Origin of the sequence: Paenibacillus polysaccharolyticus (genome assembly GCF_900102085.1) — a bacterium.
GTDB classification, from domain to species: domain Bacteria; phylum Bacillota; class Bacilli; order Paenibacillales; family Paenibacillaceae; genus Paenibacillus; species Paenibacillus polysaccharolyticus.
The window spans coordinates 188,600-303,942 of the sequence record NZ_FMVM01000006.1 but is presented as its reverse complement, the minus strand read 5'-3'; the positions used below and the strand labels follow the sequence as shown (position 1 = coordinate 303,942).

Below are 115,343 nucleotides of genomic sequence, written 5' to 3'. Positions count from 1 at the left end.
TAGAAGATAAGGAATTCGTCGTGTTTGTTGGGCCTTCGGGATGCGGTAAAACAACCTCACTGCGAATGATCGCAGGGCTTGAGAAACAGACCAGTGGGGACATCGTCATCGGGAATCGGATTGTGAATGATCTGCATCCCAAGGATCGGGATATCGCGATGGTCTTTCAGGATTATGCCTTGTATCCGCATATGACCATTCGGGAGAATCTGTCCTTCGGTCTGAAAAATCTGAAGAAACCCAAAGCCTATATTGATGGGCAAGTACAGAATGCTGCTTCAATCCTTGGCCTGGAAGCTATGCTGGAACGTAAGCCTCGCGAATTGTCCGGAGGACAGCGCCAGCGTGTCGCCGTGGGACGAGCGATTGTGCGTGATCCACAGGTTTTTCTGTTCGATGAGCCGCTCTCAAACCTCGATGCCAAGCTGCGTGTGCAGATGCGTGTAGAGCTTGGCGAGCTGCATAAAAGGCTGGGCGCGACGATTGTTTATGTTACACATGATCAGGTCGAGGCTATGACGCTTGGCGAGCGCATTGTAGTGATGAATCATGGGGATATTCAACAGGTCGCATCACCGAAAGAGCTCTATGCCAGTCCGCGCAATATGTTTGTCGCCGGTTTTATCGGCTCGCCTGCAATGAACTTCATTGATGCTCACATCGAAGGTACGCAAGTGAAGGTGGAGGGTACATCGTTCACGTTACCAGCTGATGTCCTAGAGCGCTTAAGCAACTACCAGGGCAAACGAGTCATCCTTGGCCTGCGTCCAGAGCATATTTTTGGTGATGATGTGGCACCCAATGTCTCGCAAGATCACATGCTTCAAGCACGTGTTCAGGTGGTGGAGCATCTGGGTTCGGAAAATTTGCTCTACTTCCGTCTCGGAAGCCGGACGGTGACAGCCAAGGTTCATCCTGAGACTCATGCTTATGTGGGTATGGATAAAACGTTTGTGCTAGATATGCGAAAAGCGCATTTTTTTGACCCGGAGACGGAGATGGCGATCGGACGGGAATAGAAGATCCGTCATGATGGAGAGCGTAATCAAACTCTTAACGAATAACGGCTTTCACAAATTACAGGGAGGAGAGCTTTTATGCGTAAACTGAGCGAAGTGGTGGTCAAGTCAGGGGTAGAGATCTACCGGGATATTATTCCGGTGGCGCTGTTCAGTGCGGGCAGCTCCGTGCTGCTCATTCCGATTCTCATGTTTGCGCCGATACCGGTGGCCGTGCTGCTACTTGCCATCATCTATATGCCGCTCTTGTTCGGTGTCTGTTACGCAGTGCATCATCGGCTGGAGCGGAAAGAGCGCCGAAACGCGCTGCGTGATATATGGGAAGGTACGTTGAGGGGGCTGCTTCCGGGCGGTGTGACGGGGCTGTTGTTTGCACTGCTCGGTTTCATCCTCTGGTCAACCTGGTGGTATTACGGAGGGATAGGCAACATGACGGGCATGGCAGTAGGCATGTTTCAGACGTTTTTTGTCATCTTGGCGTTCATCTCACAGTTCTACACTTGGCAGCTTATGTTGCAAAAAGGAATGGGCTTCCTGCTGGCGATGGGAGAGAGCGTGAAGTTGTTCTTCCGTTATCCGGGGTATACGATTGCGGCCTGCTTCCAAGTGGTGTGCCTTAGCGCACTGCTTATGCTGACAGTTGTGGGATTCGGGGCGTTGTTTGCAGGCATGTTTGCCGTCTATCAGCATAAGGCCACAAGTAATCTGATTGAACCTGAAGAGGAGCCTGCCTTATCCCGTGGTAATGATCATCAGCAAGCAGGTTGGGCCAGTGAGGGGCATGTGTCATGAGGGTGAAAACAGGAGCGGATGTGCTGGCTGAGGGAGCTGCACATCCCTGGTTAACTGGTGGCGCACGAATCGGTTTGGTGACGAATCCGACGGGCATCACAGCAGACTTTGTCTCTACGGTGGATGTATGTGCAGGCTTGGTGGATGCCAAGTTGACGGTTTTGTTTGCATGTGAGCATGGGCTGTCTGGAGAGCTGCAGGCAGGGATTCCTTTTCCAGACTCGGAACACTCCCGTTATGGCATTCCGGTATACAGCTTGTACGGTATACATAAAAAGCCGCAGCCTTACATGCTGGCTGATGTGGATACGGTTCTTTTTGATATTCAGGATGTGGGTGTAAGGTATTATACGTATGCTTCGACGTTAATTGAGATGATGGAGGCTTGTGGCGAGTCGGGAAAACGTCTATTAGTGCTGGATCGACCCAATCCGCTTGGCGGTATGGAGGTGGAGGGTGGTTTACTCCAGGCCGGGTTTGAATCCTTCGTAGGAGCCTGGGCTACATCCATTCGTACCGGGATGACGATGGGGGAACTGGCTTTGCTTGTCAACGCCGAGCATCATATGCCCTGTGAGTTAGACGTCATAGCGATGGAGGGTTGGCGGCGAAGCATGACTTTTACGGAGACGGGGCTGCCTTGGATGATGCCTTCGCCTAATATGCCAACGGTAGATACCGTGCGTTCTTATGCGGGAACGTGTCTATTGGAAGGTACGAATGTATCGGAAGGTCGAGGCACGACGAGGCCATTTGAATGGCTGGGTGCCCCGTGGATCGATGGCCAACAGCTAGCAGATGCGATGCAGTCTCATGGATTGGACGGGGTATATTTCCACCCGGTGTATATGACACCGGCCTTTTCCAAACATGCAGGAGAACGATGTGGAGGTGTAAGGCTCTTTGTCACAGAAGAAAAGGAATTCCGTTCCGTGGAGACAGGTTTGTTGCTTTTGCATGAGATAGCCGTTCAATACCCCGAACAGTTCAAGTGGCTTGAACCTCCGCGTAAGGGCTCCCGATATTTTATTGACTTACTTACTGGAGGGAGAGAGGTTCGCGAGATCATTGGAGACGGTAGTAGTTTATTTCGTTTAATGGCAGCTTGGCGTGAACAGGAGAAGATGTGGCAGGAACGCCGCAGACCCTATTTGCTATACGATGAATGACGGGCTTAATGGGCAGATAGGGATGAATGAAGAGTAGCGTGACAGACAGGGATGCTGCTCTTTGGCACGAGGGTCCTGAGGTTCATGGGAGGAGGAGACGTAATGCTAATGCGTAGCTTGAAGGACAGGGTGAAGCAAAGAATCGGACAGATGAGCTTAAGGGATAAGATCGGGCAGATGCTGTTATGCGGATTTCATGGAACAGAGCCGGAAGGCGGGATAGAGAAGCTGCTTGGAGATTACCCGATTGGCGGTATCGTTTATTTTGCAAGGAATGTGGTTTCGCCTGAGCAGGTAGAGCGGCTATCCGGCGGTTTGCAGAACATTGCGCAAGCAAGTGGCAATGTACCTCTCTGGATTGCTATTGACCAAGAAGGCGGCATGGTGGCTCGAATTACAGAGGGGATTGCACTTATGCCTGGACAGATGGCCATTGCTGCGGCCGGATCGGTGCAAGATGCTTATGCAGCGGCACGGATCAGTGGAGCGGAGCTACAATCGATGGGCATCAACATGAATTTTGCACCCGTACTCGACGTGAACAACAATGCGAGCAACCCGGTCATTGGCGTGCGATCCTTCGGGGAATCCGCGGAAAAGGTAGCTGACTTCGGTGCGGCATCCATTGCTGGATTTCAGCAAGCCGGTATAGCTGCAACCGCCAAACATTTTCCCGGCCATGGAGATACGGATACGGATTCCCATCTGGATCTTCCTGTGATTACACATGACAGAACAAGGGTGGATCAGGTAGAGCTTGTGCCATTTCGTGCAGCCATTGCAGAGGGTGTAGACGCAATGATGTCTGCTCACATTTATTTTCCGGCACTGGAGCCAGAACGTCTGCCGGTGACATTATCCCATTCTGTTTTGACCGGACTGCTGCGTAAGGAGCTTGGATATGAGGGTATGATCTTGACTGACTGTATGGAGATGAAGGCGATCGCTACTCACTACGGCACGGTCGATGCGGCAGTGATGGCGGTTGAAGCTGGAGCAGATATGGTACTGATCAGTCATACGGCACAGTTACAGGTGGAAGCTTTTGAAGCATTGATGAATGCGGTGAAAAGTGGACGTATCAGTGAGCGGCGGATTGATGAATCTGTTAAACGTCTGCTGACATATAAAATGAAGCGTGGGCTGATGAATGTGGAGATGGGGCTGGAGAGCGACACGGCAGTGGAGATGTCTGTCAGTATGAGCGGGATATCTGGTGTGGATGATATCTATGCGACCCCGGCGGTTGTTCACAATTCCATGAATGTAAATCAGCCAGTTGCAGTTCCGTTTCAACGTAATAGTCCACCGCATCAGGAGGTAGCTCAGCGAATCAGTGAGAAGAGCATTACATTAATTCGGGATGCACAGCATATGTTGCCGCTAAAACAAGAGCGAACACTTGTCATTACGGTTGCCGCAGAAGTGACAAGCATTGCGGATGAACAGTTGGATGGAGGGGCAACACTCGGAGCGGCTTTGTCAGCTCAAGGTTTGGAAGTAGTGGATATGAGGGTAGCAGCGGATGAAATTGCGCTATCCTCGGCTCGTTTGCTTCAAGCCGCAGAAGCGGTGGATGTTGGGCAGATCGTGATCGGCACTTATAATGCAGGCAGCCCTTCCGGTGACCCGCAATGCCGGTTGATCGGCTGGCTTCAGCAACTTGGCAAACCGCTGGCTGTAACCGCACTTCGCAGTCCGTACGACCTACAGAAGTTGCCGGATGTGCAGACTTATATCGCGGCATATGAGAGTCGGCCTCTTGCGATGAGTAGTGCAGCGAAAGCGATGATGGGACAGATCCCGTTCAAGGGCGAGCTTCCTGTCACGATTGAATAAATAGATGCAATTCTATATATGACGCAATCTAACGGGACTTGACGTAGCTGAAACTGAACTTTTAAGGATATGAGGGATGAGCTGGTGTCTCGTCACATATCCGGAATAACAAACGATGTATGAGAATAACAAAAGGGACGAGGCTGTTCATGCTTCGTCCCTTTGCGTGTTGCATACTCTTATTATTGTACATGCAGAAAGCATTATTAATGGGATAACCCGAACCGTAGCCGGTTCTAGTGACCACGCCTGATGATATTTGGTTTCATTTTCGTGGGTTCTAAAATCTAACGATCTCCAGAAACGTTATTTGGGTGATATTAGCCGGTTTTATATTCTAACGATCACAGGAAAGCTTATTTAGAGAAATAGATACGAAATTGGGCGTTGAGCATGTGTTTTTAGAGAAATAAGGTTACTGGTGATCGTTACAATTTCTGAAGGGTGATTATCGCTCAAATAAGCTCATCTGAGATCGTTAGAATAAACAAGGGGTGGGTGAAGACTGTGTAGCCAACCCAGACCTCACCCCAAACCGTAATCTTCATCTACCTAACTCTAACCCTAATCAACCCGCAACCCAATCTCAGCTACTCCCTGACCTCAACCTACTCTAGCCCCGAACCGCCAACACCAATCAGAGCACCAACCACTAACCAAAACGCAACAGGCACGCACCACAAGGCACAAACCACAAAATGCACAACACAAACCACAAACTTCTAACCCCGCTGAATTGGTGGCTTCGTGCGGCTACGTTATGATGCTTCAAGCGACCATCACAATTGCAAGGCTTTGGCCGTTCGTGTCTCTATATCACTTAGCAGTGTGGTCATATCCATGCCTGCATGATTACCGAGCAGGATAATGGTAATATCATCGGATAGATTGCGTGAAAATGCTGTGGAAAACCCACCGCCGCTTCCATTGTGGAAGACGGTGCGTTTTGTTCCGTTTTCCTTGAGAATCCAGGCATAGCCGTAATTTTTATTGGAATAGGGCTCATACATCGTTTCAATCGTTTCCTGATTTAAAATCTGGTCAGTATATAGTGCCCGATCCCATTTCAGCAGATCATCCACGGTAGAGTAGATCGTACCTGACCCGGATTGTGAAACATAGTAAGGTGCAGATGCCCATCCTTTTCCTTGCTGGACAAATCCACTGTTCGTATGCACTTTGCGCGATGCTTCTCCCGAATCTTGCATGCCGAGCGGCCCCAGAATGGTTTGTTGCACATAGTCTGCATAGCTCATGCCAGATACCTGCTCCACAACGTACGCAAGCAATACATAGCCGCTATTGCTGTACAGGTAAGCACTGCCGGGTTCGAACTTCAACGTTTTGTGGCGAATCTCTTCTACCGTTTTTTCAAGTGTATCCCCTTCCCCGCGACCGAAGGCCGACGGCAGACCCGACGTTTGGGACAGTAACATATGCAGGGTAATCTGATCTCCCTTCGGGATGCCAGAAATATAGGTGGAGATTGGATCTTGAACATCCAACTTGCCTGCTTCTGCGAGACTCAAAATGGAAGCCGCAGTGAATGACTTGCTCAAGGAGGCGATACGGGTCTTCTGGTCCGGACGATTCATGGTCTGTTCGTTAGCAAGACCATAGCCCTGTTTGAGCAAGACTTCGCCGTCTCGTGCAATCAGAGCCATCCCCGGGTAGTTGATCTCGCGCAGATAGGTGTCTACGCTAGCCACTTCAGGATTTAACACGCTGACCTGGTCAGTCGTTATACCAACATTCATCTGGCCTGAAAGCGTTCGCTGGACTTGAATATCAGCCTTCAAAGCATTCGCCAGAGTCCGGACAGGAATCATTAATGTGCCGTTAATGGTGCGTGAATTCACTGGAGAAGCCAGAGATACCTGGTTTACTTTAATGGATCTACTTCCGGCTTGATGCACCAGTGTGTCCCTTCCAACGGTGATTGTAGCTGTGTTGGTACGAGCATCCCACTTCAGATCCCCTTTAACAGATTGGACTACATCTCGTAAGGGAACGAACGTTGTACCTTTTAGAATAAGCGGAGCGTTGTTCCAGAATTGCGGCTCTCCGTTGACTTCAATATGCACGGCTTGTGTAGTCTGCGCTGCAGAAACCGTAGGGTTGTTAAACAGCCCGAATACCGGGCCTGCGCATAGAATGATTGCGAATAGAATACGAAGCATGGATGAATAACCACTGCTAGATACAGGTTGTCGCGTGTGAAACTTGCGTAAGATTTGAACCCTCTCCTTCCAAGTGTTTCTTAATAATCCATTATATAAATATTGTAAACGATCCCAACAAGGGGGTCAAAAAGAGAGTATATCTAAGTAATAGGATCAGATCATTAAAATTGCGATTATTTAGTATGGATACATAATGTTTCGCGGCGAACTTTCCGATAAAAAGAGTTGAACTTAATGATGGGAGATAGATAGATAATGAGAAAAGGGCTTCAAAAAAGACTTCAAAAAAAGCCTCAAACAGGGCATAAAGTGAAGGTGAGGTTTCAATCATGGTTTACGTTGACGGTAAAAAAACGGCTGATTGCCGCATTCCTTTTGTTCCTGATCGTTCCCAGTCTTAGTGTAGGGTGGCTTGCTTATCTTAAGGCAGCAGATCAGGTTAAAATGGAGATTACTCGTTCTGCACAGGCCAAAACGGAAATGCTTAGTCTGCAGATTGATCAGATGCTCAATATGGAGAAGGATAACGCTGCACAGATGGCCTCGGGTATTACATCCGAAGACATTATTAACAAGTCACCTGCGCTTCAAGCTCAGATGGATCGGATGTCCAAAAACCATAAAGAACTCGGGGTGCTTACGGCTGGAGCGGAGGATGGAAGTTGGATGAAATCCCCTGATCCCGGCAACCAGATCTATGATCCTCGTGAACGCACATGGTATAAGATGGCTCTATCACAATCTGAGCCAGTCATCTCGGATACTTTCCAGTCCGCAACGACTGGGGAATGGGTGGTGACAGCAGCGGCCAAGCTAGCAGACGGACAAGGTGTTTTTGGAGCCAATGTAAGCTTGAATCATTTGAAGGAGACAGTGGATCAGATCCATATCGGTAAAGCAGGGAAACTGTATATGCTGGATAATGGCGGGAAATTTTTATTCCATTACAAGATTGAATCCGGTACTCAGTCTGATCAAAGTTACATCAACGAGATGTATACGAAAGATCAGGGAACCGTGAAGTATACATATGATGGTCAACCGATGGAGGCTGTATTTTACACAAATACGGCAACGGGTTGGAAAATTGTCGGCGAGATGATTCCCTCCGAAGCGGCAGAGTCCGTGCAGCCTATTATGATCCGAGCAATCACTCTTGTCGGCGTAGCGGTTATGGTGGGGATTGTGCTGCTGATCTTTATTATCCGTAGCATTCACCGTCCATTGCAACAGTTAACCCAAGCGGCTTCTCAAGTAAGTGCAGGGGACCTGACGGTTCGTGTAGGCCTGCGGCGCAAGGATGAGTTCGGTCAGCTTGGAGAAAGCTTTGATACCATGACGAATTCACTGCGTCATGTCCTGGGCGAAGTACATGATACATCGAGTCAGCTGGCGGCATCATCGGAAGAGTTGATGGCAAGCTCTGAGCAGACCTCGAAAGCAACGGAGCAAGTAGCGGAGTTGATGCAAGATGCAGCTGCAGGAACAACGATGCAGAATGAAAGTCTTGCAGCGACAGAGCAACTTGTCGGTGAGATGTCACTTGGCGTGAAGGAGATTTCTGCAAGAGCCGGAGATGCAGAACGTATTGCCATTGAAGCATCCTCCAAATCGGAAGCGGGTATGGTCACGATGCAGCAGGCCGTGTCCCATATTCAGCAGGTGAATGATGAGAGCAAGGATATGGAGGCTGTCATCGAAGATCTGCGAGCGAAAAACGATGAAATTCTGGAGATTGTAGCGGAGATTACAGCCATCGCCAAGCAGACGAACATTCTGGCACTGAATGCTTCCATTGAGGCTTCGAGAGCAGGCGAGCATGGCCGGGGATTCGCTGTGGTTGCGAACGAAGTGAAATTGCTTGCGAACAGCTCAGGTGCTTCGGCAGAGCGAATCAATGAGCTTATGCGGGAGATGCATGAGAAGACTCATGCTGTTCAGTCTACCTTTGCCCGTACAGGTGAAGGTATGGTGAAAAGTTCGCATATGATTGCAGAGGCTGGAGAAGCTTTCCAGACGATTCGTGATGCGGTTCGAACCGTTGCGTCCCAGGCCGAAGAGGCAGCTACAGCTTCCCGTCAGATCGATCAAGGAATGGGACATGTGAACAAAGCTGTAAACGAAACGATGGTTCTCTCTAACCGGATTGCTGCGGGAACCGAGGATGGATCGGCGGCTGCTCAGGAGCAGCTTGCTACAATGGAGGAGGTTGCGGCATCTTCAGCGGCTTTGTCTCGCATGGCAGAGGATCTGCAGAGCATGATTGAACGATTCAAATTGTAACGAAGAGAGTATGAAAGTGGGTTTGAAGACTGTCGGAGTAATGAACCGGCAGTCTTTTTTTCTTTTTTGCAGGAGATTGGATTATGATTGAGATATCTAATCTATCTCGTTAGTTTGACAATAAACAAACATTATTATACTATATCTATAAATAAACAAACAAATAAATTAATTCAAATTAATTTAAATTAATTTGAATTAATTTCCCTTATGAATCAATACAGAATTAACTTGGAACTCCAAATAACTCACAAATCAAAATACATTAGATGATTGATAGAGAGGACGGCAAAGGATGAAAGCCTCGGATTCAAGATTGCAGACAGCATCTCTGGAAGAGATCAAACGCGGATATGTGGAGGAAGGAATGGCCTATTCCTGTATTTGTTGCGGTTTTACAACAGAACCGGGAATTGTTTACCCTGACGAAGGTGTGCTCTATGATGCGGTTCGTTACATGGGTGTTCATATTGAGAAGGTCCACGGTTCGGTATTTGAATATTTGCTGGAGCTGGATAAAAGTGTGACCGGATTGTCGGATGTACAGCGAGGTCTGCTGGCCCAGTTCTATGAAGGGAAAAAGGATGCAGAAGTGCAACAGGCTCTGGGCATCGGCAGTGCGTCTACCATTCGAAACCATCGATTCGTTTTGAAGGAAAAAGAGAGGCAGGCCAAAATATTTCTGGCGTTAATGGAACTGTTGAAAAATAAAGACCTGCATGCTCCTGCAACATGGGTGTCGCCGATTATGAAACAAGGTCATACGATTCATCAGCGTTCCTTTGAAATATCGGAAGAGGAACGGGAACGTGTGCTGCGCAGCTACTTTCCCGAAGGTATAAGCGGCCCAATGACTACGTTCCATATGCAGCAAAAGCATAAGTTTATCGTGCTCACAGAGATTGCCAAACGTTTTGAACCCCGGCGTCAGTACACCGAAAAACAAGTGAACACACTCTTGGAGAAGGTACATGCTGACTATGTTGAGATTCGGAGATATCTGGTGGATTACGGTCTGTTAGAGCGAAAGGAGGATGGAAGCCAGTACTGGCTGGGTAGTGCAGCAGAGGAACAAGGTAACGGTAGAGGGGACGGGAAACAGCCGAAAGGATCATCAGCCAAATTAACAGATAACTCAGCTGAATCCCTAACCATGGAACAGCAAGTTCCAGAAGAAAGAGCAGGTAAAGGAGAGAAGAGCATGAATCGACGCAAAGAGTTACAAGAGCAAGCCAAAGAAGTCAAAACAGAAGCAGGCGTTTATCAAATTCGGAATGAGCGAAACGGCAAAGTGTACATCGACAGCACGCCTAATCTGAAGACCATTAACGGACAGCAATTTATGCTGCAGATGGGGAGCCATCTGAATCGACGTTTACAGGCAGAGTGGAATGAATACGGTGAGAGTGCATTTACGATTGAGGTATTAGAAGTCATGAAAAAGGATGACAATCCCTACGCCGATCCGAAGGATGCGCTGGCCAAATGTTTAGAAAGCTGGTTTGAGAAGCTGGAGCCTTACGGAGATCGTGGATACCACGGGGAGCCAAAACCATCGAATTAGTAGGTAAATAGAGTTCACTTTCAGTATTGAACACTACGAACTTAACATTTTAATTTTGGAAAATAACTAGATTCTCCTGCTTCATGACCAGGTGATTAGCACCTAACGGGCAGATTAGCGTAACAGATGCAATCCAATAGGGCCTTCGTTAGTTCAATTTTCTAACACATCTTATTTTTGAATGGATAACGCCATTTCTTTTAACTTTTCATTTTCTACCACTTCTTTAGTTGTTCCGGTTTTGGCTAAATGTACAATAACCTGACCCAATTGTTCAGATGTTATAGCCCACTTCATTCGTTTTAGCAACGGATGCAAAGGTTTTAATACATTGGATAGGATACGATAAAGTGCTGTTTTTGAACGAACACCGTGCATGGGTAAGATAACTAATGGACGTAACATATATGCTCCTTTGAAAGGTAGGCGAAGTAACGCATTTTCCGTTTTTCCTTCTACACGGGCCCATAGTTCTGGTCCTTGCTCCGTACTATCTACTCCCATTCCCGTAATATAAATCATTTTCATATCGGGATTAAGTTTGACTAATTGAGAGGCTGCTTTTATCGTCAATTCATAGGTGATATGAATATAGTCAGCCTCTGACATACCAGCTGATCTAACACCAATTAAATAAAAACAAGCATCATATCCCGTTACTTTATCCTGAATTTGAGATAGATCCGAAATATCTGGTAACACTATTTCTTGATATTTCTCATGTTGGTTGGTTGTTGGTTTACGTACAATTGCTAATACATGTTCAACCTCTGGATCGCGTAAACTTTCTCTTAATGCTAACTGACCGATCATACCTGTTACACCATATATAATCACCTTCATTGCTACCATCCTTTCTTTGAAAAAACGGACTCTCTTTAGAAGAAATCACTGTGGATATTAAGAACTTCAACGTTCTTTCTATATTAACTTTCTTATCATTAGTTAAATGAATGATCGTTTAATTAAAAAACATAATAAATGCCATTATTGACTAATGGCATCCCAGCTCAGTGAAAATATGAGCTCAAATTCCTTTTCAATTGTAGTGTACATTCCTTCATAATATTCCTTTGCAAGCTGAACAATAGGGAAATAACAATATGAGATAATTAACTCCGCTTTCGCATTTTTTAAAGAGCCATTGCTAATCCCTCGTTCAAAATAACGGTACAAGTTTTCAAACATGGGAGCAGTATCAGCCATACATAACTTGTTCATAAATGGTGATGCTGTAAACTGTTCTAAGAAAAGAAACCAATCTTTGTTTTCCATCATGAATTCTAATGAGTTCTTCATGAAGATATAGCAGATTTCTTTAGTATCCAATTCTTCATGAATACCATGCAACATACTTCTGCTCAACTTTTCCTTTACATCCAGATACAGTTTGACTAGCAAGTCTTCTTTATTTTCGTAATAAGTATAAATAGTAGCAGGAGAAAGGTTAGCTCGCTTCGCTATTTTTGACATGGAGAGATCGGAGAATCCAACTTCATTAATCAACTGGATTGTAGAATCGAAAATAGCTTGGTTCTTTTTTTCATCTTTATGTCTCATGAATTTATATTAAATGAACGTTCGGTTATTGTCAACGGCAACGGTCAACGGTTTTTTGTGTGCTAAGTTTCTAATACATCTTATCTTTGAATCGATAACGCCATTTCTTTTATCTGTTCTTTCTCCAACACTTCTTTTGTTGTTCCTGTTTTGGCTAAATGTAAAATAACCTGACCTAATTGTTCAGATGTTATAACTGACTTCATTCGTTTTAACAACGGATTCAAAGGTTTTAATACATTGTATAGGATACGATGAAGTGTTACTTTTGAACGAACACCATGCATAGGTAAAATAACTAACGGGCGTAACATATACGCTCCTTTGAAAGGCAGGCGAAGTAACGCATTTTCCGTTTTTCCTTCTATGCGAGCCCACATTTTTTTTCCTTGCTCCGTACTATCTGCTCCCATTCCCGTAATATAAATCATTTTCATATCAGGATTGAGTCTGATTAATTGAGAGGCTACTTTTATTGTCATTTCATAGGTGATATGGATATAGTCAGCCTCCGACACATCAGCTGATGAAACACCAATTAAATAAAGGCATGCATCATATCCCATCACTTTCTCCTGAATTGAGGAGAGATCAGAAATATCCGGTAACACAATTTCTTGATATTTGACATGTTGGTTAGTTGTTGGTTTACGTACAATCGCTAATATTTGTTCCACCTCTGGATCGCGTAAACTTTCTCTTAATGCTGACTGACCCATCATACCCGTTACACCATATAAAATCACCTTCATTGCTGCCATCCTTTCTTTAAAAAGCTGACTCTCGTTAGAGGGAAATGCTTATTCCTAATTTTAATGTCCTCTACATATGCATAGATTTAAACGATGAGGAAGTCATTTTGGCTATTATGAACGTCGTTCTATATTCACTTCCAGACTATTAATTAAATGAATGTTTATTTAATTAACAGAAGAATAAATGCCATTATTGACTAATGGCATCCCCAGCTCAGTAGAATATGAGCTCAAATTCCTTTTAAATTGTAGTTTATTTACATTCACAAGATTAGCCGCTTAGCTATTTTTAACGTCATTATTCAACCGGATTGTGAAATCGAATTAGCTTGGTTCTTTTTTCATCTTTTATGTCTCACGAGCCTATATTAAATGAACGTTCAGTTATTGTCAACAACCAAAGAGGTGCTGAAGGACTTCGAATACAAAAGACGATCCCGATTCATGTAACCGATAGATGGATTAGGACCGTCTTTACGTAGATTTTGCGCTTCATTAAGTATCATAATACATGACTGGTTTTCTGGAAATGTAACGATCACCAGAAACCTTATTTCACTAAAACACATGATATCCGTCCATTTTCTCTCTATTTTTACTAAATAAGCTTCCCTGAGATCGTTAGAAAATTATCCAGCTAGATCAGGCGATGGAGGGCAGTCACTTCTGGGCGGAATATTGTGATTTAGCCTTTTTAATAAGTTAGTAAGCAAGCAAGTGGCAAGTAAGTAGTGAGTATGTATGACTATCCTAAATGAAGAAAATCCCTTTGCTGTAGAGTCGGCAAAGGGACTTTTTTAAGTTGATGTGCTCTAATATGCTCGCCAAATGGCGAAAGATTTGCGTTGGTTGCCCATTACAGCTTGAATTGCTCTACCAGCTTCTGCAGCTTATTAGCCAGATGCGCAAGAGAATCGGCAGAGGAGGAGATTTCCTGCATGGAGGCCACTTGCTCTTCCGTTGCAGCGGAGATATTCTCTGTGCCATCGGCATTGGTTTCCGAGATGGTATGAATGTGGTCGATAGACTGCACCACTTCTGCTGTGCTGGCAGACATCTCTTCTGATGCCGCTGCGATATTTTCAAGCTGCTGATTGACCACCCCAACGGCCTCGCTAATCTGCACAAATGCATCATCGGCAAATTGTACAGCTCGGATGCCGCTGTCTACATCTTTTTGTCCCAGACGAACATTCTCATTAGCCCTGGATATTTCTTGCTGAATGGATGCGACCATCTCCACGATCTTCTGACCGGATTCGCTGGACTGCTCCGCCAGTTTGCGGACTTCACTTGCTACAACGGAGAATCCGCGTCCATGCTCACCTGCACGGGCTGCTTCAATGGAAGCATTCAGCGCAAGCAGGTTGGTTTGGGCTGCGATATCCGTAATGACAGATACCATCTCACCGATGGAGCTGGAATGCTGATCCAGCCGTGTCGCAGTTTCTGCGATACCTTGCACAAAATGCTGGATGGAACCCATCTCCGATACAGCCGTTTTGATCGTCGAGTTCCCTTGTTGCGCGAGTTCGCTTGCTTGCATTGCAGCTTCGGATACTTGCTGTGTACTGTTGGTTACTTGTCCAACCCCTCCGGCAAGTTCATTCATCTGTTGTGCGGTATGTTTCAGGCTGTTTGCCTGCTTTTCAATGCCAGCTGCGGACTGTTCTGTAATGAGGGCCACTTGCTCCGTAGCTTTGGTTGTCTCGGACGAATTGATCGCAAGCTGTGCAGAAGATGTTGTAAGCTCGTCAGCTGTATTACGCACATCCTGAATGACGGTTCGTAGAGATGCACTCATTTTATTAAAGCTGTTACTGAGTTTGCCGAACTCATCCTGACCTTTCACAGCGACCTCAATGGTCAGATTTCCATCGCTGATTTCGTTGGAAGCTTTGACAAGGCGATTGAGCGGTTTCGTGATGGCTTGTACAATCCAGAAAATAATGATGGAGCTGATAACTACAGCAATCGCAATAACAACAAGGGTAGTGTACAGGATTGGACGAACGGTTTCCGTAACTTCGTCGTTATCGATAACACCGACAACTGTCCAGCCTGTCGTTTCATTGGTTACGAAGAAGGCATGTTCGTTTTTTCCGTTCAACGTATACTGCAGATCACCATTCTTTTGGTCAAAAATTTGTTTATAGGGTTCCATCGTGCCTTCGGTACCTGGTTTTTCGGTTGGATGCACGATGATTTTATTTGCATTATCGATAATATAGATATATCCTCTTTGCCCGATTTTCGTGGAATTTACCGTCTGGGAAAGAGCTTCAAGGGAAAGGCTGACCGAAACAACACCATGACCGTCACCGGTCGTCTGAGCGACCGAAGCAACCACGTTACCTGTATTGCTTGAGATGTAAGGTGTAATTACAGTTGGCACGTCTTTGTTCTCCGAAGCAGCTTTAAACCAAGGACGTTCACGGGGATCATATCCCGGCTTGTTAACGGCGGTGACCGGGGAGTTGATGTAGACACCTTTATCCGTTCCGACGGAGGCAAGTTCCACGTCATTGTGTGTATCTTTGTAAGCATCAAGTAAGGTACGAATGGTATCCGTTTCGTCCCCTTGAACCGGACCCACATTACCAGCATCCAACTGACTTGCCAGGAAGTCTACATTTTTACGTGTAGCCCCAATAATCTGGTCAATGGTCTGATTCAGTACACTTACGCTACTGTTGGCATTCTCAAACATTTTTTCTTCGACCTTGGTAGCCGCTGTCTGGAATGAAATGATGCCTAAACTGATTGTCGGGATCAGCAGCACGATAGCAAATGAAAGTATCAGTTTCTCTCTCATCTGTAACGTTCGTTTCCCCTTTGGCTGCTTCACTTTCTTCATAGTACATTCTCCCCCTGTCAACTCTCCCGAACTGACATAAAATATGGTATATTTCTAAGTTAATGCAAACCAATTCTGCATTCATTATTCCAAATCTCTGATTCAGAATGGTATGTATCGATATATATCGGCTGACAGTGATTAAAATTAGAGAGGAGTTGTACGAGAGTTGAATGAAAGTGCACCAAGATTATCTGCACATGAAAAAAGTGTGGAAATCCAGGATAAAGCAACATTTATGCAGGGGGTTCGAGATTGTGTGCCTACCCTGCTTGGATACTTAAGTATTGGCTTTGCAGCGGGGGTCATCGAGATGACTGCAGGTCTCAGTTTTGCCGAAACGGCATTGTTGAGCCTGATTTTGTATGCAGGTTCTGCCCAGTTCATCGCAGCAGGGATGCTGGCTTCCAACGGATCGGCGTTAGCAATCATCTTCACTATATTTTTTGTGAATCTGCGTCATCTGCTGCTTAGCGCAGCGGTATCTCCGTATTTCAGACATCTGACGCCACTTAAAAATATGTGGATCGGCTCACTGCTTACGGATGAGTCATTCGGTGTGGCGATGACACGTGCAATCGGTAGAAAAACGCTCAGTGAGCGCTGGATGCACGGTCTGAATATTACGGCGTACTTGAACTGGTTTATCGCGAACATGGCGGGAGCGTACTTTGGACGCTGGATCACGAACCCGGATCGGTTTGGACTGGACTATGCGTTGCCAGCGATGTTTATCGGTCTAATCGTGCTTCAGTTGGTACATCGCAAAAGCAAAAAAATACATATCAATGTAGCAATCATAGCGGTCGTGTGTGTTATCTTAGCAAGCATGGCTTCACTAGGTAGTCTGAGCATTATCATAGCGGCAGTGGTTGCAGCAACGATGGGAGTGTTTATGGAACGATGGAAGTAAGATGGGATGTATTCTGGATTATTATGGGCTCGGCACTACTCACGTTTATCCCCCGGGTATTGCCGCTTATGCTCTTCAGTAAAATACAGATTCCGGTGTGGCTGATGCGCTGGCTCGAATATGTGCCTGTTGCTGTCATGGCCTCACTCATTGGTCAGGAATTGTTTATGTCAGGCAATCGTCTTGTCCCCCTTACAGAAAATGCCGCCTTATGGGCAGCATTGCCGACAGTGGCTGTAGCCATCTGGACACGCAGTCTGCTCGGTACGGTGCTGGTTGGTATTGTATCCATGATGATATTACGTTACCTCATGGGGTAGGAAGGTAGGATCGTGATGAAAACGCTATTTTCTAATGAACCTAAAAGGGATAAGATGGAGAAAGCAGCATGAAATAGTCTGTTGTGCCATGGATATAGTAGAAGGATTTCATCAACTATTTTGAGCGAAAGGAACGATGTCTAAGATGAAACCAAGTCCATCGACGATTTTGTTTCAAGGGGATTCCATTACCGACGGAGGAAGATCACGGAATGAGGATCTGAATCATGTTCTCGGTCACGGGTACGCTTATTTGATCTCAAGCAGACTGGGCATGGAACTGGCGAGCAAGCAAAAAACGTTCTATAACCGAGGCATTAGCGGAAATCGGGCATCCGATCTGTACGCACGCTGGAATGAAGACACATATAGTCTGAAACCCGATCTGATCAGTATCCTGATTGGGGTTAACGATGCTTGGCGTTTTATGAATGATGAACCAAGAGGATATACAGATCGTTTTGCCCGGGCGTATCGTCACCTGCTGGAGGAAACACGGGAAGTTATACCGAATACCGGACTTGTACTGATGGAGCCTTTCATTCTGAAGACAGGGGCGACACTGGAGAAATGGGAGGGCTGGGAAACGCTTATGGCTGAATACCAGCAACAGGTTCGAGAAATGGCCGAGCACTTCGGGGCGGTGTGGGTCCCGCTACAGCAAACGTTCAATGCGGCATTGGAGCAAGCCGATGCTTCATACTGGTTATGGGATGGCGTTCATCCTACTGCGGCAGGTCATGAGCTAATTGCCCGTCAGTGGTTGTCTGTGGTGCAGCAATCTCCACTTGCTATTGTGTAGCTTATCTTAAATTCCATTAGTGAAGCGTGGTGAATCCTTTGCAAGGCTCTAATCACGAAATCGGAAACGAACATCATGAAATGCGTGTAAGATACGCTCTAGATGAATCTGAGGTACTCGACTGGCCAGACGAAGAGCAGATCCAGCAAGTGTTTCTTAACATTAACAATCGGAATCATGTTCAAGAGGGTGCAGGATTCAAGGCTGATGAACTTCGGGAAAAATTGTTCCGGCCCGAGTTGGCTGAGATGCTCACCGATTTACGAAGGTATGGAGAGCAAGCATTAAGAGAACCGCTACCTCTTCTGACATTCCAATTATTTCGACAGTTCGGCAGGGCGGGAGACCGCAAAGCATACGAGCAGGTTTACTTCGAAAGGCGCGGTAGATTAGCAGCCGTTGCCATGCTTGCTCTCGATGCTGGCACCCCTCATATGGTTCATGCTCTCGAAGAGATGTTGTGGGCGGTATGTGATGAATATACGTGGTGCCTTCCGGCACATCTGGGAACGGGAGAGGCGGAGCAGGTAGCAGGCAATATCGATCTCTTCGCCGCAGAGACGGTACATATGCTTGCAGAGATTGTGGCACTTCATCGTCATCATCTCGATGCTCTGGTTGTTGAACGGATACGTAAAGAGGCGGAGCGACGTATCTTTACGCCGTTATACAGGGAAAAGAGGGCATATCACTGGCAGATAGCCGATCACAACTGGTCTGCTGTCTGTGGGGGATGTTGCGGCATGGCTGCTCTGTTATTGCTGGAGGATCAGGCGATGCTGCTGGAGTCCACCAGGCAGACGATCGACTGTATGAAGGCGTTCTTGAGCGGGTATGGCGAGGACGGCGGCTGTGCTGAAGGGATTGGGTACTGGGTGTATGGCTTCGGTTACTTCGTTTATTATGCCGAGATGTTACTGGACTACACAGAGGGAGCGTTGGACTTGTTACAAGGTTCCAAAATAGCGGCGATAGCGGCATTTCCGCTACGAATCCATCTGTCGGGCGGTACATTTATCAATTATTCGGATAGCTCGGAGCATGAAGAGATACCTTCGGGGCTCCTGTCTCTGTTAGCTGTACGTTTCGGAATGGAAGTGGATTTGCCCTTGCGTATTCCCCGGCTGACAGAAGATCCTTGTCGTCGCTGGGCTCATCTGTTACGGAACGTGATGTGGAGCGATCCGGGGGTATATAAACGTATACATCGAGAAGCGGCTGAGCGGGCGAATGGAGGGTTTATTTTTCAACAGCTGGAATGGATGGTTGCTAAACATGCCCTTCATATGCCGCCGAATGTACAAGGAGAGACAAGCAAACCTTGTTCAGACTGGGAGTGGGTTCAGGTGGCATGTTCGTTTAAAGGCGGTCATAATGATGAACCCCACAATCATAATGATCTGGGACAAGTGATTATCCATTGCGGTGGCGAAAATATACTGTGTGACCCTGGAGCAGGGTTGTACACTCAGGCGTATTTTGCTCCAGGGCGCGAGCAGTTATTTCATATCTCATCTGCCGGGCATAACGTGCCCCTGATCGGAGGTTGCGAGCAACGTTCGGGTAGAAAGGCTGAAGCCGAGTTGCTGGAATTCAGGCTTGAGCCGGATGGAAGTGAAATGCAGGCCTTGTTCGACTTGACGCGTGCATATTCCGAAGCAACAACATTACACCGGTATACACGCCATCTGAGCTGGAAGGCCGGACAAGATTATGTTGGAATGAATAGGACTATGGAAGTTAAGGAAAGAGGCGGCAGTTGTTGTAGTACGGGGAATCCTTCTGATCCGGGTGTGCATGTAGATATGGCGACCTTGCGGATTATAGACAGATTCCAATGGAAGATGGACACAGAAGCGGATACTGCAAAGGCTTCGTTGAACGAGCCATATGTTGAATCACAAGTCGTTGAGCGCTGGATAAGCCGGGTAGGTCCGACAATGGAAAAGGAAGGCAGACTTCGGTGGCAGGCTTCGCAGGCTAATCTGTACATGAACTATGATGCTGTCCTGTGGCGGGTGCAGACAGAAGCTGTGCATACCGTGGATCATGATCAGGTCCCTGTTACATTTTATCGTACATCACTTGTTTGGAAAGGGAACGAAGTTACAGCGGCAAAGAGCGAGGATGAACGAGTTGAAGATGCCGAAACCGCCAACGATGCTCCGCTAGAGATTGTATGTCAGGTTGATTTTATGGTTGAACCCCATTAAGGAGAAGCCGAGGTGAGTCCACGTGAGTCGTTATACAGCCACAGCGACATATCCATGGAAAAATGAACTTGAAAGGTATCGCACATTAGCAGCTGAAGCTGGCTCTGCACCGGCAGATGGCTGGAGCAGGGAGCGTAAGCTGGCACTCGTGAAACAAATTGTGTGCGCTTACACGAAATATCAGGATAGTAACGGTGCAATTATCGATCCGTATTCAGGCATAGAACGGTACTACTCCACCCCGGCCTACGCTATGGCAGCTGCAGTACTAGTGGATGCAGGGCACATGGAGCTGCTGGATTCTGCATCGGCAGCTCTGTCCCATAGCATTGATGCGGTGGTAAGCGGCAGTGCGCCGGACAATCATCCGGATTTTTTTCCTGTACTGATGATGCGGGCATACATGTTGCTAAGGTCTCATCGACCTGATCAGGCCTCTATCTGGGCCGAGGCACTTCGGACGATTGATCCCGAGAACGATTATGTATTTACGATGAGTAAGATGAATAATGCCAATCGCATGATTAACTGGAATGCCATTATGATCTCTGGTGAATATCTGCGATGGAGCGAACATCTTGCGAGTGAGGATACAACGTGGATGGATCGTTATCTGGAAGCATACCATCTGCCACGTTTTACTCCGCTCGGTCTGTATCAGGACGGTCCGCTGGATCGGCCGAATTGTCCGTTTTCCTATGATATCGCTACCCGCTATCATCTTGAAGTGATGCTTGATGGAGGTTATGAAGGGGCAGTCGCAGATGCATTACGAGAGAAGCTGAATCATGGTGCGTTCAGCTCACTGCTGATGTTGTCTCCGCTGGGAGAAATACCGCCGCGTGGTCGCAGCTCCCAGCACCAATGGAATGAAGCGGCGGCGGCATATGTTTGCTCGGTACACGCCAAGCTGGCGATGCAGGCTGGGGATTCGGTGATGGCCGGGGCGTTTGCACGAGCGGCAAATCGTTGTTTTGAAGCCGTAGAGCGCTGGCTGATGCCGGATGGACGTTTGAAAATTGTACGCAACGAATATGCGCCGGAGAAACGTCACGGCTACGAAGTATACACCAACCACACCTGTTACAATCTGTGGACGGCAGCCGCGCTTGCACATGCCTGTCTTCGTGATTTAGATGAGGAGATTGTGCATTCCTATCTCCCCTCCGAGATTGGAAGCAGAGTACTTCAGACGGACGGCTGGTTCGAAACCCTGCTGGCCTCTGTGCCAGGTCAGCAGTTGGTTTTGCACACTGCGCTGAATGACCCGTATACGATTCCGGGGCTGGTACGAGTGCAACAGGCAGGTCTGCCGGGATTAATAGGCCCGTCCGCAGCCAGTCACATACAGGCAGGATTTACGGAATTTGCTGAAGGTGTTGTGCAGCCTCTGAGTTATTGCCCCGCTTGGAAGACAGCGGATGGGGTGTGGCATAGTCTGGCTGAGGGCATACCATCGGGTAGTAAGTATGACCGTGATGCGGGAATTGATCCGGCACACGGTGGCGGTTCAATCATATTTAAGATGGCGACCCGGATGGGTGAGATTTCGGCAGATCATAAGCTACAAGAAACCGTGTCAGCAGTTGGTTCAAATATTGTGAAGAGCACTGCTGAGAAAGCCATGTTGAATACAACGGAGAATGATTTTGAAATTACCTGGACGGGGCCTTTACCTGGGATGCGCTCTATCATTACCCGTTATGTGCAACGAGCAGATGAACTGGTGGTGACTTATATATTTGAGGGTGAGATGGAGGCGGTGGGAGCTGTGATTCCACTGATGTTTAGCGATGGTCGGGAGCAGGCTGTGATTACCTATACGGAGCGCAGTGTGCGCACAACGTACCTGGGAGCATACGTTGAATCGACAATTCAAGATGCCAAAGCGGTAATTCAGCTGAATCCACAGGAAGTGGCTTCACGCAACGGGCTGCTCAAGCAAGCGCGGATGGAAGTTTACGATGCACAGCAACTGACATTCACTATTCGATTGGGACGCGATCTCACATAGGAACAGGAGGACATGATCATGAATACCTCAACATCCGCAACATGGCTGGAGGAAGCATGGCAGCAAGGGGTTCACAAGACGATTCGAAATGCGAAACGAATCCAGGATACCTTTCCTCATATTTCACCGCAGGGTGTGTACGACAAAAATGCTCCGGAATGGTGGACAGCCGGTTTCTGGCCCGGACTGTTGTGGCTGGTGTACCGGGATGATCCGCAGCATGAATCGGCGGCGGATCTGCGGCATATCGCCGCTAGCTGTGAGCGACAGCTCGAAGATTGTCTGCGTGATCCAGACCTGGTGGATCACGATCTGGGTTTCATCTGGCTGCTTAGTGGCGTAGCCAGCTATCGCCAGATGGGAAGCGAGGATGGGCGCCGCCGCGGCATGCTTGCCGCGAATCTGCTCGCTGCCCGCTTTCACGTGCGCGGTGAGTTCATCCGCGCATGGAACTTCGGCTCGTCGATGATGGACACGCGCGGCGTTGCCATCATCGACAGCATGATGAACCTGCCGCTGCTCTACTGGGCATCCGAGCAGAGCGGCGATCCTCGCTTCCGATGGCTGGCGGAAGCGCATGCGGACACCGTGGCGCGCGAATTCGTCCGCGCAGACGGGTCCATCTGCCACGTGGTGGAGTTTGATCCACACACGGGGCAGAAGCTGCGGGAGCATGGCGGCCAAGGCCATGCTCCCGGGTCCGCCTGGGCGCGGGGTACCGCCTGGGCGTTGCACGGGTTTGCGCTGTCTTTCCGGTATACGGGCGAAGCCCGATATCTGGAGACAGCGGAGCGGGCGGCCGATTTCTTCCTCGCCATGCTTGGCGAAGACATCGTGCCGGTGTGGGATTTTCGCGCGCCTGCCGAGCATCAGGCGGCGTGGGACTCGTCCGCTGCGGCGATTGCCGCGAGCGGTCTGCTTGAGCTCGCGAAGCTGTCGCCACGCGGGCAAATCTACGCCGCCGCGGGAGAGCGCATCGTCCGCGGCTTGTACGAGCGCTACAGCCCTGCTGAATCTGTAGCGGAAGAAGGGCTGATAATGCAGGGAACGGTACATTACCCGGAAGGCCGGGGAATCAATGTGCCGATTATTTACGGCGATTACTTCTATATGGAAGCGCTGGCGAAGTTGCGTGGAAACGAGGGGTTATTTTAACGGAAAATGCTGAAGAAAGCCGATTTTCCAAATTTCGTTCCAAACAAGGAAGTTTCCCGCAGGCGTGCCGGGGCACGTCAAGGGGAAGTGACATAGCAGGGGGCGAAAAAGGGGTAAAAGATGCAATTCAGTAGGTTTCAAGATACGCCTAGCCAACCGCCCTGCATAGGGCGGTTATTTATGTTGTTTCTCTGCTGTATCTTCAGGAAGTGAACTTACTTCGCTGGCGAACGTCTCAGAATGACAAAGTCGGCAGAGGATTGCTCGGGATATCGCTGGCGTATGATCTCATGCACTTTGAATTCGGGATAATCGAATAGATAGTGGAACAGATTGCGATCCTGGATGGTTTTCACGCCGGATTCCCCTTGCTCCTTCAGCCTTGTATAGAGCACCACCCATTGAGATGAAGTGTGGAGAACATCGCGTAAGGTAGCCCGAAAATCCGTTTCATCTGTAATATGATACAGCACATCCAGGCACACGGTCAGATCAGCTTGGAGAAAACCGCGATTGACCCACAGGCCCGGTGTATACACCATGAAGCTTTTGGTAGGATCGCTGGCATATAGCGAAGCGCATTGTTTTATAGACGAGGATGCCACATCCATGCCCAGATATTCACCATAGTTCATATATTTCAACTGGTTTCCATCTCCGCAGCCGAATTCGATGACCCGATGAATACCTTCGCGCCGGATTAACGCATTGACCACCTCCGCTTTGAATTCCGCCAGCACGCCATATGAACCCCTGCCCGACGTTTTACCTGAAGAATAAGTCTGCTCCCAATAATGGATGTAATCGAATGACTGATTCACACCGATTTCCCCCGATACTGAAAAATGATGTTGCATAAGATGGTAAGCCTTATATTCAGGTTATGCGCAGCGGGAGTAGATGAGACTATAGTATGATTTTCCATATAATTACCTGAAAATTTCCTGAAAGTCTAAACATCTGGAAAGTTCTTGCCGACATTAATTAGAGTAGGAAAAAATTGACGATTAATCGGAGGGAAATGATGTTTAAGCCAAGATTGACCAAGTACATGGTGATGATGCTGGTGTTGATACTGAGTATTTCCAACGTAGGCTTGGCCGCTGCGGCAGAGAAAGAACTGTCCAAAATTGTGGTTTCCAAAAATGAAATGTCGCTCGAAGTCGGCGATTCCGGATCGGTTACCGTAACGGGGGTATATTCGGATAATACCTCGGCAAACGTTACGATCAGTTCATCCTGGACGAGCAGTGATGCTTCGGTAGCCTCTGCATATAATGGTTCAATAACAGCCAAAAAAGAAGGTACAGCCACAGTTACAGTGGCGTATCAAGGGCAAAGTCAATCTATTCAAATCAAAGTGACCAAGAAAGTCAAAGCCCTTTCCAAAAATGTGCAAGATCTTGATCTCCGTACAGGGGTTACCAAGGATATTTTGCTGACTGCAACGTATAGCGATAATACAACGAATGAGCAGGCGGCCAGCAGTGCTGAATGGTCAACAAGTAATGAGAAAGTGGCAACAGTGGTTAACGGTAAAGTGACGGGTCAGAGTGCCGGCACAGCGTTGATTACAGCGAAGCTGGGCAGTCAGAGCGTAACCATAGATGTTAACGTGGAAGTGGTTAAACGTGTGGATGTGGACAAAAGCCAGATCAGTCTACTTCTGAAACAGAAGGAAAGTGTCACATTAACAGCGACCTATCCAGATGGAACTTCCAAAGATGTAACCGATCTGGCAGAGTGGACGTCAAGCAACGAAAAGGTTGCAGATGTACTGAAAGGCAACATTACAGGTTATTCGGCAGGTTCTGCCACAATTACAGGTAAATATGGTACCAAGTCGGTATCCGTAGATGTGGATGTAGATCTGACGAGCAAGCTGAGCGTAGCGAAACAGAGCATCTTCTTCCGCTTGAGTGATACGAATAAAACGGCCAATGTCGCAGTTACAGCTTCATATCCAAACAGTAGTGATGTGAATGTAACGGATCAGGCAACGTGGACATCCAGCAATGAGAAGGTGGCTACGGTGTTCAAAGGCCAAATTACAGCAATAAGTGCGGGATCAACAACGATTAAGGCTGCATACAGTGGCAAAACGGTAGAGATCGCTGTCGATGTAGATACGGCGAGATATCTGGATATCAAAGATGTTACCGACAAACTTGCCATGAGCGTGACTGGTGATAACAAAAAGAAAAACCTGACAGCGAACGCTGAATACATCGATGCAAGCAAGGAAGATGTAACGTCCAAAGCGACGTGGACATCCAGCAATGCAGATATTGTATATGTATCGGGTGGTGAACTGATTGCATACAAATCGGGTACAGCTACCATTACCGCAGCATATGGCGGCAAAACGGTGAAATTCACAGTAAACGTAGACGTGCCTGACAAGTATGAGATGGATAAAAAGAAAGCAACCGTTGCTGTTGGCGGAACCACTGCTGCCAAAGTGCTTGCCGTATACGGTGAAACTTCCAAGGATGTATCTGACGATGCAACGTGGAGCAGTAGCAGCGAGAAAATCGCTGAGGTAGACAGCAAAGGGGTTATTACGGGTGTAGCGACAGGCAAAGCAACGATTACTGCTAAAATCGAAGGGAAAACGTTGACACTGCCTGTAGAAGTAGGAATGGCGAGCGGGCTGGAAGCGGATATGAACTTTGTCGTGCTGTCTGCAAAAGAAACTCAAGCCATTATCCTTACAGGCACGGATGGGGACGGTAATACGAAAGACGTCACAGCCGATGCAACTTGGAAATCAAGCAATGCTCGTGTAGCTGATGTGAAAAAAGGTGTAATCACAGGTAATAGCAGTGGTAAAGCGAACATCACAGCTGAATACGGCTCACAGAAAATCACAATTCAGGTTGAAGTCGATGTCATTTCACGGATTGAAGCATCTGAACCAGCTCTTTCGCTGAAATCCGGTGAAACCGTGGATTTGAAGTTGACTGCTACCTTGAGTGATGGCAGTGAGCGGGATGTTACAGACAAAGCAGAGTGGAAATCAAACAGTTACAAAGTGGCTCAAGTGACCAAAGGCAAAGTGAAGGCACTGAGCTCAGGTAAAGCAAGAATAACTGCGAAGTATGGTAGCAAAACGATTACGATTGCGCTGGATGTAGATACATTGAAATATTTACAGACGGATAAAGTCACGTTAACGATGAAAGTTGGCGATAAAGCAACCGTAGTCGCCACCGCAACATATTTGGATGGAAGTGAAGCGAATGTGTCCAAACCAGCACTTTGGACTTCCTCCCGCATTGCAACGGCTTCCGTAAAAGATGGGATTATTCAAGCGAATGGTAAAGGTAAAGCGACCATTACCATCTCCTATGCAGGTGTAAAAACAAAGGTCAACGTTGTGGTTGAGGAAAAGTAAGGTCGGAATACGGATCGGAAATAGTAAATGTCAAAAAGGTGATATCAGCATTCAAGCTGATATCACCTTTTTGAGTACCATATAGAGTTGAAAAACATACATTTTCCCGAATTCATAATTTAGATTAGCGATCTAATAGCGATCTAATCTGGTCACATCGTATGTGACAGTACCAAAGCACCATAGGCAAAAGCAATAAGAATAAGAATTGCCGGGTGCAGCTTGGTTTTGGTCATGACCCAGAGGGAGATGCCTGCAATAATCAGCGTCTGCCAGATGCCGATGGAGTCCGTGGATACTTGGCCGAATTCCCAAGTGAGTAGAATCATGAGCACAGCGATCACCGGTTGAACAAGCAGAGTCATGCCTTTTACCTTAGGTGAAGTCCGGTGTTTGTTCAACAAACGAAGTAATAGAATAAGTGCAACTGCTGACGGTACAATGGTAGCGAAGCTGGCAATTAATGCACCAAACCAGCCTGCGACGTGATATCCGACAAATGCAGCAATTTTCGTGGCAATCGGGCCTGGGAGCGCATTACCGATTGCCAGTACATCACCGAACTGCTCGGTTGTCATCCAGTGGTAATGATTCACAATCTCTTCCTGCATCAATGGAATGGAAGCGGGGCCGCCTCCATATCCGAGGATGTTCGCTACGAAAAATCCCCAAAATAATTCCCACCATGTCTGAAGCATCCTACGATACCTCCTTGTCGGAGTTACCTTTGGATTTTATACGCTGTACCAGCCCGAAATGGAAGAAACCATAGACCAGGAACACCGTAATCACCAGTCCCGGATGAATATTGAGTAACTGTAATGCTGCAAAGGCAATCACACCGAATAAAATAGCAAACCACTTACCCAAGCCTTTCCAGGCTTTCATCGCAAATTCATAGGCCATCATACCAAGCATCACAAAAATGACAGGCCGCACCGCTGCTACCATACCCGCTACAATCTTGGATTCACGCAGTGCGTACATCGAACCGAGTAGAGCAATAATCGCGATGCTTGTCGGCAAAATATGAGCGAGTACGGACACAATAGCGCCTAGAACACCCTTTGTTTTATAGCCAAGATAAGCAGCCATTTTGGTTGCGATAGGTCCGGGCAAGGCGTTGGCAATCGCCAGAATCTCGCCGAATTCATCGTCGCTGACCCACTTGTACCGGGTGACGGCTTCATAACGGATTAGCGGGATAACCGAGGGGCCACCGCCATATCCCAAAATTCCGGTTCGTACCATGCCGACCACGAGACCGTTGTAATCTTTCCAACTCATGCTGATATCCTCCTAGAGTCTCATGCCCATGCGGCTTTTATATCGTTTTAAGAGCAGTTGTGATTCCACTTTGACGATGCCAGGCATCTTGTAGAGTTTCTCCAGTATAAACTGCTCCATCTCTTCCATATCTGCAAAAATACCGTGCATATGCAGGGTACTTGGGCCTGTCATATGATAGAGACTGGTCACTGCTGGCTCATCATCCAGCATCTCTGCAACTTCATCCAGGAAGCGCGGTTCCACATCGACATTAAAAAAGGCGGAGACCTGTAGCCCCACCTTGCCTGGGTTAATGACAACGGTGAAACGTTCAATGATTCCTTTTTCCGATAATGCATTGATGCGAGCTTGAACGGCTACGCGGGATAATCCGATCTGTGTACCCAGGTCTGTATAGGAAATCCGGCTGTTCTCATGGAGCGCGGCGATGATTTTGCGATCCATCTCGTCCAGATTGTACATTTGCGGAATTTCTCCACCTTTGGAGGAACGTTTGTGAGACATGTTTGAATCACCCTTTTCGTTTTCATATGTTGCATGATGTGTATCCGAATTTAAAGAGTAATTGAATGTACGCTTAATACATGCAGCATTCATAGTTTAATGACGAAACGTAACTAACGTCAACTGATTTTAGGGGGATTGTTAAAAATATTTAAGGGAGCACCTTCATTTTGTCGTATCTGTGAAAGAAAAAGACTGCTCGCTTTATGCGGGCAGTCAGTACATCCTTGTTAGGACAAGTTACTTCATGAGTTTGTATCAGCAAGGATGCTTCTCTCAGGAGATTAAGAGTTGTTGCTAGTTTTAAGATGTTTATTTGGATGGTGATGAATCACCCATTATGAGTTCACTGTCTTAGGCAGTAGTAGCGTAACCGTAGTTCCTTCGCCGGGTTCTGATGATACACGTAACGTGCCGCCTGCTCCCCGTGCACGTTCCTCCATGCTGAATAACCCAACACCATTCCCGGCAGTAGCGTCGTTAAATCCGGTACCTTGGTCTTCAATAACGACAAGCGTGAGCTCTTCCGTATCTTCTACGGTCACTTGTGCCTCGGCAACGTCGGCATATTTGGCTACATTGGTTAAGGCTTCCTGGATGATGCGATAGATGGCGATCTCTCGGTTCATCGGGAGCCGCTTGCGCAGATTGCATTCGAGAGTAACTTCGATGCCGTAATGGCGGTTATAGTTCTCGATATAGGTTCGAATCGCAGGAACGACACCCAGATCATCCAGCACAGACGGCCGCAGTTCCCAAGCCATACCGCGAACATCTTCCATAATGCCGGTAACCTGTTTTCGTAGTGCTTCAACGCCCGGGTTAGCTTGATCTGCCAGCAGACGATCCATCTGAATTACGAGAGAGAACAGGCTTTGTCCAATCCCGTCATGAAGGTCACGAGAAATACGCCGCCGTTCTTCTTCCTGAATGTTCATGACTTGCGACATCATCTGTTGCAGCTCAGCCTCGACTTGTTTCAGCTTGGTCACCTCACTGCGCACAGCTAAATACTGATATGGCTCACCGTCGTTATCGAGGAAAGGAACAATTGTGGTATTTACCCAGTAATAACTGCCGTCTTTTGCACGATTCCGAATCTCGCCATTCCACACCTTGCCAGCAGAAATGGTATCCCATAACGTCTTCATAAAGGTTTTACCGTGGTACCCCGAGTTAATAATCCGGTGATCCTGACCAATGAGCTCCTCGCGGCTATATTGTGAAATTTCGCAAAATTTATCGTTCACGTATTGGATTTTACCCAAACGATTCGTCAGCGCTACGATCGAGGATTCGTCGAGTGCAAACTTCAAATCACCAAGTTGATGCAGCGAACCTTTCAGTTTGCTTCGGAATTCATTGTCCGAAATGTGATTGTCAATTTCGCTGAGTAGGTGCTGAACAGGTTGGTCGGCTAATCCGCTGAGTCTGTTTTTGCGTGGCTTACTCAAAGTTCAACAACCCCTTTTTCATCGCAAACTTCACCAGTTCCGGTCTGGTGCGCAGGCCAAGCTTTTCCATCAGATTGCTTTTGTGGGATTCCACCGTTTTGACACTGATGACCAGATGCTCGGCAATTTCCTTATTCGCGTATCCTTTGGCAATCCAGGACAAGATCTCTTTTTCCCGATCCGAGAGTGTATCGTATGGCCCGGCATTTTCCTGTTTGGCTTTGTCCAGATACTCGCTCATTAACCGTTTGGTTGCACTTGGATAGAGGTAGGCGCTTCCATCGGCTACAGAACGAATGGCAGCCAGCAATTCCTCGTGGGGCGCGCTTTTGAGGATATACCCGGAAGCTCCCGCGTGGATTGCGCGGAACAGGTATTCCTCGTCATCATGCATCGTAAGAATTAAAATCGATACATCCGGCATTAGCTTTTTTAACTCCGCCGTAGCGGTCAATCCATCCTTGCCCGGAGGCATGCTGAAATCCATCAGAACTACATCGGGTTTCAGCTCCTGTGCTTTGGCAATGGCCTCGTCGCCATCGGCTGCATCGCCAACAATATGTATATCGTTCTTTCCTTCCAGCAGGGCGATTAGCCCCGAGCGTACAACCACATGGTCGTCCACAACTAACAGTCGAATCACATTCATTTCCCCCTGTCCGATTCCATCATCTATATCCATCATACCAAAAAAAGAGGCTTTTCAGAGGGGAATCTCCGAAAAGTCTCTTATTCAGTGTGTTCTGCTTCCATATTCTGCTCATGCATATTGTTCCAATTGTCTGGCAGCTTGCTCGGTTTGTACAATTATCTCGGGGGAAAACGTGCAAGGGGTTCTGCTTCCCACCAGCAATACACCGTTGGGCAGATTCCCTTCTCTGAACATGGGCACGGCTATCGCACAAACGAGTCGTTCAGCAAGCATAAGCGGGCAACGGTCCGGGATATATTCTCCACGGGACTGCTCATCCAGCATAACCGTGCGTCCGGTTCGTAGCGCCGTGCCTACCAGATCTTGTCCAGGGCGCATAGCCATGCGTTTGACACGTTCATTGGTTGCCCCGAAGGTATACTTCCAGCGCAACATTGATCCAGACACACAAGCCATTCCGCAAAAATCGCCGGTGGTGTTCTGACACAGGCCGCTCATCATCTCCTGAACGGCAGATGAGACTTCATCATGCATGAGGGACACTTCCTTTTTTCGAATCATATGATGATCTGTTCTTCACTCGTTACGTTTCTTTCATTATTGTGGTCGTTCATCGTTGTCACAACATATGGGTAACCTTGAACTCAAGGCTCGTTGGATGGGAGAATCAGTCTACAATCGGGATATTCCGATGTTAGTTCTATTGTAGACTGTTTTGTCAGCCTTGTAATTCAGGGAATACCCCTATTTCACTTCTGGAAACTGCTGAACGTGGGCAGTGGATCACTCCGAGAAGCATAAGAATGAAAAAAACAGCTGGCCCATCAGCCAACTGTCTCGTTTGAATGTGTATTCTGGAATGAGTATATCTAGGAAGGCTCTCCTGTAGATCAGAAATGTACACGTATCTTTCTTCTACATTATAAATGTGCTCAGTAATGCCGGCCATACTGCGATCTTCTCACGGCAAGAGGGACATGTTGTTTTGCCTGCCAGATAGGGCAGATGCGCGGACAGTGTCTGTTCTCCGATCCTTGCTGTCCGTTCTGCTAGAATTCCTGTCTCCTCATCTGTCCATACAGAAGCGGGAATGATAGCATGAGCTTCCTGATCAGGTTGAAAAACAGGATCTTGTTCGTAGGCTTTCAGAGGCACAGCATGATGTTCATCAGGCCATATGTACACTTCATTTGCGCAAGCTGGGCACTCAGCCACATACTCATCCCCGTCCGAAAATGTCATCAGCATATTCGCGACGATATAGGATTCGCGGAATGCGGCATCCGCAATAAGGACGTAACGTTTCTCCGTGTCATCTGTGGATAGCTCAGCAACATCGGTCAGCACTTGTTCTGTCAGTGATCTGAGCTGGTCAATGGATTTTATATATTCAATATACATCTGCGTGCAGACACTACTGCCCACCTCATCAGCCAGCTCAGTCCAGGATGGCGGATATGGCATTTGGTGCTGCTCATCACGGCTTGCTTCAATAATACCGCAGTTGATAAACAGTTCCTTGCGCACTGCTGTATCGGAAGTCGTACATGCCAGACGAGCTAGGAATGGCATGGCGGCGTAGGTAGCCGTATAGATTGTATTTTGATGAAACAGATATTCCTGAAACAGTTCGTCAAAGACCTCTTGGCTGAATTGCTGCTGCAATTGTTGCAATAGGTGGGGCACATCTTCTGCTGACCCATAGGGGCCTGATAGTTTTGCCCAAAGATCATGATCTAACGATAACATATGTATTCCTCCTGTTCCGGAGATGCATAAGATTGTAATTCGCAAGATTGAACACTCACAAGCATTTAACTGTATGCTAGCACTATCGTAAAAGTTTGACAATGCAAGATAAGATCACTCGTAAACGGGGCATTATTGGGGATATGTGACTTTTCTCACAGCGAATTGGGGGAGTTTCCCGCCAAAGATCAGGTAATCCCCCGATAACCTTTCGAACTCATTCACGATATGATGTACACATAAGGAATCACCGAGGGGGACGAAAGTTATGGGTACAGTATTCGTGGAAAGAATCACCCGAAAAGTAGAGCAGACGCAGACACAGACGGAGGCGGGCAAAATGACACAGAGAACAGGCGGGATTCTGTCTTTTGTTACACCGGAGCAATGGAGTCTGATCGAAGAGAAAATGCAGCCTAAAAAAGTAAAGTCGGGATACAGTCTCTTTTTGGAAGGTGATGAAGCTGGATATCTGTACTACATTCGTTCGGGACGAGTGAAGTTGACCAAATCGACGGAGGATGGCAAAGAGATTATTCTGTCGATCCAGCAAAGAGGCGATCTGATCGGTGAATTCGGCGGTATTGGCGGATTGAATCACAGTTACAGTGCAGAGATGGCTGAAAAAGGGGAACTGGCCATCATCTCGCTGACGGATCTCGAAAGTGTGCTTAGCAAAAATGGGGATCTTGCGCTGAAATTTCTGCAATGGATGGCACTTGCACAGCGGATTACACAGTCGAGATTCCGTGACCTGTTGCTCTACGGCAAAGCAGGTGCACTTGCTTCGACACTGATCCGTGCCAGCAATACGTATGGCAAGATTGTTCCAGATGGCATCGTGCTGGAGATGAAGCTGAACCACACTGAACTCGCTGAGATGATCGGGGCAACTCGGGAAAGTGTTACACGTATGCTCGGAGCATGGAAGGAGCAGGGCACCCTCGATATGCTGGACGGCAAATTAATGATTCGGGACATGGCTGCATTACGTTGCATGTGTGGATGCCCTTCGTTCCCAAGCTGTCCGAAAGAACTGTGTCGTCTGTAGGCCATATTCAGTAGATTCAGGTAACAAAACAGTTAATTAGAGAGAACGCACGGGTGGGGAGACACGAGATCGGAACGGAACGAAATAGAGTAAAACGGAACTAAAGTAGCGAAATGGAACGAATGAATAGAAAGGAAAAAGGATGAAGCGGCGCGGGCTGCTTCATCCTTTTTCCTACTTTTTGTTATGTAGCTTTTCCAAACTATCGGGTCTCGCTCTCCCGCGGCTAACGATCTCAGATGAGCCTATTTTATGTGTTTTAGCCCATTTGGAAATCTAACGATCAGGAGAGACGTTATTTCTCAAAATTCACACGAAAATGTAGCTTTTTTGCGGTTTTTTAGTGAAATAGCGTCACTGGAGATCGTTAGAATCCCAAACAGCTGCAAAACGTCTAAATAGGGTTCCTGGTGATCGTTAGAATTTTGGCTGCCACTGTGTACCTCGCTTCACCCGCAGGTAAGCACATCTGATATTTATTCTAACTCCCGATCCAGCATAGAGTAGAGAGACGAGTCATGATATGCCCCTTTATAGAACCAATGCTCCCGGAGAAGGCCTTCACGTTGCATACCGATCCGCTGCATGACGCGCTCAGAAGCCGGGTTTTCTGGACGGCATTTGGCATAAATCCGGTGAATGCCAAGTTCCTTGAAGCCAAAATGAAGTAATGCGCGGCAGGCTTCGGTCACATATCCATTTCCCTGATAGGCAGGGTGAAGCACATAGCCGATCTCAGCATTGGTCTGGTCGACAAGGTGGAGCCCTGCGCCGCCGATGAGAAGCCCTTCTTTTTTCAAAACAATGGCAAGCTCATATCCTTCTCTTGGCTCGGCCAGCTGCATACGAATGACATCCTGTACATAAGCCCGGGTATCCTCCTCCGTGTTCGGGCCCCATGCGGTGTGTTCCGTGACTTCGGGCATCGAAGTATACGTATGGATGTGAGGCCAGTCATGTTCTACAATTTCACGAAGAATTAATCGTTCTGTTTCAAGCTTCATAATGTACACTCCTTTGCTTCAACTCAGGTTTCTTCTTTCTACTTGGAGTGGGTCATATCCCACTGCTGAATGGATTCCGCATCGTATTGCATCCTATTGTAACGCACCATATGCACGCAAAAAAGCCCACGATCGAATTCATACAACTGAATTCCTCGCAGGTTATTAGAAGATTACCAAAATCGTTTATGTGACGGTATGTTTTTATGGTTGGTTGCAAGTCGTTGCAGGATATGTGTAGGCCAGCTTGCGGATGATCTCCTTTTGCCATCTTGTGTCACCCAGGTTAATCGCCAGGTTCAGAAGATCCAAATAATCGTCAAGCTGCAGGACAGCCTTTTGCAGAGTTGTGTTCATTCGATGTTCGTTCCCCTTTATCTATAAAGTCGTAAGCATGGTTGGCATCATCATCGGAATTGAAAATAAACAAGCTCAATAATGATAATCATTATCACATATATAATGTCATTATGCATCGAACGTAGGTAAATTGCAATGCCTAACGACGCGATAACTCAACTTTTTTCAGGAAATGGGCTCATGATGACCGTTGTGGACTATAAAATTTTTCAAAAATTTTACATAAATCGAGAGGAATTCATCATATGAAGCTTTAAATTAGATAGGGACAAGCATCATACGTTATGGAGGAGGAGAAAGGGTATATGAAAAAGGTGTTAAGACAGCACTGGATCGGGGCATTCCTGGTTTTTGTTATGATGGCAACAACGTTATTCGCTCCGGGGGTTCAGGCTCCGGTTCAAGCCGCAGCACCACTTACCGTATCACAAGCGATTGCTGCCCAGAGCAGCGGAGGCACGGCAACCGTCGAAGGTTATGTTGTGGGACATGCGACCGGGTCACTGACGGCCAAGTTTACCTCACCGTATGCCAATGATTTCAATGTGCTGATTGCAGATTCCGCATCCGAGCGCTCGAACGCCAAACTGCTGGATGTGCAAGTTTCTTCTTCTTTCCGTGCTCAATATGGACTGGCTTCAAACCCAAGTCTGGTAGGCAAAAAGATTATCGTAACGGGAACGCTTGGCGCCTATAACAGCTATGCTGGTGTCAAAAATCCTACGTCGATTACCCTCTCTTCAGGTACCACGAACCCTGACCCCGAGCCAAATCCGAATCCGGGCACACCTCTTCCGGGCGGAAACGGCAAAAAAGTGCTGTTTGATAACACGCATGCTCAGACCGCAGGTGCGGCTGACTGGATTATCGATGGAGCTTTTTCAGACTTTGCGAATGGTTTGCGAAACGCAGGCTTTACCGTGGATCAGCTGGAACGCAGCATCCCGTATACATTCGGTGAGCAAGCGTACACCTATAACAAATTGAAAGACTACGACGTGTTTGTCATCGGCGAAGCCAACGTGCCATTCAAGGCCACAGAGCAGGCTGCGCTCCTGCAATATGTACAGAATGGCGGAAGTGTCTTCTTCATCTCCGATCACTATAATGCAGACCGGAACAAAAACCGCTGGGATTCTTCCGAAGTGTTCAACGGCTACCGCCGCGGTGCTTTCCTGAATCCAGCCAAAGGCATGTCCTCTGCCGAAGCGGAATCCCCGGCAATGCAAGGCGTGACCAGTTCCGACTGGCTCGGAACCAACTTCGGCGTTCGTTTCCGCTATAACGCGCTGGGTGATGTGAATGCCACGGATATCGTTGCACCCTCACAAGCTTTTGGCATCACGACAGGTGTACAAGCTGTAGCGATGCACGCCGGATCAACGATTGCCATTCTGGACCCGAACAAGGCCAAAGGGTTGGTGTATGTTCCGGCGGGCGTGTCCAAATGGAATAATGCCGTCGATCAAGGCGTATATAATGGCGGTGGACGAGCAGAAGGGGCGTACGCTGCGGTTGCCAAAGTAGGCGCAGGAAAAGCGGCGTTCATCGGTGATTCCTCTCCCGTTGAAGATGCGTCGCCAAAGTATTTGCGTGAAGAAAACGGAGCTACCAAGAAGACGTATGACGGCTTCAAAGAGGTGGACGATGCTACGTTCCTCGTAAATACGGTGAAATGGCTCGCGGTCAAAGAAAGTTACACCAGTCTGTCCCAAGTGCCAGGTCTGACCCTTGATACAGCAACAAGCTTGTTGCCAATGGAGACACCAGCAAGCTCCACCGAGCCACAGCTTGAGCCGTGGGCTGCGCCAGCGGCAGGGTATAAATGGTATGATCCAACGACATTTAAAGCAGGTTCGTACGGCAAGGCTCAATAATGGGTAAGTCAGGGCTAAATTAGAATTAGATAGAATGAAGAATCAAGAATAGAATGACAATTCAAAATACGAAGCAACGTTAAAGAAACGCAAAGAAGGAGCTGGTGACGCCACTCGGCTTCTTCTTTGCGTTTCTTATTTGAAATAGTCATGAATGTTCTTCTCATCAAAGCTACTTGTAATTTTATACTTCATGGATGAGTTCTTTTTAGGAGACGCCTCGTAATCATAAACATCGATATACTTGTTATCATATAAAAACATCCCGATTCTTGCGCCTCCATTTACATCAACCATCAACATATAGACCTCATTGAAATCTTTAGAAATACTCGAATCTTTCTTCACTTCAAGGGCTGACAGACTACTCATGATTTTATGAATATCACCTTTGTCCGTAAGCGTGATTTTTTGGTCATGTCCCTTTTCGATTTCTATTGAGGTTATCGTGTTGAAGTCAACATCGTTCCATGCATCTTCCTGTAGAGACTTTGTTGAATTCATTGTAAAGAACCATAGTAGAGTAGCTAAAAGGATGATAATACATGCCAGGATGTAATATTTACGTTTCTGCCTCATAAATCTCCTTAATTTTGTCGTCATACACTCATTGTAACATTTATCCAATTTGTAATGCATAAAGCTTCTTTTCTCCGGGCAAGGTATGGGTACTCGGGCTAGTAATCTAAAGAGGGAGGCGGCACAAGATGAATCAGCACATCGGACAAGCAGACTGTGACAGTTCCCTGATGCGGCAGAAGTTAAAGGCGGACCTGCACCGCGTAGCAGAACGAATGAATCTGACGTTATCGCGTTTTGACCATGACAGTGTCTGTTTGTTGGGACAGTTTGCGGAGATTCGTGCCGAGATCAAACACATTGAAGTGCTTGCTTCTTCTTTTTATCTCGACTGTTATTTGTCCCCGTTTACCGAGAAGTTTGCAGAACTGACGTCTAGTGTGCAGCATCTATCCGACCGTAGATACGGCGCACTGATTGTCATTGAACGGGAGGTTCCGCTGGAAACGATGATTCATTCCGGTGTAGCGGTGGACGCAAAAGTAACTCACGCGTTGCTCGAATCGCTCTTCATTCCCGGTGCGCCACTACATGATGGAGCCGTGCTGATTCGTGGCAACCAGATTGTGTCTGCCGGCAATGTGCTGCCGTTATCCCAAGCCGAAGCCCACGAACGAAAGCTGGGCACACGCCACCGGGCGGCACTCGGATTAAGCGAGTTGACCGATGCGGTGGTGCTGGTAGTCTCGGAAGAAACGGGACAGGCTTCTTTTGCGGTGGACGGGGCATTGCATCCGATCAATGTGGTTGAAACGCTGACCTAGAGCGAGATAGCGATATGGTGAGATGGCGAGGGTACATAGGTATATATAATCGTGAGCATATGAGTACATGAGCGTATCGACCTGCCTATGCATCCAGAGCGAGTTATTGGAGAGGCTGACCAGTCACAGGGTGACAGGCGGAGCCTCTTTTTGCTATGTGAGAGGTTTCGGTTTTGCACAAACTGGGTGGATATGGGTACAATAGAGGGTGGAGCGTAAATAGGAACGCTAGATTTCAACGCTGCGATTTATCGCAAAAATGGTTAGAGGAGACGGTTAGCACATGAGTTGGTTTGAAGCAATGGAGCAACATGATTACGAGGAACTGGTCCTGTGCCAGGATCGAAATTCAGGTTTGAAGGCCATTATTGCCATACACGATACAACACTTGGGCCTGCGCTAGGCGGTACACGAATGTGGACATACGCTTCAGAGGAAGCTGCCATTGAAGATGCACTGCGTCTCGCTCGGGGCATGACATATAAAAATGCAGTATCCGGTCTTAATCTGGGCGGAGGCAAAACGGTAATTATCGGAGATCCGCGTCGTGACAAAAATGAAGCGATGTTCCGCGCCTTCGGTCGCTACATTCAGGGTTTGAATGGCCGTTACATCACTGCCGAGGATGTGGGCACGACGGAAGAGGACATGAATCTGATCTATCAGGAGACCGATTATGTCACAGGGATCTCGGCAAGCTATGGCTCGTCCGGCAACCCTTCCCCTGCAACCGCTTGGGGGGTGTATCGCGGCATCAAGGCTGCTGCGAAGGAAGCATTTGGAACTGATCTGCTAGAGGGTAAAACCATTGCCGTGCAAGGCGTGGGTAACGTAGCGATGCGTCTGTGCAAGTATTTGTACGAGGAAGGTGCACATCTTATCGTAACCGATATCCACAAGGATTCCGTGAAGCTGGCGGTGGAACGTTTTGGCGCCAAGGCGGTTGATCCGGCAGATATAACAAGCGTCGAATGTGATATCTATGCGCCATGTGCGCTTGGCGGCACGATTAATGACGATACACTCAAGACCCTAAAAGCCAAAGTTGTCGCGGGTTGTGCGAACAATCAGCTACTGGAGCCACGCCATGGGGATGAGCTGTATCAGCGAGGCATCGTGTACGCACCGGATTATGTCATTAATGCAGGCGGTGTGATCAACATTGCGGATGAGCTGAACGGATATCATGAAGATCGAGCTTGGGCGAAGATCGGAGAGATTTACACGACGCTGGAGAAAATATTCGAAAGCTCCCGCACCGAAGGCATCGCTTCTTATGTCGCGGCAGACCGTCTTGCCGAGCAACGGATCGAGATGATGAAGAACACACGAAGCACCTTTTTACAAAGTGGTCATCACGCATTAAGTGCACGCAGACTGCGGAAATAAATCCTTTCAGTCAAGCAACTGAAAGCTGGATTCATGTAAGACAACGTGTAAGACGATAGGTAAGATGAGTGCTAAGCGGAATGGCTTAGCAAAACAAACGTAGCAGGTAAAGTTAGATTAAAGGGACAATCCTGACGGTTTGGTCAAACGAACGTAATAACCTCCGAAAAAAACGCATTTTCGGAGGTTTTTCGTGCAGACCCCATTCAGTGTTGTCCCTTTTTGGTGTGATTGCTTGTTTTCGTTTTTGCATAAGTTTAAGCGGCAGCTCTTATAAACCAAGGCTTGGATTTAGACACTTTTCGAGTAATCGGGTGAATCGATTCCACGGTTATTTGTGGCGTTTTTTTCAATATACCAGAGAAGCACCATACAAATCGCATAGAACAGACTGATCCCCAGAATAATGATCCATACACTTTTCATATCCACACTTCGAATGAACAGACCCGTCAGATAAGGGCTAAGGGTATACCCCAGACAACCGACAAACAACAGCAAGCCGTTAAATCTCCCCTGATGGCTGTCAGGCACACGAGATGCTATATACAGATTGATATTGGTCTGCACCAGAATCTCTCCAATCGTCCAGAGCACCGTGGATACCACAACGATAGCAAATTGAGGCCAATCCCCGAGCAGATATAGCGCACCAAATCCGATGCCATAAAAGAGAGCGCCTGCCGCGATGGAGTTTAGAGCCGTGAAGTTACGGGTCGCCGATAGCACCAGCGTGGTCAGAAGGATGACACTGATCGCATTAATGGTCATGACAGAGCCGTAGTAAGCTGCTCCATGTTCACCGAACGTCTGATTCATCTGCAAGGGCAGGCTGAATGAGTATTGCATGTAAATAAAATAGTTAAGAAAAGATACCACGATGAAAAAAACAACAAGTGGATTCTTCAGCAGCATAGGGAACAATGGCGAAGGCAAAGACTCTGATCCTTGTTGCTGCCTGGATGGAGAGCGAGCTTGTTTATGTTTTGGCTGTCCAGGCTGCTGGCGTTCTTGGTGCTGCTGCTTCCCATGTGGCTGTTGTTCCCCCTGTGGTTGCTGTGTGTGATGTCCCAATTCCCTGATCGAAGTCTGAGTTGCTTGTTCGTCACTCGCACCAACATGAACTTTTTTCCAAATGATGAAGGTAGAGATCAGAAATACGGTTCCGATACTCAGAAAGACGATATGCACGTAATCTTTAATAAAAAAGCCGGCAATCAATGGCCCAAGCGCGATACCGAGATTGGCTCCGAGATACATCAGGGAAAAGGCCGATTTCCGCTCCTTCTCCTCTGGACACAGCTGAATAATTAAGGCGTTATACGCCGGGCGCGTAATACTGATGAAGAACATGACCGCAATCAGAAGATAACCGATGGTCATCGTGCCTGACCAGAAGGAGCAGCTCATGATCATAAGGGCAGACAAAATCTGCCCGGAGACAATGATCGTTTTTTTGCCAATCAGATCACTTAAATAACCGCCAAGCAGTACACCGGGGCCGCTAATCAGAGCCGCCATGGATACAAAAATACCCGCGCTGACCACACTCATGCCCATCTGCAACGTAAGCACCAAGGTGATCAGGGAGAAAATAAAATCCCCCGTACTGTTAATGGTCCTCGCCAAGCAGAGATAATAGATGTCGCGGCTGAGTCCCGCGTATGTTTTGAATAAAGACAATCGTTTCAAACCTCCCCAAGAAAAACACAATCCCAGTAAAAAAACTACTACGTTAAGGTCGTTCTCTACTGCGTATTCACGATCTTATACGTTTTCGGGAACCGCCACCTCAATGACGAATCGATCGTACATCTCCAGTAACGTCTGACGTAATTCCTCGAACGAATCACCTTCCACAATAGCGAACCCTGAGCGGGTCATCGTGTCATTGACAGCCCCGGCGTGTTGCCCCACTTCATAGGAGACGTTAAATTCAATGATGCCTGGAACGTCCGCATAATCGTCTCTGCCGGAGATGTGCTGGATCACTCCTGCGCGGGAGGGGAAGCAGATCATACCCGTGAATTTGTTGCTGGTTTCCTGCTGCATGAAGGTATATGTACCGAGTTCCAGATCCGTCACTGCTTCGAAAAAGTCCACACCATGCGTGTTCTTGATGCAAGGCGGCATCACATGTGAACCCCCGATTCTGGCTCCAATCTCTCCGAAAACCACTTCGCCTTCCGGCGTGAGGAACAGTTCGGCATGGGTCACCGATTGATTGATGCCAAGCGCGGCAATAACTTGTCTATTGATGTCTTCGATACGCTGGATAAAATCTGCTTCTGTGCCTTCGGGGAAGGTAATGCTAGCTGGAGGTTTCTGCTGCGTTGCGATATCCAGACAGTTGTAGAGATATTGGGAAACGGAGGCAAACACCACTTCTCCCTTGCACACAATGGAGTCACAGTGGAACTCTGTGCCATGAATGAATTCTTCCAGCAAATCCCGTTGCTGTTCTTGTCTTGTGTATTGAAGGTAATGCAACAGTTCTTCCATGCTGGACAATTTGAACGTGTTGATACTGCCGTAACCGCTGAGCGGCTTCACAATGATGGGGAATCCATACGTAGCGGAGAAATGAAGATAGTCCTGTTGCTGGAGCGCAATGGCCGTTCTGGAGGTGCGGATTCCGCGCTGATGCAACATTTGTTTCATAATCCATTTGTTCCGAACCGCTTCGGCCTGATTGCGCTGCATGCCCGGAATGCCGAACTCGGAACGGAGTTGTCCGCCGATCTCAATGGCATTCTCACCCGGAGTTAACAGAGCAACGATGGAGTGAGAGTGCAGGATTTGTTGCATATGTGCCCGGATGGCGTCAACAGATTCGAGATGATCAACGTATCTAATTTCATCAAAATAAGCTTCAAGCCTTTCGGGATGATGTAATTGATGGCGTTCAATAATCAGAATTTTTCGGCAGTCTGTATATTTGGTCAAGGGTTTCACGAAGTTTAAACCAAAGGGAAGCCTGAAATCAGATATGTATACGATGGTTTTCATATGTCCTCCTGGATAAAATTTGAAATAATGAATGGTTTTCACAACATTATAGCTCATTATTTTCAGTTTTCAATACATTTTTTGTAAAATTTTATGCACGATTGTACATATTTTTGTTGCGTTGAAGTGTTAATTGACAGCAGGAATTTTTTGGTATAGTATCGTACCGAATTGGAAAATAAATGGGAGGTAATGGAGATAAATGGATATAAATAAAGAGAAATATGCCATACTGGGCACATTGGGTGACGATGAAGGATTCTTGACTTGCAGCATGCATATTGCAAAAAAAATGGATAATTCTGATATGATTAAGCCATACCCTGAATTCGAAGCGGCTGCAGAAGATCTGAAATCCGGTGCGATTTCCTGTCTGCTGGTGCCTGGAGCGTATCCCAAGCTGAACAGTTTCATTATGGATTCAGATCTGGTCGTGTCCGAAAGTTTTGTAGAGAAGATTCCTGCACTGGTGCTGTCCGGCTTCCACGCCGCTTGTCCGGAGCAGATTGATACGATTTTTCATCATCCGGCAACTACATACTTGTTATCTGAACTGAATATTGCCTATAGAGAGAACAGCACAGTATCATCCAACCCGGAGGCCTGCAGGCAGGTAATGCTGAATACAGAAACCTCCATTGCGCTCACAAACCAGCTCTGTGCGGATCATTACGGACTGGTAACGTATAAAGTGCTGCGTGAAGGAATTCAAATGCCATGGGTATGTTTTACGAAAAAACCACAGAGGGTGAATGCACTCGTATGAAGAGAATTGCAATTATACTGGATAAAAATCTGGAGCAAGGAGCCGCAGCCAATGTGGCAGCATTGCTTATGGGACAAGCTGCCCTCAACGAACCGGAGTTATATGCGGATCAGCCTGTACGGGATCAGAGCGGCATTCAGCATGCTGGCATCCGCTATAGCACCGTTATTCTGAAGGCGGGGGAGAATCAATTGATCAATCTGGCCAAGACCTGCGCCGAGAATCAGGACGGATTGAACCATCTTGTTTTTACACAGACAGGGCAGTCTCTGAATAACGCCTTTGAACAATATGCAAGTGAAATTGCATCGATGGCATTGGAGGCGACCAAAGTTGTAGGTGTCATTGTATGGGGAGAAGACGAGTCCGTTCGGGCGGCAACCAAGAAGTTCAGTGTGATGAAATAGTGCCATGAAATAAGGCAGGTTTGGGGATACGCTTGAGAATGATTCCGGCTGGGTACAGTTGCAACAAGCAGGCTGTCGCGTCTAGCTGGAACAGAACAGAACAGAACAGAACAGAACAGAACGGAGCAGAGTACCGGAGACTAGCGGAGGACAGAACAGCTTGTCGATGCGGGGTATGAAACATAAGGGCTACGAACATAAAAATAAGGGCAGAAGCGATCCTATGGATGGCCTCTGCCCTTATTTTGTACAAGAGAAATTTTTAGATGAATGCTCTGTATATGGTGATGAAGATGCGGGTGCAAGTACAGATAAGATACAGGTTATGTGCCGCTCACGGCTGTAACCTTTTTCTCTGTTAAATAGTATAGCAGCGCGAGCAGGGGCATGATCAGACCAATCAGCGTCGTGAGGCTCCAGCCGCCATGGGCATATGACCAGCTACCAAGTGAAGAACCGATGGCACCACCTATGAAAAAGATCGACATAAACAAGCCGTTCACCCGACCTCTTGCTTCGTTCCCAAGGGAGTAGATGATGCGCTGACCCAGCACCAGGTTACCGGAAACAGCCATATCCAGCGTAATGGCGACCACGACCAGCAGGATCAAGGCCGGTGTGGAATGGCTCTGGAACAGATAGGCCAGACCAAAGGAGGCTGCGGCAATAACCATAGCGACTCCGGTGAGCACTCGGGTAAAACCGCGGTCTGCCCATCTCCCGGCAATCGGAGCAGCAATGGCGCCGCCTACCCCGGCGAGAGCAAACCAGGCGATGCCTTGCTGCGACAAACCAAAATCATTTGCCAGCCGGAGGGGCACCGTCGTCCAGAACAGGCTGAATGCGCCGAACAAGCTGGCCTGATAGAACGCGCGCCGCCGCAACATCGGCAGGGTGCGAAGCAGTGTACCGAGAGAGATAATCAATTGTCCATAAGTAAGGTTGGGATCAGGCCGACGGGCCGGAAGTGCCCGTGACAGTAGCAGCATGAGCAACGCGATCACCACGGCCGAGAATGCAAAGACCGCCTGCCAGCCGAACACGCTGGTGATAAAGCTGGCGACAGGGCGTGCGAGCATTATGCCGAGTAGCAGACCGCTCATCACATTGCCGACCACCTGTCCGCGTTGCTCTTCGGAAGTCAGATAAGTCGCATATGGCACCAGAATCTGTGCAACGACAGAACCGATACCGATGAGCAGTGACGTCGTCAGGAAGAGGAAAGCACTGGTGGAGAAGGTGGCGGTGATCAGCGCTAGTACGAGTACAATGAGAAACAGAACCATTAAACGGCGATTCTCAATAATGTCGCTGAGCGGTACGATGAACAGCAGTCCAATGACATATCCGATCTGTGTCAGTGTTACGATTAACCCGGCTGCGGCAGACGAGAGACCTGTAGTGCTGCTGATCGGTCCGAGAACCGTCTGAGCATAGTACAGATTGGCTGCGAGTAAACCGCAGGAAGCGGCGAGCAGGAAAATAATCCAGGCAGGCACGGTCGTCTGATTCTGGTTGGTACTTTGTTTCTGTTGGGTATCCATAAGATCAACCTCCAATAAAAGTGTATGATGATAATTCGATTGCCATTTTCACTAAGAATGATGTGTAATTTTAATTAATATACGTTACGTTTACTAATTACACCTAAATAATATACGATACGTTTAGTATTGTAAATAGGCAGTTACAGAACAAAGTGATTTTACATAAAGATGACGGAAACACAATAACATTGCTGGGAGCTTAAAAATGTATATTGACGCTGTATTTTAGTATAATGAACGTATCGTATTTTTTATTTGGGATAACAACGAATGGAAGGTTATTCTGTTATTGAAGTGGTTGTGTAATTAATTTAGTTCAGCCTATATAGATGATTAAATGGAGGGTCAGCAATGACTGCAAAAAGAGGACGTCCCCGCAACATGGAAACCCAGAATGCCATTCTTGCCGCGGCGTATGAACTGCTGCTCGAAGATGGGTTTGCCGCGGTGACGATTGAAAAGATTGCCGAACGTGCACAGGTAAGCAAAGCCACCATCTACAAATGGTGGCCGAGCAAAGGTGCTGTCATGCTGGACGGGTACATGTCGGCGTTAACGGCCAGGTTGCCTGTGCCGGATACGGGGTCTGTATATGAGGATGTGCGTGCTCATGCAGGGAACCTGGTTCAATTTTTGACAAGTGCCGAAGGGAAAGTCATTACACAGATCATCGGAGAAGGGCAGTCTGATCCCGCCCTTGCGGAAGAATACCGTAGCAGATATATTCAGCCGCGCCGCCGTGAAGCATGGGGCATTCTGGAGAAAGGTGTGGCACGTGGCAAGTTGAAGCAGGGACTGGATATTGGACTGTATATCGACATGATCTATGGGCCTGTGTTCTACCGGATGTTGGTCACGGGTGAGCCGATGGATGATACGTTTGTGGAATTACTGCTAAGTACCGTATTCAAAGGCATCGGGTCTAAGGAATAGCAATAACTGATAGCAGCATGTGATAAGTGAAGGAAGAGAAGAAAAGGAAAAGGAAAAGGAAAAGGAAAAGGGCAATTCGGAGAAAGACCGAATTACCCGGGGATACGGTTACTGCGTGGCAAAACGAAGTCTTATACCTGGAAGGTCGGGGAGATGGCAGTGGGCCATGTGTCCGTCGTTTTGGGGATGAAGGAATTTTCGTGCTCGTTTAAAACGGGGGGATCATTCCACACTGAACTTGGCAGTTCGTGTCTGTCCGTGTTGTATATTCCTATGGAAATAGTAGGATATTGAAGTTGGAATAACTGTATCACGTTCCCGTCCATTCTTCTAATGGATTTTTTCTATAAGCCATTCGAGGCGAAGGTAAGCTGGAGATGTAGAAGTCTGTGTGCTTGCATAAAAATGTAAATTTATTGCCACGATTGTTATTGACCACTGTAAAATTTAGGATTAAAATTGGTCTAATCATATAAATTCAAATTTCTGGATTTTAATTGTGGAGGTGGGATACATGGAACCTGCAACTACGATACGCTCAACGATTGAGGATTACATCAGGAAACAGGGATATACCCTTCAATATTTTGCAGATATATCGGGAGTGAACGCTGGAACGCTTAGCGCCATTATTAAGGGAACACGCCCCATCGCCATGGCGCAGCTTGATCTGATTACCCAAGGCATGAATCTGGAGGAAGGCTATTTCTACGAGACGTATGGTGGGGAGTGCTTCGTAGAGTCGGCTCCACACTGGCGAAGGCTTGAGCCTTTCCTGCAACGCTGTGCAGAATTGGACAAGCTGGACTGCATCCAGCGAGTGATCCAACAAGTAACGGACGATCGCTCCTATATCTCTGAACTATTTGAAATGGCCGAAGGTATGCTAGAGCGCGGTCAGCAACAAGCAGCCCGCATGTTATATGAATGCGTAGCCGAATGCGAGAAATACCAGCATTCCGAGCGCCTGGCCCTCTGCCAGTATCGCATCTTCACGCTCTCGCTCGGTCAGAATCAGCATGATAACCTCCGTGCCGCCGTGCACTTCGAGCCATATATTAATCGGCTGGATGAGGAGAGGCAGCTGGATGCGATTAAGGATTTGGCGAATACGTATGCGTCTCTTCGATACTGGGATAAGTCATTTTCGCTTGCTGATGATCTGGGACGGAAAGCTGAAATTATCCAATCGTATACTAAGAAAAAAATAAGCAAAGAGAATAGGGTCACAGCCTACCCGTTATTTGTATATCAGGCGTATTCAAACTTGCTTAAGGCTAATGCATGCGAATGGAAAGGTGAATATACTGACGCACTGGTTTATACAAAAAAAAATGTCGATTTGGCTAAAACTCCAAATCCTAGCGATGAAGATATGATATATATCAATATGTTTAATAGATGGACTGAGGTTAATACCTACTTATATAATCTAATGATGGGTGACAAAGAGGTTCTCCCGATATATGTAGCTTGGATTGAGCAAAATGAAGAAGAAACACTTACTGCTCTTGTTAAGATTATTGAAGCAGCAAATAATTTTGACATGGATATAGATCATATTATATTAAAATTTGATAATTCCATTAATTCAATGTTCAGTGATACAGCCTCAACAGAAGGGCACAATGAGCAAATTAAGAATGACCAGTATTCTAAACTTTTATTTGAATTGGCAATGTATCATTTTAATCGCGAGCGATATGCAGAAGGGATGCAAAAGCTTGTCACGTGTTTAAGTTCAGCCATTAGAATTAATAATTCTAATGACATAATACAATGTGTTGCTCTCTTTGAGAGATACAGGTCTTTTGCATCTCAGGAAGTGGAAGTTACCTATCATAATCTAATGGAGGAGGTTAACAGCTATTATGAAATCAAAAAAAATCATGGCTATACTCTTGTTTAGTGTTATGATCCTAAGCACTTTCCCTATAAGTCAAAATAATGTTCAAAATCAAATTTATGTGCCATCAGCACATGGTATTGGGCAAATTTAATTTAAGATACAAAGGATTATCTATGGATACTTTATTGGTTTATTTCCAAGGACGGAAATAAGCCTTTTTGTATTTTCATAGATTGACCTATGTAAAATACAGGTTAAAATAACATTTATTATATTTTATTTAATTATAAGTGATTTAGGTGATGGAGGTGTGATAATGGAAATGGTATCTACAATAAGAGCACATATTGAGAAATATATGAGAGAACAAAATCTCAAGTTGCAGCATTTTTCCGATATTACAGGAATTAATGTTGGGACATTAAGTGCTATTCTTAAAGGTAGCAGACCAATGTCTATGAACCAACTGAATCAGATCACTTCTGCAATGGGATTAAAGAAGGGGCATTTCTATGAGAGTTATGGGGTGGAGTCCTTCATTGAATCTGCGCCCCACTGGAGACGTTTGGAACCATACCTCTACGAGTGTGCAGAACTTGGTAAGCTGGATTGTATACAACAAGTTATCACTCATGTGACGGATGATCGATCATATATTGAACAGTTATTTGAAGTAGCTGAAAGCTTTTTTGCTAGAGGACTTAAAGAAGCAGCTCTTATTTTATATGAATGTATTGCAGACAGTGAGAAATATCAACACTCGGAGCGGTTGGCCTTATGCCAGTACCGCATTTTCTTGCTTCAGAAAACACTGAATAAATTTGATAATCTTAAAGCGGCAATAAAGTTTGAACCATATATTGATAAATTGAATGAGGAAGTACAGTTGGACGCCATTAAAGATTTAGCTAACATATATGCTTCAATTAGCTTATGGGATAAGGTTCTGGAATTGGCTCAAGAACTGGAACGGAGAGTTAACTTTCAGATTAAATTTCAAAATGAAAAGCATAAAATTAAAGGCTCTATACAAAACGTAGTGCTTGAAACTAACGAATGTGTATGCTTTACCACATAAACATAGAAAACATCTGTACATTCCGTAAGATGGTTGTGCGACCAATCCAACTTGAGGGAATGACAGATGCACAATCAGTATACCGATATTTTGCTTGATTTACCAGAGGTACGCGTCGTACAAGTGCTGGAAATGGATGCACAAACCATTCATATGGAAGTCGCACCGACAGACTACACCCAACCGTGCCCGCTCTGCCTTTCGGCTTACGCGGTGATTCGTAAAGGAAGTAACCGAGTTCGTAAAATCCGCCACCGGAGTATGTGCAGTAAACGGCTGTATCTTCTGGCACCTGTGATTCGCCTGTTTTGCAACGCCTGTCAGGCCGGTTTTGTTTGGCACTATGCCTTTGTTGGACCGGGTAAACGCTACAGTTTCGCCTTTAAACAGCAAGCCATTTATACCGCTGCAGCGTCTACCGTTCAGCAAAGCGCAACGATTCATGAACTCGACTCTCCAAACCCAATACCAGCGCTGGCTTGTCGTGGAAAGTGAGCAGCTACAGGAGCGCGCATGGGGTGACGCGACAGGCACGACGAATTTGGTATTGGGGATAGATGATTTCGCGATTCGCAAAGGCCATACCTATAATACAGGCATTCATAATCTAAGGGGCGAAACTCTGCTGGATATTTTGCCTGGGCGAAAGCTGGAAGACCTTCGCGCCTATGCATGCCAGCACGCTGCTTTTAGCTCGTTACGTCCCAAAGCCGTCGTGATGGATTTAGCACCCTATTACCATACGTGGGTGAGCGAATGTTTTCCTGACGCCCTTCCGGTCGCGGATCGTTTTCATGTCCACGGCTATGTGATTGAAGCAGTGCAAACTGTACGAAAGAACATCCAGGGCACCCTTCCTTCACGAGCAAAGTCTATGCTAAAGGCAAGACAACGACTGCTGAACCCGCAGAAAGCTTCCTTATCGGACGAAAAACAGGAGAACTGAACGAAATCCTGCGATATTCATCCGTGCTCCAGCAGGTACACGCCTGGAAGGAGGCTTTCGTCGAATGGTATGAGCATTCACCCGATGTGGACGCAGCAGACATTCGTTTAGATCGTTGGTTCGAGCAAGGAGAGCAAATCCAGCATCCCGCGGTTAACACTTGCCTAAAAATGATTCGAAACTGGCGAGAAGAAATCGTGAACTACCATCGTTGTCGCTGGACAAACGCCAGGTGGAAGGCAGAAACAACCGAATGAAGGCGTTTCAACGCAGGCATTATTTTACACGTAACCGTGATCGATATGTCCAAGGGCTTCTCGTGGAATGCAACCATGCACGTTATGCTCGTTAACATGCATGGCTCGAAACCTCAAGCACTAACTTTGGTGTAGAGCCAAAATTTAAGCGTACTTTGAAGCATAAATTGAACCAGCATTTTTAATGCTGGACGATAGTAGGATGGTAGCTTAATGCTTTATAACGGTACCTAGTCTCTGTTGGTAGAAAAGACTAGGTACTTTTTGCAGATAATAAACAATAGAAAGTAAGTATTTATCTGAGATAGGGACAGGAGTCCCATTAAATTTCTCAGTTTATAGATGTATGGCATACTCCATACCATTCTGATTTGAGAATAAAATGATTCCATATAGCTGATACACTAATTTATGGACTAAAGTGGTAAATAAGCTTGCCTTCAGCATTATATGCTTTGATGCCTAAATTAAAGACAGTAAAAGGTTTATCTAGAGTAGCATACCACAGTTTCCTTTCACCTTTTTCTTTTATATGAGGAAATAACTCGATGAAATTTTGTTTATTAAGATCTGAAATAATCAATTTAGTGATTTTCGGATCATTAATCAATCCATATATGATGGAGGTGTTAGTATTGTCATTCCATTTGTGATTAGTGACATGGTAGGAAACTTCAGTATCTAGGTTTGTATTTAGAATGCTCCCTGTCTTCACTATCTGATTTCCTAAATTTGTAGCTCCCATTGCTAGAAAAGCAGTACTAATCCCTTCTGTGTCTACATCGTTATAAATAATAATCTCTTTATTTGAGCTAATTGATACTGTTTCAAGAATATTCTCAGGATAAATACTTGATTCATTTAATAGGTTTTCTTTTGAATTGCAACCTACCAAAGTGAAAATTACAAGTATAACCATTGTTATTTTTATAATGTTCATCATCAATAATCTCCTTAATTTTTATAAAGTCCTTTTTTTTCTTAAAAAGGTATGATATGGTATATTTATACCATTTCATAGGAGGTTTTTTAGAATGAAAATTCGTCGTGTACTACTCATAAGTTTGTCTTTAATTTTGCTGTTTCCATTAGCAGCTATGGCAACAGATTTGGAACCTTCGGTTTCCAAAGATGCACTTCTTTTAAAAGCAGGATACCCTCAAGAAGTTTTACAACTTAATGATATTCAAAAAGATGAAATTGTAAACTTTATAAAGTCTCATCCTGATTATACCATTTCACACTTAAAAAATCCAAATGATGATGAATATACTATTCAGTCTAACTCAAATTTGAATACTTTCCTAACTGTTGCAAGCTCGGCAGAATATCCAAACACATCTACTTCACAGTATAAGGACATACTTGTGTCTGGTGGTTTAAAAGGGAACGTTAATTCAAAATCTGTAGGTGCTGGAGCCGCGTGGTCTGGACAGTGGAACATAGTGAAAACATTTGCCTATGCTTCATGGAGAACCAAGAATTTCCTAGGTGTGGAGACAACACATACTGCAGATTCAATACTTGTTGATGCTGCCGCTCAAAAAGGTGTAACTTATTCCTATGATGGAATTCCAAGTAATGGATATTATGCAGGAACAAGTCTTCTTGTGACAATTAAAAAGCCACTATCTTCACATGGATCTTTTGATGTCGTGGGGAAACAAGCGTATACAACATCAAGTGTAAACTGGTCAGCCACAATATCATCAACTCCAGGTATCACATTTGGTCCAAGTGATAAAGTTTATCAAAGAGCTGCAATACAAAATGTGAATTATTAAGCTCTACATCCAAACTTTAAATTTTATAAAGTGTCCCTTCATTTAATTTTTAGAGGGGGCATTTTTTTATGGGTTTTATAATACTTAAATAAATTATTAAATTATTTACTTAGAATTGATGCCTTACTTATGTGTTTAAATCTCTCTTCTTCAAGTAAAGATGACCTGATGTGTATTAAATGTTTAGATTTGTACGGGGAGTATAGGAGCGAAGCCAATGAAACACAGATCAGAAGGTACTAAAATGTAGTAGAAAAGTTAAGTTTGCCGACTTTTTGATACAGCGTTGATTTATACGGAACTTCCAGACAGCAAGCTAGCCGACAAATATTAAATAAAACAAACAGCCTATCTGCTTTTGAGGTAGGCTGTTTTGTATTTTGAAAAAGGATTAGGCAGAGCGCAATGCCTTTTCTAAAGATTTGTTTTTACAGTATTATGCAAAACATATTATGTTCTAAAAAGCACCTGTAGTCATTATTAAATCTAGATAGCTTACTCATATTAAATGTTTTTCTAGAATGTCCTAGAGGGGTACATGCCATGAGAGAACTAAGTATCTTGAAAGACCAAATCGAGCAAGGTCGGCAAGAGTTGAGTCGCTTGGTAGATCAATATGGAATCCCGAATGTGAGAGTGCTTGAGCAGTCTATGGTGTTGGATGAGCTAATTAATGAATATAATCGATATTCGTTTGGAATGAACCTGAAAAAATAAATAATATGTCATTCCGCTCATCCAGCCTGAAGCTTAGATTTAAAGATCAGCTTTTTCACTGAACTTAAGGTGAGAAACAGTATAAGACACATACCTAATTTCACACCGATATCTGAGAGACGTTGAATGTTACCAGCGGCAAAAACATTGTATCCATTGGTGACGGATGAACTAAAATGATCCCCAAAGAATAGATAATATGATCCGAAAATGACCATATGAGAAACTGTATACAAGATAGAGAAGGCGAAGGGCATCAAAGAGATGTAGATATTTTTGCTGATAACAAACAAAATGAGTGTTTGAACAGCTAGGATCAGACCACCAATAAGCATGAAGCTATTGCGCCCTGAAAAATCATAAGCGCCGCTGAAAAATAAATTCTCAAAAAGCGTAAATGAATCGAGGCCACCAAACATATTTTTGAAAAGACCCAGATATGCCTGCAAGTATCCTAATCCAAATAAAATGGGAACCGACAGTAGGCACCAACGATCAGTGTTTTTGCGAGTCAGCAATAGAGCACTGCTCAAGGCACATATTGTAATGAAGGCTACAGGGAGAAGTTCGATCACTCTATTATGAACATCATAATAATGAAGAACTAATCCTGCGAACAGGGAGCTGAAATACAGGATTAAGCTCATGATTATAAACTGTAGGATCAGTTTACTTGATAGACCATAAGTCTCTTGAGTCAATTTAGTTCTTATGCTGATCGGATCGCCAAAAGACGCTATAGCTTTGGTGGTGGCTTGTTCTTCAGTGCATCCCTCATTGATATGATGCTCTTTGGAGGAGTGTAAATGAGTAGCCATTTCTTCGGCTAAATCGCTACGCTCTCGTTTAGATAAGAATGATTTCTTAAAAACTTGGTCTAAATAGGATTGAATGTCCATTCGCCGTTCCTCCTAAGAAAATATTAATGATATGTGTATTTTGTTCCCATGAGGTTTTGATCGATTCAAGTCGAAGTTGACCATCATCTGTTATCCTGTAATATTTTCGTCTAGGGCCACCTTCTTGATCACCCCAGTAGCCTTCAATGTAAGAATTGGCTTCCAGCCTCTTTAATGCAGGATACAGCGTACCTTCCTTCAGCAGAAATGCTCCATCGGTGACTTGATTGATGTATTGAGATATCTCATACCCGTATGCATCCTTTTGACTCAGAATGGAGAGCACAATACCATCGATATATCCTTTGATCATTTCATTCTTCAACTGATACACCACCTACTATGTAATTCTATGTAGTTAAATTAACATATATTTGAAGATGGTTCAAGAAGATAGAGCAATCTTTGGGCTCTATATTGTATGAATTCATCCTTTTGATAGAAGTTGACTATATCTAATAACATTTCTTAGAGAATACTATAAAATATTTAGAAAAATATTATATAATTGGAATATATTTATCTGCGTTAACTTTCAATACAGCATGTAACAATGGATCAATTGGAGGTTGTATTTTGAAAATAACTCGTGAATACTTCCGTCTGTTTACTAAAATGATGTTAAGCAACAAAGTGGCATTCGTATGGTATCTGTTATTTCCCCTTATTGCGTTTTTCATTTTTAACTATCAGTGGTTTACCCAGGGGCCTGAGATCAATGAATTTTACATCCAAACCAGTGTGTTTGTTTCCTATATTATCTTTGTCATGTCCATCGATGTGACAACCAATCTAATCTCTTTAAGGGAGAGCGGGTTTTTCAAGATGTTCAAATTCATCTCGGGTAGTAAATATCCCATTATTTGGGGGAAGGCTCTGAATCAGATTGGTTTTCTGTTCTTGACCATTCTTCTGTTTTCGCTCGTATCGGGATTGATATTCCTGAATAGCTTTGAACAGGTTGCTTTATTTCTCGCCGTGTCTTTAACAAGCTGTGTATTGGGGTCTGTCATGGTCATTTTATTAACGCTTATCCTCATGCTTCTTCCAGTAAGGCAAGAGTCGCTGAATGCGGTGATCAGTATGAGCTTATTGGTCATGTTTTTTCTATCAGCGAAGGGACTGGCGTATTCAACAGAGTATGGTCTACTTCTGGTGTTCATCAACCCTATGGAATACGTAAGAAATCTAACATTTTTATTAGCAGAATGGTTTATGGATAGCCCGTTCCCACATTTGAGTCTGATCAACATGAGTTTTATCACACTTTGTTATGTTACCTGCGGACTTATCGCACTCAAATATGTGAAAGTCATATCGAGAACACATCGGACATAGCAGGAGGATCTATGATTAAAATTGAAGATTTGAGCTTTTCTTATCCCAAAGCCTCTCGCAAAAATCTGGATCATTTACATGTGGAGTTTCCCGAACAGACCGTTAATATGATCATTGGCAAAAATGGTTCTGGCAAAACGACATTATTTGATCTGATCGCAAATGTGATAAAACGCCCGCCAGAAATACAAGGAATTCCTGATGAGAAGGAGATCATCTACCAGCTACAGGGTCTGTTGTTTCCTCTAGCTTTGAAGGCCAAAGATCTCTTTCGTTTTTTCCTGTATTCCGATCACTCCAACCGTATTGAAGTGAATAATGAACCTTATGTAGATGAAGCTATGAGTCCAGCTGAGGTTGATTTGGTACAGCGTGTATGGAATATGGAGTTTGGGCAACTATCTGTTGGGGAGAGGCGCTATCTGTGTATTTTGGCTATCACATTAATGAAGAGGAAACTGTACATCTTCGACGAGCCACTAGCGGGAATCGATCCGGAGATGCGCTATCATATTTTGAAAAGGATCGAAAAGCTTGCACTCCATAATGAGTGCACTGTACTGGTCTCGAACCATCACTTGCAGGATATTGCAAATATCCAGTGTGTTCTGCATTTTATTCATCAAGGTAAAATAACCTTTAGCGGATCATATGAGACATTTATTAAAATGGGTGATGGGGTGAATCCTGACTTGGCGTTTCTGAATCAAATAGAAACAAAAACATAAGGATAATCTAAATCATAGTTTGATATTTTTAGTGAAATGTGGATGGATCACGATATGTGGATAAAACATAAGATCGCGTATCCATATGTTGTAGGTGGTTTGGAGTAATAGACATTTTAAAAAGTACTAAATTTATGAAACTAAGCTCTTGCAAACAATCATTTGATTTTGCAAAGGAATAAAATATGAATTTTTTGGCAATGTATCCTAAAATGATATAAAACGAGGGGGTGCATGCTATGGGTGAACCGGTGCAGATTAAAGATCGAATTGAACGGGATAGGCAAAAGTTACGTCGGTTGGCGGAGAATCATGGCATGCAGGATAACAAAGTCCTCGAGCAGTCCATGGTGTTGGATGAGCTAATCAACGAATATTATCGTTTCCAATATAAACATATGGTGAAGAGACAACCGATTGCTTAATGCAGTCGGTTTTTTGATGTGACCCAAAAGAAGTCGACTGCAAAATTGCATTCGGCTTTTTAATGTTTTCCGAAAGATAAATCACGCTCCCTCAACTTACTCCGATAACAGCCCTCCATCCACTTCCTCTTGAAATTCCGTACTAAATCCATAGCTTACAGGATCGTCGCGACATCTCTAAACTGGATATGATGACCTCAATTCACCCGGAATGGATGTATCTGTTTGCTCCAACGGGATGAACCACTTCATCGAACAACAGCGAGGGTTCATACAATGAAACGAAGGAGGTGGACAAGTGAATGGCAGAAAGGACATTGAACTTTGTTCGTTCTATTCGAGATTTCATAGGTTTCAGCTCGATTCGAAAAAGCATAAACCTGCGCTCCAAGCTGCTAGTGCTTTTTCTGGCATTGACGCTCTTGCCGCTTAGCTTGCAGGGGGTGATGAGCTACGCTCATTTTTCACAGACGCTGGATCAGAAGACGGAGCAATTCACCATTGATATGGTGCGGCAGATCAACACCAATCTGAACCGGATGCTCAAGGATTTTGAGCGGTTGTCGCTCTTGCCGCTTTATGACGAGACCGTTCTTGGCATTCTGCGGAAGTACGATGGTTCGATGGGTGCAGGGACGTGGGCGAAGTCGGATGATTATCAGAAAATGAAGCTGTATACGTCAGCTCAAGCCTATGATCGGCCAGAGATTCGAGGCATTCATCTGATCAGCAACAGCGGCATCCTGTTCTCCAATCTGGACTCCCTTGCGGTCAAACCCGTCTGGGACGGCAGCCAAGAGAAATGGTTTTCCGAACTGAGGGGCACCGAAGGCGTATGGCACTTGCTTCCTCCGCATATTCCCGGCTACTACGTAAGAGGTCAGGAAGCGGAATACATCAGCGTGGGCAGAGAGCTGCGTGATCCGGGAACGCTACAGCGGCTGGGGTACATTTTGATCGATATCCGGCTGGAGGCATTTGGACAGCTATTATCCAACCTGAATTTTGAGCAAAAGGCAAGTCTGATGATCGTGGATAGCCAGCAACGTCTTATTTTTGAAAAAACGTCAACAGACGGCTTATCCGCTTATGCTCCTTTGTTATCTCATGGAAAGCTTCAGGATTATGCAGACAACCAGAAGAAAGAGCTGGAGGGAAGATCTTATCTCCATGTAAAGCATCATTCAGGATATTCGGGGTTGTCCGTGATCAGTCTGACGCCAATTACGGTCATTCAAAAGGAGTCGGGGGAGATGCTGACCTTTACGATGGGACTTGCTCTTCTCTGTATGGCGGCTGTAGCGATCCTCGCCGTACTCGTATCGTATAGGGTCACACGTCCGCTTATTCGTCTGAAACATCATATGATTCGGGTAGAGCAGGGGGATTTCAGTCAGCGGGTTACCCAATACAGCAGTGATGAACTGGGGCAGATCAGCAGAGGATTTAACCGCATGATGGAGGAGATCCATCGTCTGTTCCATGAGGTGTATGTGCTCGAAATTCAGGAAAGGGAAGCAGAACTGTCGGCGCTACAGAGCCAGATGAACCCTCATTTTATATACAACACACTGGAGTCGATCAACATGATGGCTGTCCGCCAGAGGCATGCCGACGTATCTGCCATGGTGACAGCGCTTGGCAGGCTGCTGAGATACACCATTGATAAGGCAGATCGCATGGTGACGCTACGGGAAGAGCTGGCGTTTGTCGATTCTTATGTACGAATTCAGCAAGTGCGTTACAACGGTGAACTGGAGATTATTTATGACATGGAGGAAGAGGTTAACGACTGTCTTGTTCCCAAGCTGATCCTGCAACCGCTGGTGGAAAATGCGATCTGCCATGGGATCGAAGGACGGCTAGCAGGCGGCAGAACGGGTGGTAATAATGGCGGCATGATCTGGGTATCTGCCGTTTTATTCGATCAGGAACTGCTCATCAGTGTTCGGGACAACGGCAAAGGAATGGAACAGGAGGAGATGGATCGGTTAAATGCTTCTATCTCTGGGCAGACCGTTTCTGGACAAAACGTGTACCCAACCGCTAATCCCATTCTGCATCGTCATGCCGGGGAAAGTCTGGGGCTGCACAATATCGCTCAAAGGCTGCATCTGGTGTATGGAAAAGACAGCGGACTAACTGTTGATGGCAGCCCCGGGCAAGGGCTGGTTGTGACTTTATCCATTCACCTTCAACCGAAAGGGGATTAAAACAGATGTATAAAGTGCTACTTGTCGAAGATGAGACGGTGATCCGCCAGGGATTACGAGAGTTGATTGTACAGGCATCCCCTCATTTTCAGGTGGTGGGGGAAGCGGCAAGCGGAGCCGAGGCACTGGAGGTACTGCGCTGTGAAGTGCCGGATGTATTAATCACGGATATCCGTATGCGCGAGATGGATGGATTGACGCTGGTTTCATTAGCGAGAGAGATGTACCCTGATCTGCTGATGCTTATCATCAGCGGGTACGGGGAGTTCGAATATGCACGCAGGGCGATGGAACACGGGGTATTAAGTTATCTTTTGAAGCCAATCGAACGTCATGAACTGGTGAAATGTCTGGAAAAAATACAATCGCTGCTGGACCGTAGGTATGGTCTCTCCACACTTCCCATCCCCGAAACCTCTGGCGCAGCCAGCCCGGAACACGGGGAACCTCGCAAAATTATTCGTAGCGTGAAAGAGCACATCCACCAGCATCCCGATGGTGATCTACGGCTCCAGACGGTTGCTTCACTGGTCAATCTGAACCCGACGTATCTGAGCCAGTTGTTCAAAACCGAGACGGGTATCAACTATTCGGAATATATCGCGGAGGCACGAATGGAGCGGGCTAAGTGGCTGCTGGCCAACACCGGACTCAAAATCTATGACGTTGCCCGGTTATCCGGGTATCAGAGTCCAAAACATTTCATGTTGGTCTTTAAACAACAGATGGGGTGTACGGCAGGGGAGTATCGTGATGGGTATGGTGTGCAGCGTGGGGAGTGACAAATAGAGAGTAAAGGTAAGAGATTAGCACTAGCACAATGTCTTTTGGTTTAGAGCGTTTGAAAGAGCAAAGCATAGAAAACGTTTAGGTGAGTGCTGTATGAGGGCAGGGTTAGGAGCCACGAAAAAAACCTCTTTAAATTCCGTACCATTTCTGCAACTGACGTGATTTAGGAGCAAGCAACGCTTTCGATATACTGGGGTGGCACAGGAATACCATAACGTCCATAAGGGGGATTTCGATGAAAAAAGCAGGACTGATGCTGATTCTCGCGATTATGATCACAGCTCTAATCGGGTGTACTAGCACCAATACGGGCGGGGGTTCTAACGCCTCTGGTGGAGAGAACGACAAGGTAGAGCTGAAGTTCATGATGTGGGGTAATCAGGCACACATTGATGTGTACAACAAGCTGATCGATGGCTTTACCAAAGAGAACCCGGGCATCAAGGTAACGATGGAATCGGTACCCTTTGCCGACTATCAGCAGAAAATATCGGTGCTTGCCGCTGGGGGCTCGCTTCCTGATCTGGCCTGGGTATCGGAACGCATGATACCACAATTCAAGTCCAATCACATCCTGGCCGACGTGTCGGCGTTCAAGGATGATGCACAATTCAAGCTGGACGATTACATTCCCAGCACGCTGGATCTCTTCCGTGAGGGAGATCAACTGTTAGGCTTGCCGTTTTCCACACCGCCTGTGGTGATGTTTTATAATCAGACGCTGTTTGACAAGGCTGGGCTGACCGATCCGAATACGCTGGCTGCCAAAGGCGATTGGACGTGGGAGCAGTTCGAGGCTTCTGCCAAAGCGATAACCAGCAAGGATGCGGCGAATCGCATCTATGGGGCTAACTTTTTTCGGGACTGGAAGACCTGGGCCGTGCTTTCTTCATACTCCTGGTCTAACGGAAGCGGGCCGTTCAACGAAGATATGACAGCGTTTACCTGGAATGATGAGTACGGTGTACAGACCTTTGCCATGCTGGAGCGCATGATGTTTACCGACGAATCTCACCCGAAAGCGGGCGAGCAGGTGAGCTTTGATGCAGGCAATGTGGGCATGTTCTTCGATAACTACAGCTATGTGTCCAAAGCGAGGGAGATCAAGGATTTTGAATGGAGTATTGCACCTATGCCGTCTGGCTCGCAGGGCAGCGTACCGATGTTGGGACAAGCGGGCTATGCCATGTTTAAGGATAGCAAGCATCCGGAGGAGACGAAGAAATTGCTGAAGTATTTTGCCAGTGAACAGGGAACGCAAGCAACCGCGACGTACTTTGTGCCTGCGCGTACTTCGGTGCTGAACTCCGATGCTTTCATCCAGCAGCCGAACAACCCGAGCAAAGAGCATATCGTGCAGGCGGTCATTGATGAAATGCCGAAAGCCCGTCTGATTCCGGGACATATCCGCTGGCAGGATATTGATAACGCGGTACTGCAAGGTTTTGACCGATTATTCGCCCGTACAGCCTCGCCAGAGGATAATTTGAAACAGATGCAGACCGAAGTGCAGCGCATATTGCAGCCCTGAAGAGTTGGAGAGTGAAGGAGTGCGGGAGATGAAGCGTAAATAAGATAGAGCGTAGGGAAGACGGGAAAATGACGGAAAGAAAGATGACGGAAAAAAGTGAATGGGGCGTATGAAGAGTGAGAGAAGTGAGAGAAGTGAGGGGATGAACCAGGTGGAAGACATGAGGAAGGGTCAGCAGACGGAGCAGATGCAGCAGCGGTCGCAGAGGACGGAACAGACCAAGGGGTCACAACAGATGCAGCACTCTCAGAGTTGGCAGAACCCGGAGAACTCCCAGAACCCGCAACATTTACATCAAGTCGGTCAACTTTGGGCTAAGCAGCATGTGCAAAAGACAGGTCAACTGCAAGCTGTGCTGGATGAAAAACCGCTGTCGCTCATCGTCAGTCTGCCCGGGAATGATCTCGCACTGGCTCGGGCGGCATGGGAGGAAGGGGCGGATGCTCTGAAGGTACACTTTAATGTGGGCCATCGCGCAAGTGGCAACCATTTTGGTCCGCTGGATGAATACACCGAGGTATTTCGGGCGATCCGCTCGGAGTTCGCTGGTCCGTTCGGCGTTGTGCCATCCGGGAGTATTGAAGGGACACGGAGAGAAGATGTGGAGCGCCTGGCGGATCTAGGCTTTGATTTCTACTCGATCTATGCGCATCATCTGCCTTCTTTTATGCTACAAGACCTTGGGCTGGAATCTACGTTTGCGATTAACGATGAGTATGATATGTCTCTGGTGGCATCTGCTGCACATTTCGGTTTTACTGCACTGGAAGCTTCGATCATACCCGGCAAAGAATACGGCACCCCGCTTAGCTTCGAGGACGTGCTTCGTTATCGGCAGCTGGTCTTGCAAGCCGGAGTACCGGTAATGGTTCCTTCCCAGCGCAAGCTGGTACCGGAGGATGTTCCCGTGCTTCACCATAGTGGCATCAAGGCTATAATGCTCGGGGCCATGGTTACAGGCAAAACGGAGGATGAGCTGCGTAGAGCGGTGAGTAGCTTCCGCAATGCCATAGATCGTTTGACCGGGAGGGATGGCTCGTGAGCCGATCCAACAAGCGGAGACGTGGAGGGCCGCTTGCCAGGGAAGCGCAGATTGCTGGCTGGTTGTTTATTTCACCGATGGTGCTGGGCTTTACTTTGTTGCTTCTGTTCCCGATGGGGCTTGCATTGTATATGAGCCTGACGGATTGGCCGCTGCTTGGGGATCACCATTTTATTGGACTAGAAAATTACCGGGATATTATGACGGACGCCATGTTCTGGGAGGTGCTTGGCAATACGGTTTACTTCACGGCAGGTCTGGTGCCGCTGAATATCGTGCTCGCTTTGCTGCTCGCCCTGCTCTTATCCAAAAGCATTCGAGGCATCGGCCTGTTCAGAACGGCTATTTTCGTCCCGGTGATGACGTCATTAATTGTCTGGGCCATCGTGTGGAAGCTGATGTATGCAACAGAGTCGGGACTGATCAATCAGCTATTGCTGATGATGGGCATTAAAGGCCCTGCTTGGCTATACGATCCGAACCTGGCGATGCCTGCGGTCATTGTGACGAGTGTGCTGAAAAATGTCGGTCTGAACATGGTGCTGTTCATTGCAGCACTTCAGCAGGTCCCGCGTTCCTTGTATGAAGCGGCCACACTGGATGGCGCGGGCAGAAGGGCTTCTTTTTTCAACGTCACCCTGCCTATGATCACGCCGACCGTATTTCTGACCGTCGTGATGACCGTCATTGGGTCGCTCAAAGTATTTGGACAGATCTATGTCATGACCCAAGGCGGGCCGAGCAACAGCACGAAAGTTCTGGTCTATTACATCTGGGAAAAAGCGTTCAAGCTGTTTCAGTTCGGCTATGCTTCGTCCCTTGCGTATGTGCTGTTCCTGATTGTGCTGATTCTGACGCTGCTGCAATGGCAGCTTCGAAAGAGGTGGGTGTTTGGTGAAGGCGATGCCTAGTTTGTTAGGCCGAAGGTTCGGGGCTGCGGTTGGCACATATTTGGTGCTGACGGTAGTTTCGCTGATTATGATTGTTCCGTTGATCTGGATGGTCTCGACATCCCTCAAGGAACCGCAGAGCATATTTACCTATCCACCGCAGTGGATACCGGACAGCTTGCAATTTCAGAATTATATCGATGTGTTTCGATTAATTCCGTTTCATCGTTTTTACAGGAATAGTGTGTATATCTCTGCGTTGGTGGTGCTTGGCACGGTGTTTTTTTCCTCGCTTGCGGGGTACGCCTTTGCCAAGATTCCGTTTAAGGGACGGAATGTGGTCTTTCTCATTTTGCTGAGCGCGATGATGATTCCGCATGAAGTCACAGCGATTCCGATGTTTCTGTTTATGCGGCAGCTGGGGTGGATTGATACGCATCTTCCGCTGATTTTATTGCCGATCTTTGGCGCGGGCGGCGTGTTTGGCATCTTTGTGATGCGGCAGTTCTTTATTACGGTGCCCATCGAGCTGGAGGAAGCGGCCATGATTGATGGCTGTAGCCGATTTCGGATTTATTGGCAGATTATGCTTCCGCTTGCCAAGCCGGGTATGGCGACGCTGACGATTTTTACATTTGTGACGAGCTGGAATGAGTTCTTCGATCCGTTGATTTTTATCAATTCGAGAGAGCTAATGACGCTGCCGCTGGGGTTGTCCCTGTTCACGGATGAGGTGGGCACAGCCTGGCAGTATTTAATGAGTGCGACCGTGATGGCAACGGTACCGCTATTAATCGTCTTTTTCCTGGCGCAGAGGCGTTTCATTGAGGGTGTGGCGATGACGGGATTGAAGGAGTAGTCGGGATGGAGAAGCGGGGGATGCAATGAATATGAGGGGCGAGAACATTTGTAACGGTTTGGGAAAAGTGTCGTGGTGGAGTGAGGAGACCGTGGAGCTGCTGGGAGGGAAAGGGAAAGTGTAGAAGAACTGAAAGTTAATAGAGAAGGGATGGTGAAAACAGTGAGAGCGGGGAGAAGCGCGAGAGGATAGGCAAAAGCAGACAGACAGAGGCACGATGGATCAGGCATCAGGCGATTGGAAGGGAGAGGGCACGTTTGAATGAAGTGGCGAATGTCAAAAGGGAAACGGCAGATGTTGTCGTTGTCGGAGGCGGCCCCGCGGGAATAGTGGCGGCGATTGCCGCAGGAAGGCAGGGTGCTCGCGTCGTGCTGATAGAACGCTACGGTTTCGTAGGCGGGATGTCAACGGCCGCTATGGTTTATCCGTGGATGACGTTTCATACGGAGCAGGGTGAGCAGGTCATTCGGGGGATTGCCCAGGAAATTGTGGACCGCTTGCAGGCAAGAGGCGGTTCCCCCGGGCATCTGCGTGATACGGTTGGTTTTGTGCATAGCGTGACACCGTATGATCCGGCTGTGTATCAGGTAGTTGCGGCAGAAATGTTGAAAGAGGCGGGTGTTCGGCTGTTGCTGCACAGCTTCGTAGATGGTGTTGCTACGGTGGATGACCGAGTAGAGGCAGTGCGAGTGACGAACAAATCCGGTCAGCTGGAGATTCAGGCGAACGTATTTGTCGATGCGAGCGGTGATGCGGATGTGGCTTATTTGGCTGGGGCCGCTATAGCGAAGGGGCGGGAGGGAGACAGCCAGTCTCAGCCTATGACGATGAAGTTTCGTATGCGGGGCGTTGATCTCGGGCGTGTGAAGCAGTATATGCAGGAGCATCCGGAGGATTTTTATGAGAAAACACCCTTTGACGAACTGGACACGATTCCGTTAACGGGCGTGAGCGGCTTCTATTCACACTGGAAGAGAGCGGCAGTGCCGATTCAACGCGATCAGGTGTTATTTTTTACCGGGCCTGCAGAAGATGAAGTGTTGATTAACTGTACCCGGGTGCAGGGGCTTGATGCCACCAATGCTGTGGATTTAACCGAAGCTGAACAGGAAGGACGGAAGCAGGTGCTTATGATTGCCGAATTTCTGAGGAATGATGTGCCTGGTTTCGAACGGGCTTCAATCTCGGCTGTAGCCCCACAGATCGGCATTCGTGAATCCAGACGTATTGTTGGGCGCTATGCACTGACTCAGGAAGATGTAGTTGCAGGGCGGAAGTTCGAAGATGTAGTCGCTAGAAGCGGCTATCCTATCGATATTCATGATCCCTCTGGGCAGGGCGTGACTGCGGCCTTTATTGAAGGAGATGGTGCGTATGATATTCCCTATCGTTCGCTGCTCTCGCAAAATATCAGCAACTTGCTGGCTGCCGGACGCTGTATCTCCACGACACACGAGGCTCATGCTACAACCAGACTAACTCCAAGCTGTATGGCCACGGGAGAAGCTGCGGGAACAGCTGCGGCTCTGGCGGTAAAGCTGAAACTTCCACCTGCAAAGCTTCCTGTATCACTGTTGCAAGCAGAGTTGCGTCAGAATGGTGCGGCAATTTGAGTGGAAAGGTTGGGATAAGAATGGGACGGGTGGAGAAGTTGCGAGAACGTCTTAAGTTGGTTGGAAGGGAAGGCTGGTTTCGTGAGTAACACGTCTTAGAATGTGTGGGACTGCGAACCTTTGAAGCTAATCTATTCTCCTAGAACATTAGTGAAGGCGAAATAACTCGATAAAGGGAACAAAGTTAGCGTAACCGCACAGTGGTGAAATTCTAACGATCACCAGAAGCCTTATTTGGGCAAAAAAGTAGACAAAAAAATTCTAACGATCCCCAGTGACGTTATTTTGCCAAGATTGCTCGGAATGGGGCGGAAAATGGCCTGAATCAGCAAAATAAGCTTCCTACGGATCGTTAGAATTGAAAATGCCTCAAAAATGGCTAAATAAGCTCATCTGAGATCGTTAGAATTCAAGAGCTCCAATTCCACGAAAAATGTGGAACGGGAGCTTTTGAACTCCGAACCGTTGCCACAAGCAATGGAAACAAAGCACCTGAAACAAAACAACGCTTTACCTCCCTAGTTCATGCGTGCCTCAAGCCTTCTGGCAACGATCGAGAGAGAGTAGTTGATGATGAAATAGAGTACAGCAGCGAGCAACAACGCCGGGATGATGTAATCGAAGCTTTGACCTCCAAGGATCTGCACATTGCGCATCAGCTCCGGCAGGGAGATGATGATGGCCAGTGACGTATCCTTCAATAGTGAGATGAACTGGCTGACCATGGGCGGAGACATGCGGCGCAGTGCTTGTGGCATAATGATACCGCTGAGCGTCTGCATGTAACTTAGGCCAGAGGAGCGGGCAGCTTCCACCTGACCACGTTCTACAGATTTAAGGCCGCTTCGCACGATCTCAGCGATCATGGCGCCTTCGAACAGACTCAGTCCTACAACCGTGGACCAGAAGGGTGGCATTTTAATGCCAAGCTGTGGAAGCACGATATGGATAAAAAAGATGATGAGCAGCAGCGGCAGGTTACGAATGGTATCTACGATAACCGCCACAATCTGGGAGAGGACGGGGATTCGTGTAAATCGTATGGTACCGAGCAGTGTGCCCAGCACAAAGCTGAACACAATGGATAAGCCTGCAACTTGAAGGGTCACCCAAAATCCTTGCAACAGGAAACGAAGGTTAGGCCATTCATAGGCCCCGCTAAAGTCCATACGTTTGATGCCTCCTTCGGTGAGCGATATATGTTCAATGAATCACCACATGTGACTGGATTAGAAATGCCCTACATCGTAACCTGCCCGGCAGGTTTATTTTTCTTCGGTTTTCCTTTGGGCTTGCGTGCTTCTGCATCACTCTGTCCAAATCTACGTTCCATATAATGCACCAGAAAGCTGAGCGGTAAGGTCAGTATCAGATAGAACAGAGCAACGATGGTGTAGACGCTTAGTGGCTGGAACGTATCGGAGTTCACAATGTCGGCAAAATACATCAAGTCCATGCCAGCCACAACCGCCAGGATGGATGAGTTTTTGACCAGATTAATAAATTGATTGCCAATGGAAGGCAGTACAATTTTGATGGCCTGCGGCAGGATGACCAGATTCATGGCCTGTACATAAGACAGTCCCGATGAACGTGCGGCCTCCAGTTGACCTCGAGGTACAGTTTGGATGCCTGCCCGAATCGCTTCTGCGATGAAAACGGCTGTGTATATGGTTAGTCCCAGTGTGCCCGCGACAAATCCATCCAGAGAAATACCCAGCGAAGGCAGTCCGAGATAGAAAAAAAACACAACCAGCAACAAGGGAATGTTGCGGATAAATTCAACAAAGGCCGTACCAAACCAGTTCAACGGTTTGACCGGTGAGATTCGAAAGATCGCCAGAATGGCCCCGAGTACAAAGCTGCCAATCAGAGCCATCACGCTCACTTGAATTGTATTCAGAAATCCTTCCATAAAGCGGTCGGAGTGTCTGAACAGTACGCTGAAATCCAATGTGCCCATAACAAGAGCCCCCGTTCTACAGGTGTGAAAATAAAACAACAGCGCATCTGCTGCATACGTATTTCTCGTATACGGCAGATGCTTGCAGTGTATATTGAATGTTTAGCTGATGGTAGATTTGCTCATCATCAGGTACTTGGACTATTCAGGCTTGCTACCTAGCCACTTTTCATGCAACGTGTCATACTCCCCGCTGTCCTTCAGGGCTTTCAGCATCTTGTTCACTTCTTCTACAAAAGCCGTATCGCCCTTGCGGATCGCCATGCCGTATGGCTCACTAGTGAAGTTGCCGCCAACCAGCTTGTAGTTGTTGTCCGTCTGCTGCATGCCGATGAGGATGATGTTATCGGTCGTCAGCGCCTCGCCTTTGCCTGCTTTCAGCGCTGTAAACGCATCTTGATAATTATCAAACTCCAACACGTCCGCTTTCGGTGCCTTCTCGCGGATATTCTGTGCAGACGTAGAGCCTTTCACGGCAAGCACTTTCACACCATCCAGGCTCTCCAGACCAGCGATGGCACTGTCGTTTTTCACCAGAAGGGATTGGCCTGCCTCGAAGTACACATCACTGAAATCCACTTGCTCTTTCCGCTCATCCGTGATGGTCATCGTCGCAATGATGATGTCGATATCTCCGTTTTGCAGCATCGGTATCCGTGTTTTGGACGTTACTTCTTTCAGCTCAACCTTCGTTTCATCTCCCAAAATCTGCTTGGCCAGTGCCTTGGCAATATCGATATCAAAGCCTTCCACATCTCCGCTTGCCGGGTCTTTGAGTCCAAATAACTTCGTGTCATATTTCACGCCAGCAATCAGCTTGCCGCGCTCCTTAATCCGTTCAACCGTGCCTTGTGCTTCTGCGTCGCCCCCACCGCTCGCGGAGGGTGTGTTTGTACCAGTGGAGTTACAGCCAGACAATACAAGAGATAACATGAGCACTAACATTAACGTTATAGACGGGTGTTTCATCATATTTTTCATCAATTGAAGACCCCTTTCCAATTTGGAGTGAGCATAAAGGATTGGATTAACGTCTGGGTGAAAGAACGAAGAGGTTAATGATGGATCAGGCGGCTAAGGAACTGTTGTGCTCTTTCTTCTCGGGGATTGTCAAAAAAATCTACTGCGGGAGCCTCTTCGACGATCCGGCCCTCGTCCATGAAAATGACCCGGTCTGCCACCTCACGGGCAAATCCCATCTCGTGGGTAACGACGACCATGGTCATGCCGTTGTGGGCAAGGGAGCGCATCACATCCAGAACCTCCCCGATCATCTCAGGATCAAGAGCGGACGTGGGTTCGTCAAAAAGCATAATCTTCGGTTCCATGGCGAGTCCTCTCGCAATGGCTACACGCTGCTGTTGTCCACCGGACAATTGGGATGGGTAACTGTCTGCTTTATCGGCAATGCCGACCCGCTCCAGGTATTTCATAGCGGTTGCTACGGCTTGGGCTTTGGGTTGCTTACGTACCTTGACGGGTGCAAGAGTGATGTTGTCGATGACTTTTTTGTGGGGATACAGATTGAAATGTTGAAAAACCATGCCGATGTCGCGGCGGAAGAGGTTGATGTCCACCTTTTTCTGATGCAGAGGAATGCCGCTGACAACGAGCTCACCTTCACTGATGGTCTCCAGGCGGTTAATACAACGGAGCAACGTACTTTTGCCAGAGCCTGAAGGTCCGACAATAACGACGACTTCTCCTTCTTCGATACGAAGATGAATATCCTTGAGGACATGGAAATGACCGAAATGCTTTTGCACACGTTTAAATTCAATCAAGAACACACACCCTTTCTGCAATGGAGAGTGAAAATGGGATAAAAAGGAATTATTGCAAAGTGGTTATTTAATCATACATAGACATCCTGCTGATAGCAATTGGTCTGTAATAAAACGTGACATAAGTAATGGGTTTTATAGGGCTATAGCCCAAATTTACGTTATATATATGTTATATAGTTGGTTTTCTTGTGACGAATGCTGACAGAAAAATGAATCAATACTCCTAGTTTATTTACAATGACTGGAATTGATGTGTGCTGTAAACTAAAAATAGTGTCTTGTTTTTATAGACGGGCTAACAAATATAAATAACAAATAACATCAAGTTCACTCTGTACATGGCAAAAAAGCTTAACCCGTCACTACTGTGCCGTTGATATGATGAAACGAGAGAATCGAGTAGAGAGGATGATTTCATACCATGAATATATATCGCTCCCCATTATCTGCAGGGTCAGGCAGTGCAACTGAACTTCAAGCATACGAAGTGGATTTGCCCGAGATTCCTAAAAATGATTTTCATATTACCGAGTATGGTGCCGTTGGAGACGGTATTACAGATAATACAGAGGCCTTTCGGTTAGTTATTGCGGCATGTGCAGACGCAGGTGGAGGCAGGATTATCATTCCTGCCGGGGTGTGGCTCACTGGACCGATCGTGCTGCGTAGCCGAATTGAACTGCATGTGCAAGCCGGCGCACTGGTAACCTTCAGTCAGGATTTCAACAAGTATCCTCTTATTGCATCAAGCTTCGAGGGTTGGCAGGTTGTACGTTGTCAATCTCCAATTGATGCAGACGGACTCGAAGATATTGCGATTACGGGTGAAGGCATCTGGGATGGCGGCGGTGAAGCCTGGCGTCCGGTGAAACGTTCCAAAATGACGGCTGGCCAGTGGAAGCGACTGCTTGCCTCTGGTGGTGTTGTGGAAACGTCAGAAACGACGGATGAACAGATCTGGTGGCCTTCCCAATCTGCGATGGATGGCGGTGCCATTGCCGAGAAGCTCTATCTGGAAAAAGTACGTGATCTCGCCGCGCATCAAGAGATCCGGGATTTCTTGCGGCCGAACATGGTTAGCTTGCGTCAATGCAAACGGGTTCTGCTGGAAGGGCCTACATTCCAGAACTCACCGGCCTGGAATCTGCATCCTTGGGCATGTGAACATGTGACGATTCGTAAAGTGAATGTGCGAAACCCGTGGTTCTCCCAGAATGGAGACGGGCTGGATATTGAATCATGTCGTCATGTTCTGGTAGAGCAGAGTATATTTGATGTTGGTGACGATGCAATCTGTATGAAATCAGGAAAAGATGCCGAGGGGCGTGAACTTGGGCTACCATCGGAATACGTTACGATTCGGGATTGCACGGTGTATCATGGTCATGGCGGCTTTGTGATCGGCAGTGAAATGTCCGGCGGTGTAAGGCATGTCCGGGTAACGGATTGTACGTTTATCGGCACGGATATTGGTCTGCGTTTCAAGAGCGCACGCGGACGCGGGGGGATCGTTGAGGATATTCAGATTGAGCGCATTTATATGAAGGATATCATTATGGAAGCGATTTCGTTTTCCTTTTTCTATGCCAATATGGAGGGGTCTGCCCGCGGTGGGGACCTTGCAAAAGAGATCAGCGAAGAAACGCCAGTGTTCCGTGATATTCGCATCTCGGATGTGGTCTGCGCGGGAGCCGATACGGCATTATTTGTTAGCGGTCTACCGGAGATGCCTCTGGACAGCGTAAGTATCGAACGTTATAGCGTGGAAGCTCGTACTGGCATTCAGTGTGCTCAGGCAAAACATTTACAGATTACAGGGCTTCAGGCACAGATCACCGAAGGTCCGCTGATTCATCTTCATAACTGCAAAGGCGCTACACTGGAGGACATTAAAGGTGTGGGTGCGGATGGGAAGCTATTGAAAGTCACTGGACTTGAATCTGCGGGGATCGTATGTCGGGAAACGGATGCAGATACGGAAGGACGGCAGATATCGGTAAGTCCGGAAGTACGAAATGGAGTTATCATTCGTAGATAAACGGTGTGATTTTTTCGTGGTGAGTATCTTGCCAACCGTCTAAAGTTGTACAAGAAGTGAGTACCAAGTAGCAGTATAGTAGGGCAGCCGTGTATGCAGTCCAGTCATCGCCTGAACTTCACCTGAATGGGGAAGGGCGCATACTGGAGCTGGAGCACGGCTGCCCAATTGGTTTTGTAGAGGAAGAATAGGTCAGGACAACATGTCACATTCATCGATGCTCTTTGCGATAACGCAGCGGCGTTGTGCCTGTGATCTGTTTAAAGGTTTTGTTAAAATGAGCAGTATGCTCGAATCCTACCTTCTCTGCGATAAATTGAACCCGCTCTTGTGTTGAAAGTAATCTTCGCTGTGCCTCTCGAACTCGAACGATACGCAAATATTCGCTGAAGCGAAATCCGGTAAGCCTGCTGAACATTCGGCTGAGATAAGAAGGGCTGATATAAAAACGGGCTGCAGCATCTTCCAAAGTGAGCGGTTCGGTGTAGTGTTTATTGACATAGGTTACAATCTCGCTGATCTTGTCCTGCATCGGATGTAGCGAGCCTGGATTGGATTCCCGGATAACCTCCTGTGCCCGATGGACAAGAATCAGAAGTTGAGCCAGCAGACTACGTACGGCGATCTCATAATGAGGGCGTCGTTCTTTGCATTCCTGAAGCATCTGCCACAGTATGCGCTCGATCTCTGGTTGATCTGACTCGGGAAGACGGAGGAGGCTGGAGCATTTGAATGGCAGCAGGCCACATATGCCTAGCTCCATGCCCGTGGCAAAAGCAGGCGAAAAACCAATGAGAATCCGTTCGAAGCCAGGTTTGTTACCTTTGGAAGTGGTGTGTACATCATGCGGGTTGATGAGAACCAGGTCACCTTTTCGCGCAGGCAAAATCTGTCCATTCATGGAGTATACCCGTTCACCTTCGAGCAGGTAATATAATTCGTAAAAGGGATGAGCATGAGGTTGCGGCATCGCACTCCCGTCATGTCTTCGCATATATTCTATGGTAAAGGCATAATCACCAATCCGATACTTGGGTCCGATTCGATCCTCAATGAGACTCATTAGGCAACTCCTCTCCACTTCAGCTTGGCGTTGATACTCATATCATAACGGAAAGTAGATAATTTTGTAAACGCTATCATATAGAGTGAGATTGCTTTTTGTGAAGATAGATATCATTCATCAGGGCGGGAGGGATATTGTGGAGAAGGTGGACGAATGGAAGAATGCCCGTTAGAAAGGTGACAAAACGGACATGTTGTTTTAGAGTAAGGAGAGCGAGGTCATGCCCCAGTTTGGGAGTATCCCCGAAAATGAATTGGAAGGAAGGAAACAAGTTATGACAGCACATGAATTATCACCGCTCGTAGCTGCGCTGGATATGCAGCCTCACGTTGAAGGTGGTTGGTATAAGGAAGTTTGGAAAGCATCTTATCAAATCCCGCAATCCGTATTACCGGACGCTTACTCTGGTCCGCGCTTCTCAGCAAGTTCAACGTATTTCTTGCTTCATGCTCATGAAATCTCCGAGTGGCACACGGTGCTTTCGGATGAGCTGTGGTTATGGCACAGCGGCAGTCCAATTGAATTGAAATTGGGTGGCAACGGCGAAAACCCGGAGAATGAGGAAGTGCTGATTCTCGGCATGGATATCGAGGCAGGACAATCTCCGCAGGTACTTGTGCCTGCAGGTGTATGGCAGACGGCACGACCATTGGGCGATGAGCCGGTTCTGGTCACTTGCGTCGTAGCGCCAGGTTTTCACTTTGATGACTTCAAGCTGGTATCCAAAGGATAAGCTTATATTTAAAACTTTAAATTTAAAAAACCGATTCAGATATGCTTCAGCATCTGAATCGGTTTTTTTTGAGTGCTCTTCTTTCTTGCTCTTACATTTCTCATATCACCCTTGATGTTCATTGTGAATGCTTTGCATGTCCGATGGCGAATACTGCTCACTTCGGATTTTCATTACTCATCCAGCTGTCTACATAAAACTCTCCATTATACTCCGGTAGCTTAGCGAGTTCCTTAAGCTTGAGTTCAGCTTCTTCCGCGGTAGAATACTCACCGATAACAGCCGTGAACTCATCCGTAGACGTTTTAAGGAAGGAGATATCCTCATCCGGATAAGATTCTTTTAATATACCCATGGACTCTCCAAAAGGCATTGATTCTGTACGGAGTGAGAACACCTTTCGAGGTGTGACTGGTTTGCCGTCAGAAGTCAGCTTCACTTCCAAATATCCAGGGTTCTTGAATTCCGTGACGGAATACTGTACGCCTTCTTTTAAAACAACAACGAATCCGACGGAGGAGTCGTCTAGAATCATGGAGCCATAGACATCTTTTACTAAAGGTTGAGTCATGAAGTCGTTTTTTACTTTCTCCATATCCATGTAACGTGCACCACTGAATGTAAAGAGGATACGATTGGGTGCTGACTTGTGTACTACATTATAATAAGGTGCGTCATTCGTCTGATCCTGGTCATCGGTACTAAAATGAATTTGAAGCGTATTTTGCGTTGCATCCGAACCCACGGTTACTCCATCGGTAATCTTACCGCCATCGCCAAATTGTAATACTTGAACAATCGTTCCGACCACAGGTATTTTGACCATAGCATTTGCAACTGTAGGAATGTTGACGATGAACAGAAAAGCTGCACATGCTGCCAGAGCAGAAGCATAGCGAATGAGACGAGATGATTTTTTGCGAGCAGCCGCTTTTCGCTGGGCTTGACGAATAACCTCTGTAAGTTGAGCCGGGATTTCAATGTTTTCATAACGTTCTTTACTTGTCATAGATCTCCAACCTCTCCTTCAACTAAATCCAATTTTAATTTATTGATGATCCGATAAAATTTTGACTTGACGGTATTCTCAGATAAGGAGAGCACTTCAGCGATTTCTCGAAAACGCATATTATCGAAAAACTTCAATATGATATAGGCTCTATCTTCAGGCACGAGCCGATCGAGCGCATCGTACAGATCCATCTTTTCTTCTATGGAGGCTCCTCGCTCTGGAGCTGCGAACTCTTGCACATAATCCTCCATATAAGTTACGCGCTGGCTGCGACGAATATGGTCGATCGATGTATTGATTACAATCCGTGACATCCAGGAATCAAAATAGGTCATGGAATCCATTTTGCCATAAGCAATATAACCTTTGTATGTGGCTTCGGATACGATGTCCAATGCTTCTTGTTCATTTTTCACATAGCAGTATGCCAGTCTGTATAATTTGTTTTGGATCGTTGTTATTTTTTCGCTGAACTGTTCTTCCTTTGTTTTTCTGCTGTTCAGTCTAATCAATCTTGTTCCCCCCTGATCAACCTAAATAATATTCAAGTCCTCGTGTATTCCAGGCCCGGATTGGTGTAGAGTGCTTGAGTTGTTTGATACCCGTTAGACTGATAAGGAGGCAAAATAGTTTTAAGGCTTGCAAAAAAAATATGTAATCTCTATTACAAAGGGACCATACCATCATTTTTCACAACGAAGTCTGTGACTATAACCTGCGCAGAACCATATCAAAACACCCGCTCTTCCAGAAACGAAGGCGGGTGTAGCTCAATTCAATATGTCAGAAATTAAAATTGTCCGGATCGGAACCGAAACGCTTATTCTCGTTCAGACCGTTAATCTGTTCAATCTCCTCAGCTGTTAACTCGAAATCATATAGCTCGGTATTGGCATGAATGCGCTCAGGTGTTACGGATTTCGGGATGGTCACGATGCCATTTTGCAGATCCCAGCGCAATATGACTTGTGCCGGTGACTTACCGTACTTGGCTGCGATGTCCTGGAGCAAAGGATGCTCCATCAGATTACCTTGTCCAAGTGGAGACCAGGCTTCAATCTGAATCTCATGTGTACTGCAATAGTCGCGTAGTTCCTTCTGAGTCAGGAGCGGATGAAGCTCGACCTGATTGACCGCAGGTTTGATGGTGGCATCCATCAAGAGGTCCTCCAGGTGGTGAGTCTGAAAGTTACTCACGCCGATGGCGCGAACACGACCTTCTTTATAGAGCTTCTCCAGTGCTCTCCATGTATCTTTGTACTTGCCTTTGACAGGCCAGTGGATCAAGTAGAGATCGAGATATTCAAGCTCCAGACGTTGCATGCTTTCTTCGAAAGCGGCAAGTGTGCTCTCGTAGCCTTGGTCACTGTTCCATACTTTGGTTGTGATAAACAAATCTTCACGAGCAATGCCAGATTCACGAATGCCTTGAGCGACACCGGATTCGTTATTATATACTTTGGCAGTATCGATGCTGCGGTATCCAGCTTCTATCGCTGTTTTGACGGCATTTACAACCTCATCTCCGTCTTTCACTTTGAATACGCCAAAGCCAAGCCATGGCATCTTGACTCCATTGTTGAGTGTGGTTGTGTCCTGAACGTGTTTCATGATCTGTCATTCCTCCTCTGATTCTTTTCGATTGCTGACAGGTTGTCACTCCTTATTATACTAAAGTTTTCCTCTCTTTAAATATGAGTAGGCAAGCTTCGCGCGAAAAGCCCCTGTTTTATCCTTTTTCGCCAGGCAGAGGTTTGGTTTTGACGCTTGTGGGTGATAAGATGAAGTATACGAAAAAAGAACGAATTGTATTTTATAGATCCTACATTATAATCCTGAGAGGATAGCGTTTAGAGAAATGGATTCAAACGTAGAGTCCGTATGCTTTTACATAATCAAAGTCAATCAAGCGTAGTGATCTCGTATGACAAGTCGAGCTCGTGCGATTAACGATAAAGGAGCAAATTAATCATGGCTAAACCTAAAAAAACCAAAACGGCAGCAGCCTGGTCTCTCGTCATTATGGGAGCAGGTTTCGCAGCATCATTGCCATTCCAGGGGGTGCCGGTAGGTAAACTGCTGGTTGGTTCGTTTGAAGCAGGACTCGTGGGTGGACTTGCGGACTGGTTCGCAGTAACTGCGCTGTTCCGCCATCCGCTAGGTATTCCGATTCCCCATACGGCCTTACTGCCGAAGAACCGGGATAAGATGACGGAAGGTTTGGTCTCCGCTGTCGAGAATAATCTGCTCAACAAGGACAGCATTACGGAGAAAATTGCTGGCTTCAAAGCAGCTGAGATTGTGCTGGATACATTGGGCCGGGAGCTGCATAGTGACGGGATCAAAACCATGATTGATACGCTCTGCAAACGTATTTTGGCCGGGCTTCCGCTAGAGCAGATCGCTCCGATGGTAGCCAAAGAGATCAAGTCACAGGCCGGAGCGTTTGACTTGGGGCCGATTCTCGAACGGGCCGCTGTACAGGTAACAGAGCGAGGGTATGATGCTCAGGCTCTAGATTATGCGTTGAAACAGGCAGAGGAGTGGCTGGTCAAACCGGAAACGATTCTGTTCCTGGGTGAAAGTGGCATGAAAGCGATTAGTGGTATCCAGATGAATGGACTCATGCAGTTTGCGATGAATGCGTTCATGGGTTATTTGAATGAAGACCGTCTGGGCGGCATTATTCAAGGATATCTCTTTGACCGGGTAGAGGATATGAAACGGGAAGGCAGTGCGCTGCGTTACAAAGTGCTGGATATGCTTCGTACACAGGCCATGCGTATTGCGGTGAGTGAAGCTGTGCAGGATGGCCTTAACGGGTGGAAGAATAATCTGCTGGATGGCTGGAATGCTGAGGAAACCGTGCTGAACAAGCTCATCGAGATGCGGGATAAAGCACTAGTGGCGATGGAGGATGGTCGTTACGTAGATACGTATGCACTTCCTGCCATTGAAAAAGTTCTAGCGGATCTGCGTGCAGATGACGCGTTAATGACAAGCATGAATGGCAAAATTGTAGAAGGTGTCACCACACTGCTGGAGAAAAATCACTCCAAAATCGGGAATCTTGTGCGCGAAAATGTAGATAAAATGGATAATGCTTCACTCATCTCGCTGATTGAAGATAAAGTAGGTCAGGATCTGCAATGGATTCGGATCAACGGTGCGGTGACCGGATTTATTATCGGGGTCTTACTGACCGCGCTACGGATGGTACTTGAATAAAAGGGAAGGCCGGGCCGATCTGGCTGGCCAGCAAGAAGAGCCGCTCGTGTGGAGAGCAGGCTCTTTTTTAGTGTCATCGTAATGATGTGGTTTGTTATCTTGTTGCTAGCTTGGGATGAGAGGTGGATTATTTGGAGGTTAGTTGCTTGGCTTGAGCGGGCAATTCATCTGCCGTCACTTCTTCCCAGTGAGTTACACCACGTATTGCGGCTACATAGAGCTTCAAATATGCACCACTTTTAAGTAATTTTCCTGTAGAAAAGTTTAATGTTTTGGATTTTCCCTCATCCGTGTAACCGACTAGTTTGTAGCTGTATCGTCCATTTTCGTCCTTGTTTACTTCAGTCTGATTCACAACCGTATAATAGGTTGTTTTGCCTGCCGGATTATCAGGTGTCAGTTTAGCCGGGTCCATGAAAATAAGCCACAGGCAGGTCAGAATCACAAGTACTAATGCGAGAATACCGAGTGATTTTTTCATCATAGTACACTCCTTTGCGGATTGGAATTCAGGATGATGCAATATCTTTGTATTTCAGGCGGCGAATCGACCAGATGGCAAATAGAAGAATGAACAAGCTGTTCATAAATAGAAAAACCATATTCTCTGAGGTAGTCAGCCCCTTCTGACTAAGCACACCCATACCGATCGTGAGCAGGGAAAACGGGAATAACATCCCAATCTTCAATACATACATGCCCAATCCAAAAAAGACTGCGCAAAGGCTGATACCAATAGGTGTAGCAAAGCTGCGTATCCGAATGGATAACCCAAGTTGAAGTGAGGCGATGGAAAGAGAAGCAAACCATCCTCGTAGGCTCCAGACCAGAATTTCCGTTGGAAACTCGCCCGGAATGTTGAACATCTTGCCCGCAGCCCAATACATCAGCATGAAAAAGGCTTGGGCGAAAAAGATCAATAGGCCAACAATGACCAATTTGGCAACAAACAGACTGGTGACACTTAACGGCGAAGCCAGAACCATGTTCCAGTTGCGGTTGCTATGCTCCAGACGGCATACAAAGGCACAACAGATGGCGATGAGAATAGGCAGGAAGAATTCCCCGTAAAATAAACTGACCTGTGTCCACAAGCTGAACCAACCATTTTGTAAAGCGGCCTGGTTAAAATAAAAGTTAAAACATCCGATAAGCAGGCTGATAACAGGCAGGATTGCCAGTACCAGACCGATCCGGGAACGCCGAAGTTTAAGCCATTCGGCAGAGATACTCCTCAGCATATAGTTCCCTCCTTAGATTTCTTGTCTCGAGGCATGAAAATTGCCAGCAAGATAGAAGATGATCGTCATGCACAGGGCCGCTAACAATAGGCCGACAGGCAACATTCCAGATACATAGGTTCCTGAAGATGCGCTGTAAATGTAAGTGACCGGGTTCAAATCCAGATAATAAGACCAGATAAACAAGTGACGAATGGCGGCTGGGAACAAACCGGATGTGGTTCCGATGAATCCTCCCAGCATGCCCAGACACAAAGCAAACGCCTGATTGCGGACGGTCAGCGACAACCATTGCTGTAGTGCTGTAATGGCAAGTGTAGTTAGTAACGTCCCAACAACAAATTGCACAAGCAGGGAGAGTGGGATGGAACCGGAAATGTTTTTGGATAGACCAAAGCCCACGATAAAAATGGCCTGCGCTATGATGCCATACAGGATCAGACTATTTGCACAGATATATTTGGCGGTGTACACATGATTCCGTCCCGTATTGGTTGTCATTAACATCTTCCAAGTGTTCCCCTTATGCTCCATATCGCAGATGCGGGACACCACGATCGCCGATATAATCGGCAGAAACAGACCGTTCATCGAAGCGATGCTGAAAATGAGTGCTTCCCAGCTGGCATTACTCGCGCTTCGAGAGATCGATATGCTCATGGACATGGCGGCCCAGATCATCTCTGCAGCAAGGAACAGGGTAATCATGATCCAAATCTTTTTGCGCCGGATTTTGTAATACTCCAGAGATAGGGCTTTCATTACAGGCTTCTCTCCTTTCCAGTCAGATCAAGGAAAATGTCTTCCAGACTCTTTTTGTGCTCCTCAATACGAGTGACCGGAATACTCTGTTCCACAAGCGCTTTATTCAGCTTCGATACTTCTTCGTCGCGAAGATACTTCAATATGAGCTGATTTCCGTGAACTTGTGGCATGTAGCCATGAGTTAGTAGAAGCTTTTCTGCTTTTGCCGGCTCGGAGGTCTGGAAACGGATCGTGGCCTGATTATTAGCCTGAAGACTTTGCATGGTACCTTGAAACAACAATTTGCCATCACTGATAATGCCCACGGAGGTTGCGATCTGTTCGATCTCGGATAACAAATGGCTGGATAGCAAAACGGTGATGCCATATTGACCAGGCAGGGACTTGATCAATTCTCTGATTTCACCGATACCGGCAGGGTCAAGCCCATTCGTAGGTTCATCCAGAACAAGCAAGTTGGGAAAAGCAAGTAAAGCCATGGCAATGCCCAGCCGTTGTTTCATACCGAGTGAATACTGATCGGCCTGTTTATGTTTCTGATTTTCCAGTCTTACAATTTTTAAGGCTTCATCGATATTTTTGCTTGGTACATTTCGCAGCCGCTGCATCACCTTCATATTTTCAAGACCGGTCAAGTGACCATAATACGAGGGGGATTCAATCAATGAACCGGTTTGGCTCAGAATGGCGGGTCGATGTGTGGTCAAGTCTTTCCCAAAGACCTTGACCGTACCTTCACTAGGTTTGATCAACCCTAGCAACATTTTTAACGTGGTCGTTTTTCCTGCTCCGTTCGGGCCTAGAAATCCAAAAATTTGCCCCTTCTCAACCGACAAATTCACTTGATGCACACGATTCATACCGCCGTATGATTTGGACAGATTATGCGTTTCGACAATGGGGGAAGTGTTTATCATTGATTTCATCTCCATTTCACGGTGATCTCTGTTAAGTTCAATATAGATCAGACGTCTTGCTCTTGGCTGAAGATAACCTTACATTTACCTTAAATAGAATTGGAAAATATAGGCTTATATTCATGTCCTGATGTATAATGAAAAGGGTGATACGAATGGACATAATGAAAAACAAGAAAATACTGATTGTAGATGATGAACCGGAAATCCGTGAGATGATCGAACGCTTTTTGCGTAAGGAGGGCTTTTTCAGAGTCTATACCGCAGGTAATGTGGCCCATGCTCTGGCAATGTGCAGAATAGAGAAGCCGGATGCAGCCATCCTGGATATCATGTTGCCAGATGGAGACGGATTCTCCTTGTTGTCTTCTATTCGTTCCTTCTCGGACATGCCTGTGCTATTTTTGTCAGCGCGGGGGGAGGATGAGGATCGTTTACTCGGTTTAGGTTTGGGAGCAGATGATTATATGGTCAAACCATTTCTTCCAAGAGAGCTGATTCTTCGGCTCATGGGCATATTGAAAAGGGTATACGCTTCCAATACGATAGAGAGATTGCCTGTATTTCGTCTAGGTGGATTAACCATTGATTTGGAGAGCGCTGTCGTTCATGGGAACGAAACAGAACTTCCACTGACAGCCAAGGAGCACGCTATACTGGTCAAACTTTATGAGAATCAGAACCGGATTGTAACCAGTGATGCACTATGTCAGGCCGTTTGGGGAGATGAGAGTTACGGATATGAGAATACCCTAATGGTTCATGTTCGGCGGATTCGGGAGAAAATCGAAGAGGACCCGTCTAAACCAGTGTTTCTGTTAACCGTCCGCGGGCTTGGTTATAAACTGATGACTCAGGAGACTCGATAATGGATGGTTTGGTTCGTATTCTAAGAAGATTTGTCGGCTCTACCATTCTTGTATCTGTTGTACTGCTTTTATTTAATCTCGTATTGCTGGGTTCATTGATCTTCAAGGAAATTCACGAAGGACCTTCCCCCAGTGCTGTTGTCAAACAGGTCGCAGGCAGTTTGAGCAAGAGCGAGCAGGGGGAGTACACATTACAAAGTAAAGGGATGGAGATTCTCGCTGAGCATCAAGCCTGGGCGATGCTTTTGAATCAGGAGGGTGGGGTGCAGTGGAGTGAGCGTCTTCCAGCAGAAATCCCCCTTACTTACAGTGTGACCGATGTTGCTAAATTTTCTCGATACTATCTTAAAGAGTACCCGGTATATGTGTGGGAACGGGAAGATGGACTTTTGGTGTTGGGGTATCCCAAAAATACGTATGGAAAATACCAGTTCGATTTTTTGGCGGATTGGCTCAAGTCTCTACCGGTCAGGATTGTACTGTTATTGATATGTAATGTGGCACTTGCGCTACTTATCTCATTGCTAATCGGAACCCGTGTCATACGAAGCATTCGCCCGTTGATCGATGGCATTCATGCACTTGCTAAAGGAGAGTCGGTGCAGGTTGAAACCAAGGGCATATTCAATGATTTGTCTGAAAGCATTAACTCGACCTCCCATATGTTACAGGAGAAAAATGATGCGCTAAAGGCAAGGGATGAGGCACGATCCAACTGGATATCAGGGATATCGCATGATATACGGACGCCATTATCCATGATTTTGGGATATGCTAGTGAACTGGAGGAGCAAGCGGATCTAACAACCGAGCAAAAGCAACAGGCATCCATTATCCGGCGTCAGGGGGAGCGTCTGCGATCGCTCGTCAGTGATTTGAATCTGGTATCGATGCTAGAGTATGAAATGCAGCCCCTACAGATGAGATCCATTCGGTTGCCTGTTCTGGCAAGGCAAGTAGTATCTGATTTTTTAAATAATGGTCTGGACGAGCGTTATCCGATATCGTTAAATGTTCAAGACGAAAGTCTGTATGTGCAAGGGGATGAACGATTGTTATACCGAGCGGTAACCAATCTGGTGCAGAACAGCATTAGACACAATCCAGAGGGGTGTGCAATCGAATTGATGATCAAGCGTGAAGTGCAAAGTGGTTACGCACAGTTCATAGTCTCCGATGATGGGAAGGGAATTCCCGAGGAAGATCTGCTTGATGTGCTGGTTCTTCCTTATACGGCAGGTCGCATAAGACCTCCACGTCATGGGCATGGTCTCGGACTTCCAATGGTATCACGGATTGCTCAAGCCCATCGGGGGAAGCTTCTGCTCCAGTGTAACAGCCAAGGAGGGCTTCGCGCGGTATTAGAACTGCCTGTAGTGGTATAGAATTCACCTGTCTCAGGACAGGTTTTTTACAAATGTGTGCGCATAACAACGTAATATAGATACTAAAATTTAAAAGTATGAATTATTTTATTTTTTTAGATAATCCAAGGAAGGGAAAATAAGGATTTACAAAATCTAGCAAAGTGTGATAGAGTAAAGTTAGAAATAGATTACATATTTTATATTTAATGTAAATATATGTTTTGTTTGAATGAACTCCGGTGTTTAGCTTATTTAAGCTATACATATACAAAAAATTGAATGGAGGTTTTTTCAATGAAACAATTCAATCTCGAAGCATTAGCAGCAATCGAGGACATCAGTGATGATGAACTGATGGTGGTTACAGGGGCGTTAGCCGCAATTGAGGATAAGAAAAGCGGTGGTGTATTTTGCACAGTGAGTCATGAGTGCCATTATAATTCTGTTTCACCTTCTTCCTGGTTGACTTGTTGTTAATTCTGACTTCGATTTTCTTCAAGCACATAGCTGATCTCAGTTATGTGCTTGAAGTATTTATATGGTGTTTTCCTGTTTACAACCATTGATTTAGAAAGGGAGAGAAAACGATGAGCATACAGGAGCAGTTGAATAACTCCCACTGGGGTGATGCTTTATATTTGACAGAGAAATACAAGCAGTATGAACTTGGAGTTGCTGCGGAGCCTTTCGCTCATGGAGACGCAGTCTCCTCAGATGATGTAAGAATGAAGTTGTGGCTTGATCAGTTCTTTCAGGATCAGGAGCAATTAGCGGATCGATTCCAGGCTGAATCTATGGACATGAACAAGGTGAGTAGTCTATTTCAAACTCCAGATTTCCAGTACACATTTACAGATATGGGCTGGCATCAGGAGCTTCGGAAGACGTTTCTTGAGAATGAGCATGAGGATATTACATATTTCATTGAGGGCAATACAGAGGAAATCCCTTTTTTTGAATTTTCACAACCTTTTCTGCAACGATCTATTCAGATCATGACAGAAGGTCTGTCAGTAGGATATGAGTGGCTGGATCGGCGCCGTGTCATCGGGCTTGTACTGAAGACCGTCTCGGATAAAGTGTTTCACTTGTCTGCGAAGACACTTATCTATGAACTAAATAAAGCTAGACTGCAAGAGGAATTGATAGGTGAAGATTCCCGGCAGAGATATTTGCATTTTGTAAGCGAGAAAATTCAGTCCAGAGAACAAATTCTCAACCTGTTACTGGATTATCCGGTTCTTGCCCGAGGTATTGCCGAGCACACGTTGCGGATCAATCAGAATATGATTCGGGTTCTGGAGCGATTGACGGCCGACCGTCATGAACTGGAATCTTTGTTTGATTTTAAACTGGACAGGCTGGAGGATATCGTATTTCTTGGAGATTCCCATAATGGTGGAGCCAGCGTGCTGCGGTTGAAATTTACCGGGGACGTTAATGTCATGTACAAGCCAAGAGACATGGCAATTGATACTGCATTTGCTGGTATACTACATTGGTTTAATGAACAGGAGATGGGATTGCCTTTCCGGATTACCAAAACGCTGGACCGTTCCGAGTATGGCTGGCAGCAATATATTTCTTACGAGGAAGTAACCCGGGAGGAAGAGGCAGAACGCTTTTTTGAGAGACAGGGACAATATTTAGCGATTCTATATGCATTAAACGCAACGGATATGCATATGGAAAATATTGTTGCCCAAGGAGAGCATCCGTTCTTCGTTGATCTGGAGTCTTTGCTGCACAATCAACCCTTCAAGTATATGGATGAGAAGGAGCAGTATACGGCACTGGAGAAGACCCTTTCGATATTGAATGATTCCGTATTAAAAACAAGCATGCTCCCTACGCTGGACTCCAACGCCTTGTATCATAGTGATCTGAGCGGGCTTGCCGGAGATGTGGAGCAGATTCTCAATACTTATGAGGTTCACGATAAAAACACAGATATGATGAGGATCAAACGAAGCAAGATTGCTGTAAGTCGGTTCAGTCACCTGCCATCTTACAATCAAACGCCGATACAACCTGAACGCCATATCCATCGTTTGAAAGAAGGGTTCTATCGCACTTATCGTTCCATCATGGAGCAAAAAGACCGTTTCATCAAGGCGGTACGCCACCATTTTCATGGGTGTGCCGTGCGGACGATCGTTCGGCCAACCGTGACCTATTTTACATTAATCGAAGCCAGCTCTCATCCTAAATATTTACGCAATGGGCTGGACAAAAGTCTGCTGTTTGACATGATGTGGGCTATCGTCCGGCAGGATCGTAACCGTGAGAAACTGGTCAGTTATGAATGCCATGATCTGTTGCACGGAGATGTGCCTATGTTCAAAACATTAATTGGTGAGAAGGTGCTGTTTCATCATTCGGATAATCAAGCCATTGAGGGTGTATATGACTCGGATATCTTGACCCAGACGGAGACAAAGGTTCGGGCCATGAATGAAGATGATATGGATATGCAGTGGGAATTTACGGAGCGCACTCTGCAAACGAAGTATGTACTGGAGCGCTCATTCGCTATGGAGAAGAGTACAGCGAGTGTAAGGCGAGAGGCGTTGAACAGCCATCCAATCTCCACGACCCGAGCTGATTACTTACGTGAAGCGGTAAGGATTGGTGATTATATTAAGGATATCGCGATCACGGGAGATGAGGGCAGCACCGTATCCTGGATCAGCATGGGCATGGATGCGGACGAGAAACTGATCTATAAATCCTCGGAACTGGGTCTATACAATGGGGTCACGGGCATCGCTTATTTCTATCTTTATCTAGGTCAAGAGACGGGTGAAGGGAAGTATACAGAGATGGTCGATTTGTGTATCCAGACGGCCTGGGAGATGATTCGCAAAAACATGGACAGAAATATCTCTCTGTTTACAGGTTACGGATCACTTCTCTATTTGTTAGTGCATAAAGCGAAGGTATACTCCCAGCAGGATGTTCACCCGGAACTGCTCGAACTGCTGGATATACTGGATGAGATGATCGAGGAAGATGAGCGGCTGGATGTCATCTCAGGTTGTGCAGGCACATTAATGGCATGCGTGGATTTGTATACGATGTTCCACCTGCCTAAGGCACTGGACATAGCTACAAGATGCGCAGATCGGCTGCTTAAGCTGGCTGTGCCGATGGAACAAGGCTTGGCATGGGTGACATCGGCGATCAATAAAGTGCCCCTTAGCGGCATTGCACATGGAAACGCAGGCATATGTCTGAGTCTTGCCCATCTGTACCGTGTTACAGGTCACGAACCTTATTTTGAAGCTTGTTTGGAAGGAATTAAATATGAGGAATCGATCTACAGTTCCGAGGTGAATAACTGGAAGGATCTCCGGTTCACGGATGGCAATATGTCGGAAGAACATTATGTCATGTATTGGTGTAATGGTGCACCCGGTTTGGGTATTGCCCGGGTAGGAACAGCACAGGAATTAAGCTTCCGCGGGCCTATAGATGTGCTGGAAAAAGACATTCGCCGAGCGGTGACCAAGACCATGGAAGATGGTTTCACAGAAGTCAGTTATTCACTATGTCACGGAGATATGGGGAATTTGGAGCTGATCTTGCTCGCAGCCGACTATTGGCAGGATGAAACGTTAGAAGCATACGCTTATCAAATGGCTGATTATATCATGACCAAGGTTAGAGAGGATAACGGTCACTGGAGATGCGGCATTCCGAGTCGTCAACAAATACCAGGACTTATGCTGGGTCTGGCCGGGATCGGATACCAATTACTGCGGTTGTATAATCGGACACTGCCTTCGGTACTTATGATGGAAGGGCCGGTAAGTCATGAACTGAAGGATGTAGAGCAGGTCACGCAGCAGGATAGAGTGGAGATGGCTTTTACCAGACAGCAGGAGTATACGGCAGAGCCGTCATCTGAACCGGGACAGCATTATGCCTAAACGTTCAGTATTTAGCCGTCTGCGTGGCAAGGCACAGCGAAAAATTCCTGTTAAATTGCAAATGAATCAATACGACTGCGGGCCCAGCTGCTTGCATATGTTGCTTGCGTACTATGGCTATGAAGCCGATTTTACCGATCTGAAGGAACGATTTGCCATGCTGGGGAGCGGTCGTGACGGAAGTTCTATGTTGAAAATGAAGGAGGTAGCCGAAACCTACCATCTGAAAGGTGTAGCCAAAAAGGCACCTGTGCCTTCACTCAGCAATGATTTCTTGCCGGTCATCTGTTTCTGGGAGCAACGACATTTTATTGTGCTTGAGGAGATTAAGGCTGGTAAGTTATATACCATTGTTGATCCTGCCATGGGAAGAATGACGATCACTAAACAGGAGTTCGAAGAGAAATATTCAGGTATTTTTCTGCTGGTATACCCGGATGAGGGGTTTGTCCCTTTTTCAGAAAAAAAGATGAGTAAAGTAGCGTATTTCAAAGATTTGATTCGCAGCAACAAAAAGTATTTTGTATGGGCCGTATTGCTTGCCCTGGGATTACAGCTTGTATCGGTGCTTTTTCCGTTCCTGATGCAGGTTTCGATTGATGCGGTAACGGGCAATGAGGGATACTCCATTTTTCCCGTGTTGATCACCAGTGTGGCCTTGTTAACCTTGTTTCAGATCGGTTTTGGATATGTGAAAGATATGTGTATCGTGCGCCTTCAGGAAGTGCTGGATTCGCAGTTAACCACCAGTTTTGTGTCCCACATGTTGAAGCTCCCGTATCAATATTTTGAGATTCGCTCTCGGGGAGATCTGATGATGCGAGTCAACAGCAATGTTACCATCCGGGAAATTTTGTCGCAAAAAATGATTTCCACGTTCATCAATTTATTTTTAATTGTGGTGACGTTTACCTACATTGTCATTCAATCACGCATTATTGCGTTCACGTTGCTAGGTATAGGAATAACACAGGTTCTTATTTTTGTATACACGCGCAGCAGGTTCAAAAAACTGACGCAAACTCAGATTGTAGCTCAGAGCTTGGCAGGATCTTTTATGACCGAAGTGTTAGAAGGGATTTCAACAATTAAATCTCTGGGTATCGAGCAGCGCACGGAAGAAAAATGGCGGGAGTTATTTAAACGCCAGCTTGCCACGGTGAAGGAAAAGGCTATTTTTCAAACTCGAGTTAACACGATAACCAATACTTTGAATTTTATGACACCGATGCTCATTTTGCTTGTGGGTTTGTACCAGATTATGCAGGGCAACATGACGTTAGGTATGCTTGTTTCATTCCAGTCTCTGGCTGCACTTTTTTTGGGGCCGCTTAATTCACTTGCCTTGATGCTGAATGAGTTCGTAATGGCGGATGCGTTGCTGGATCGGATTTATGATGTGATTTTGGCAGAAAAGGGTCGGTCTTTTCAGAAGAAACCAAATGAGATGGTGCATGTTGCCGAGCTTCAGGGTGATATTACGATTGACCATGTGAGCTTCAAATATACGGAGTACAGTAGTCCTGTGCTTAATGACATTAGTATGACCATTAAAGCAGGACAGAAGGTGGCTCTCGTTGGCAGATCTGGCTCTGGTAAAAGTACTCTCGCTAAATTGCTAGTGGGGTTGTACACCCCTACACAAGGAAATATTTATTTCGATGGCATTCATGCGGAGGAATTAGATCCTCAACATATTCGTGATCAAGTCAGCATCGTTCTTCAGGATAACTTCGTGTTTAACAATACCGTTTACGATAACATCAAGCTGCATGCGGAAGAAGCAACTGCAGAAGAGGTAATGTTTGCTGCAAAACTTGCCGATATTCATGCAGATATCGAACGCATGCCGATGAAATATAACACGTTAATTTCGGAGGCAGGCTCTAATCTGTCCGGGGGACAGAAACAACGGGTAGCTCTTGCACGGGCGCTTGTGAGCAGGCCCAAAATTCTGCTTTTGGATGAAGCAACCAGTGCACTGGATACGTTAACGGAATCTACGATTGCCGGGAACTTAAGCATGTTGAAATGTACGCAAATTATTATTGCTCACAGGCTGAGCACCATTCGAAATGCCGACACGATCTATGTGCTGGATCAGGGAGAACTTGTCGATGCGGGAACACATGAAGAGTTGGTTACAAGGTGTGACGCGTATCAGAGACTCGTAGGAGAGCAGTTGAACGAGGCCCAGCTCAGACAATATGGATAGAGCATGTTATTTATGAGGGTGTCTCTGCTTCGCTGGGCCTGGATAAGAGGTGTGTCATTTATAATCAAGCTTTCTTTTTGACACCAGCCGGTGTTCGGAAGAAAGTTTTTTATTTTTATATGGAAAAAGTTAGGGCCTAAATGGTACAGCAGTCTTAGAAGCGGGTAATATACACCCAAATATAGGCATGAATCAACTAGGAGAAAAGTTTCAGGAAAACGCTCCTGTGAGCGGATGTGTCTTATGTTGATTTTGTACTATGATGCATGTAACAGGTGAAGGGGGCGCTCTTTACTTACACAGGTTTGAGCCAAAAGGGGGAATTGCTATTCCGCGCACAAAAGGGATGAGAAGTTTATTCGCACTGATGATGGTGTTCACTATATTGCTGGGAGGGTGTCAGAAGATGACAGAGAGTGAGAAACAGGCGTTGTACCAGGAAGCTGAGAAGGTTGTGGTGCAGCACTTCAAAGAAAAGTTTGAACTGGATGTGGTCGTTACGAGCAAGGAACTGCTGCCAGAGATGGCGATGTCGCAGATCGGACTGAAGGGGCATGTGAAGGATCATGACGATCAGACCTTTGGCATATCGTACGATTACAAGAAAAAAATCACCAAAAATCTCGTGATTAGTCCCGAGCTCGAGGAAGCCATTAAAGCTAAAGGATATGATCCATACGCCAAATAAAAGGGGAGGTGCAGTGATTGAGTAACGGCAGGAACATTGATGATGAAACGTACAAAACCTTATCGGAGTTAGCCTATCAGGATCAAAAGGCAGGTGACCGTCTGACGGAGCTTCCCGGCTGGCAAGTACTGGAGGGCACAGAGAGTAATAAATTTTCCGGCTTCGATGCCGTAACGTTTTATAATCCGGAGACCAAGGAGGCAGTCATTGCCTATCGGGGAACCGAGGGGAGTGCCTCTCTGGACCGCTCGGTGCCTGATTTCGTGATGGATGCACGCATCGGGGGCGGAGAATTGATCCGCAAAGGGCAACAAGACACGGCACAATTTGTAGACAACCTGACACCGGATTGGCTCGATAGAGGCGTTCAGAATATCAAAGATTCCACAGGTATTTCCAAAGTAGAGAACTGGGCTGGCGACAGGGTAAGAGATGTACAAAACTGGACGGGCGATCGCGTAAAGGATATCGAAAAGACCTATTCGCCTACGGGCTGGGCTAACCAGATGTATCAGTCGGAAGATTATGCGAACCATATGAAAGAAAAGTATGGCGATCTGAATTTCTCTCTGACAGGACATTCTCTTGGAGGTGGGGATGCGCAGTATGCTTCCGCTTATACAGGTCTTCCTGCGGTTACATTCAGTGCACCTTCAGTGATGGGCAACTTGACTCCTGAGATGCGTCGGCGGGTTGAGGCCGGTGAGTTGGATGGGCAAGTAACGAACTATGCGAGTCCGGGCGATCTGGTCGCTAGCGGAACGTTAGGCGGATATGATCGTCATGTAGGTTCTACGTATTATATTGATTCGAATTACGCAGATGCCAATAATGGTGTAAGTCTGATTGATAAAATCAAGAATACATTTGGCGGAGAAAACTATCACAGCCTCGATCAGTATAACTTCAAAAATGGTTACATTTCCAACGAGTTGTATGATCCGATCACGGGTGAGCGGGTTCGTTATTCGCCACGACTTATGGAGAATCTGGGACCGCTGAGCAAAGCGGTAGGTCCGATGGGGCTGAGAGGCGGTGCCGGCAGAGGAGCGGCTGCGGCGCTGGGATCTGGTCTAATCCAGGTTACCCCGGAAGAACTGAAAAGTGTGGCTTCCCGCTGGAAACAAAATGCCCAGCAGTGCAATGCCGAGTTGAATCAGGTGCGGACACGTATGGCTCAGTATTTACATACAAGCCGTAGCCGCAGACTGGAGCCCATTGTGACTCACTTGGATGCGTCTATCCAGGAGCTGAGCACATGGCATATGAAGCATACGAGCCAATTCCTGAACTTTATTGAGGAAAAGGCGGAGGCTTTCCGGCAAGCGGATGAGAGTCCGGTACATTTTAACTAGTTATAAATGGCAGGCTGGAGAGATAGCATTGAGTATTCAAGGTGAGAACGTGCACTGAGGGGGAGGGAACCACGGATGAGCGGACAATTGCTGGTGGAATTGAATGACCTGCGGATTGCGGAAAAAGAGCTGTCACAGCTACTGGTTCGCATGCAAGCGGATGAGCAGGAGGCAAGGGCGCTGTACAGCCGTCTGAACGATTGGAAAGGACAATCTGCGGATCATACGAGGCAGCAGATTGAAGAATTTTTCGCAGGTCTCGCCAAGCGTATCCAATCCATCGAGATGCAGAAGAAAAGTCTGATCCAGTATATTGAATTTATGATTCAAACGGATCAGCAACGTTAATATGCAACGGTGTGCCATATTGCGGATGGCGCATGTATCGTGCACGGCAAGTCATCTCGATTTTGGACATAGATTAACTAAAAAAGGAGTTTGCAGCATGAACGGGGTTATCCCGTTCGCTGCAAACTCCTTTTTGCATCTTTTTACAATGATCTCCTCGGGTGACCCCGGGTAAGAGAACTGCAGATTAACGTTTTTTGCGGCGAGTGGCCAGTGCAATGCCCAGGAAGGACATGATCAGAGCCAGGATCGATACGATTAACGTTGCTTGTTGTAGCTTCAACGTACCTGCATCGGAATCCGTGTTATTCGGTTGACCTGTTACCGTATCGGAGAGAGCATCGCCGAGAGTAGTGTCATCATTTCCCTTTTTGCCATCAGTCGCAGTGTCAGAAGCTTTGTCACCTGTCGCGGTGCCAGCAGTGCCTGCACTGTCATGCCCATTACTTGATCCGCCTGTTGCGGCATTACCGGCAGCTGCCGGATCTTCGCTGATGGTTGTGATGCTGTGAGGAGAGTTTGCCCCCGGCTGGCCTGTCCACTCTACAATGCTGCCATCACTGTAATATTGGAAGGCATCCCATGCCACTTCTGTTTCTGTCTTTGGGTTCTGTGCAACAAAGTTAAACTGTTGGAACTGTCCAGCCAGAATCCCTTGGTTATCTCCATCAATCTCCCAAGTGATCGAGGTTACTTCTTTAGAATCATTTTTCTCAGTTGTGATCTTCCATCCAGACAGTGGCTGATATTGCTTAAATGCAACACCCTCTGGAATTTTGAGTGTGATTTTGGTTGTTGGCAACTCTTTCTCAGACGGTATTTTAATCGTATATGTCTGCCATGCACTCGTTTGTGCGACGGACGGATTTACCGTGACGTGAGCGCTGGCCAAACCGGAGAATAGCAGGAATGCTGCTGCACCTGTTGCCATAGCAGATGTTAATTTGGATACCCATGATGTCTTTTTCAAAATCAGAACCCCTCTCATTCTTATGCAAATGTTTTAGATATACTTCACTCTTTTAAAAATGGTTTCGTTGTTTACTACGGCTTTGCTGCCTCAATCTTGAACTCGGCATCGAGGGCATCAAGTGACCGAGTTAACGCGTGGACTTGGATACTCCACTTGCCCGGCATAGAGATGTAGTCCTCAGCCTTGTATACGCCCGTATCGTTCTTCGGAATGGTGATCTCATAGATGCCCATATCCATATCCAGATGGATCAGAGACAACGTCACCTGTTCGAGATCTTTGACGATACTGCCATCCGCTCGCTTTATGCTGACTTCGAACTGATTTTCTCCCACTACGTTTGGGCTTACCTGAAGTGTTATCACGGAGCCATCATCTGTCGTTTGTGTGCCTTTATAAGGACCGACGGGTGCTGGCTGACCTGGAGACAGATGTGTCAGTACAGCCGCGAGCGCAAGAATGATGGCACCTGTAACCAGCTCAGCCTTTAGACTGCCAGACAACTGCTTACCTGTAGCGGCTCTTGCTCGTTTGGCATGAATCAGCGCGAAACCGATCATCACGATAAGTAGCAGAATTTTACCGATCAGAACCAGGCCATATGCTGTTGTGAATAAAGAGTTCAGTAGCGGTGCGGGCAGGATGACCAGACTGCCATAGATACCCGTAGCGACCAGAACGGCTACAGCACCGATACCCCAAACGGTAAATCTCCTTATCGCTGCCCAGTAGACTTCACCTCGCAGTTTTGCAGGCAATCGATTGGTGAGTGCTGGCAGACACACTGCCATAGCGGTGAGAGCCCCGATCCAGAATGCAGCAGCGGCAAGATGTACAAAGTCCATGGCTACAGCAAGCACACGTTGCTCTGCGGCAGCAGGATGCCCCGTCATAGCATGGGTAAGCAGCCAGCCTAGAACCAGCACCAATGATCCGTATGAGGACCAGATTCGCACGCGCAGGGATCGATCCAGATCATAACCGGACAGTAGTGTGACTGCAAGCAACATGGCAATCAGCATCTGTAACATCCAGATCTGACCGAAGGAGGTCAGTTTGAGCGCACTTCCTAATAAAGCCCAACTGAATTCGCCGATATTAACACCTGACTCATAGAGAGTGTTCAGCGGAAGGCTTATTAGTGCAGCAAAAGAAGAAGCAGCATAGCTGATCCAGAACAATTTGTAGCTACCCGGTGCCTCCATTGGTTCCCGTAGCAGGGAAGCTGGTGCAATTCGAAGTAGCAGGAAGGCTAGAGTACCGAGAATGACGGACAGACCGAGATATTGAATCCAGTCCGTGAATGACACGATCCATTTCAATGGGCCACCGGTGGCACCCGAACCGGATGCCAGATCCTTCAATCCGGCAGGTGCCCCGGTAGGCTCGCCGATATGAAACACATACGCTCCAGAGATTGGATGACCATCGGCGGATACGGCCTTCCAGTTGACGAGATATGTCCCGTCAGCAAGGCCAGGCTTCAGACCCGTTTCCATAATGTGCGGGCGTTCTGAGTCAATCTGTACGTTACCGTCGCCTGCCTGGTTGCCGTCAGGTCCGGTAATTTTAATATCATAAAAGGCCGTCTGCAATGATTCATTGAACTCCAACGTCAGCCGCTGCGGGGCAGTAACGAGCAGTTCATTTTCTTCAGGAGACGCCTTCACGATATAAGCATGAGCAGATGCCCATTGCGGCATCACCAGACAGAACACCAGTAACAGACTGGTGAGCAGTGCCCAGTGACGTTTGCTCCAATGCAGGGTTAAGCTTCTTACTCTCAAAAAATCATCACCCTTGGGTTATAGATTTACAATTATCCATAATTCGTCGTTCACACATAATCTATACCATTATAACTTTGTCCAAAATGAAGGCGTATGACTACATAGGGCTATAAAAAATCATGGATTACTGCATATTTGTGACAAATGCTTGAAATGATGCACATTTATAAGTGGTGCTATTACATAACGCATATCAGAAGTGAATCGTTTTGTGGTAGAATTCCCTGTTCTATTCGCTCTGAAACATACTTTATTTACGAGGCTTGCGGCCGGCAAGCCCGCTCTCTAATGCGTAACGAGTGAGCTGCACCCGGTTCTCCAGCTGTAGCTTCTGCAGAATGTTCTTCAGATGATTCTTGACGGTCTGATCCGAGATGCCGAGCTGCTCGGCAATTTCACGATTGGTGTACCCGGCAGATACCCATTGCAGAATCTCCAATTCGCGAGCGGTTAACGGATTCTCTTGCACATCCTCACTGCGAGGAGCGGGGAACTCCTGCAATATTCGGTATGCTAGCTCCTTGCTCAGCGGTGCATCGTCACTAACAATGGCGCGAAGGTATTCCAGCCAAGTGGAAGGAGACAAATTTTTGCGTAGATAACCTTGGGCTCCTTGTTTCAATGCTTCAAAGAGGTAAGTGACATCATCCGATACGGTGACCATTACGATCATGACGTATGGGAAACGCAGTTTAATCTGCCTTGTTGCTTCGAGTCCATCCATATCGGGCATCTGCACATCCATCAGAATCAGGTCAGGCATCCAGTGTTCGGTTAACTCAATCGCTTCCTGCCCATTTTTGGCTGTGCCAATGACTTCGAACAGGCTATCTTCGGATAAAATGGTGCATATCGCCTCACGCGCATGTGCGTGATCGTCAACAACCAGTACACGTACCAGTTCCATCACGTCTGCCCCTTTCCAATGATCATTTGTGTATTACCTGATGCTGAATCAAGCTGGAATGTCCACCCCATCTGCTCGGCTCGTTCTTTTGTGATTCGTAAACCGTACCGGTCCTTGAACAGCATCGGGTCGCCCTGAATTCCAATACCATTGTCACGGATATGAACAGACCAGTTAGAGGCATTGCCTTTAGTGTAAACTTCCACTTTGGTAGCATGGGCATGTTTGCGTACGTTAAGCAGTGCTTCCCGAATACAAGCAAGCAGTTCTACCTGCTCTTTGGCTGAGAAGGAAACCTCGGTCAGATTCCATTCTATATCTGCTTCCGGAACGGTATCACTCACGATAGATTCGACCTGAGCCTGCAAAGCAACGGCTTCGGGATCGGCAACAGGTGAAGGTACATAACGCAACTGGGCAATGGCTTGCCTTACATATGTATTGACTTCGTGCACGGTTTTTTGAATCTCGCGCAGATCCTGCTCATGGCTCGTGCCTGCAAGACTGCGTCCTGCTTTGTCGGTCTTTACCGAGAGCAGGAATAGCGATTGTGAAATGCCGTCATGCAGTTCCCGGGCAAGCTGGTCACGCGCCTCAAGCGCCGTTTTGGATGCTCGCTCTTGTTCGAGGGCAGCTCGGGCCCCTTCTAACATCAGGAACAAACGGCTTAGCAGTGTCACGCTGACAAGATAAACAATCACAGGTGTCAACCAGTTTCCGGCATCCATCGATAGATACGGCATCAGAAACTGATGGCGAATATATTCCCACAGTCCCACGGTGATGGTGGGAATCAGCAGGATCATCCATTTGATCTGTTTATAGGACATATATACATAACTCCTTTTAAGGGCTGGATACATCATACTGTAGCAGGTTGTACCTTTTCCACAATGAGGGTAATGGGATCATTATAACGCAACCTTGTCCAAGACCCTAGTCCGGGCTGTTTACAGGAAATGGGGGAGCATCATGGAGTATTTAGAAGGATATCTAAGAACACAGAGGGTTGAAATACTGTCACGCTAGGTGAGGGTTGATGTGCTCTGCTCAGGAGGGCTCTGCCCGTTTTCGCTATGAGGGAAGGTCCTCTATACTTATATAGAACGCAAAATCATTACAAAACATGTTAAGGAGTGACGCAGCAACATGAGTCAAGAAGTATTGGAACGTCGCAGTGAATTGCTCAAGAAGAACATTCACCAGATGCTTGTTCAAGACAATCAGCACGGGATCAGTCGCCAAGACAACATGTTTTTGCAACAGATGATCAAAGAGTTACATCAGACCTCGCATGAACTGAATACGATGAGTAACGAGGAGTCTTCACAAGACTGAACAGGCCCCTGATGCATTCGATGAATCAAATCACACTTCACATCACGATGAAAAATGAAAATGGCGCTATCCCTCATGGGGATAGCGCTTTGGCGTTTATGCATATATCAGACTACTGCAATAGTTGATGAGCCGCTCGTTTCTCGATATACCGAATGAACAACTCCGCGAGTTCCGGGTCAAATTGCGTACCTGAGCATGTCCGCAACTCCTCTATGGCCTCATCCACATTTTTGGTTTTCTGATAAGGTCGCTCGGTGGTCATGGCATCAAAGGAATCGATCACGGTCAGCATCCGGCACAGCTTCGGAATTTCATGACCCTTCAGGCCGTAAGGATAGCCATGGCCGTCATAGCGCTCATGATGCAATTCAATATACGGAATCAGATCGGCGAAGCGATCATTTGTCATCACCATTTTTTTGCCCCAAGTCACATGACCCTTGATGGTATCCCATTCCTCACATGTCAGCTTTTCTCTTTTGTTCAATATAGACCAGGGGATCTCCAGCTTGCCAATATCGTGAATCAGCGCCCCAAGCACGAAACGCCGCTTTTCTGCATTGTCTAGTTTGAGCACTTCGCTAATATCGAGCGCGTATTTATAGACCCGTTTGGAATGTTTGAACGTATCCATATCCTTGTATTGAAACAGGTTCAGCTGCTGCTCGATGTCGCGGACGTCTTGAACCAGATCAATCTCGTGCTCCATACCGTCATTGCTACCATAGCGATGTACGTTGTTTTTGCCCTGCTTCTTGGCATAGTAAAGCGCTTTGTCCGCCTGATCCACCAGTTGAGACTTGTTATACATATCCACTTGGTATGCAGCAATTCCGGCAGAGAAAGAGAGACAGCCATGCGGTAATACCTCTACCCCTTCAAAAGGGGTATCATTCAGCTGTTTGCGTAACTTATTCATAAATCTGTAAGACTCATCGAGTTCCATGCCTGGCATGAGCAACGTGAATTCTTCTCCACCATATCGAAAAGCGGTAACGGATGTGCCTTCGGTTTTGCGAATGAGAAAATCCCCAAGCAACGCCAGCAGGCTATCACCTTGAAGGTGACCGAACTGATCATTATATTTTTTGAAATCATCAATATCAAGCAATCCCAGACAGAGGGGCGTTCCTTGCGTACGAGCTTTGTTTAGCTCCGTTTCCAGCATGCTCTCGAAATAGCTATGGTTGAACAATCCTGTACGCTGATCCGAGTTTGCCTTTTCTTCAATGGACTGGTACATGATGAACAGTTGCTTGAATGCATGAGATAACAAGATGCTGAGGCTGAGATATAAAAATAGACCAAGCACACCGTTATGTACAACCAAAATGGTAAGCACAAGCGCCAAAATAAGTGTACAGAGGTAAACCAGGAGGGATTCGGTTACGAATGCCCGTTTCATCTGCTGTAATGCATCTTTGGTTGAAAAATGAAAGAACAATCCTAGCGTAATGGTATTAATAATAAAATAGGCAGCCAGCGCTGCAACATATGGAATCAGGTTGTAACTATCAATTGCTCCGACCTGACCACCTGTCCATTCGAACACAGTGGCGGCTCCGGTGATCATGAGACTATAGATACTGAAATTGACAACATGTTTCCACCAGGCAAGCTTGCGGTCTTTAATTAATAAAATGATAGAAATCGGCAACAACACCGAGAGGCTGAATGCCCCGCCAAACATAAATATGCAGGCCAGATACACAGAGGAATCCATCGATTGCTGGTTACCCTTCGGGGGAATCTGGAACGTAAAATAGTCGAGGATGAGCGCGGCTCCCAGCATGGTATAAACCATGACCCAATCGGTTGTAGTCAGATGTACATAAGACCACTGGTTCATATAGATAAAAACGCCAACCCCGGTGCAGCTAAGCAAAATAACATACATCATGCTTCGATCTGCTTTTCGGATAAGGTTACGAATAAAGTTCATAGAAAATCTCCTGCTTGGATTTAGTCAACTCGTGATGTTAGGTATAAACGAACGGTGCAGTATCACGACATCTTATAAAGATAACAGACTCCTGCTCGATGCATTTATATTGGTTATTGTTGTATAGGTATATACTATATATTTTTTAACATAACAAGATCGCTTCCAAAAATCCAGCAAGAAAAAACAGGCCGCTCGCAGCCTGTTTGTCTGGTGTGGCAGCAGAACCTAACCGCCAAGCTTGTATCCCGAGGTAAGTGCTACAACGACAGACGCTACGATGATGGCGTTGATAACAATGCGGGAATATTTGATACCCTCGAATTTCTTCATGGAAAAGACCTCCCTTCCTTGGAGTCTGGTCCGATGCTCACCCAATTCTCACTGGGTTTGATATGTTTCTGCGGACGATATATCTTCTTTGCCCCGATTCACCATCATGTACTGGATAAACAGGAATATGCCAACATTCATCACGACATCACCAATGCTGATGACCTGTGTTCGTGGGTATGGACTCGATAGCGGGATGATGTCGCCGAGAAAGGCAAGATGGGTTGATGCGTCCATCATATAATGCTTGGATACGGCGGTGCCCTCCCGAAGCAGATCGACATAATAAGGCCCGAGCACAGCAGAAGCTTCAACGGAGACGGGCATGCGACCACCATTAAAAGCCATCACGATGAAGTTGAGAAACACCCCGATCCAGATCAGCGTGAACCCCCGATGATGTCTGTTGAGCCATAAAAAGATGAGGCCGGTGATATAAACAGCGGCAAACAGATAACCATTAATGGATGCTACCCAGCTCAACCGCTCCTGCATATAGAAAATGCCAAACTGGAAGAGTAACAGTAGAGGGAAGATCCAGCCGCCGCGTAGCTGGAGTGTTGCAAACTGGTTGAGCCCATAGCGGACCCCACCCCTGAATAGACCAACAATCAAGCCGATCAGAATACCGTCGTATACCATGATTAACCCCTGTTCTTGCGGACGTGCGCAACGATACTTGCGTGTTTGTGTACATAAGAAATTCGACCTGATATTGGCAATTCCTGCATGGTCAAAATGATTTTTAAGAAGAATTTTGTAAAAGCATATATAAAAGCCGTCTTCCCGAAAAATAGAGGTCGAAACCTGAATCCGAATCGGTGAAGACGGCTTTATATTTTGCTAAAAAATGATCATTTCATTCAAGTGTTTATCTAGGGCGATATTTACTCGGAACCACCATTCAAGTAATTAAAGAAAGGCTGATCCACCCAGAAGTTGTATGAGGTGATGTTTGCTTCAGAAGCCAGCTTGCGGAATCCTTCCTGAATCGCCTTGGCATTTTCTTTAAGTGAGAAAGATTGGGCATAATAATGACCAAGCGTAATTTTGTTGTTTGTAATCACTGGGAAATTAGCCAGTGCGGTTGGTGAGTAATACAGCGGCTGCCACCAGGAGTTGATGATCAGTGGAGATTGGCTGTTGCTGTTCTTTTTAGCAAATTTCAGAACGATGTCGTTGAAACGGGCTTTGTCCGCCGTGTTGTTAAATTCAAACTGAATGTCATATTCCTTCGCATAAGCGATGTAATTGCCATTCTCAATCTGCGTAACTTTGTAATCTGGTGTTTCTTTCGGCTCGCCCCACTCTTTCAAATAGATAAAAGCAGATGTCTTCGGCTGGAATTGTACATCGGCATCGATGCCTTCGCTACGAAGCAGGCCAATCAGCTGTACTGCATGATTGATGCTATCATGACCATAAGTTAACGTCAGTTCATCGATAAAGTTGGAGTCAAATCGGCTGTCTTTCAGGTTGTAGCCTGTAACGAGATCTTCACGTAGCGCCTGATCTACAATCTTTCTCAGTTCCGGAGCTTCAATCAGATCTGCCGTGCGATATGCAGCATAGAGCTTGGAGTAGATATCTGCATCATTGGAGCGTCCAATTTCATTTTTATATTTACCTTGGCTGATTAACACACGTCCAAGCAAAATGTTCGCTGCATCCTTGCTTGCTGCACCGCCCTTAACCAGAGCGGGATACAGACTCTCCGGAACAAGTCCTGTATCAATGGCCGCGGCCAGTTCTTGTCCAGCTTGTCCTTGCAAACGATTCGGCTTGATGCCTGCTTTGGTAAGGGCCTTCGCTGTTTTGTCCACAGGATAGGTGTAAGCGAGTTCTTTGAAACCAGCTGCCTTGACGGCGAGGAATACCGCTGTGTAAATGCTCAGTTGATCTTTTGCACGTACCTCCGTTGATGTTAAAACACCGTTATTGAATAGAGCAACAGCTGCCTCGTAGGCGTCGTCACCCGATTTCAGATCGCTGAAGGCAGGTGCCTTTGTGGCATCCGTACTTGTAGTGGAGGCGGAACTTGCTTGCGTAATGGCTGCTATGGCTTTGATAAAATCACTCTTGGATGATTGCTGTGGCAATTGAACACCGTACTTGGCTTGCAGGAATTGAGCGAAATCTGCTGCACTCTCTGTGTAGACAGCTGGTGCTTTTGCCGCAGGGGTGTTCACTTGTAGCGTTTTAGGTGCAACTGGCGTTGCGGATGCTGCAGAAGCAGAAGCGGGCAGACTTAGACTGCCGAGGGTTACCGGAGCGGCGAGCAGGGCTGCCAGCGTAATCTGGGTGATCTTTTTCAAATGAAAAGCCTCCTTAAAATAGGTTGAAAATGATAGGTGAATGAAATATAATCCTGACAAATCCTATCAGAATATAATAATTGGATTGACTTTAGCACGGAGTCGCGCCAAATGTCAACGAAAAAAAGCCAGTCATAACATGGCTTCCAAAGGCTGGAAATCTCTGTTCCTGCGATGATCTTCCATATGAGTGTATACGCTGAAAGTTTTATTGACAAGGATCGACATTATCCGCTAGGATAATAAAAAAGATTATTGAAAAGGGGAATTTTCAAAATGAAAAGAGGTTTATCGTTCGTCTTATCAATTGTTATGTTGTCTATTTTGCTGGCCGCTTGTGGGAAATCAGCTACTAAAGACGAACAATCCGCTCAAGGCGGCGATTCTGAAAAATCCCTGCGAATGGCACTGGTACTTCCTGAAAAAATAGGGGTCAACCCTTTCTTTGTACAAATGGATGAAGGCTTCAAAAAAGCAGGTAAAGAGTTCAAGGTGGATACCAAAACGATTGAATCAACAGACCCTGCAGCATTCGAGCAAAACCTGCGTGCAGCTGTTGCTGAGAATTATGATCTGATTATTACAGCAACGTTCCAGGCAGAAGATGCACTCAAAAAGGTTGCTGCCGAGAATCCAAACAAGTCGTTTGCGATTGTAGACACAGCGATTGATCTGCCTAACGTTCGTAGCGTTGGTTTCCGTGAATATGAAGGAGCGTACCTGCTGGGTGCTGCTGCTGGACTTTCCACGAAAACGGATAAAGTGGGTATGGTCGCTGCAATGGACATTCCTTTGATTAAGAAATATACAGAAGGTTTCAAAGCAGGTCTGGAGTCGGTTAATCCAAAAGCAGAATTCCTGGTGAACTATGTTGGTGGTTTCAATGACCCGGCTAAAGCGAAAGAATTGGCACTGGTGCAATTCGGCAAAGGTGCTGACTTCATCGCAGGTGCATCTGCTGTAGGTGATCTTGGGGTGTTCGAAGCGGCTAAAGAAAAAGGCTTCTACACTTCTGGACAAGATACAGACCGTACAGTAGAAGATCCGGAGCATATCGTACTGTCCCAGTTGAAATCTACGGATACTGTGGCTTATGAGACCGTGAAAGATTTTGCAGAAGGTACATTCAAAGCAGGCGCAGTGAACTACGGCTTGAAAGAAGACGGTGTAGGTCTGACATACGTTACGCGTGACAGTGAGTCTCCATTGAATGCATTTGTTGGTCAAGAGGTTATCGACAAAGTTAAAGCGATCAAAGATGACATCGTATCCGGTAAGATTGTAGTTAAAGATCCATTGCAACAATAGTAAGGATATAAATCACTTCTTATATATGATCTGAAATATTTCATATGAAGAATGAGCAATAAACTGATGGATGTGTAATCAATCTAGTTAGCCGGCTGCCCAACCAGGCAGCCGGTTTTGCTACTGTTACTAATCATTTATGTCCAATATAACGTTTACACGATAACGGAGAGGATAGATATAACCTGAAGAAGCAGCGCGGTTGCCTTTATCACCGGATTTTCCCCTTCATAAGGGAATCAGAAAAATCCGGAGATAACAGCAATCGGAAGGTTAATCTATCATCGGAGTGGCAAGTGTAATCAATTATAGCTTGACTTACATCAACCGAGAGGAGCGAACGCAAGGTATGCTGTTGGAGATGGAGCAAATTACGAAGAAATACGGTAGCTTCACGGCGAACAAGGATATCCATTTTAATCTTCGCGAGGGGGAGATTCATGCTCTCGTCGGGGAGAATGGAGCAGGGAAAACGACGCTAATGCGTATGCTGTACGGGATGGAGCAACCGACAACAGGCACGATTAAAGTCCGTGGGCGCGAGGTAAGCTTTGCAACACCATCTCAGGCTATGGCGAGCGGGATTGGCATGGTGCACCAGCATTTCATGCTGTTTCCATCCTTTACGGTAGCGGAGAATATTGTCATTGGACGTGAACCTGCGGCGGCAGGGGTATTTGATCGAAAAAAAGCGGCAGCTCAGGTCGATGAATTGGGCAGACAATACGGCATGCCGGTCGACCCGTGGAAAAGAGTTGGAGAATGTCCCCTGGGTATGCAACAACGTGTAGAAATTCTTAAAGTGCTGCATCAGGGAGCAGACATCATTATATTGGATGAACCTTCGGCGGTGCTTACTCCGCTTGAAGTGAAAGAACTGCTGGCGAATATGAAATCGCTCGCGAAGCTGGGCAAAACCTTTGTCATTATCACACACAAGCTGCAAGAGGTTATGGATGTTGCGGATCGAATCACCGTACTTCGAGATGGACAAGTCACAGGTACATTAGAAGCGAAGGATACCGATGTAGAGGAGTTGTCACGTCTGATGGTAGGGCGTGAACTGGTTCGAATGGACAAACCCGCATCTGTTCCGGGTGAAGCTGTGCTTCAGGTGGAAGCTGTTCAACTCTCGGGAGCCAAAGACCGCTCTGCACTTAATAATATTCATATGAAGGTTCGCAAAGGTGAAGTGGTCGGGATTGCGGGCATCTCCGGTAACGGTCAATCCGAATTGATTCAGGTGATTGCCGGGTTGCGGAAGCCGGATGGAGGGCGAGTGCTTCTATCCGGACAGGACACGACCAATTGGCCGGTACGCCGGATTCGGGAGCATGGTCTCGCCCATATTCCGGAAGACCGCTATATGTGGGGGGCTGCGAAGGATGCCAGCGTGAAGGAGAACGGACTGATGGGGCACCATCATCGTCTGCAAAAGCGGGGCATGATCAAGGCCAGAGCAGCCAAAGCAATGGTGGAAAGCTGGATCAAACATTTTAGCATCAAGACAGGCTCGGCGGAAACAAAAGCCCAATTTCTATCGGGCGGTAACTTGCAGAAGCTGATTGCTGCACGTGAATTTGCGCAGGATACACCGTTCCTGATTGCGGCAGAGCCTACACGTGGGGTAGATATCGGTGCAATGGAGACTATTCACGCGGAATTGTTGCGCAAGCGGAATGAGGGAGCAGGTATCCTGTTGATCTCATCCGAGTTGTCAGAGATTTTGCAATTATCGGATCGCATTATCGTGATGTATGAAGGCGAGATTGCCGGAGAACTTCCGGCAGCGGAAGCGACAGAAGAACAGATCAGCTTGCTGATGGCAGGAGGGAAAGAGCGGGTATGAATCGGGTAAAAGAAACACTTCGCGGACTTGTGCAGCCGCTACTTGCCGTATTGATTGGCTTGCTCGCCGGTGCGATCGCCATTCTGGTCGTTGGCGGCAATGTCATAGATACGTATGCCGAGATGTGGAAGGGTGCCTTCGGTAACTTCTACTTCTTCACCAATACATTGGCACGTGCCACGCCGATTATTTTGGCGGGTCTGGGTGTTGCACTGGCATTCCGCGCCGGATTTTTCAATATGGGTGCGGAAGGCCAGATGATTCTGGGCGGACTCAGTGCGGCGCTCACGGCGCTTTATCTGCCAGGGCCGGGCTGGTTCGTATGTATTGCTGCCATCTTGGCGGGAATTATCGCCGGCGGTGTGTGGTCCCTTTTTGCAGGGTGGCTGGATGCACGCTTTGGCATGAACCTTTTGATTACCACACTACTGCTTAACTATATTGCGACGTATTTTGGTGGATATATGGTTTCGTATCCATTCAAAGATAAGACAGGATCAGCAGCGATGGCGCAGACACCAATGATTGATCAGAGTGTCTGGCTGCCGAAGCTATTTCAGGGTATGGGACTGCACGCGGGTTTCATTATAGCGATTATAGCGGCGATGGTGATCTACTGGTTTACGCATAAAACGGTGACGGGTTATGAAATTCGTATGCTGGGTAGCAATCCGTCTTTTGCGGCTTATGGCGGTGTTCGCCGGATTCGTATGATGATGCTGTCCATGGTCATTAGTGGTGGACTTGCAGGTCTTGCGGGTGCTGGCGAAGTGTTAGGTACGCAGTATCGTTTCCTGGATGGCTCGTTATCCTCGGCAAGTTATGCGTGGAGCGGCATCATGGCTACATTGCTGGCGCGCTCGCACCCACTGGGTACAGCTGTAGCGGCTATTCTGCTCGCGGCGTTACAGACAGGGGCGATGGGCATGGAGCGGAATACAGATGTCCCTCTGGAAGTTGGTAGCGTAATTCAGGCTGTCTTGACACTGTTTGTCTCGGCACAGATCGGTTATTCCTTCCTGAAGCGGAGAAAGGAGAAAAAGTCCAATGCAACAACTGTTTGATGCAGCCATGTTTGGCTCAACCTTGCGGATTATGACGCCGATTCTGCTCGCAGCACTTGGCGGGGCTTTATGTTCGCGCGTCGGTCTGTTTAACGTGGGTTTGGAAGGACTGGTGCTGATCGGGGCATTCTCCGCGATTGTGGGCAATTACTTGTTCGGCAATGTACTCTTGGCAGTACTGTTTTCGATTATTATCGTGATGCTGTTCTCGGCGCTTTTTGCATTTATAAGTATTAATCTCAAGGCTAACGCCATCGTCGTCGGTATATCGTTGAACTTTCTGGCGGCGGGACTCACGACCTTTGCCCTGCGGGCAATCTTCGACGTAAAAGGTGCATACTATGATAAAAATATGGTGGGCCTCCCGAAATTGGACATTCCGCTGATTAAGGATATTCCTTGGGTGGGCACGGTGTTATCTGGTCATAGCCCACTCGTATATCTAGGCATTATTATTGTTATTGCTTTACAGTTCTATCTATTTAAAAGTGTATCCGGCTTCCGTCTGCGTTCCGTAGGCGAGAACCCGATTGCAGCACAGAGCATTGGCATCAAGGTACGCGGCATTCAGTATGGTGCTTTACTGATGTGTGGTGTACTGTGTGCACTGGCTGGAGCGCAGCTGTCCCTTGGTCAGGTGACGATGTTCACCGAAGGCATGACCGCAGGTCGCGGCTTCATCGCTTTGGTTGCTACGATGCTGGGACAAGCCAACCCGCTTGGGGTGATGGGATCTAGTGTACTCTTTGGATTCATGGAAGCACTCAGTATTCGTCTGCAAGGCTTCTCTCTGCCGACCCATTTCACCATGATGTTGCCGTATATTGTAACACTGGTGGCGATGTTCTTTTTCAAAGACCGGACGTATGCGCAGGATGCATTGAAAGCAGGCGGAAGCTCACGTTAATTGTAGCAAAGGAGGAATCAGGGACGTGCATAACAAAGCTGAGCGTTTGAAAAAAACCAAAACACCACCACCGAAAGCTGGCGCCGATTACGGAGATCGGTTGCCGCCAGGTCAGGTGCTGACGGAGAAATTCCCGATTTTGCATGAAGGGGAAGTGCCGGAGTATGACCTTTCCACTTGGGATTTGAAGGTTTTTGGTGAAGTCGAAGAAGAGAAGGTGTTCTCTCTGGCTGAGCTTCAAGCGATGCCGCAGGTGAACATGGTAAGTGATATTCACTGCGTTACCCGCTGGTCTAAATTTGATACACCGTGGGAGGGTATCCGCTTCTCAGAATTCATGAAGCTGCTGGGGGTTAAACCAGAAGCGAAGTACGTCATGATTCATGCGGACCATGATTATGAGACCAATGTGCCACTCGAAGAACTGATGCATGATGATGTATTGCTTGCGTTCAAATATAACGGCGAGCCACTCACACCGAAGCATGGATTCCCACTGCGACTGGTTGTGCCACAGCTGTATTTCTGGAAGAGTGCAAAGTGGGTGCGTGGGCTGGAGTTTATGACAGAGGATCGCAACGGCTTCTGGGAAAGCAATGGTTTCCACCATTTTGCCGATCCGTTCAAGGAACAGCGTTTCTCGGGTGAGGATCTGCCGATTCCTGAGGATGAGTGGACGAAGAAGGAGTTTGATTAAGATGTTGATGCCGATTTTGCAGATTCATTCGGAAGATATGCCAGCGTATGCTATCGTGTGCGGTGATCCGGCTCGTGCGGAGAAAATTTCCCGAAAGTTGGAGAATGCCAGAGAGCTCGCGTTCAGCCGCGAATATCGCACATTTGTAGGTGAGTATGAAGGCATTCAGATGGCCGTGGTTAGTCATGGGGTAGGTTCACCGGGTGCAGCTGTGTGCTTCGAGGAATTGATTCGCGCAGGAGTGAAAACCCTGATTCGTGTAGGCACAGCAGGCTCATATACAGCCGATTATCCAGCAGGTAGCGTTATTGTGAGCACTGCAGCTGTACGCTCCGATGGGCTGACACGTCAGCTAGTACCAGATGGCTTCCCGGCGGTGGCGGATATTGATGTGACCAGCGCATTGGTTGCTGCTGCACGTGAGACAGGCAGTGGTGAAGGTGAGGCTGTGAGTGGTGAGGCAGGAACAGAAGCTGGAGCAGCATCATTCACAGGTGTGGGGGCTACCAAAGTTGGCGTGGGAATCACAGTAACACTGGATGCATTCTTTACAGGGGTAGAGGAGATTCCACACCGTAAATACAAGCAGGCTGGAGCACTTGCCGCCGAGATGGAGATCGCTGCACTCTATATCGTAAGCACCTTGCGTGGTGCACGGGCTGGAGCCATTGTAGCGATTGACGGCTTCGCAGACAGTGATCTTGCTGCCGAGTATGATCCGCATACCGATGCGGTCGCTAAGGCTGTGGAGCACGAGATCAATGCAGCGCTACGCGCACTTGCTACACTTGCTCGCCAAGATCAGGCGACAAGATAGCTTAAACATAATGTGAACGTCCACTGAGAGTGGACATTTTGTCAGACGTCCTTCTACGGTCATGAATATGGCCGGGGAGCGTCTTTTTTTACATCGAGGAAAGTTATTCTATCATCGGAGTGCAGTGTGTAAGAACTTTTGTTCAGCTGATGTAGCTCAGAATGATTTTGAAATCATTGGGTAATTATATACAGGAACAGAATCCAACATGAGATTGCAAAAGGAGGATTTACACGATGACACAGAACAATCAACCTCAGGATGAAGCAAAACTTCGCAATAAACTGGATGAAGATGGCGACTCCTTGATGGAGAAAAAGAAGATCTTGAATGGCGTGGACATTGAGCCACAGGCGGATGATTGGGCAGCTAAACCATCACCGGTTGCTTATAACGAAGAAATCAATACAACCTCCAAAAAATAGTATTAATCGACAGAGCAGGTACCTTAGGGTATCTGCTTTTTCGTCCTAGTATAATATTATAAATACATAATAAGGAAAGGTGGAGGGAACAAATATGAAGAATACCATACAGATCCGAAATGCACAGCTTGCTGACTATCCTGGTGTATCTACGTTGTTGGATCAATTACACGAGTTACATGTACAGGCAAGACCGGACATTTACAAACCTTTGCACCCTAGGCTTGGGGAAAAGGAGTATGCCGATTGGCTTGCGAAGGATGATCGTTACCTCTATGTAGCGGAACACGTAGAGGCTGGTAAAATTGTCGGCTTCAGTAGCGCACAGCTGAGCATCATTCAGGATCATTCGCTTTTTGCGGATCGCAGGATGTTATACCTCCACGAACTCGTGGTGGATTCAAGTCACCAAGGACATGGAACAGGCAAACGATTAGTGCAGACCATGCTGGATCTGGGGAGAGAGCTTCAGGCAGACCACTTAGAATTAACGGTTTCTACATTCAACTCGCATGCACAGGCTTTTTATGAACAGATGGGGTTAAGGGTGCGTAGCAGCAGAATGGAGTTTCCATTATAATTGTAAACCCACTAGCGAAATAAATCTGAGTGCCATGACTACATACACAAAACGTTCAATATAAAAGAATATATAAGTTGAACTATTCTTTTACACAATAACGGAGAGGACAGAAAAAACCTGAAAAAGCGGAGCGTTCGCCTTTATCCCTGGATTTTCCCCTTTAGAAAAGGGAATCCAAAAAAATCTGGGGATAACAGCGATTGGAAGGTTATTCTGTCATCGGAGTGGGCCGTGTAAAATCTTTAGTCCAACTTATTTAGAAATCCCTTGAATACCCCGTGGGGGTATGTTAATCTGAATGAAGAACGAAAGAAAAGGGGTGTTATGATGGAACATCAAAGCCATCCCGAAGAGCCGGTATACACTGCGGAACAGCAGTCCGAGCAACAAGCGGATTCATGCCACGCCGTGAACCTCGATAAAGACGGCAAGCCCATTCGTAAAAGCCACCATTCGCAGGAGATGAAGGGCAACCTGATCTCTCGTTTGAACCGGGTCGAGGGTCAGATTCGCGGCATCAAAGGGCTGATTGATAAGGACACATACTGTGATGATGTGTTAACCCAGATCGCAGCAGCACAGTCAGCGCTCAATTCGGTAGGCAAGCTTTTGCTGGAAGGGCATATGAAGAGCTGTATTGTGGAACGTATTCAGGCCGGCGAACACGAAGTCGTGGATGAATTACTGGTTACCGTTAGAAAACTGATGAAGTAATGTGCAGATGATAAACTATATATTTTGAACTAATCGTTTACACAGAAACGGAGTGCCCATGTAAATAATCTTTAGTTCAATTTATATAGTAAATACGAACATACTCAATCGAGGAGGAATGAAACATGTCTAATGTTACGTTGAATGTCAAAGGGATGTCTTGTAATCACTGTGTAAAGTCCGTTGAAGAAGCGGTGAAAAATGCGGGTGCAAATGGTCAGGTGGATCTGGCAGCCGGAACAGTAGCTGTAGAATATAATGAGCAGGCGGTTACCGTAGATCAGATCAAAGCCGCAATTGAAGATCAAGGATACGACGTTGTTTAATTGATTCGAGAGAAGTTCATTAACGAAAGATGGCAGTACAGGCTTAGACCTCTTGATTCTCAGTTGAACTTGATTATACAAGGGAGGGTTTAAGCCTGATTTTCCGTCCTGAATATACCCCTATAGGGTATATAAAACGTTCGAAAGGAGCTAACATGATGACAACGGGCGCATCTGAAAATATAGAACCTGTACCAACTCCTGTACCTGTGGAGAATTCGGGTCTCAAGACAACCTTGCACATTACGGGTATGACCTGTGCCGCATGTTCTACACGTGTGGAGAAGGGGTTGTCCCGCATGGAAGGCGTACATGAAGCTAATGTGAACCTTGCCATTGAACAGGCAACCATCTCGTATGATCCCAAAACGACCAGTGTGAACGCATTACGGGACAAAGTCGCGGCACTTGGCTACGGTACGGTGACAGAATCCGTCGATCTGGATATTACGGGTATGACCTGCGCAGCCTGTTCTGCACGTATTGAGAAAGGGCTGTCGCGGTTGCCGGGTGTCACCCAAGCTAACGTTAATCTGGCGCTGGAGACAGGGCATATTGAATATGCAGCGGGTACCCTCAAACCGTCCGATATTACAGCCAAAATCAAACAGTTAGGCTATGGCGCTGCATTACAATTAACACAGGAGGAATCGACCTCTGTTCGGGAACGGGAGCTACAGCGTAAGAAATGGAAATGGATGATCTCCGCACTCTTGTCCATTCCATTATTGTGGGCAATGGTTGCCCATTTCTCCTTTACATCGGGCATTTATGTACCTGAGCTGTTTTTGAACCCATGGTTCCAGCTGTTACTGGCGACACCCGTGCAATTTGTGATTGGATGGCAGTTCTATGTAGGTGCATATAAAGCGCTTCGCAATGGTAGTGCTAACATGGACGTACTTGTGGCACTCGGAACAAGCGCCGCCTTTTTTTATAGCCTGTATCTGACGCTCACGAGCGGGTACTTACCTGATGCCAGTATGGGTCAGAGTATGGATCATGGTGCAATGGGAACGGGTATAGGAACTGCTGCAGGCGCTACCGCTATGCCGATGGTGGAGTTGTATTATGAGACAAGTGCGATTTTGATTACGTTGATTTTACTTGGAAAATGGTTCGAGGCTGTGGCGAAAGGGCGCTCTTCACAGGCAATTAAAAGCTTGATCGAACTCGCTCCCCGTGAAGCACGTGTTATCCGTGACGGACAGGAAGTTTTGATTCCGGCTTCCTATGTAGCCGTTGGTGATCTGGTTCTGGTAAAGCCTGGAGACAGCATTCCGGTGGACGGTATCGTAGAAGAGGGTCAATCCTCTGTCGATGAATCCATGCTGAGTGGAGAAAGTCTACCTGTCGATAAAAAGCCTGGCGATCCCGTCACGGGTGCAACGCTGAACAAAAACGGTGTTCTTCGTATTCAGGCGACCCGAGTTGGCTCAGATACGGCTCTATCGCAAATTATTAAAGTGGTCGAACAGGCACAGGGATCAAAAGCACCTATTCAGCGGATTGCCGATGTGATCTCAGGAATATTTGTGCCTATTGTGGTGGGGATTGCCGTACTGACCTTTTTGATCTGGTATCTGTTTGCAAGTCCGGGGGACTTCGCCGGATCGTTGGAAAAAGCGATAGCTGTGCTCGTTATCGCCTGTCCATGTGCGCTCGGGCTGGCGACACCGACCTCTGTCATGGCTGGTTCAGGTCGTGCGGCGGAATATGGCATTCTGTTTAAAGGCGGTGAACATCTGGAGTCAGCCCAGCAGATTCAGACGGTTGTGCTCGACAAAACAGGAACCGTTACCCAAGGCAAGCCTGTATTAACTGATGTTATTGCTGCACCCGGCTGGACAGAATCAGAGTTGCTTAAGCGTGTTGGAGCGGCAGAGCAAAGCTCGGAGCACCCGTTAGCCGAGGCGATTGTGAACGGTATTCGGGAGAAAGGTCTGCTTTTGGAATCGGCCGCATCGTTTGAGAACATCCCTGGTTATGGTGTCCGTGCAACGGTATCTGCTGAAGAGATTCTCGTGGGAACACGCCGCTTGCTGGCAGATGCGAACGTAGAGGTACCGAAGGAAGGCATACAGCAGATGAGCGCTTTGGAGGAACAGGGCCGTACGGCTATGCTGGTTGCTTCTCAAGGCCAGTGGGCGGGCATCATTGCGGTGGCGGATACGATCAAGGATACTTCTCGGGAGGCCATTGGACGGCTTCAATCTATGGGGATCGATGTCATTATGATTACGGGAGACAATGAACGAACAGCTCGTGCGGTAGCAGAGCAAGCGGGCATCCAGAACGTTTTGGCAGAAGTTCTCCCTGAAGGCAAGGCAGCGGAAGTGAAAAAATTGCAAGATAGTGGCCGAAAGGTTGCCATGGTTGGAGATGGCATCAACGATGCCCCCGCACTGGCTACAGCCGATATCGGAATGGCGATTGGAACCGGAACCGACGTAGCGATGGAAGCCGCAGATATTACGTTGATGCGTGGTGACTTGAACAGCATTGCAGACGCCATCGAGATGAGCCGCCGCACGATGGGCAATATCAAGCAGAATCTATTTTGGGCGCTTGGCTATAATGTGATTGGCATACCGATCGCGGCCGCGGGATTTCTGGCTCCGTGGCTGGCAGGTGCTGCAATGGCATTTAGCTCGGTATCCGTTGTGCTGAACGCCCTGCGGTTGCAGCGGATGAAGCTTGCTCGAACGAAGTCATAAGATAAGAGATTAACACTTGGGTAATAAGAGCTATGTAACAGATCAATGATGATCCTTTAAAATGCGCGGCTCGCTTCAAGGCGAACTGCGTATTTTTTTACGCAAAAGCGGTCATAAGCCAACCAAGATTGACACTCATGAAAATAAACCCAGCTTCATTCATGAAAATGCAGGCTGAATTTTCTGAATATTACGAAAGTATATTGACAATAAAGACATATGCCTTTAAAATTTAAACGATCGTTTGATTCAAACGGATGTTTAAATCAAATTTGAACTATTTTGAAGATGGAGGAACATAATTATATGCTGCAAGCTCTACGTACCCTATTTAAAAAACCACCAGTGATCATAGGCATTGTTACTGCACTGATGTTTCAGGTTATTTTTAGTGTGATCTGGATGACCGCATATTCCGGTGTGAACGATCGGACGAAAGAATTAACGGTAGCTATTGTGAATGAGGATGGTGAACTGTCCAAAGGGATTGCGGATCGATTGGCAGAAACATTGCCTTTCCATACCGTGGCTAACCTGAGTGCCTCTGAAGCACTGGATCAATTGAACCATCATCAAGTGCACATGGTGCTGGACATTCCGGCAGGATTTAATGAATCCCTTCAAACGGCTGGCGCCACTGCCGAGATCAAATATACGATTAATGAAGCCAATCCGGTAACGATTAAAAGTATGATGCAAGGTGTGTCACAGAGCGTGACCAACACCATTAATAAACAAGCTTCCGCGCAAGGCGTGCAAACTGTTCTTACCGCTTCCGGTGCTTCTGCCGATCAAGCTGCTCAGGCCGCTACGAACCTGACCAACCGAGTGGAAGGCAAGACAACATCGATTAATCCGGTGAACGGCATGAATAATCAGATGGTACCGATGATGATGGTGCTTGCCTCTTATGTAGGCGCCATGATTATGGGCATGAATCTTCAAGTAGCTATGGGTATGTTGTCTTCAATGTATTCTCGCATGACATTGTTCGGTGCCCGAGTTGTCATTAATGTAGGTTCTGCATTGGTTGTTTCTTTGCTTGGTTCTTCTCTGATCGTGGCGTTGGGAGGACAGATTGCACAAGGATTTGTGGCCTTCTGGCTGTTCCAGGCACTGTTCCTGTGTACGTTCATGTTTTTCTCCCAGTTCTTCCTGATTTGCTTTGGACCAGCAGGAAGTGTGTTTAACATCATCTCGCTATCCCTGCAACTGGTGTCATCCGGTGCGATGGTGCCGCGTGAATTGTTGAACAGCTTCTACAGCGGAATCGGTCACTACTTACCTGCAACCTATGCGGTTCAGGGTATTCTAAGCGTGCAACTAGGTGGCCCGGGCGTGCAGTCTGCTGCAGGCTCCATCGTTGTTGTACTGCTGATCGCTGTTGCACTGTCCCTCGTTGTGACGCTGCTCAAAAAAGGGCGCAAACCGGCTGGCATGCCAAGCCCGGCTCCAGCAAACAGCTAATATACGTACGCATTATGAAGCTGCGTTGTTTTGTACCAAGCACCCCGGTGATTTTCATCGGGGTGCTTGGTGTAATATAATAGATGGGATGAAGTGAGGGCTACAGTCTGCGTAAAATACTGTAGCAACTGACATGAACGGATAAGAGGAGAGAAACAAATGACGGAACCGGAATTGGATATCAAAACGAGGATATTGCTTGCAGCTAAAAAACTTTTTGCATTACAAGGGTATGACGGGACGAGTGTTCGTCAAATCTGTGATGAGGCGGGGGCAAATGTGTCGCTGGTGTCTTATCATTTTGGCGGTAAAGAGAAAGTGTTCGATGCACTATTTGAGCATTTTTTCCCTGAACATATTCTGAGTAAGTTAGCTGCAGAATCGATGTCCCCTGTAGAAGGTATCCGCCGAATTGTTGGTGAAGTCGTGAGGTTTACGATGACGGATCGCGAGATGAGTGACATTGTACAGTTGGAGATTACGCTGCGTACTCATCGGACTGCAACGGTGTTTCAATATCTGGATCCGGTCTGGAATAAAGTAAGAGAGTATCTACAGCAAGGTAAAGATGAGGGACTGTTCAAGATCGAATCTTCATCCTATGCCATGCTTCAGGTTATGGGCGTAGCACTTGCGCATAAGCGGGCCAAGCACTCGCGTTTTGGTTTTGATTATCAGGATATGAATACAGAGGAACTTGCCGAAGAGACGGTAAAGTTCGTACTTCGAGGATTAGGAGTGAACAGCCATGAATGAAACGATTGAACTGATGATGAGACATCGCTCTGTACGTAAATTCAAGCCAGACCCGGTCAGTGAGGAACAACTCGCAGCTATTGTTGCGGCGGGACAGATGGCATCCTCTTCAAGCAATGTACAGGCTTACTCGGTGATCGCTGTGACAGATCAAGAGCAGAAAGCCAAACTGGCTGAGCTTGCCGGGGGCCAGGCTTATGTCAATGAATGTCCGGTCTTTCTCGTATGGTGTGCTGACCTATATCGATTGAAGGATGCAGCGGCGCGTCATCTTCCGGAGAAGGAGTCTTATGCGGACTCCACCGAAAACTTTATGGTAGCTACGATTGATGCTGCCCTTGCTTCTCAGAATGCTGCTCTTGCAGCCGAATCGCTCGGTTTCGGCATTGTATATATCGGCGGAATCCGCACTCGTATTGAAGAAGTAGCTACATTGCTCCAATTACCGGATGGCGTTTATCCAGTATACGGGATGTGTATCGGGGTTGCGGATCAGGAAACCGGTATCCGGCCACGTCTTCCACTGAAGGCGGTATTACATCATAATCACTACCAGCCGGCTCAGACCCTGGAAGGTGTTCAGGAGTATGATGTGACCACGACGGAATACTTGAAAGAACGTACCCACGGTGAGCGCGCAACCCCTTGGTCTGAACTCATGGCGAAGCGTCTTACCGAGCCTGCTCGTATGCAGGTGAGAGCATTCCTTGAACGCAGAGGGTTCTTGAAGCGGTAATGAAATAGATAGATTAATAGTAAATTCAAAATTAGTTTCAAAAGCCAGTAGGACAGAATTGAACAGCTACTCCAAGGTTAGTTGGATATGCCAACGTATGCTTAGTGGAGAGCTGCTCAACAAGAATCCGACTGGCTTTTTCGTGCTTATGCCCTCGTTCAGTGTTGCTTTATTGCTGCGTTCTCTTATTCTGGCAGGCGATAAAAACGCATGGTGTTCCGGTAAAAAAGACGTGTGGCTCGCTCGATTCCCATACCTGTAACCTCACTCCAGGCCTGAATCACCTGACGTGTCATAGCCGGGTGTGTCATCTTGTCTTGAAACGGCCCTTCAAAAGGCCAAGGCCCATCGGTCTCGGCCATCACTTGCTCTGCTGGATATTGCCGGGCAAGCTCCTGAATCTCAGTCTCGTATAGAATATCGGGTGTGAAGGAGATATAATACCCGTTGTTTGCCATACGCCGAATGGTCTGCTTGGATCCTTTGAACCAGTGAAAGTGGGCGCGTGTAAACTGATGTTTCTCCAGCAGTTCGCAGGCTATATCGGCATCCTCATACACGGCATGCAGGATGATGGGTTTATGGTGTTTTTTGGCGAGGATGATGAACTGCTCCAGCAGATCAATATATCCGTTTTGGTCAAAGCTAAGGCCTGCTCGCTGTGCTTCTTCACGGTTGTAATAGGGCAAGCCTACCTCACCGATGGCAATAGCATGTCCAATG

General features: G+C 46.8%; 102 protein-coding genes and 1 pseudogene (2 of these 103 running past the window's edge). 61 read left to right on the top strand and 42 right to left on the bottom strand.

Annotation, left to right across the window (positions count from 1 at the left end):
- From BLQ13_RS10730 to nagZ, 4 genes are all read left to right on the top strand, one after another.
- On the top strand, positions 1-1,019 hold the 3' portion of the coding sequence (locus BLQ13_RS10730) for an ABC transporter ATP-binding protein (protein WP_090918981.1). It extends 91 nt beyond the left edge of the window; only the last 1,019 of its 1,110 coding nucleotides appear in the window; its start codon lies off the left edge, out of view; its stop codon occupies positions 1,017-1,019.
- A gap of 78 nt (positions 1,020-1,097) precedes the next feature.
- Positions 1,098-1,811: a hypothetical protein gene (locus BLQ13_RS10725; RefSeq protein WP_090918979.1), complete on the top strand. Its 714-nt coding sequence runs from the start codon at positions 1,098-1,100 to the stop codon at positions 1,809-1,811.
- Positions 1,808-2,980 (top strand): exo-beta-N-acetylmuramidase NamZ family protein, encoded by a 1,173-nt coding sequence (locus BLQ13_RS10720; RefSeq protein WP_090918977.1) that lies wholly within the window; start codon positions 1,808-1,810, stop codon positions 2,978-2,980. Before BLQ13_RS10725 ends, BLQ13_RS10720 begins: the two co-directional genes overlap by 4 nt.
- Positions 2,981-3,082: 102 nt before the next feature.
- Positions 3,083-4,819: a beta-N-acetylhexosaminidase gene (gene nagZ, locus BLQ13_RS10715; RefSeq protein ID WP_338060870.1), complete on the top strand. Its 1,737-nt coding sequence runs from the start codon at positions 3,083-3,085 to the stop codon at positions 4,817-4,819.
- Positions 4,820-5,598: 779 nt separating this feature from the next.
- On the opposite strand, the gene BLQ13_RS10710 is transcribed toward nagZ, so the two are convergent.
- On the bottom strand, positions 5,599-6,999 hold the full coding sequence (locus BLQ13_RS10710) for a serine hydrolase domain-containing protein (protein WP_090918975.1): 1,401 nt from the start codon (positions 6,997-6,999) through the stop codon (positions 5,599-5,601).
- Positions 7,000-7,257: 258 nt separating this feature from the next.
- Between BLQ13_RS10710 and BLQ13_RS10705 the strand changes: the two genes are divergently transcribed.
- Positions 7,258-9,285 carry a methyl-accepting chemotaxis protein gene (locus tag BLQ13_RS10705; RefSeq protein ID WP_090918973.1) on the top strand — a complete coding sequence of 676 codons (2,028 nt, stop codon included), beginning with the start codon at positions 7,258-7,260 and terminating at the stop codon, positions 9,283-9,285.
- Positions 9,286-9,580: 295 nt separating this feature from the next.
- Positions 9,581-10,849, top strand: coding sequence for a DUF2087 domain-containing protein (locus tag BLQ13_RS10700; RefSeq protein WP_090918971.1), 1,269 nt, complete (start codon positions 9,581-9,583; stop codon positions 10,847-10,849).
- Positions 10,850-11,020: 171 nt separating this feature from the next.
- On the opposite strand, the gene BLQ13_RS10695 is transcribed toward BLQ13_RS10700, so the two are convergent.
- The 4 genes from BLQ13_RS10695 to BLQ13_RS10680 form a co-directional block, all read right to left on the bottom strand.
- A complete protein-coding gene (locus BLQ13_RS10695) occupies positions 11,021-11,692 on the bottom strand; it encodes an NAD-dependent epimerase/dehydratase family protein (protein WP_090918969.1) in 672 nt (223 codons plus the stop codon).
- A gap of 144 nt (positions 11,693-11,836) precedes the next feature.
- On the bottom strand, positions 11,837-12,409 hold the full coding sequence (locus tag BLQ13_RS10690) for a TetR/AcrR family transcriptional regulator (RefSeq protein ID WP_090918967.1): 573 nt from the start codon (positions 12,407-12,409) through the stop codon (positions 11,837-11,839).
- An 80-nt stretch (positions 12,410-12,489) separates the two neighbouring features.
- A complete protein-coding gene (locus BLQ13_RS10685) occupies positions 12,490-13,161 on the bottom strand; it encodes an NAD-dependent epimerase/dehydratase family protein (RefSeq protein ID WP_090918964.1) in 672 nt (223 codons plus the stop codon).
- Between the two features lie 859 nt (positions 13,162-14,020).
- Positions 14,021-16,021, bottom strand: a complete 2,001-nt coding sequence (locus tag BLQ13_RS10680) for a methyl-accepting chemotaxis protein (protein WP_090918962.1) — start codon at positions 16,019-16,021, stop codon at positions 14,021-14,023.
- 238 nt (positions 16,022-16,259) lie between these two features.
- On the opposite strand from BLQ13_RS10680, the gene BLQ13_RS10675 reads away from it, so the two are divergent.
- From BLQ13_RS10675 to BLQ13_RS10650, 6 genes are all read left to right on the top strand, one after another.
- Positions 16,260-16,934 (top strand): AzlC family ABC transporter permease, encoded by a 675-nt coding sequence (locus tag BLQ13_RS10675; RefSeq protein ID WP_090919048.1) that lies wholly within the window; start codon positions 16,260-16,262, stop codon positions 16,932-16,934.
- Positions 16,925-17,254, top strand: coding sequence for an AzlD domain-containing protein (locus BLQ13_RS10670; RefSeq protein ID WP_090918960.1), 330 nt, complete (start codon positions 16,925-16,927; stop codon positions 17,252-17,254). The genes BLQ13_RS10675 and BLQ13_RS10670 overlap by 10 nt, the downstream gene beginning before the upstream one ends.
- 145 nt (positions 17,255-17,399) lie before the next feature.
- On the top strand, positions 17,400-18,056 hold the full coding sequence (locus BLQ13_RS10665; protein ID WP_090918957.1) for an SGNH/GDSL hydrolase family protein: 657 nt from the start codon (positions 17,400-17,402) through the stop codon (positions 18,054-18,056).
- 80 nt (positions 18,057-18,136) lie between these two features.
- Complete coding sequence (locus BLQ13_RS10660; protein WP_139168877.1) at positions 18,137-20,269, top strand: heparinase II/III family protein; 2,133 nt, start codon at positions 18,137-18,139, stop codon at positions 20,267-20,269.
- 22 nt (positions 20,270-20,291) lie between these two features.
- Positions 20,292-22,283 (top strand): glycosyl hydrolase, encoded by a 1,992-nt coding sequence (locus BLQ13_RS10655; protein ID WP_090918953.1) that lies wholly within the window; start codon positions 20,292-20,294, stop codon positions 22,281-22,283.
- Between the two features lie 18 nt (positions 22,284-22,301).
- Positions 22,302-23,438 carry a glycoside hydrolase family 88 protein gene (locus tag BLQ13_RS10650; RefSeq protein ID WP_090918951.1) on the top strand — a complete coding sequence of 379 codons (1,137 nt, stop codon included), beginning with the start codon at positions 22,302-22,304 and terminating at the stop codon, positions 23,436-23,438.
- Between the two features lie 215 nt (positions 23,439-23,653).
- Here BLQ13_RS10650 and BLQ13_RS10645 read toward each other — a convergent pair whose 3' ends face one another.
- Complete coding sequence (locus tag BLQ13_RS10645) at positions 23,654-24,259, bottom strand: methyltransferase domain-containing protein (RefSeq protein ID WP_208606773.1); 606 nt, start codon at positions 24,257-24,259, stop codon at positions 23,654-23,656.
- Between the two features lie 200 nt (positions 24,260-24,459).
- On the opposite strand from BLQ13_RS10645, the gene BLQ13_RS10640 reads away from it, so the two are divergent.
- Complete coding sequence (locus BLQ13_RS10640) at positions 24,460-26,835, top strand: Ig-like domain-containing protein (protein ID WP_244159280.1); 2,376 nt, start codon at positions 24,460-24,462, stop codon at positions 26,833-26,835.
- Between the two features lie 152 nt (positions 26,836-26,987).
- Here the strand turns inward: BLQ13_RS10640 and BLQ13_RS10635 are convergent, their stop codons facing one another.
- The 7 genes from BLQ13_RS10635 to BLQ13_RS10605 all read right to left on the bottom strand — a co-directional run bounded on the left by BLQ13_RS10635 (position 26,988) and on the right by BLQ13_RS10605 (position 32,484).
- A complete protein-coding gene (locus BLQ13_RS10635) occupies positions 26,988-27,533 on the bottom strand; it encodes a chromate efflux transporter ChrA (protein ID WP_090918944.1) in 546 nt (181 codons plus the stop codon).
- Position 27,534: 1 nt separating this feature from the next.
- Complete coding sequence (locus BLQ13_RS10630) at positions 27,535-28,122, bottom strand: chromate efflux transporter ChrB (RefSeq protein WP_090918942.1); 588 nt, start codon at positions 28,120-28,122, stop codon at positions 27,535-27,537.
- Between the two features lie 12 nt (positions 28,123-28,134).
- Positions 28,135-28,629 (bottom strand): chromate efflux transcriptional regulator ChrS, encoded by a 495-nt coding sequence (locus tag BLQ13_RS10625; RefSeq protein ID WP_090918940.1) that lies wholly within the window; start codon positions 28,627-28,629, stop codon positions 28,135-28,137.
- 338 nt (positions 28,630-28,967) lie between these two features.
- Positions 28,968-30,083, bottom strand: a complete 1,116-nt coding sequence (locus BLQ13_RS10620; RefSeq protein ID WP_090918938.1) for a sensor histidine kinase — start codon at positions 30,081-30,083, stop codon at positions 28,968-28,970.
- On the bottom strand, positions 30,076-30,726 hold the full coding sequence (locus BLQ13_RS10615) for a response regulator (RefSeq protein ID WP_090919046.1): 651 nt from the start codon (positions 30,724-30,726) through the stop codon (positions 30,076-30,078). Before BLQ13_RS10615 ends, BLQ13_RS10620 begins: the two co-directional genes overlap by 8 nt.
- 117 nt (positions 30,727-30,843) lie before the next feature.
- The gene (locus tag BLQ13_RS10610; protein WP_167375707.1) at positions 30,844-31,269 is read right to left on the bottom strand and encodes a GAF domain-containing protein; all 426 of its coding nucleotides are present in this window, start codon (positions 31,267-31,269) and stop codon (positions 30,844-30,846) included.
- Positions 31,270-31,650: 381 nt separating this feature from the next.
- On the bottom strand, positions 31,651-32,484 hold the full coding sequence (locus tag BLQ13_RS10605) for a hypothetical protein (RefSeq protein WP_090918933.1): 834 nt from the start codon (positions 32,482-32,484) through the stop codon (positions 31,651-31,653).
- A 268-nt stretch (positions 32,485-32,752) separates the two neighbouring features.
- On the opposite strand from BLQ13_RS10605, the gene BLQ13_RS10600 reads away from it, so the two are divergent.
- Positions 32,753-33,535: a Crp/Fnr family transcriptional regulator gene (locus tag BLQ13_RS10600; protein WP_090918931.1), complete on the top strand. Its 783-nt coding sequence runs from the start codon at positions 32,753-32,755 to the stop codon at positions 33,533-33,535.
- A 476-nt stretch (positions 33,536-34,011) separates the two neighbouring features.
- On the opposite strand, the gene BLQ13_RS10595 is transcribed toward BLQ13_RS10600, so the two are convergent.
- Together BLQ13_RS10595 and BLQ13_RS28505 are read right to left on the bottom strand one after the other, a co-directional pair.
- Positions 34,012-34,539: a GNAT family N-acetyltransferase gene (locus tag BLQ13_RS10595; protein ID WP_090918927.1), complete on the bottom strand. Its 528-nt coding sequence runs from the start codon at positions 34,537-34,539 to the stop codon at positions 34,012-34,014.
- A gap of 204 nt (positions 34,540-34,743) precedes the next feature.
- Positions 34,744-34,896, bottom strand: coding sequence for a hypothetical protein (locus tag BLQ13_RS28505; protein ID WP_167375706.1), 153 nt, complete (start codon positions 34,894-34,896; stop codon positions 34,744-34,746).
- A gap of 359 nt (positions 34,897-35,255) precedes the next feature.
- Here BLQ13_RS28505 and BLQ13_RS10590 point away from each other — a divergent pair, with 359 nt between their 5' ends.
- Positions 35,256-36,776 carry a DUF6359 domain-containing protein gene (locus BLQ13_RS10590; RefSeq protein WP_420848933.1) on the top strand — a complete coding sequence of 507 codons (1,521 nt, stop codon included), beginning with the start codon at positions 35,256-35,258 and terminating at the stop codon, positions 36,774-36,776.
- Between the two features lie 135 nt (positions 36,777-36,911).
- Here BLQ13_RS10590 and BLQ13_RS10585 read toward each other — a convergent pair whose 3' ends face one another.
- Complete coding sequence (locus BLQ13_RS10585) at positions 36,912-37,355, bottom strand: DUF5301 domain-containing protein (protein ID WP_090918923.1); 444 nt, start codon at positions 37,353-37,355, stop codon at positions 36,912-36,914.
- A gap of 128 nt (positions 37,356-37,483) precedes the next feature.
- Here BLQ13_RS10585 and cdaS point away from each other — a divergent pair, with 128 nt between their 5' ends.
- Both cdaS and BLQ13_RS10575 read left to right on the top strand, forming a co-directional pair.
- Positions 37,484-38,119 (top strand): sporulation-specific diadenylate cyclase CdaS, encoded by a 636-nt coding sequence (gene cdaS / locus BLQ13_RS10580; RefSeq protein ID WP_090918921.1) that lies wholly within the window; start codon positions 37,484-37,486, stop codon positions 38,117-38,119.
- Positions 38,120-38,402: 283 nt separating this feature from the next.
- Entirely contained in the window at positions 38,403-39,509 is a 1,107-nt protein-coding gene (locus tag BLQ13_RS10575) for a Leu/Phe/Val dehydrogenase (RefSeq protein ID WP_090918919.1), read from the top strand.
- A gap of 291 nt (positions 39,510-39,800) precedes the next feature.
- On the opposite strand, the gene BLQ13_RS10570 is transcribed toward BLQ13_RS10575, so the two are convergent.
- Together BLQ13_RS10570 and BLQ13_RS10565 are read right to left on the bottom strand one after the other, a co-directional pair.
- Entirely contained in the window at positions 39,801-41,192 is a 1,392-nt protein-coding gene (locus BLQ13_RS10570; protein WP_167375705.1) for an MFS transporter, read from the bottom strand.
- A gap of 84 nt (positions 41,193-41,276) precedes the next feature.
- Positions 41,277-42,518 carry an ATP-grasp domain-containing protein gene (locus BLQ13_RS10565; RefSeq protein WP_167375704.1) on the bottom strand — a complete coding sequence of 414 codons (1,242 nt, stop codon included), beginning with the start codon at positions 42,516-42,518 and terminating at the stop codon, positions 41,277-41,279.
- A 202-nt stretch (positions 42,519-42,720) separates the two neighbouring features.
- On the opposite strand from BLQ13_RS10565, the gene BLQ13_RS10560 reads away from it, so the two are divergent.
- Positions 42,721-43,284, top strand: coding sequence for a hypothetical protein (locus BLQ13_RS10560; RefSeq protein ID WP_090918912.1), 564 nt, complete (start codon positions 42,721-42,723; stop codon positions 43,282-43,284).
- Positions 43,281-43,691 (top strand): DUF2000 family protein, encoded by a 411-nt coding sequence (locus tag BLQ13_RS10555; protein ID WP_090918910.1) that lies wholly within the window; start codon positions 43,281-43,283, stop codon positions 43,689-43,691. Before BLQ13_RS10560 ends, BLQ13_RS10555 begins: the two co-directional genes overlap by 4 nt.
- Before the next feature lie 323 nt (positions 43,692-44,014).
- Here the strand turns inward: BLQ13_RS10555 and BLQ13_RS10550 are convergent, their stop codons facing one another.
- The gene (locus BLQ13_RS10550; RefSeq protein ID WP_090918908.1) at positions 44,015-45,235 is read right to left on the bottom strand and encodes an MFS transporter; all 1,221 of its coding nucleotides are present in this window, start codon (positions 45,233-45,235) and stop codon (positions 44,015-44,017) included.
- 354 nt (positions 45,236-45,589) lie between these two features.
- Here BLQ13_RS10550 and BLQ13_RS10545 point away from each other — a divergent pair, with 354 nt between their 5' ends.
- The 4 genes and pseudogenes from BLQ13_RS10545 (at position 45,590) to BLQ13_RS29160 (ending at position 50,396) form a co-directional block, all read left to right on the top strand.
- Positions 45,590-46,171, top strand: a complete 582-nt coding sequence (locus BLQ13_RS10545) for a TetR/AcrR family transcriptional regulator (RefSeq protein ID WP_090918906.1) — start codon at positions 45,590-45,592, stop codon at positions 46,169-46,171.
- 514 nt (positions 46,172-46,685) lie between these two features.
- Entirely contained in the window at positions 46,686-48,080 is a 1,395-nt protein-coding gene (locus tag BLQ13_RS10540) for a helix-turn-helix domain-containing protein (RefSeq protein ID WP_090918904.1), read from the top strand.
- A 256-nt stretch (positions 48,081-48,336) separates the two neighbouring features.
- On the top strand, positions 48,337-49,098 hold the full coding sequence (locus tag BLQ13_RS10535; RefSeq protein WP_090918902.1) for a helix-turn-helix domain-containing protein: 762 nt from the start codon (positions 48,337-48,339) through the stop codon (positions 49,096-49,098).
- 66 nt (positions 49,099-49,164) lie between these two features.
- Positions 49,165-50,396 (top strand): annotated as a pseudogene (locus BLQ13_RS29160) (ISL3 family transposase).
- A gap of 314 nt (positions 50,397-50,710) precedes the next feature.
- On the opposite strand, the gene BLQ13_RS10525 reads toward BLQ13_RS29160, so the two are convergent.
- The gene (locus tag BLQ13_RS10525; RefSeq protein WP_090918900.1) at positions 50,711-51,244 is read right to left on the bottom strand and encodes a hypothetical protein; all 534 of its coding nucleotides are present in this window, start codon (positions 51,242-51,244) and stop codon (positions 50,711-50,713) included.
- Between the two features lie 91 nt (positions 51,245-51,335).
- Here BLQ13_RS10525 and BLQ13_RS10520 point away from each other — a divergent pair, with 91 nt between their 5' ends.
- Positions 51,336-52,085: a hypothetical protein gene (locus tag BLQ13_RS10520; RefSeq protein WP_090918898.1), complete on the top strand. Its 750-nt coding sequence runs from the start codon at positions 51,336-51,338 to the stop codon at positions 52,083-52,085.
- Between the two features lie 543 nt (positions 52,086-52,628).
- Complete coding sequence (locus BLQ13_RS10515; RefSeq protein WP_090918896.1) at positions 52,629-52,802, top strand: aspartyl-phosphate phosphatase Spo0E family protein; 174 nt, start codon at positions 52,629-52,631, stop codon at positions 52,800-52,802.
- 17 nt (positions 52,803-52,819) lie between these two features.
- On the opposite strand, the gene BLQ13_RS10510 is transcribed toward BLQ13_RS10515, so the two are convergent.
- Positions 52,820-53,701, bottom strand: a complete 882-nt coding sequence (locus tag BLQ13_RS10510) for a permease prefix domain 1-containing protein (RefSeq protein WP_090918894.1) — start codon at positions 53,699-53,701, stop codon at positions 52,820-52,822.
- A complete protein-coding gene (locus BLQ13_RS10505; protein ID WP_420848932.1) occupies positions 53,667-54,035 on the bottom strand; it encodes a PadR family transcriptional regulator in 369 nt (122 codons plus the stop codon). Before BLQ13_RS10505 ends, BLQ13_RS10510 begins: the two co-directional genes overlap by 35 nt.
- Before the next feature lie 242 nt (positions 54,036-54,277).
- Between BLQ13_RS10505 and BLQ13_RS10500 the strand changes: the two genes are divergently transcribed.
- From BLQ13_RS10500 to BLQ13_RS10455, 10 genes are all read left to right on the top strand, one after another.
- Positions 54,278-55,039, top strand: a complete 762-nt coding sequence (locus BLQ13_RS10500; RefSeq protein ID WP_090918890.1) for a hypothetical protein — start codon at positions 54,278-54,280, stop codon at positions 55,037-55,039.
- Between the two features lie 11 nt (positions 55,040-55,050).
- Complete coding sequence (locus tag BLQ13_RS10495; RefSeq protein ID WP_090918888.1) at positions 55,051-55,767, top strand: ATP-binding cassette domain-containing protein; 717 nt, start codon at positions 55,051-55,053, stop codon at positions 55,765-55,767.
- A 239-nt stretch (positions 55,768-56,006) separates the two neighbouring features.
- Positions 56,007-56,192, top strand: coding sequence for an aspartyl-phosphate phosphatase Spo0E family protein (locus BLQ13_RS10490; RefSeq protein ID WP_090918886.1), 186 nt, complete (start codon positions 56,007-56,009; stop codon positions 56,190-56,192).
- A gap of 302 nt (positions 56,193-56,494) precedes the next feature.
- Positions 56,495-58,405 carry a cache domain-containing sensor histidine kinase gene (locus BLQ13_RS10485; protein ID WP_090918883.1) on the top strand — a complete coding sequence of 637 codons (1,911 nt, stop codon included), beginning with the start codon at positions 56,495-56,497 and terminating at the stop codon, positions 58,403-58,405.
- A 5-nt stretch (positions 58,406-58,410) separates the two neighbouring features.
- Positions 58,411-59,187, top strand: a complete 777-nt coding sequence (locus BLQ13_RS10480) for a response regulator transcription factor (RefSeq protein WP_090918881.1) — start codon at positions 58,411-58,413, stop codon at positions 59,185-59,187.
- Positions 59,188-59,429: 242 nt separating this feature from the next.
- Positions 59,430-60,725, top strand: a complete 1,296-nt coding sequence (locus tag BLQ13_RS10475) for an ABC transporter substrate-binding protein (RefSeq protein ID WP_090918879.1) — start codon at positions 59,430-59,432, stop codon at positions 60,723-60,725.
- Positions 60,726-60,885: 160 nt separating this feature from the next.
- On the top strand, positions 60,886-61,767 hold the full coding sequence (locus BLQ13_RS10470; RefSeq protein WP_244159286.1) for a beta/alpha barrel domain-containing protein: 882 nt from the start codon (positions 60,886-60,888) through the stop codon (positions 61,765-61,767).
- A gap of 77 nt (positions 61,768-61,844) precedes the next feature.
- On the top strand, positions 61,845-62,678 hold the full coding sequence (locus BLQ13_RS10465; protein WP_420848931.1) for a carbohydrate ABC transporter permease: 834 nt from the start codon (positions 61,845-61,847) through the stop codon (positions 62,676-62,678).
- Positions 62,671-63,516 carry a carbohydrate ABC transporter permease gene (locus BLQ13_RS10460; RefSeq protein WP_090919041.1) on the top strand — a complete coding sequence of 282 codons (846 nt, stop codon included), beginning with the start codon at positions 62,671-62,673 and terminating at the stop codon, positions 63,514-63,516. Before BLQ13_RS10465 ends, BLQ13_RS10460 begins: the two co-directional genes overlap by 8 nt.
- Before the next feature lie 257 nt (positions 63,517-63,773).
- Positions 63,774-65,129 carry an FAD-dependent oxidoreductase gene (locus BLQ13_RS10455; protein ID WP_090918875.1) on the top strand — a complete coding sequence of 452 codons (1,356 nt, stop codon included), beginning with the start codon at positions 63,774-63,776 and terminating at the stop codon, positions 65,127-65,129.
- A gap of 518 nt (positions 65,130-65,647) precedes the next feature.
- Here the strand turns inward: BLQ13_RS10455 and BLQ13_RS10450 are convergent.
- The 4 genes from BLQ13_RS10450 to BLQ13_RS10435 all read right to left on the bottom strand — a co-directional run bounded on the left by BLQ13_RS10450 (position 65,648) and on the right by BLQ13_RS10435 (position 68,876).
- Positions 65,648-66,298, bottom strand: coding sequence for an amino acid ABC transporter permease (locus tag BLQ13_RS10450; RefSeq protein ID WP_090918873.1), 651 nt, complete (start codon positions 66,296-66,298; stop codon positions 65,648-65,650).
- A 71-nt stretch (positions 66,299-66,369) separates the two neighbouring features.
- Entirely contained in the window at positions 66,370-67,092 is a 723-nt protein-coding gene (locus tag BLQ13_RS10445; protein ID WP_090918871.1) for an amino acid ABC transporter permease, read from the bottom strand.
- A 141-nt stretch (positions 67,093-67,233) separates the two neighbouring features.
- Complete coding sequence (locus BLQ13_RS10440) at positions 67,234-68,073, bottom strand: transporter substrate-binding domain-containing protein (RefSeq protein WP_090918869.1); 840 nt, start codon at positions 68,071-68,073, stop codon at positions 67,234-67,236.
- A 74-nt stretch (positions 68,074-68,147) separates the two neighbouring features.
- Positions 68,148-68,876, bottom strand: coding sequence for an amino acid ABC transporter ATP-binding protein (locus BLQ13_RS10435; protein WP_090918867.1), 729 nt, complete (start codon positions 68,874-68,876; stop codon positions 68,148-68,150).
- 424 nt (positions 68,877-69,300) lie between these two features.
- Between BLQ13_RS10435 and BLQ13_RS10430 the strand changes: the two genes are divergently transcribed.
- Complete coding sequence (locus BLQ13_RS10430) at positions 69,301-70,917, top strand: glycoside hydrolase family 28 protein (RefSeq protein ID WP_090918865.1); 1,617 nt, start codon at positions 69,301-69,303, stop codon at positions 70,915-70,917.
- A 211-nt stretch (positions 70,918-71,128) separates the two neighbouring features.
- Here BLQ13_RS10430 and BLQ13_RS10425 read toward each other — a convergent pair whose 3' ends face one another.
- On the bottom strand, positions 71,129-71,980 hold the full coding sequence (locus tag BLQ13_RS10425) for a helix-turn-helix transcriptional regulator (RefSeq protein WP_090918863.1): 852 nt from the start codon (positions 71,978-71,980) through the stop codon (positions 71,129-71,131).
- Between the two features lie 277 nt (positions 71,981-72,257).
- Between BLQ13_RS10425 and BLQ13_RS10420 the strand changes: the two genes are divergently transcribed.
- Positions 72,258-72,716, top strand: coding sequence for a cupin domain-containing protein (locus tag BLQ13_RS10420; RefSeq protein WP_090919039.1), 459 nt, complete (start codon positions 72,258-72,260; stop codon positions 72,714-72,716).
- Between the two features lie 157 nt (positions 72,717-72,873).
- Here BLQ13_RS10420 and BLQ13_RS10415 read toward each other — a convergent pair whose 3' ends face one another.
- The 3 genes from BLQ13_RS10415 to BLQ13_RS10405 form a co-directional block, all read right to left on the bottom strand.
- Positions 72,874-73,725 (bottom strand): hypothetical protein, encoded by an 852-nt coding sequence (locus tag BLQ13_RS10415; protein ID WP_090918861.1) that lies wholly within the window; start codon positions 73,723-73,725, stop codon positions 72,874-72,876.
- Complete coding sequence (locus tag BLQ13_RS10410) at positions 73,722-74,240, bottom strand: sigma-70 family RNA polymerase sigma factor (protein WP_090918859.1); 519 nt, start codon at positions 74,238-74,240, stop codon at positions 73,722-73,724. Before BLQ13_RS10410 ends, BLQ13_RS10415 begins: the two co-directional genes overlap by 4 nt.
- Before the next feature lie 271 nt (positions 74,241-74,511).
- Positions 74,512-75,339 (bottom strand): aldo/keto reductase, encoded by an 828-nt coding sequence (locus BLQ13_RS10405; protein WP_090918857.1) that lies wholly within the window; start codon positions 75,337-75,339, stop codon positions 74,512-74,514.
- Between the two features lie 360 nt (positions 75,340-75,699).
- Between BLQ13_RS10405 and BLQ13_RS10400 the strand changes: the two genes are divergently transcribed.
- Positions 75,700-76,956, top strand: coding sequence for a DUF445 domain-containing protein (locus tag BLQ13_RS10400; protein WP_090918855.1), 1,257 nt, complete (start codon positions 75,700-75,702; stop codon positions 76,954-76,956).
- 127 nt (positions 76,957-77,083) lie between these two features.
- Here BLQ13_RS10400 and BLQ13_RS10395 read toward each other — a convergent pair whose 3' ends face one another.
- Genes BLQ13_RS10395 through BLQ13_RS10380 form a run of 4 tightly spaced genes read right to left on the bottom strand, consistent with a single transcriptional unit; the run spans position 77,084 to position 79,876 of the window.
- Positions 77,084-77,440, bottom strand: a complete 357-nt coding sequence (locus BLQ13_RS10395; RefSeq protein WP_261771711.1) for a YxeA family protein — start codon at positions 77,438-77,440, stop codon at positions 77,084-77,086.
- Positions 77,441-77,465: 25 nt separating this feature from the next.
- Entirely contained in the window at positions 77,466-78,197 is a 732-nt protein-coding gene (locus BLQ13_RS10390; protein WP_090918851.1) for an ABC transporter permease, read from the bottom strand.
- A gap of 12 nt (positions 78,198-78,209) precedes the next feature.
- Positions 78,210-78,959: an ABC transporter permease gene (locus tag BLQ13_RS10385; protein ID WP_090918850.1), complete on the bottom strand. Its 750-nt coding sequence runs from the start codon at positions 78,957-78,959 to the stop codon at positions 78,210-78,212.
- The gene (locus BLQ13_RS10380) at positions 78,959-79,876 is read right to left on the bottom strand and encodes an ABC transporter ATP-binding protein (protein ID WP_090919037.1); all 918 of its coding nucleotides are present in this window, start codon (positions 79,874-79,876) and stop codon (positions 78,959-78,961) included. Before BLQ13_RS10380 ends, BLQ13_RS10385 begins: the two co-directional genes overlap by 1 nt.
- 158 nt (positions 79,877-80,034) lie before the next feature.
- On the opposite strand from BLQ13_RS10380, the gene BLQ13_RS10375 reads away from it, so the two are divergent.
- The 8 genes from BLQ13_RS10375 (at position 80,035) to BLQ13_RS10340 (ending at position 90,653) form a co-directional block, all read left to right on the top strand.
- Complete coding sequence (locus BLQ13_RS10375; RefSeq protein ID WP_090918848.1) at positions 80,035-80,748, top strand: response regulator transcription factor; 714 nt, start codon at positions 80,035-80,037, stop codon at positions 80,746-80,748.
- On the top strand, positions 80,748-82,133 hold the full coding sequence (locus BLQ13_RS10370; protein ID WP_090918846.1) for a sensor histidine kinase: 1,386 nt from the start codon (positions 80,748-80,750) through the stop codon (positions 82,131-82,133). Before BLQ13_RS10375 ends, BLQ13_RS10370 begins: the two co-directional genes overlap by 1 nt.
- 276 nt (positions 82,134-82,409) lie before the next feature.
- Positions 82,410-82,592, top strand: a complete 183-nt coding sequence (locus BLQ13_RS10365; RefSeq protein WP_161556976.1) for a type A2 lanthipeptide — start codon at positions 82,410-82,412, stop codon at positions 82,590-82,592.
- Positions 82,593-82,702: 110 nt separating this feature from the next.
- Positions 82,703-86,047, top strand: coding sequence for a type 2 lanthipeptide synthetase LanM family protein (locus BLQ13_RS10360; protein ID WP_090918843.1), 3,345 nt, complete (start codon positions 82,703-82,705; stop codon positions 86,045-86,047).
- A complete protein-coding gene (locus BLQ13_RS10355; RefSeq protein WP_090918841.1) occupies positions 86,040-88,262 on the top strand; it encodes a peptidase domain-containing ABC transporter in 2,223 nt (740 codons plus the stop codon). Before BLQ13_RS10360 ends, BLQ13_RS10355 begins: the two co-directional genes overlap by 8 nt.
- Before the next feature lie 406 nt (positions 88,263-88,668).
- A complete protein-coding gene (locus tag BLQ13_RS10350) occupies positions 88,669-88,950 on the top strand; it encodes a hypothetical protein (protein WP_090918839.1) in 282 nt (93 codons plus the stop codon).
- Between the two features lie 17 nt (positions 88,951-88,967).
- On the top strand, positions 88,968-90,305 hold the full coding sequence (locus tag BLQ13_RS10345) for a Tle-like phospholipase domain-containing protein (RefSeq protein WP_186809805.1): 1,338 nt from the start codon (positions 88,968-88,970) through the stop codon (positions 90,303-90,305).
- Between the two features lie 75 nt (positions 90,306-90,380).
- Positions 90,381-90,653, top strand: coding sequence for a hypothetical protein (locus BLQ13_RS10340; protein WP_090918837.1), 273 nt, complete (start codon positions 90,381-90,383; stop codon positions 90,651-90,653).
- 187 nt (positions 90,654-90,840) lie between these two features.
- Here BLQ13_RS10340 and BLQ13_RS10335 read toward each other — a convergent pair whose 3' ends face one another.
- The 4 genes from BLQ13_RS10335 to BLQ13_RS10320 all read right to left on the bottom strand — a co-directional run bounded on the left by BLQ13_RS10335 (position 90,841) and on the right by BLQ13_RS10320 (position 95,153).
- Entirely contained in the window at positions 90,841-91,623 is a 783-nt protein-coding gene (locus BLQ13_RS10335) for a YcnI family copper-binding membrane protein (protein WP_244159276.1), read from the bottom strand.
- Between the two features lie 74 nt (positions 91,624-91,697).
- Complete coding sequence (locus BLQ13_RS10330; protein WP_090918833.1) at positions 91,698-93,413, bottom strand: copper resistance protein CopC; 1,716 nt, start codon at positions 93,411-93,413, stop codon at positions 91,698-91,700.
- Positions 93,414-93,666: 253 nt separating this feature from the next.
- Positions 93,667-94,323 carry a response regulator gene (locus BLQ13_RS10325; protein WP_090918831.1) on the bottom strand — a complete coding sequence of 219 codons (657 nt, stop codon included), beginning with the start codon at positions 94,321-94,323 and terminating at the stop codon, positions 93,667-93,669.
- Complete coding sequence (locus BLQ13_RS10320) at positions 94,323-95,153, bottom strand: sensor histidine kinase (RefSeq protein ID WP_090918829.1); 831 nt, start codon at positions 95,151-95,153, stop codon at positions 94,323-94,325. The genes BLQ13_RS10325 and BLQ13_RS10320 overlap by 1 nt, the downstream gene beginning before the upstream one ends.
- Before the next feature lie 319 nt (positions 95,154-95,472).
- On the opposite strand from BLQ13_RS10320, the gene BLQ13_RS10315 reads away from it, so the two are divergent.
- Positions 95,473-95,661, top strand: a complete 189-nt coding sequence (locus BLQ13_RS10315; protein WP_090918827.1) for a hypothetical protein — start codon at positions 95,473-95,475, stop codon at positions 95,659-95,661.
- Positions 95,662-95,773: 112 nt separating this feature from the next.
- Here the strand turns inward: BLQ13_RS10315 and BLQ13_RS10310 are convergent, their stop codons facing one another.
- From BLQ13_RS10310 to BLQ13_RS10300, 3 genes are all read right to left on the bottom strand, one after another.
- On the bottom strand, positions 95,774-97,606 hold the full coding sequence (locus tag BLQ13_RS10310) for a bifunctional diguanylate cyclase/phosphohydrolase (protein WP_090918825.1): 1,833 nt from the start codon (positions 97,604-97,606) through the stop codon (positions 95,774-95,776).
- Between the two features lie 381 nt (positions 97,607-97,987).
- Positions 97,988-98,581: a DUF5317 domain-containing protein gene (locus tag BLQ13_RS10305; RefSeq protein WP_090918822.1), complete on the bottom strand. Its 594-nt coding sequence runs from the start codon at positions 98,579-98,581 to the stop codon at positions 97,988-97,990.
- A gap of 245 nt (positions 98,582-98,826) precedes the next feature.
- Entirely contained in the window at positions 98,827-100,254 is a 1,428-nt protein-coding gene (locus BLQ13_RS10300; protein WP_090918820.1) for a hypothetical protein, read from the bottom strand.
- Between the two features lie 276 nt (positions 100,255-100,530).
- Between BLQ13_RS10300 and BLQ13_RS10295 the strand changes: the two genes are divergently transcribed.
- The 14 genes from BLQ13_RS10295 (at position 100,531) to nfsA (ending at position 114,620) form a co-directional block, all read left to right on the top strand.
- Positions 100,531-101,562, top strand: coding sequence for a BMP family lipoprotein (locus BLQ13_RS10295; RefSeq protein WP_090918818.1), 1,032 nt, complete (start codon positions 100,531-100,533; stop codon positions 101,560-101,562).
- Between the two features lie 349 nt (positions 101,563-101,911).
- Entirely contained in the window at positions 101,912-103,411 is a 1,500-nt protein-coding gene (locus BLQ13_RS10290; RefSeq protein WP_090918816.1) for an ABC transporter ATP-binding protein, read from the top strand.
- The gene (locus tag BLQ13_RS10285; protein WP_090918814.1) at positions 103,408-104,475 is read left to right on the top strand and encodes an ABC transporter permease; all 1,068 of its coding nucleotides are present in this window, start codon (positions 103,408-103,410) and stop codon (positions 104,473-104,475) included. The genes BLQ13_RS10290 and BLQ13_RS10285 overlap by 4 nt, the downstream gene beginning before the upstream one ends.
- Positions 104,459-105,382, top strand: a complete 924-nt coding sequence (locus BLQ13_RS10280; protein ID WP_090918812.1) for an ABC transporter permease — start codon at positions 104,459-104,461, stop codon at positions 105,380-105,382. Before BLQ13_RS10285 ends, BLQ13_RS10280 begins: the two co-directional genes overlap by 17 nt.
- 25 nt (positions 105,383-105,407) lie before the next feature.
- Positions 105,408-106,079 (top strand): sulfite oxidase-like oxidoreductase, encoded by a 672-nt coding sequence (locus tag BLQ13_RS10275; protein WP_090918811.1) that lies wholly within the window; start codon positions 105,408-105,410, stop codon positions 106,077-106,079.
- A 1-nt stretch (position 106,080) separates the two neighbouring features.
- A complete protein-coding gene (locus BLQ13_RS10270) occupies positions 106,081-106,896 on the top strand; it encodes a nucleoside phosphorylase (protein ID WP_090918809.1) in 816 nt (271 codons plus the stop codon).
- 236 nt (positions 106,897-107,132) lie between these two features.
- Positions 107,133-107,321, top strand: a complete 189-nt coding sequence (locus BLQ13_RS10265; RefSeq protein ID WP_090918807.1) for a hypothetical protein — start codon at positions 107,133-107,135, stop codon at positions 107,319-107,321.
- A gap of 94 nt (positions 107,322-107,415) precedes the next feature.
- On the top strand, positions 107,416-107,901 hold the full coding sequence (locus tag BLQ13_RS10260) for a GNAT family N-acetyltransferase (RefSeq protein ID WP_090918804.1): 486 nt from the start codon (positions 107,416-107,418) through the stop codon (positions 107,899-107,901).
- A 330-nt stretch (positions 107,902-108,231) separates the two neighbouring features.
- Entirely contained in the window at positions 108,232-108,618 is a 387-nt protein-coding gene (locus BLQ13_RS10255) for a metal-sensitive transcriptional regulator (RefSeq protein WP_090918802.1), read from the top strand.
- Positions 108,619-108,743: 125 nt separating this feature from the next.
- Positions 108,744-108,944 carry a copper ion binding protein gene (locus BLQ13_RS10250; RefSeq protein WP_090918799.1) on the top strand — a complete coding sequence of 67 codons (201 nt, stop codon included), beginning with the start codon at positions 108,744-108,746 and terminating at the stop codon, positions 108,942-108,944.
- Positions 108,945-109,102: 158 nt separating this feature from the next.
- Entirely contained in the window at positions 109,103-111,661 is a 2,559-nt protein-coding gene (locus tag BLQ13_RS10245) for a heavy metal translocating P-type ATPase (RefSeq protein ID WP_420848929.1), read from the top strand.
- Between the two features lie 306 nt (positions 111,662-111,967).
- Positions 111,968-113,128 (top strand): YhgE/Pip domain-containing protein, encoded by a 1,161-nt coding sequence (locus BLQ13_RS10240; protein ID WP_090918797.1) that lies wholly within the window; start codon positions 111,968-111,970, stop codon positions 113,126-113,128.
- A gap of 159 nt (positions 113,129-113,287) precedes the next feature.
- Positions 113,288-113,884: a TetR family transcriptional regulator gene (locus BLQ13_RS10235; RefSeq protein WP_090918795.1), complete on the top strand. Its 597-nt coding sequence runs from the start codon at positions 113,288-113,290 to the stop codon at positions 113,882-113,884.
- The gene (nfsA, locus tag BLQ13_RS10230; protein ID WP_090918793.1) at positions 113,877-114,620 is read left to right on the top strand and encodes an oxygen-insensitive NADPH nitroreductase; all 744 of its coding nucleotides are present in this window, start codon (positions 113,877-113,879) and stop codon (positions 114,618-114,620) included. The genes BLQ13_RS10235 and nfsA overlap by 8 nt, the downstream gene beginning before the upstream one ends.
- 185 nt (positions 114,621-114,805) lie before the next feature.
- Here nfsA and BLQ13_RS10225 read toward each other — a convergent pair whose 3' ends face one another.
- Positions 114,806-115,343: the 3' portion of a TatD family hydrolase gene (locus BLQ13_RS10225; RefSeq protein WP_090918791.1), read on the bottom strand. Its footprint extends 272 nt past the window's final position; only the last 538 of its 810 coding nucleotides appear in the window; the start codon falls outside the window, past its right edge; it ends in the stop codon at positions 114,806-114,808.

What these genes read in the sequence shown, in the direction of transcription:
- BLQ13_RS10515 (WP_090918896.1), top strand. Translation starts at nt 52,629, where the DNA reads ATGAGAGAACTAAGTATCTTGAAAGACCAAATCGAGCAAGGTCGGCAA.
- BLQ13_RS10490 (WP_090918886.1), top strand. Translation starts at nt 56,007, where the DNA reads ATGGGTGAACCGGTGCAGATTAAAGATCGAATTGAACGGGATAGGCAA.
- BLQ13_RS10575 (WP_090918919.1), top strand. Translation starts at nt 38,403, where the DNA reads ATGAGTTGGTTTGAAGCAATGGAGCAACATGATTACGAGGAACTGGTC.
- BLQ13_RS10720 (WP_090918977.1), top strand. Translation starts at nt 1,808, where the DNA reads ATGAGGGTGAAAACAGGAGCGGATGTGCTGGCTGAGGGAGCTGCACAT.
- BLQ13_RS10305 (WP_090918822.1), bottom strand. Translation starts at nt 98,581, where the DNA reads ATGGTATACGACGGTATTCTGATCGGCTTGATTGTTGGTCTATTCAGG.
- BLQ13_RS10400 (WP_090918855.1), top strand. Translation starts at nt 75,700, where the DNA reads ATGGCTAAACCTAAAAAAACCAAAACGGCAGCAGCCTGGTCTCTCGTC.
- BLQ13_RS10650 (WP_090918951.1), top strand. Translation starts at nt 22,302, where the DNA reads ATGAATACCTCAACATCCGCAACATGGCTGGAGGAAGCATGGCAGCAA.
- BLQ13_RS10365 (WP_161556976.1), top strand. Translation starts at nt 82,410, where the DNA reads ATGAAACAATTCAATCTCGAAGCATTAGCAGCAATCGAGGACATCAGT.
- BLQ13_RS10415 (WP_090918861.1), bottom strand. Translation starts at nt 73,725, where the DNA reads ATGACAAGTAAAGAACGTTATGAAAACATTGAAATCCCGGCTCAACTT.
- BLQ13_RS10370 (WP_090918846.1), top strand. Translation starts at nt 80,748, where the DNA reads ATGGATGGTTTGGTTCGTATTCTAAGAAGATTTGTCGGCTCTACCATT.
- BLQ13_RS10350 (WP_090918839.1), top strand. Translation starts at nt 88,669, where the DNA reads ATGACAGAGAGTGAGAAACAGGCGTTGTACCAGGAAGCTGAGAAGGTT.
- BLQ13_RS10605 (WP_090918933.1), bottom strand. Translation starts at nt 32,484, where the DNA reads ATGTTATCGTTAGATCATGATCTTTGGGCAAAACTATCAGGCCCCTAT.
- BLQ13_RS10560 (WP_090918912.1), top strand. Translation starts at nt 42,721, where the DNA reads ATGGATATAAATAAAGAGAAATATGCCATACTGGGCACATTGGGTGAC.
- BLQ13_RS10310 (WP_090918825.1), bottom strand. Translation starts at nt 97,606, where the DNA reads ATGAACTTTATTCGTAACCTTATCCGAAAAGCAGATCGAAGCATGATG.
- BLQ13_RS10685 (WP_090918964.1), bottom strand. Translation starts at nt 13,161, where the DNA reads ATGAAGGTGATTTTATATGGTGTAACGGGTATGATGGGTCAGTCAGCA.
- BLQ13_RS10340 (WP_090918837.1), top strand. Translation starts at nt 90,381, where the DNA reads ATGAGCGGACAATTGCTGGTGGAATTGAATGACCTGCGGATTGCGGAA.
- BLQ13_RS10255 (WP_090918802.1), top strand. Translation starts at nt 108,232, where the DNA reads ATGGAACATCAAAGCCATCCCGAAGAGCCGGTATACACTGCGGAACAG.
- BLQ13_RS10675 (WP_090919048.1), top strand. Translation starts at nt 16,260, where the DNA reads ATGCAGGGGGTTCGAGATTGTGTGCCTACCCTGCTTGGATACTTAAGT.
- BLQ13_RS10360 (WP_090918843.1), top strand. Translation starts at nt 82,703, where the DNA reads ATGAGCATACAGGAGCAGTTGAATAACTCCCACTGGGGTGATGCTTTA.
- BLQ13_RS10695 (WP_090918969.1), bottom strand. Translation starts at nt 11,692, where the DNA reads ATGAAGGTGATTATATATGGTGTAACAGGTATGATCGGTCAGTTAGCA.
- BLQ13_RS10665 (WP_090918957.1), top strand. Translation starts at nt 17,400, where the DNA reads ATGAAACCAAGTCCATCGACGATTTTGTTTCAAGGGGATTCCATTACC.
- BLQ13_RS10245 (WP_420848929.1), top strand. Translation starts at nt 109,103, where the DNA reads ATGACAACGGGCGCATCTGAAAATATAGAACCTGTACCAACTCCTGTA.
- BLQ13_RS10600 (WP_090918931.1), top strand. Translation starts at nt 32,753, where the DNA reads ATGGGTACAGTATTCGTGGAAAGAATCACCCGAAAAGTAGAGCAGACG.
- BLQ13_RS10545 (WP_090918906.1), top strand. Translation starts at nt 45,590, where the DNA reads ATGACTGCAAAAAGAGGACGTCCCCGCAACATGGAAACCCAGAATGCC.
- BLQ13_RS10355 (WP_090918841.1), top strand. Translation starts at nt 86,040, where the DNA reads ATGCCTAAACGTTCAGTATTTAGCCGTCTGCGTGGCAAGGCACAGCGA.
- BLQ13_RS10235 (WP_090918795.1), top strand. Translation starts at nt 113,288, where the DNA reads ATGACGGAACCGGAATTGGATATCAAAACGAGGATATTGCTTGCAGCT.
- BLQ13_RS10460 (WP_090919041.1), top strand. Translation starts at nt 62,671, where the DNA reads ATGCCTAGTTTGTTAGGCCGAAGGTTCGGGGCTGCGGTTGGCACATAT.
- BLQ13_RS10445 (WP_090918871.1), bottom strand. Translation starts at nt 67,092, where the DNA reads ATGGGCACATTGGATTTCAGCGTACTGTTCAGACACTCCGACCGCTTT.
- BLQ13_RS10480 (WP_090918881.1), top strand. Translation starts at nt 58,411, where the DNA reads ATGTATAAAGTGCTACTTGTCGAAGATGAGACGGTGATCCGCCAGGGA.
- BLQ13_RS10725 (WP_090918979.1), top strand. Translation starts at nt 1,098, where the DNA reads ATGCGTAAACTGAGCGAAGTGGTGGTCAAGTCAGGGGTAGAGATCTAC.
- BLQ13_RS10430 (WP_090918865.1), top strand. Translation starts at nt 69,301, where the DNA reads ATGAATATATATCGCTCCCCATTATCTGCAGGGTCAGGCAGTGCAACT.
- BLQ13_RS10610 (WP_167375707.1), bottom strand. Translation starts at nt 31,269, where the DNA reads ATGCATGATGAAGTCTCATCTGCCGTTCAGGAGATGATGAGCGGCCTG.
- BLQ13_RS10290 (WP_090918816.1), top strand. Translation starts at nt 101,912, where the DNA reads ATGCTGTTGGAGATGGAGCAAATTACGAAGAAATACGGTAGCTTCACG.
- BLQ13_RS10710 (WP_090918975.1), bottom strand. Translation starts at nt 6,999, where the DNA reads ATGCTTCGTATTCTATTCGCAATCATTCTATGCGCAGGCCCGGTATTC.
- BLQ13_RS10450 (WP_090918873.1), bottom strand. Translation starts at nt 66,298, where the DNA reads ATGGACTTTAGCGGGGCCTATGAATGGCCTAACCTTCGTTTCCTGTTG.
- BLQ13_RS10535 (WP_090918902.1), top strand. Translation starts at nt 48,337, where the DNA reads ATGGAAATGGTATCTACAATAAGAGCACATATTGAGAAATATATGAGA.
- BLQ13_RS10590 (WP_420848933.1), top strand. Translation starts at nt 35,256, where the DNA reads ATGATGGCAACAACGTTATTCGCTCCGGGGGTTCAGGCTCCGGTTCAA.
- BLQ13_RS10585 (WP_090918923.1), bottom strand. Translation starts at nt 37,355, where the DNA reads ATGAGGCAGAAACGTAAATATTACATCCTGGCATGTATTATCATCCTT.
- BLQ13_RS10260 (WP_090918804.1), top strand. Translation starts at nt 107,416, where the DNA reads ATGAAGAATACCATACAGATCCGAAATGCACAGCTTGCTGACTATCCT.
- BLQ13_RS10315 (WP_090918827.1), top strand. Translation starts at nt 95,473, where the DNA reads ATGAGTCAAGAAGTATTGGAACGTCGCAGTGAATTGCTCAAGAAGAAC.
- nagZ (WP_338060870.1), top strand. Translation starts at nt 3,083, where the DNA reads ATGCTAATGCGTAGCTTGAAGGACAGGGTGAAGCAAAGAATCGGACAG.
- BLQ13_RS10635 (WP_090918944.1), bottom strand. Translation starts at nt 27,533, where the DNA reads ATGCTTCAGACATGGTGGGAATTATTTTGGGGATTTTTCGTAGCGAAC.
- BLQ13_RS10630 (WP_090918942.1), bottom strand. Translation starts at nt 28,122, where the DNA reads ATGAGTTGGAAAGATTACAACGGTCTCGTGGTCGGCATGGTACGAACC.
- BLQ13_RS10475 (WP_090918879.1), top strand. Translation starts at nt 59,430, where the DNA reads ATGAAAAAAGCAGGACTGATGCTGATTCTCGCGATTATGATCACAGCT.
- BLQ13_RS10265 (WP_090918807.1), top strand. Translation starts at nt 107,133, where the DNA reads ATGACACAGAACAATCAACCTCAGGATGAAGCAAAACTTCGCAATAAA.
- BLQ13_RS10270 (WP_090918809.1), top strand. Translation starts at nt 106,081, where the DNA reads ATGTTGATGCCGATTTTGCAGATTCATTCGGAAGATATGCCAGCGTAT.
- BLQ13_RS10640 (WP_244159280.1), top strand. Translation starts at nt 24,460, where the DNA reads ATGATGTTTAAGCCAAGATTGACCAAGTACATGGTGATGATGCTGGTG.
- BLQ13_RS10465 (WP_420848931.1), top strand. Translation starts at nt 61,845, where the DNA reads ATGGTGCTGGGCTTTACTTTGTTGCTTCTGTTCCCGATGGGGCTTGCA.
- cdaS (WP_090918921.1), top strand. Translation starts at nt 37,484, where the DNA reads ATGAATCAGCACATCGGACAAGCAGACTGTGACAGTTCCCTGATGCGG.
- BLQ13_RS10285 (WP_090918814.1), top strand. Translation starts at nt 103,408, where the DNA reads ATGAATCGGGTAAAAGAAACACTTCGCGGACTTGTGCAGCCGCTACTT.
- BLQ13_RS10525 (WP_090918900.1), bottom strand. Translation starts at nt 51,244, where the DNA reads ATGATGAACATTATAAAAATAACAATGGTTATACTTGTAATTTTCACT.
- BLQ13_RS10520 (WP_090918898.1), top strand. Translation starts at nt 51,336, where the DNA reads ATGAAAATTCGTCGTGTACTACTCATAAGTTTGTCTTTAATTTTGCTG.
- BLQ13_RS10420 (WP_090919039.1), top strand. Translation starts at nt 72,258, where the DNA reads ATGACAGCACATGAATTATCACCGCTCGTAGCTGCGCTGGATATGCAG.
- BLQ13_RS10555 (WP_090918910.1), top strand. Translation starts at nt 43,281, where the DNA reads ATGAAGAGAATTGCAATTATACTGGATAAAAATCTGGAGCAAGGAGCC.
- BLQ13_RS10670 (WP_090918960.1), top strand. Translation starts at nt 16,925, where the DNA reads ATGGAAGTAAGATGGGATGTATTCTGGATTATTATGGGCTCGGCACTA.
- BLQ13_RS10550 (WP_090918908.1), bottom strand. Translation starts at nt 45,235, where the DNA reads ATGGATACCCAACAGAAACAAAGTACCAACCAGAATCAGACGACCGTG.
- BLQ13_RS10395 (WP_261771711.1), bottom strand. Translation starts at nt 77,440, where the DNA reads ATGATGAAAAAATCACTCGGTATTCTCGCATTAGTACTTGTGATTCTG.
- BLQ13_RS10510 (WP_090918894.1), bottom strand. Translation starts at nt 53,701, where the DNA reads ATGGACATTCAATCCTATTTAGACCAAGTTTTTAAGAAATCATTCTTA.
- BLQ13_RS10385 (WP_090918850.1), bottom strand. Translation starts at nt 78,959, where the DNA reads ATGAAAGCCCTATCTCTGGAGTATTACAAAATCCGGCGCAAAAAGATT.
- BLQ13_RS10375 (WP_090918848.1), top strand. Translation starts at nt 80,035, where the DNA reads ATGGACATAATGAAAAACAAGAAAATACTGATTGTAGATGATGAACCG.
- BLQ13_RS10250 (WP_090918799.1), top strand. Translation starts at nt 108,744, where the DNA reads ATGTCTAATGTTACGTTGAATGTCAAAGGGATGTCTTGTAATCACTGT.
- BLQ13_RS10440 (WP_090918869.1), bottom strand. Translation starts at nt 68,073, where the DNA reads ATGAAAAATATGATGAAACACCCGTCTATAACGTTAATGTTAGTGCTC.
- BLQ13_RS10425 (WP_090918863.1), bottom strand. Translation starts at nt 71,980, where the DNA reads ATGAGTCTCATTGAGGATCGAATCGGACCCAAGTATCGGATTGGTGAT.
- BLQ13_RS10320 (WP_090918829.1), bottom strand. Translation starts at nt 95,153, where the DNA reads ATGTCCTATAAACAGATCAAATGGATGATCCTGCTGATTCCCACCATC.
- BLQ13_RS10705 (WP_090918973.1), top strand. Translation starts at nt 7,258, where the DNA reads ATGAGAAAAGGGCTTCAAAAAAGACTTCAAAAAAAGCCTCAAACAGGG.
- BLQ13_RS10485 (WP_090918883.1), top strand. Translation starts at nt 56,495, where the DNA reads ATGGCAGAAAGGACATTGAACTTTGTTCGTTCTATTCGAGATTTCATA.
- nfsA (WP_090918793.1), top strand. Translation starts at nt 113,877, where the DNA reads ATGAATGAAACGATTGAACTGATGATGAGACATCGCTCTGTACGTAAA.
- BLQ13_RS10240 (WP_090918797.1), top strand. Translation starts at nt 111,968, where the DNA reads ATGCTGCAAGCTCTACGTACCCTATTTAAAAAACCACCAGTGATCATA.
- BLQ13_RS10470 (WP_244159286.1), top strand. Translation starts at nt 60,886, where the DNA reads ATGAGGAAGGGTCAGCAGACGGAGCAGATGCAGCAGCGGTCGCAGAGG.
- BLQ13_RS10700 (WP_090918971.1), top strand. Translation starts at nt 9,581, where the DNA reads ATGAAAGCCTCGGATTCAAGATTGCAGACAGCATCTCTGGAAGAGATC.
- BLQ13_RS10295 (WP_090918818.1), top strand. Translation starts at nt 100,531, where the DNA reads ATGAAAAGAGGTTTATCGTTCGTCTTATCAATTGTTATGTTGTCTATT.
- BLQ13_RS10690 (WP_090918967.1), bottom strand. Translation starts at nt 12,409, where the DNA reads ATGAGACATAAAGATGAAAAAAAGAACCAAGCTATTTTCGATTCTACA.
- BLQ13_RS10405 (WP_090918857.1), bottom strand. Translation starts at nt 75,339, where the DNA reads ATGAAACACGTTCAGGACACAACCACACTCAACAATGGAGTCAAGATG.
- BLQ13_RS10325 (WP_090918831.1), bottom strand. Translation starts at nt 94,323, where the DNA reads ATGGAACTGGTACGTGTACTGGTTGTTGACGATCACGCACATGCGCGT.
- BLQ13_RS10390 (WP_090918851.1), bottom strand. Translation starts at nt 78,197, where the DNA reads ATGCTGAGGAGTATCTCTGCCGAATGGCTTAAACTTCGGCGTTCCCGG.
- BLQ13_RS10595 (WP_090918927.1), bottom strand. Translation starts at nt 34,539, where the DNA reads ATGAAGCTTGAAACAGAACGATTAATTCTTCGTGAAATTGTAGAACAT.
- BLQ13_RS10660 (WP_139168877.1), top strand. Translation starts at nt 18,137, where the DNA reads ATGCGTGTAAGATACGCTCTAGATGAATCTGAGGTACTCGACTGGCCA.
- BLQ13_RS10625 (WP_090918940.1), bottom strand. Translation starts at nt 28,629, where the DNA reads ATGTCTCACAAACGTTCCTCCAAAGGTGGAGAAATTCCGCAAATGTAC.
- BLQ13_RS28505 (WP_167375706.1), bottom strand. Translation starts at nt 34,896, where the DNA reads ATGAACACAACTCTGCAAAAGGCTGTCCTGCAGCTTGACGATTATTTG.
- BLQ13_RS10540 (WP_090918904.1), top strand. Translation starts at nt 46,686, where the DNA reads ATGGAACCTGCAACTACGATACGCTCAACGATTGAGGATTACATCAGG.
- BLQ13_RS10280 (WP_090918812.1), top strand. Translation starts at nt 104,459, where the DNA reads ATGCAACAACTGTTTGATGCAGCCATGTTTGGCTCAACCTTGCGGATT.
- BLQ13_RS10495 (WP_090918888.1), top strand. Translation starts at nt 55,051, where the DNA reads ATGATTAAAATTGAAGATTTGAGCTTTTCTTATCCCAAAGCCTCTCGC.
- BLQ13_RS10680 (WP_090918962.1), bottom strand. Translation starts at nt 16,021, where the DNA reads ATGAAGAAAGTGAAGCAGCCAAAGGGGAAACGAACGTTACAGATGAGA.
- BLQ13_RS10565 (WP_167375704.1), bottom strand. Translation starts at nt 42,518, where the DNA reads ATGAAAACCATCGTATACATATCTGATTTCAGGCTTCCCTTTGGTTTA.